Here is a 110,523-nt window from a genome sequence, read left to right on the forward strand (position 1 = left end):
CATCGGCAACATCGGGAGCACCGGATCGCATCGTCCGCAAGGCACCCTTGCGTCACAGCCGTAACACGGTAGTTTCGTGGCCATGGATCAGGTGGACCCGAACTCGACACGTCGCAAAGCACTGTGGGCGACGCTGGCGATCGCCACGGTGACCAGTGCCAGCGCCGTCACCATCGCGTTACCGGCGTCGTCACACGCCGATCCCGAGACCCCGACGCCGGTCCCGGCAACCACGACCGCCGCACCGCCGCCGGCGGGAGCTCCGGCTCCGAACGCGCAACCGGCGCCGAATGCCCAACCCGCGCCGGGCGATCCCAACGCCGTGCCGCCGCCGCCCGTCGATCCGAACGCCCCGCCACCCCCGGACCCGAACGCCGGGCGCCTCGGCAATGCCGTCGGCGGATTCAGCTTCGTGCTGCCCCCCGGCTGGGTGGAGTCGGACGCGTCGCACCTCGACTACGGCTCGGAGTTGCTGAGCAAGACGATCGGCAACCCGCCGGCGCCGAACCAGGCGCCACCGGTCGCCAACGACACCCGCATCGTCATGGGCCGGCTGGACCAAAAGCTTTACGCCAGCGCCGAACCCAACAATGCCAAGGCCGCCGTCCGGCTGGGCTCCGACATGGGTGAGTTCTTCATGCCGTATCCGGGCACGCGGATCAACCAGGCGACGGCGCCGCTGACCGGCGCCAACGGGCTCACCGGAAGCGCGTCGTACTACGAAGTGAAGTTCAGCGATCCGAGCAAGCCGAACGGCCAGATCTGGACCGGGGTCATGGGGTCAGCTACCGCGAGCCCGCCGCAACGCTGGTTCGTGGTGTGGCTCGGCACCTCGAATGACCCGGTGGACACGAACGCGGCGACGGCGCTCGCGCAGTCGATACAGCCCTGGACGCCACCGCCGGCCGCGCCCGCGCCGGGAGCGCCCGCGCCCGCACCCGGAGCACCGGCCCCCGCGCCGGCTCCAGGCGCACCCGCGCCGGCTCCAGGCGCACCCGCGCCGGCCGCGCCGCCGGCCCAGGCGCCCGCGGGAGAGGCCACTCCCACGCCGGCGCCGCAGCAGACCGAATCCGCCTGACCCGGTTAACGTCGCGCTGCGCATTGGTCGTAGCCGGTAGTCGTGGGGCCGTGGCATCTCTCGTTTTTCGCCTGGAGGATTACCCAAGTCAACTCGGCAATCGCTACAGCCCTGGGGTTGGCTGGAGCCGCACCGGGGTACCCGTCGAGCGTCCCCGCTAATCAATACCTGAAGGAGCCGGCGTGATCCTGCACATCATTTGGATGATCGTCATTGGTCTCGTTGTCGGCGCAATTGCGCGACTAATCGTGCCTGGCAGGCAGCCGTTGGGCATAATAGCGACTGCGCTTCTCGGCATCGTTGGATCGTATGTCGGCGGGACGCTGGGAAGCGTGGTTTTCCCACCGCACAAGTTTACGATTACCCCCCCGATCCACCACTCGTTTTTGGGCGCGATAGTCGGCGCGGTGATCTTGTTGTTGATCTACAAATTCGCGACGTCACGCACGAAAACTTTGTAGGCGCGCCAAACCTGTCATTTTTAGCGTTTCCTAATCGGCGGCACGAGGCAGCAAGATGAACTGATGGCCGCGGCGGCAACCACGACGATGCGCGCGTGGCGAGTGCGTCGGCCCGGACCGATGGAAACCGGTCCGCTCGAGCAGGTCACCGCCGACGTGCCACGCCCCGAGCCCTCCGAGTTGCTGGTGGCCGTGCGCGCATGCGGGGTGTGTCGCACCGATCTACACGTCGCCGAGGGTGATCTTCCGGTTCACCGCGAGCACGTGACACCTGGCCACGAGGTGGTGGGGGAGGTGATGGAAGTCGGCTCAGAGGCGGTCGGTGACGGCTTCGAGGTGGGCGACCGGGTAGGGATTGCCTGGCTGCGCCACACCTGCGGCGTCTGCAAGTACTGCCGTCGGGGCGCCGAGAACCTGTGTCCGGAGTCGCGCTATACCGGCTGGGATGCCGACGGGGGCTACGCCGAATTCGCCACGGTCCCTGCGGCTTTCGCACACCACCTGCCGAGCGGCTACAGCGACAGCGAGCTCGCCCCGTTGCTGTGCGCCGGCATCATCGGATATCGCTCCCTGCTGCGCGCCGAGCTACCGCCCGGCGGCCGGCTGGGCATCTATGGCTTCGGCGGCAGCGCCCACATCACCGCGCAGGTCGCGTTGGCCCAAGGCGCCGAGGTGCACGTGATGACGCGCGGAGCCGAGGCGCAGCAGCTGGCGCGCAAGCTCGGGGCGGCGTCGGCCCAAGGCGCGGCCGATCCGCCGCCGGTGCCGCTGGACGCTGCGATCCTGTTCGCCCCGGTCGGCGATCTGGTACCGCCCGCGATGGAGGCGCTCGACCGGGGCGGGACGTTGTCGATCGCCGGGATCCACCTGTCCGACGTTCCGAGCCTGAACTATCAACGACACTTGTTTCAGGAGCGCGAAATCCGGTCGGTCACGTCGAATACCCGGGCCGACGCGCGGGCGTTCCTCGACTTCGCCGCCGGGCATCACATCGAGGTGACCACGCCGGAATACCCGCTGGCACAAGCGGATCGGGCGCTGGCCGATTTGGCCGGCGGACACATCGCCGGCGCCGCCGTGCTGCTGGTATGACGCGGCCTCAGGTCGACAGATGCCAGACGAGCGCGGCGGCCAGGGCCCCCAGCCCGTTCAGCGACCAATGCAACGCGATCGGCGCGATCAGGCTGCCGCTGCGCCGGCGTAACCAGCTGAAGACGAATCCGGCTGTCGCGGTGGCCAATACGGCCAACGTCACGCCGGCCAGCATCCCGACGAAACCCCCGCCGAACACGCGGGTGAAACCGACGTTGCTGCTCGTCAGCCCCAGCGACGTGGCGACGTGCCACAGGCCGAACAGCAGGGAACCCGCCAGCGCGACCCCGCGAAATCCCCAGGCCCGGCTCAACGCGCCGTGCAGCACACCCCGAAACGCCAACTCCTCGGGGATCACGGTTTGCAGCGGAATGATGACCATCGAGGCGATCAGCGCGCCCGAGATCGTCGCGTAGTGATTATTCATGAACATCGGCCGGGTCATCGGCAGCAGCACACCCACTGCGATCACCGACGCGACCACCCCCACCGCGGCCAGCGCATAGCCGAACCCAGACTTCCAATGCTCACGGCCCAGGCCGAGGTCGGCCCAGTCCAGACCGTTGGCGCGCATCAACAACGCCAGCCCGACCGCGGCGGCGGGGACGGTCGCGACGCTCGCCCAGGGAGTGGTGAAGTGCGCGATCAGGTTGGTGAGCACCAGCACCACGACCACCACGGCGATGTCGAGGTGAACCCGGAAGCGGTGCAGCGCCGAAAGCTGCGACACCACCGGATGGGTGTGGGCGGCCGTCGTCGCGTCGGGCATCGGGCAAGTTTACCCGCGGCCCGCGTCGGCCCAGCTCACTTCGACTGCGGCGACTCCCAGCTCCAGTCGGCGATCGCCGGATCGTCCTCGCCGTGCTCGCGGGTGTAGCGGCGGGCGGCGATGCGCGCGTCCACCATGCGCTGACGAAGGACCGCGGAGCGGTTGGCCAGCCCGTCCACGCGGTCGATGACATCCATGACCAGGTGGAAGCGGTCGAGGTCGTTGAGCATCACCATGTCGAACGGTGTCGTGGTGGTGCCCCGCTCCTTGAACCCGCGCACGTGGATGTGGTGGTGGTTGATGCGGCGGTAACTGAGCCGGTGGATCAGCCACGGGTAACCGTGGTAGGCGAAGATCACCGGCTTGTCGCGGGTGAACAGCGCGTCGAATTCGTTGTCGGGCAAGCCATGTGGGTGCTCGGAGTCGGGCAGCAGGCGCATCAGGTCGACGACGTTGACCACCCGCACGGCCAGGTCGGGCAGTTCGCGGCGCAGGATGTCGGCGGCGGCCAGCGTCTCCTGCGTCGGGATGTCGCCGGCGCAGGCGAGCACCACGTCGGGCTCGGCGGTGGCCGTGCTCGCCCAACGCCAGATCCCCAGCCCGCGGGTGCAGTGCGCGATCGCATCGTCCATCGAAAGGTAGCTCAGCGCCGGCTGCTTGCCGGCGACGATGACGTTGATGTAGTCGCGGCTGCGCAGGCAGTGGTCGGCCACCGAGAGGAGCGTGTTGGCGTCCGGCGGCAGGTAGACCCGGACGATCTCGGCGCGCTTGTTGGCGACCAGGTCGATGAACCCGGGGTCCTGATGGGACGCGCCGTTGTGGTCCTGGCGCCACACGTGCGAGCTCAGCAGGTAATTCAACGACGCGATCGGCTGGCGCCAGGGCAAGTCGCGACTGGTGGACAGCCATTTGGCGTGCTGGTTCAGCATCGAGTCGACGATGTGCACGAACGCCTCGTAGCAGTTGAACAGCCCGTGCCGGCCGGTCAGCAGATAGCCTTCCAGCCAGCCCTGGCACAGGTGCTCGGACAGCACCTCCATCACGCGGCCGTCCGGTGCGAGGTTTTCGTCATCGGGCCCGGTCTCCGAAAGCCACACCTTGTCGGTGGATTCGTACACGGCGTCCAGCCGATTCGATGCCGTCTCGTCGGGCCCCATGAGCCGGAAGCGGTCCGGGTTGCGGGCGATGACGTCGCGCAGGAACGTGCCCAGCACCCGGGTGGCCTCGTGCATCGTCGCGGCGGGTTGTTCGACCTCCACCGCGTAGTCGCGAAAGTCCGGGAGGTCCAACTCGCGCAGCAACAGCCCGCCGTTGGCGTGCGGGTTGGCGCTCATCCGACGGTCACCGCGCGGTGCGATCGCCCGCAGCTCGGCGCGCAGCGCGCCGCTCTCGCCGAACAACTCCTCAGGCCGGTAGCTGCGCAGCCACTCCTCGAGCTGCGCGCGGTGCTCGGGGTTTTCGCGCGTCGCGGCCAGCGGCACCTGGTGCGCCCGCCAGGTGCCCTCGACCCGCTTTCCGTCCACCTCCTTGGGTCCGGTCCAGCCTTTGGGCGTGCGCAGCACGATCATCGGCCACACCGGCCGGTCGGTCGCTCCACCGGAACGCGCCGCGCGCTGAATGGCCGCGATGTCGTCGAACGCGTCGTCGAGGGCGGCGGCCAGCTGCTGGTGCACCGACGCCGGTTGGTCGCCGGAAACCGTGATCGGCCGGTATCCGTAACCGCGCAACAGGGATTCGAGCTCGGTCTGCGGGATTCGCGCCAGCACCGTCGGGTTGGCGATCTTGTACCCGTTGAGGTGCAGGATCGGCAACACCGCGCCGTCGACGGCCGGGTTGAGGAATTTGTTCGAGTGCCAACTGGTTGCCAGCGGCCCGGTCTCGGCCTCGCCGTCGCCGATCACGCACGCGACCACCAGGTCCGGGTTGTCGAACGCCGCGCCATAGGCGTGCACCAGCGCGTAGCCGAGTTCACCGCCCTCGTGGATGGACCCGGGGGTCTGGGCGGCGACATGGCTGGGGATGCCGCCGGGGAAGGAGAACTGGCGGAACAGCCGGCGCAGCCCTTCGGTGTCCTCGCCGACGCCGCTGTACACCTCGCTGTAAGTGCCCTCGAGGTAGGCGTTCGCCACCAGCCCGGGCCCGCCGTGACCGGGCCCGGTGACGTAGATGACGTTGGCGTCGCGGTTGCGGATGATCCGGTTCAGGTGCGCGTAGATGAGGTTGAGTCCCGGCGTGGTGCCCCAGTGGCCCAACAGTCGCGGTTTCACGTGCTCGGCCGACAGCGGCGCGGTCAGCAGCGGGTTGTCCAGCAGATAGATCTGCCCGACCGACAGGTAGTTGGCGGCGCGCCAGTACTTGTCGATGAGGCCCAGTTCGTTGTCGGAGAGTTTCGTGGTCGCGGTCGTTTCGGTTTCTAGGCTCACCCGCCCGATTGTCCGCGCTTCCGATGAACCGGCGCTAGGCGGCGCTCATTCTTCGCCGCGGGCGCGGGCCTCATAGGCGCGGCGCTGTTCGACGTCGACCTCGTCGGTGAAGACGTGCTCGCCGCCCAGCAGGCGGTTGAGACCCTCGCCCAGCCTGCGCGGCATGAACTTCTGCGACGCGACCATCGCGCCCGCCGCCCTGGTGACGCGCACCCGCGGCCTCGGGCGGACGACCAACCCGACGATCGCGTCAGCGATTTCGGAGGGCTCGGCGTTACGGAGTCCCTTGGCGCCCTTGGTGCCCGCGGTCAGCTCGGTGTTGACGAACGACGGCAACACCATCGAGAAGTGCACGCCGGCCGAGCGGTATTCGAGCCTCGCGGAGTCGGTGAACGCGACCACCGCGTGCTTGCTCGCGCAGTAGGTGGCCAGCCCGACGGCGTAGATCTCGCCGGCGAGTGAGGCGACGTTGATGACGTGGCCGGATCCGCGTGGGACCATGCGCTGCACCGCCAGCTTGCTGCCCAGCATCACGCCGTACACGTTGATGTCCAGAATGCGCCGGGTGACCGCGTCGGGCTCGTCGATGATCCGGCCGACGGGCATGATGCCGGCGTTGTTGACCAGCACATCGATCGGTCCGAGCTGACGCTCGACGTCGTCGAGGAACTCCGAAAACGAGTGCGGGTCGGTGACATCGAGCTTGCCGTGGACATCGAGGCCGAGCGCGGCGCCCGACTCCTTCACGCACACCTCGTCGATGTCGCCGATCGCGACCTTGGCGCCCAGGTTGTGCAGCGCGGTCGCGGTGGCCAATCCGATGCCCCGCGCGCCGCCGGTGATCACGATGACCTTGTCGCGGACCTTCAGGCCTACTGCGGTGTCTGCCATGTTGATCCCTTCCGGTCTTAACAGGTGTCAACTATGCGATCCGGTAAGCACAGCACTCGACGTCGGGGTGCGCAATAAGTCCGCTCGCTCAGCGCAGGGTCAGCCACGCCAGGCTCGCGGCGCCGACCAGTGCGCAGTAGACGGCGAACGGTGTCAGCGTGCGCGTTTGGAAGTACCGGGTGAGATAGCGCACGGCGAGGTAGGCGCAGACGAATGACGCGATGCTGCCGGCCAGGACCTGCCCACCGATGCCGCTTCCCAGGGGCCCGAACAGTTCCGGGATTTTGTAGACCCCGGCCGCCAGGATGATGGGCGTTGCCAGCAGGAAGGAGAACCGGGCGGCGTCTTCGTGGGACAGCCCGCGCCAGAGGCCGGCCACGATCGCGATGCCGGAGCGGCTGATGCCCGGCAGCAGGGCCAGGATTTGGGCCGAGCCGATCAGCACACCGCGGCCCAGGGGCAGTTCGGCCAGCCGATTGTCGACGGCCTCGCCGCTGTGCGCGGCCTCTTCCGTGTGCGCGGCCTCATCGGCCGGCGGGTCCTCGTGAGCGGACGCCACGCGGCGGCGCAGGACCTCGCCCGCATACAGGGCGACGCCGTTGAGGAGCAGGAACGCCGCCGCCGGAATGGGTTTGCCCAGCGTCGTTCGGAACAACTGTTCCAGCGCCAGCCCGGCCAGGCCCACCGGGATGGTGGCCAGCACGATCAGCCAGGCCAACCGCTCATCGGGAGTGCGGATCCGGCGGTACCGCACCGAGGACAGGAATCCCGCCAGGATGCGCACCCAGTCGCGCCAGAAGAACACCAGCAGCGCCGCGGCCGTCGCGACATGGAGACCGACGATGAAGGCCAGGTAGGGCGATTGGGGCGCGGACACGTTGAGGTCTCGGGCCCATTGCCCGCCGACCAGTGCCGGCACCAACACCGAGTGCCCGAGGCTCGAGACCGGGAACAGTTCGGTGATGCCCTGGGCGGCGCCGACGATCACGGCTTCGACATAGCTCAAGTGCGCGCTCATTGGTCGGCGGTCTCCATCCGATCGTGGGTCGGCCTGTGACGATAGCCAAAGGCTCGTGGCTTCCCCATGGCCCATGCCCGCGGCCGGGCGGCGTCGACCCCGCGATAGGTTCGTCGGGTGACCGTCGACCCCCGCACACCGGTGCTGATCGGCTGGGGTCAGGTCAACCATCGCGACGACATCGACCCGGCAACGCGGTCCGTCGAACCGGTCGACCTGATGGCCGCCGCGGCCCGGCAGGCCGGGGATGCCCGGGTGATCGAGGCCCTCGATTCCATCCGGGTGGTCAACGTGCTGTCCGCGCACTACCGCGATCCCGCGCTGCTGCTCGGCGAGCGGATCGGCGCCTCCGGCTTCCGCACGCTGTACAGCCCGGTCGGCGGCAACGTGCCGCAGTCGCTGGTCAACCAGGCGTGCCTGGACATCCAGGCGGGCCGGGCCGGCGTCGTGCTGCTGGCCGGTGCCGAAACGTGGCGGACCCGGCGGGGGCTGAAGGCCAAGGGCGGCAAACTCGAGTGGACCGCTCAGGACGAATCCGTCCCGCTGGCGGAGGTCAGCGGCGACGACGTCCCGATGGCCGGCGACGCGGAGATCAGGATCGGCCTGGACCGCCCCGCCTACGTCTATCCGCTGTTCGAGCAGGCGCTTCGCATCGCCCGCGGCGAATCAGTCGAGGACCACCTCGACCGCGTCGCCGAATTGTGGGCGCGCTTCAACGCCGTCGCGGTCGGCAATCCCAACGCCTGGATCCGCAAGCCGGTGACCGCGGAGGAGATTCGGCGGCCCGGACCGCAGAACCGGATGATCAGCTGGCCGTACACCAAGTTGATGAACTCCAACAACATGGTGGACCAGGGCGCCGCGCTGATCCTGGCGTCGGCCGAGCAGGCGCAACGCCTGCGGATCCCGGCCGACCGTTGGGTCTACCCGCATGCGGGCACCGACGCGCACGACACCCCGGCCATCGCCGAACGTGACGAGCTGCACCGGTCCACCGCCATCCGGATCGCGGGCGCCCGGGCGCTGGAGCTCGCCGGCCTGGGCATCGACGGCGTCGACTACGTCGACGTGTACTCGTGCTTTCCGTCCGCCGTTCAGGTGGCCGCGGCCGAACTTGGGCTGGCCGTCGACGATCCGGCGCGTCCGCTGACCGTCACCGGTGGGCTGACGTTCGCGGGCGGCCCGTGGAGCAACTACGTTATGCACTCGATCGCCACCGTCGCCGACCTGTTGGTGGCCAATCCGGGGCGGCGCGCCCTGATCACCGCCAACGGCGGCTACCTGACCAAGCACAGCTTCGGGGTCTACGGCACCGAACCTCCTACCGAATTCCGTTGGGAGGACGTGCAATCCGCGGTGGATCGGGAACCCATCCGCGACGGATTGGTCGAGTGGGAGGGCGTCGGCACCGTCGAAGCCTGGACGACTCCGTTCGACCGGGATGGGCGGCCGGAAAAGGCATTCGTTGCAGTGCGCACGCCCGACGGGTCGCGAACGCTGGCGGTGATCACCGACGGCGCCGCGGCGCAGGAAACCGTGCATGACGACATCGGTGGCGCCAAAGTTGCCGTCGCCGCGGACGGCAGCGCCACGCTGCGGTAGCCCGTCGCGGGAATACCGCCAGGCCAGAGCCCCGTTTGGGGAGTAACAGTCGCGCAATTGACAGCGACTTGCCTATTGTCGAGGTGACGTTCGGGGAGGTGAGCCCAGGTGCAGATCCTGGTTACCGACGCCACCGGCACCGTCGGGCGGCTGGTCGCACGCCAGCTCATCGCCGCCGGCCACGCCGTCAGCGGCATTGCTGCGCGCCCCCACCCGTGCCTGGACCCAAACGTCGAGTTTGTTTGCGCGCCGTTGAGCCACCCCGTCTTGCAACAGCTGGCCAACGAGGCCGACGCTGTTATTCATCTGGCCCCGGTCGACACGACCGCCCCCGGCAGCGCGGACATCGACGGCGTCGCGCGGGTGACCCATGCGGCCGCCCGCGCCGGCGCGCGCTTGCTGTTCGTTTCCCAGGCCGCGGGCCGGCCCGACCTGTACCGACCCGCCGAGGAGCTGGTGTCCACCAGTTGGGCGCCGAGCGTGGTCGTCCGGATCGCGCCGCCGGTCGGCCGTCAGCTCGACTGGATGGTCTGCCGCACCGTGGCCACACTGTTGCGCAGCAAGGTTTCCGCACAGACCATGCGGGTGCTGCACCTCGACGATCTGGTGCGGTTCCTCGTTTTGGCGCTCGACACCGACCGCACCGGCGTCGTGGACCTCGCCACACCGGACGCCACCAACGTGATCACGGCATGGCGGGTGCTGCGATCCGCCGATCCGCGTTCCCGGCCGTATGGCGTTCGCAGCTGGCCACAGTTGATGCCGGAGATGGATATCACTGCAGCGCAAGAGGATTGGGGATTCGAGTTTGGCTGGCAGGCAATCGAGGCGGTCGCCGACACCGCGCGCGGACTCGTCGGCCGCAGACTCGGTCCCGCCGGCGCGGTCCGCCATGGGGGGCGACTGGCGCTGCCGGTGGAGGTCCTCCCGCGGCACGCGCCGCCCGGTTCGCTGCGCAACGCGGCACCGGAGGGCATGGAGGGCGAATTCGACGACCTGATCGATCCACGCTTCCCGGTTTTCAGTGCGACCGGCCTCGCCGAGGCGCTGCCCGGACCGCTGACCCCGATAACCCTGGACGTCCAGTTGAGCGGGCTGCGGACGGCCGGCCGGGTGCTGGGTCAGGTGCTCGCGCTCGGTGGCGTCGTAGGTGACGAATGGGGAAGCAGGGCCATCGCGGTGTTCGGTCACCGCCCGTACGTCGGAGTGTCGTCCAATGTCGTTGCCGCCGCCCAGCTCCCGGGCTGGGACGCCGACGCCGTCGTCCGGAACGCCCTGATCGACCAGCCACAGGTCGGTGACCTACTACCGTTCGGTCCACCACAGCTAGCCGGCGGGGCGGTGGGGTCGGTCGCCAAGGCGGTCGCCACGGCGAGATCGCTCGCCACATTGCGTCATCTGCGGACCGACACGCGCGCCTACGCCGCCGCCGCCACCACCGAACACCTCGATGACGCGCAGCTGGGTCTGCTGCCCGATGCCAGCCTCGGGGCACGGCTCCGGCTGTTGCGGGACCGGATTCACCAGGGCTGGATCCTGACGGCGTTGTCGTTGATCGACACCGGCGTCACCGCGGCCGCGCTGGAACGCACCGGCGCGGGAACCAGGGTGCCGGGACTGGGCATGATCTTGGAAGGTGGCCGCGTAACGGCCGAGATCGCCGAGCTGGCAACGATATTGCGCGCCGACCCGCCGCTGGCCGCCCTGGCCCGCGACGGCAATCTCGACAGCATCCGCGCGTTGTCTCCCGGTACCGCCGCCGCGCTCGACTCCGCGGTCGCCCGCATCGGACACCGCGGGCCAGCGGAAGCCGAGCTGGACAGCACGGTGTTCTTCGACGACCCGGCGATGCTGCTCGTGGCGGCCGCCGACGCCGCCGACGCCCCCGCCGAGCCGCCTCCGCCCGCGACCCTGGCCCGGCGCTTCGCCGACAATGCCCGCGTGTCGCGCGAGCTGGCCCACGACGCCACCATCCGATTCACCCATGAGCTTCGAACGACGTTGCGCGAGTTGGGTTCTCGACGGCTCGCGGCGGACCTGATCGACGTTGTGGCCGACGTGTACTACCTGACCTGCGACGAGCTGGTCACGATGCCGGCCGATGCCCGGTTGCGGATTAAGCGCCGGCGCGCCGAGCGGGAGCGCCTGCAGGCGCAACGCCCACCCGACGTCATCGACGGGACGTGGGTGCCCGCCGACGCGTCAGCCCACTAGGTCGGCAAGCGGGGACTGCGGATCGGCCAGCGCGCCGGGGTCGACGGAAGTCCCGGACCTGATCAGCGCTTTGACGTCATCGAGCACGTCCCAGATGTTGACGTTCATCCCGGCCAGCACCCGGTTGTCGCCGTCGAGCCAAAAAGCGACGAATTCGCGTCCGGCGACGTCGCCGCGGAACACCACCCGCTCGAAGCTGGGTGCGTGCCCGACGTACTCCATCCCGAGGTCGTACTGATCGGTGAAGAAGTAGGGCAGCTCCGCGTATTCGCCTGGCTCGCCGAGCATTCCGGCGGCCGCCACCGCGGGTTGCTTGAGCGCATTGGCCCAGTGTTCGGTGCGAATCCGGCAGCCGAACAACGGGTGCTCGGCCGCGGCGATGTCGCCGACCGCGTAGATGTCAGGATCGCTCGTGCGCAGCGACGCGTCGACCAGCACACCGCCGTCGCCCATCGCGAGCCCGGCCCGTTCGGCGAGTTCGACGTTCGGCTTGGCGCCCACGGCCACCAGCACCGCATCAGCGGCGACCGTCGACCCGTCGCGCATTTTCAGTCCGGTGGCCTTGCCGCCCGCCGTCGTGATCTCGTCGACCTGCGCCTCCAGCCGCAAGTCCACCCCGTGATCGCGATGGAGGTCGGCGAACACTTCGCCCACCGATTCGCCGAGCGCGGCCAGCAGCGGCTGTTTGGCCGTCTCGACGACGGTCACGGCGACGCCACGCTGTCGGGCGCCGGCGGCCACCTCCAGTCCGATCCATCCGGCTCCGAGAACGGCCAGCGAAGACCCCTCGGCGAGAACAGAATTCAGCGCCACGGCGTCGTCGTAGGTGCGCAGATAGTGGACCGCGCCGGCGTCGGATCCGGGTATCGGCGGACGTCGGGACGCCGATCCGGTCGCCAGCAACAGCTTGTCGTACCGCACCGCGGTGCCGTCGGGGAGTGTGACGGTGTGTTCGGCGGGGGTCAGGGCCGACACGCGCGAGCCGAGCCTCAAGTCGACGTGGTGGTCGCGGTACCACTCGGAATTCTGCACGGTGAAATCGGTCAGCGATTTCTTGCCGGCAAGATACTCCTTGGAGAGCGGTGGTCGCTCGTAAGGCAGGTGTTCCTCTTCGGCGAAGAGGATGACCTGTCCGTCAAAGCCGCTGTCGCGCACCGCTTCTGCCGCCTTGGCTCCAGCAAGTCCGCCGCCGATGATGACGAATGTGGTCGAGCTGGCCATGATTGCTGCTCCGTTCTTTCCTCGACATTCCCAGCCTACGCGGGCCGGCTCAGGCCAAGAGTTCTTGCAAGGTCAGGGCATTGCGGACGGCGTGGCCGCCGAGGTCGTTGTTGAAATACACCCACACGTCCCTGCCGTCGCGGTCCCATTGAGCGATCTGATCGGCCCAGCGCCGCAGGTCGTCGCCGGAATAGCAGCCGGCGTAGATCGAATCCTGATCCGGGCCGTGCAGCCGCACGTACACCAGATCGGTGGTGGCGCGGGGCACGCACGCCAATCCGGCGCCGCTCATCACCACATAGGCCGCGCGGCGGCGTTCCAGCACTTCGTAGACCGCGGGATCGTTCCAGGATGGATTCCGCAACTCCACGGCCACCCGGATCGACGCCGGGACCTGCCGCAGGAACGAGTCCAGCCGCGCGTCGTCGCGCTGCTGCTCGGGGTGCAACTGAACGAGCAGCACACCGCGTCGATCACCCAGCAGCTGCCAACAGCGCTCGAACCGTTCGATCCAGGGCTCCGGGGAGGCCAGTCGGCGGTAGTGGGTCAGTCCGCGATGGGCCTTGACCGACATGGTGAAGCCGGCCGGCAGTTGGTCGCGCCACCCCGCGAACGTCGAATCCTTGGGCCAGCGGTAGAAGCTCGCGTTCAGCTCGACGGTGTCGAACACCTCGACGTAGCGCGCCAACCGCTTGCCGGCCGGCAGGCCGGGCCGGTAGAGCACGTCGGTCCAGTGCTGATACGACCAGCCCGACGTGCCGACTCGCACCGTCACAGGGAGCTCAACCGGTCACCCGCCGGCGCAGATCGTCGTCGAGTGCGACCCGCACCAACGCGGCGGCCAGCCGGGCGTTGGCACGCGGAGCCAGCGAGGCCAGCTTCGCCGCATCGGCCGGCAGGCCCAACCGCTTAGCCGCGGTGGTGGCGCGGTCGTCGAAATACGGGCGAACCCAGGTCCATACGTCCTGCACCTCGCGTAGGTAGATGTCGGCGCCGGTTTCACCGATTCCCTTGAACGTCTTGAGCATTCGCTTGGCCTCGCCGATGTCTCGATGGCTGCGACCATCGAGTTCGCGAAGGTCGCCCGAATACTCGTCGCAAACCCGCCTGGCCATGTCGGTGAGGCGGGTGGCCGAGCTTTCGTCGTAGCGCACATAGTGAGCCCGGCCGAACGCGCTGATCATGGTCCGCCTGTCGGAGGCCAGGACTGCCTTCGGCGTCCGCAGGCCCGTCTTGAAGATCTCGCGGGCCGCGCGCGTGGCGGTGGTGGCATCGATCGGCTTGCTGGCCAGCATGCTCAGCACCAGCAGCTGAAACAGCGGCATCGGTTTGTCGTTGACCCGAATGCCCGCCTCGGCGGCGTACGTGGTGCCGGCGACCTTCAGCAGTCGCCCCACCAGTTGCTCGCGCCCGCTCATACCGCACCGCGTACCCGCGCCATTCCGCGGCAAACCGGACCGGGGGCCGGCTATTTGGCTGGCAGGCTGCGCGCGTAGCCGACGCCTCGCGTCACCCAACCCTGAAGCTGGCGCTTGGTTTTCACACCCTCGGCGTCAACGCGCAACCAGCCCCGGGCTTCCCGGCCCGCCATCACCATGGCGCTGACGTGGTCGCGTTCCAGCAGCTTGTCGGTGTCGTCCGGCGGTACCCGCACCAGCAATCCGCCCTGCCCGCTAGCGGCGACGGACATGTTGCCGTTCACCAGGAACGCGAGGCCACCGAACATGCGCTTTTCCTCGACGCCACGCTCGGATCCGAGCAGTTCCCGGATCCGGTTGGCCAGGTCTTCGTCGTAGGCCATGCGCCGACCTTAACGCCGGCGACCGACACGCGCCGAGCCTGTAATTTCGCAGGCCTCTACTCGTACTTCTGCTGCAGATTTACAGGCTCGGCGAATATGCCGAACGCGGTGTCAGTCCAAGTCCACCCGAATGGTGAGCAGGTCGCTGCCCATCAGGCGCACCACGGCGCTGTTGAGCCGGGGGAGGTTGCCCAGCCGCCGCAACGCGTCGTCGTCGGGCATGAGGTGAGCCGTTCCGTTTCGCCACCGACCGCCAACGCGCACCCGAACGGCCGAGTTGGCCTTGATGTTTCGGACGTAGTCGGAACGCTCACCGTGCTCGGAGACCATCCAGAACTGGTTGTCCACCACGCGACCGCCGACCGCGGTGCGCCGCGGCTGCCCCGATTTGCGGCCGACGGTCTCGAGCATGGTCACGGGCAGTTGCCGCCCCACCGGGTTCACCACCAGACGCTGGACGCGGTGGACGACTCGCCGCTTCAAATCCCTCAGGTCGGTCACGTCCCCGATTGTGGCAGCATCCGGCGGGGTCTACGCGGGCCGGCGAGCCGGGACGCCGACGGCGCGCAGGACCCACTCGCGGGGCACGTCGAATGCCAGCGACCGGCGCGGGATGGTGGTCAGCACCGCTTCGGGGATGGCCGTTTTGTATCGCAGCGACAGGTGACCGGAGAACGCCGGGTCGACCTGGCTGACGTCGACGTCGAGCGCGAGACCGCTCTCGGAGAATTCCGCCCTGACCGGTCCGCTCTGGGCCGCGTCCCAGCGCCGGTCGATGGCTCGACCCGCCAATTTCGGCACGGTCGACAATGTCCCGAGAACCCGCTGGGGGGTAAGGGCCAGGGAACCGGCATAGCTGCGGGTGTTGTTGCCCTTGACCACGAAACCCGGTACAGAGCCGTTGAATCGGAACGTGACCGGGACGAACTCGGCGAGATGGAGTATTCCCTCCGATTCGACTTCGGCCCGCATGTCGGCGGGCAGTTTGCCAATGCGGAGCATCCTGCGCAGGATCACGGCCATCCCCGCACAGTAACGGCCCCGGCTAGCGCCTGCGCCGTTTTGCCACAGACGAAAACAGCCGCCGCACGATGGCGGCGGCTGTCTCGTTCTGCCTGCTAGGTCGTCGCGTACGCAACGAACTGGCCGCCAGGCAGGAAGACGCCCCACTGGTTTACGGCCGGGTTAAACACGACGGGGTAGTCGACCGGTTGACCCGGCGGCATCCAGCGCGCCGGAAGCCCGTAGCCAATCGGGTCGTTGTAGTGCCCCGGTGGCGGGAATCCGCCCTGTCCCGGTGGGAGCGGCGTGCCCGGACCGTTGCAGTTGACGCCCGGGCCGCCGTTACAAATCGGCTGTCCCGGGATGATCGGTCCCTGACCCGGCACGTTCGGTCCCGGCACATTCGGCCCCGGCACGTTCGGTCCCGGAATGTTCGGGCCAGGCACATTCGGGCCGTTCGGATCGGCTTGCGCCAACCCGGCACCCAATCCGAGCGCGCCGGACGTCAAAGCACCTGCAATTGCGGCGCCAGCAGCGATTCTGTTCAACCTCATGGTGAACTCCTTATCCAGCCGATTGGCCGCATCCAGCAGCCTCACAGCAGCGATTTGTTGTTCGTCACCCGCGCAGTTGCTAAACGTCGGGATAGAGGTGAACCCCCCGGCCGGTCCTCCCTCTGCCCTGAGGCCTACCCAGGACCGGGGGAGGTCAAAACCTCAACAGCCGCATTAGGCCGCGGCGGTCGCCTTCTCGGTCACCGGCTCCAGGGCCCGTGCGACGATCTCGGCGACGTCGGTCATCGGCGTGACGGTCAGCGCCTCGAGTACCTCGGCGGGCACGTCGTCCAGATCCGGCTCGTTGCGCGACGGGATGAAAACCGTTGACAGCCCGGCACGTTGGGCGGCCAGCAGCTTCTGCTTCACCCCGCCGATCGGCAGCACCCGCCCGTTCAGCGTGACCTCGCCGGTCATGCCGACGTCGGAGCGGACCTGACGTCCGGTGGCCATCGAGACCAGCGCGGTCACCATCGTGACACCGGCCGACGGACCGTCCTTGGGCACCGCCCCGGCGGGCACGTGCACGTGGATGCGGCGGTCCAGCGCCTTGGGGTCAACCCCCAGCTCAGCGGCGTGGGAACGCACGTAGGACAGCGCGATCTGCGCCGATTCCTTCATCACGTCGCCCAGCTGACCGGTCAGCTGCAAACCGGGCTCGCCATCGGTCGCGCCCGCTTCGATGTAGAGCACATCGCCGCCCAGGCCGGTCACGGCCAGGCCGGTGGCGACGCCGGGCACCGCGGTGCGTTCGGCCGACTCCGGCGTAAACCGCGGCCGGCCAAGGTAATCCACCAGATCGGGCTCGTCGATGACTTTCGGCGTCACCGGTTCCTCGGCGATCTTCGTCGTGACCTTGCGCAGCGCCTTGGCCAGCAGGCGTTCGAACTGGCGCACCCCCGGTTCGCGGGTGTAGTCCGCGGCAATCTTCCGCAGCGCGGCATCGGTGACGGTGACCTCGTCGTCGTTCAGCGCCGCCCGCTCGCGCTGGCGGGGCAGCAGGTAGTCGCGGGCGATGGCGACCTTGTCGTCCTCGGTGTAGCCGTCGATAGCCACGAGCTCCATCCTGTCCAGCAGGGCCGACGGAATGGTCTCGATCACGTTGGCGGTAGCCAGGAACACCACATCGGACAGGTCCAGGTCCAGATCCAGGTAGTGGTCGCGGAACGTGTGGTTCTGCGCCGGGTCGAGCACCTCGAGCAGCGCCGCGCTCGGGTCGCCGCGGTAGTCGGATCCGACCTTGTCGATTTCGTCAAGCAGCACAACGGGATTCATCGATCCCGCCTCGCCGATCGCACGCACGATCCGGCCGGGCAGCGCGCCCACGTAGGTGCGCCGGTGCCCGCGGATCTCGGCCTCGTCGCGCACGCCGCCCAAAGCGACGCGCACGAACTTGCGGCCCAGCGCCCGCGCGACGCTCTCGCCCAGCGACGTCTTGCCGACGCCGGGCGGACCGGCCAGCACCATGACCGCACCCGAGCCGCGGCCGCCGACGACCTGCAGCCCACGCTGCGCGCGCCGGGTGCGCACGGCCAGGTATTCGACGATGCGGTCCTTCACGTCGTCCAGCCCGTGGTGGTCGGCGTCCAGGATCGCCCGCGCGGCCGCCAGGTCCGTCGAATCCTCGGTCTTGACGTTCCAGGGCAGGTCGAGCACGGTGTCCAGCCAGGTGCGAATCCAGCCGCTTTCCGGGCTTTGGTCGCTGGCGCGTTCCAGCTTGCCGACCTCGCGCAGCGCGGCCTCGCGCACCTTCTCGGGCAGGTCGGCGGCCTCGACGCGGGCCCGGTAGTCGTCGGATCCGTCGGGCTCGCCCTCGCCCAATTCCTTGCGGATGGCAGCCAGCTGTTGGCGCAGCAGGAACTCCTTCTGCGTCTTCTCCATGCCCTCGCGCACGTCCTCGGCGATCTTGTCGTTGACCTCGACCTCGGCCAGGTGCTCGCCGGTCCAGTCGATCAGCACGCGCAGCCGCTCGGCGACGTCGACCGTCTCCAGCAGCTGGCGCTTCTGCACATCGGTCAGGTAGGACGCGTAGCCGGACGTGTCCGCCAGCGCCGACGGATCGGTCAGGCTGTTGACGTAGTCGATGATCTGCCAGGCGTCGCGCCGCTGCAGCATGGCCAGCAGCAGCTTCCTGTACTCCGCGGCCAGCGCCTTGATGTCCTCGGTCGGCTCGGCCTCGGTGACCTCGGTCACCTCGACCCATAGCGCCGCGCCCGGCCCGCTCGCCCCGGCGCCGATCTGCGCCCTGCGCTCACCGCGCACGACGGCGGCGGTGCCGCCACCGGCGATGCGGCCGACTTGCAGGATCTTCGCGATCACGCCGTGCGACGGGTAGCGGTCCTCGAGCCGCGGAGCGATCAGCAGCTGCCCCGATTCGCTGGCCCGGGCCGCGTCGATGGCCGCCCGCGCGGCGTCGTCCAGTGCGATCGGCACGACCATTCCGGGCAACACGATGGTGTCGGTGACGAACAGCACCGGCACTGATGTGGCTTGAGACACTCGTCCTCCAAAGGTTTAGTCTGTTGCGCTCAACCCTGGTTGGACGTGGTTTGTTCCCGGGTAAATCGTCGCGTCAGTGGGCCGCCGCGCGCTGGCGCGCCCGAAAAGCCTGGACCTTCACCTTGTTTCCGCAGGTGCTCATCCCGCACCAGTGCCGGTTTTTCGCTCTGGACGAATCGACGTAGAGGCGCGTGCATCCGGGATGTGCGCAACGTTTGACGTTGTCGAGGTCGGGTCCGGCGATGAGGTCGAGTAGATCCGCGGCGAGGCTGGCGAGCAGTCGCGGCGCGGTGCCCTCGCGGCGGGTGGCGCCGGTGCGCAGCAATCGCGGCGCGAGCTGGGGTTGCGACGCCCACTCGTTGAGCAGGTCGACGTCGGCGACCTGGGGCCGGCGCCCCTCGAGTCGCGCGATGACGGTGCGGTAGCTGGCCTCGCGCAGCTCGATGGCCGCGACGAGCTCGTCGTCGGTGACGTCGATCGCGTCGTCCAGCAGTCCCGCCTGGACCGCCCAATCCGACAGCAGCCGAGGATCGGTCAGCAGTTCCTCGCGCTCCGACATGCGGCGTTTCAGCGTGCTCGCGAAGTCGAGGCATCGCCGACCGCTCACGTAGACGAATTTCATGTAACCACCTTGACAGGTTTCACGTCGCGGAGCAAGATGTAACTATCTAAGACGGTTACATGGCTAGTAAGCGAAACGGTTAGGAGCCTTCGACATGATCACGAAAATGCTTGTCAGCGCAGCGATCTTCGGCTCTGTTATTGCGGGAGCGGCGCCGGCCGGCGCCGACCCGGGCCAGTCGGACCAAAACATCTTCGGCGGCCTGACGTGCGACTGCCAGCAGACACCCCCAGCCGGCGGCGCGGTCCAGAACGACGAGATTGATCGCGGAATCTGGGCGGGTCTCGCTCCCGGCTAGCCAGCTAGGGCGCCCAACGTGCGGCTGGCTTCACGTTCGACATCGAACGTGCGGCTGGCCGCACGCTCGCGTCAGTCCGAGCGCGCAGGGGGATCGACGGGGCCCAGCCGCCGCAGCTGCGTCACGTGCTTGGGCGAAAGCTCCTCCAGACAGGTGACACCCAGCAGGCCCATCGTCCTGATCAGACCGGTCTGCAGGATCTCGATGGCGCGGTTGACGCCCGCCTCACCGCCGGCCATCAGCCCATAGAGATAAGCCCGCCCGACGAGCGCGCACCGCGCCCCCAACGCAATCGCCGCGACGATGTCCGCGCCGGACATGATTCCGGTGTCCACCAGGATCTCGGTGTCGTGGCCGAGCTCACGGGCGACTGTGGGCAATAGATGGAAGGGCACCGGGGCCCGATCCAGTTGGCGGCCACCGTGATTGGACAACACGATGCCGTCGACTCCGCGGTCGACGACGGCGCGGGCATCGTCGAGGGTCTGGATACCTTTCACGACGAGCTTTCCCGGCCATCGGGACTTGATCCACTCCAGATCCGCGAAGGTGAGGCTGGGATCGAACATCGTGCTCAGATACTCACCGACGGTCCCGGGCCAGCGGTCCAGCGACGCGAATGCCAGCGGCTCGGTAGTCAAGAGATCGAACCACCACTTCGGGTGCGGCACGGCGTCAAGGACGGTTCGCAGCGTCAGCGCCGGTGGGATCGTCATCCCGTTGCGGTTGTCGCGAAATCGCGCACCGGCGACCGGCACGTCGACGGTGACCAGCAGGGTGTCGAAGCCGGCGTCGGCCGCGCGTTGCACCAGCGCCATCGAGCGCTCGCGGTCGCGCCACATGTAGAGCTGAAACCACTTCCGCCCCTGGGGCACAGCGGTCACGAGGTCTTCGATCGCACAGGTACCGAGTGTGGACAGCGAGAACGGAATACCGGCGCTGGCCGCCGCCCGTGCGCCCGCGATCTCGCCCTCGGTGTGCATCAGGCGGGTGAACCCGGTCGGCGCGATCCCGAATGGCAGCACAACCGGTTGGCCGAGCACGTTCCAGCCGGCGGTCACGTTGCTGACGTCGCGCAGGATCGTCGGATGAAATTCGATGTCGCGGAACGCTTGTCGGGCTCGCTGCAGGGACAACTCGTCTTCGGCGGCGCCGTCGGCATAGTCGAACGCCGCCTTGGGGGTGCGCCGCTTGGCGATTCGCCGCAGATCGTCGATGGTGAAGGCGGCGTCGAGGCGCCGCGTCGTAGCGTTGAACCGGGGTCTTCTGAATTGGATCAGCGGTGCCAGATCGCGCACTTTGGGCACTCGCCGTTTGACCGCCATGTGTGCAACCGTAGTCGTATGGCGTCGGCAGCCGACCCCTTCGACCTGAAGCGTTTCGTTGACGCCCAGGCCCCCGTCTACCGCAGCGTCGTCGACGAGTTACGCGACGGGCGCAAGCGCGGTCACTGGATGTGGTTCGTGTTTCCGCAACTTCGTGGGCTGGGCAGCAGCCCGATGGCGGACCACTACGGCATCGCCTCCCTCGAGGAAGCCCGCGCCTATCTGCGGCACGACCCGCTCGGGCCGCGATTGCATGAATGCGCCCAGCTGGTGAACGAGGTGCAGGGGCGTTCGATCGCGCAGATATTCGGTTCTCCCGACGACCTCAAGCTGCGTTCGTCGATGACGCTGTTCGCCCGCGCAGCCGAGGACAACGCGGACTTCGTGGCGCTGCTCGACCGGTACTACGACGGCGAGGAAGACCAGCTGACAGTGGCGCGGCTGCGGCGTTCCTAAACGGGGCTCAGGATGCGCCAGCCATGGGGCTCGACGGCCAGCGTCTGCACGACGTCCTGGGGCGGGGCCGCCGATCCGGCGACAATCTGAGCTCGTGCCGCGCCGAGTTCGGAGAGGACCAGCTGGAGGGGCTCGTCGTCGATGTTGAGCGCCACCAGCAGTGCGTTCTCGCCGCTGCGCGTCTCGTAGACGTAGTGCCGGTTGGTCAGCCGAAGCGCGGTGGTGGACGCCGAATGCAGCCAGGCGTGGCGGCGCCGCAGCCCGACGAGGTATTGGTGCAGCGCCCACACCTCGGTGCCGAACGCATCCAATTGCACTGGGGGAGAGGCGAACTCCGGGCGGACCGCGTCGTCTCCGCCGTAGCGCTCTTCCTTCACCCCGCGAAGGGCGAACTCGTCGCCGGCGTACACGCTGGGCACGCCGCCCACCGTCAGCAGAATCACCAGCGCATGAGCCAGATGTGCGGAGTTTTCCAGCCGGCTGGCGATGCGGGTGACGTCGTGGTTGCCGACGAATGTCAGCGGGGCGAAGCTGGCGAGGAAAGTGTTGTGTCGCTGCAGCGCCCAGTCCAGCTCGAAAAAGTTGGCGTCGTTGAGCGCGCTCCAGATCGCCTTCCACAGCTCGTATTGGGTGGCGGAGTCGAACTTGGCCGCATCCACGACCGCGGCATAGTCGCCGTGGATGAGCTCGCCGACGAACCAGGCGTCCGGATGTAGTTCGCGGACCTTAGGCAGGGTAGAGGCCCAGAAGTGTTGTGGCACAATGTAAGCGGCATCCAGGCGCCAGCCGTCCGCGCCGCGGCGCAGCCAGTGCGCCATCACGTCAGCCGTGTACGCGACGACCTCGGGATTGTCGTGGTTGAGGGTGATGAGTTCGGAATGGCCCTCGAAGGTGTGGAATCGGCCCGGGCGCCCGCGAAACCAGCTTGCCGCCGCGTCGTTGTGCGGCGCCTCGCGATACCGCGGGAAGTCGACGCCGACGTGGTTGAACACGCCGTCGAGCAGGATGCGCAGCCCGCGGCGGTGCGCCTCGGCGACGAGGTAGTCGAAGTCGGTGTCGTCACCGAGGCGCGGGTCGATGCGGTAGTGATCGGTGGTGTCGTAACCGTGTGTGCGCGAGGCAAAGATCGGCCCCAGCGCGATCCCCGACGCTCCCAACGCGATGGCGTGGTCGAACCAATTCACCAGCCGCCGCAGCCGGTGTTCCTCGGGATCCGGCGGCTCGGTCGCCGGAAACGCGCCGACGAACCCCAGCGGATAGACCTGCCACCAGATCGCGTGGGGAACCCAGGACGGGGTCACGTCGCGGCGATCAGCCGACAGCCGCCAGTGTCTGCGAGGCGGTAATCGCCTGTGCCACACCGGCAATGATGGCGGCGGCCTTCAACGCCTCCAGGATGGCCTCGCGGCTGATCCCCGCCTCGCGCAGCGCGTGCTCGTGGGCGACCATACAGTGTGAGCAACCGTTGATCGACGACACCGCGAAACACCAGAGTTCGAAGTTCGCCTTGTCCACACCCGGATTGCCGATCACATTCATTCGCAGTCCCGGCCGCAGGTCGTCGTAGGCGCCTTCGAGGAAGCCGCGGCCGCGGTAGAAGACGTTGTTCATGCCCATGATGGACGCGGCGGCCAATGCGGCCTGGTATGCCTCGGCGGACAGGTTGTCGGCGGCATCCGTGCCAATCTCGTTCAGCACCTGGGTGTTTCGGGTGGCCACGGCACTGGCCAACAAGGTGCCCCACAGCTGCTCGGAGTCCAGGACGGTGCTGCGGGTGATCGAGCCCAGGTTGAGCTTGAGATCCTTGGCGTACTCGGGCAGGGCGGCCTTGAGCGTCTCTACGGTCATGTCGCGTCTTCCAATCGTGATCAGGCCTGGGATCAGGCGGAGGCCTTGAGCAACTCGCCGGCGTCCAGCGTCGGGTCGCCCTTGCGCCAGTTGCACGCACACAGCTCGTCGGACTGCAGGGCGTCCAGCACGCGCAGCACCTCGTCCACGTTACGCCCCACGGATCCCGCGGTCGCCGACACGAATTGGATCTCGTTGTTGGGGTCGACGAGGAAGGTCACCCGGTCCGCGACGCCGTCGGCGTTGAGCACCCCGGTGGCTTCGACGAGTTCCCGCTTGATGTCGGACAGCATCGGGAACGGCAGCCGCTTGAGGTCTTCGTGCTGCGCGCGCCACTGGAAGTGCACGAATTCGCTGTCGATCGAGACGCCCAGGATTTGCGCGTCGCGGTCGGAGAACTCGTCGTTCAGCTTGCCGAACGCCGCGATCTCGGTCGGGCACACGAAGGTGAAGTCCTTCGGCCAGAAGAACACCACACGCCACTTGCCGGGGTGGTCCTCATTGGTGATCGTGGTGAAGTAGTCGCCTGGTTGCTGGGCGTCGACCTTCGACAGGTCGCCACCGATCAGCGCGGTGAGCTGGTAGGCGGGGAATTGGTCGCCGATCGTCAGCAATGCCATGTCCGCTCCTTATCTGGACTTAATCAAGATTAGCTGTCTTCCCCAATGTTGCCGTGAGCTCGGTCTAAAGTAAAGGTGATATATCCCACTACACTAATAGGTATGACCGATAAGAGTTTTCAGCCCACCGTCGCCGGGCTGCGCGCCTTCGTCGCGGTGGCCGAAAAGCAGCATTTCGGCAGTGCGGCAACCACTCTCGGCGTCAGTCAGTCGACCCTCTCACAGGCCTTAGCGGCGTTGGAAGGCGGCGTCGGCACCCGTCTCGTGGAGCGATCGACGCGGCGGGTGCGCGTGACGACCGAGGGGATGCGGCTGTTGCCGTTCGCGCAGGCCGTCGTCGAGGCGATGGGGGCGTTCAGCGCGGCGGCCGCGGGGGCATCCGACCCGCTGCAGGGCACCATGCGGTTGGGATTGATCCCGACGGTGGCGCCCTACGTGTTGCCGTCGGTGTTGGCGGGGCTGGCGAGCCGCCTGCCCGCGCTCACGCTGCGGGTGATCGAAGACCAGACCGAGCGGCTCCTGGCGGCGCTGCGCGACGGCGCGTTGGACGCGGCCCTGATCGCGTTGCCCTCCGATGCGGCCGGCGTCACCGAGATCGCCATCTACGACGAGGATTTCCTGCTTGCGGTGCCGCCCGGGCATCCGCTTTCGGGCAAGCAGCGCGTGCCCACCGGCGCGCTGGCGGAGCTGCCGCTGCTCTTGCTGGACGAGGGTCACTGCCTGCGCGATCAGGCCCTGGACGTCTGCCAGAAGGCGGGCGTGCGGGCCGACCTCGCCGATACGCGGGCCGCGTCGCTGGCCACCGCCGTGCAATGCGTGACGGGCGGGCTGGGCGTCACGCTGATCCCGCAAAGCGCGGCGCCGGTCGAGGCCGCGCGCAGCCAACTCGGACTCGCGCAGTTTGCGACTCCCCGCCCCGGTCGACGAATCGGCCTGGTGTTCCGCTCCTCGAGCGGCCGCGACGAATCCTATCGGCGGCTTGCCGGGATCATCGGCGCGTCGATCAAGGCCGAGCACAAGGTCCGGCTGATCAAATAGCGGCCCTGTGGACCCGGGGCCTCCGACGGTAGGTTCAGCCCATGGAGAAGGTAATCGCCGTACTGATGCGCACCGAAGCCGACGACGATTGGTGCGCCCGCCAACGGGGCCCCGTCGCCGACGCGCTGTTGGGGCTGGGCCTGCCCGGGTTGTCGGTCAATGTCCGGGACGCCGCGGTGCGCCACTCGCTGATGACGTTGACGACCCTGGACCCGCCGGTCGCCGCGGTGGTCAGCCTGTGGACCCAGCAGTGCTACGGCGACCAGACGGCGGCGGCGCTGGACCTGCTCGCCAAGGAATGCGAACTACTGGGCGCGTACCTGGTGACGGAGTCGGTCCCGCTGGCCGCGCCGGCCGTCGAATCCGGCACTCGCACACCGGGTTTGGCCAACATCGCCCTGCTGCGCCGGCCCGCGGCCCTCGATCAGGAGTCCTGGCTCACGCGCTGGCAGCGCGAGCACACCTCGGTCGCCATCGAAACCCAGTCGACATTCGGTTACACCCAGAACTGGGTGGTCCGGACGCTCACCGAAGGCGCGCCGGGAATCTCGGGCATCGTCGAAGAGTTGTTCCCCGCGGAGGCAATCACCGACTTGAAGGCATTCTTCGGTGCCGCAGACGACGCGGACCTGCAGCACCGGGTGGGCCGGATGGTCGCCAGCACAACTGCATTTGGCGCCAACGAGAACATCGACACCGTGCCGACCAGCCGGTACGTGTTCAAGGCGCCCTTTGGAAGTGAGGACACCGGATGACGACACTCGACGACGCGGTAGCGCTGGCGGCAGGGGAAAGCGGTCTGGCGGTGATATCCACCGTTCGTGCCGATGGCAGCGTGCAGGCATCGCTGGTCAACGTCGGCCTGTTGCCGCATCCGGCCGCGGGCCAACCGTCCCTTGCGTTTACCACGTACGGCAAAGTCAAGCTCGCCAACCTGCGGGCGCGGCCACAGTTGGCCGTCACGTTCAAGAACGGTTGGCAGTGGGCCACTGTCGAGGGCCGCGCCGAGCTGGCCGGCCCGGACGACGCGCAGCCCTGGCTGACGGGCGGCGATCAGTTGCGGCTCCTGCTCCGTGACGTCTTCACGGCGGCGGGCGGCACGCACGACGACTGGGACGAGTACGACCGGGTGATGGCCGCCGAGCGGCGTGCCGTGGTGTTGATCGCGCCGACCCGCGTCTACAGCAACGGCTGAATTCACCAACCGTTAGGCTGCAGCCGTGACGCTGCAGATCGACGACGAAAAGCGGGTACGCACGCTTACGCTCAACCGGCCCGACGCGCTGAATGCCTTCAACGAAGCCCTCTATGACGCGACGGCCGAGGCGCTGTGGGCCGCGGCCGAGGACCCCGAGGTCGCCGTCGTGCTACTGACCGGCGCCGGGCGCGGCTTTAGCGCCGGTACCGACCTCGCCGAGATGCAGGCGCGGATCACCGACCCCGATTCCACGCCGGGAAAGCACGGCTTCGTCGGCTTGATCGACGCGCTCAGCGCGTTTCCGAAGCCACTGATCTGCGCGGTGAACGGCGTCGGGGTGGGCATCGGCGCCACGATTCTCGGCTACGCCGACCTGGCGTTCATGTCCGCGACGGCGCGCCTGAAGTGCCCCTTCACCAGCCTGGGTGTCGCGCCCGAGGCCGCCTCCTCGTATCTGCTGCCGCAGCTGGTAGGCCGGCAGAACGCCGCCTGGTTGCTCATGTCCTCGGAATGGATCGATGCCGAAGAGGCGCTGCGGATGGGCCTGGTGTGGCGGGTCTGCAATCCGGACGAGTTGTTGCCCGAGGCCCGTCGGCACGCCGAAATCCTTGCGGCGCAGCCGATTTCGAGCCTGATGGCCGTCAAGCACACGATGGTCGAACCGATCCGTCCGGAGATCGCGGCGGCCAGCGCGCGGGAAAACGCTCATTTCGCCGAGTTGATGGGCGCTCAGGCCAACGCCGCCGCGCTGGCGGACTTCAACAAACGCTGACCGGAGTTATCGCGAGCGAGCGGGCTCGAGTTGGCGCGCGGATTCGATGATCGCGCGCAGCGTGCGCCGGCAGCGCCCGCAGTCGGCGCCGGCCCCGCACGCGGCGGCAATCTCCTTCGACGTGCAGGCACCCCGCGCTACCGCGTCGCACACCGTTTGATTGGTGGCCCCCACGCACAGGCATACGTACATCAGCGGGTCCCCCGCGTGCGCGCGTAAGCCGTGCGAACCAGCCTCATATTAGTGGAGTCTAACCTAACTAGATTAGCGGAGTCTAACCTAACGATGGGTGACCTAAGTCATGCCGATGAGCCCAGCCATACCTTGCTGAGCGCAGCCATACCTTGCTGGAAGATTCGAAATCGGCGTGGCAAAGTGCTGCTACAAGCCCGAAACGGTGTGCTTCAGCCCAGCCCGCCGTCCGCGCTCAGACATGACGGCCTTCATACCCCTAAGGAGCGATCGTGCAAGGTGATCCGGACGTTTTGCGCCTGCTCAACGAGCAATTGACAAGCGAGCTCACCGCAATCAACCAATACTTCCTGCATTCCAAGATGCAGGACAACTGGGGCTTCACGGAGCTCGCCGAGCACACCCGCGCCGAGTCCTTCGACGAAATGCGCCACGCCGAGGCGATCACCGACCGCATTTTGCTGCTCGACGGGTTGCCGAACTATCAACGCCTGTTCTCGCTACGCATCGGCCAAACGCTGCGCGAGCAGTTCGAGGCCGACTTGGCCATCGAATACGAGGTGATGGACCGGCTCAAGCCCGGCATCATCATGTGCCGCGAAAAACAGGACAGCACCAGCGCCAACCTCCTCGAGGAGATCGTGGCGGACGAGGAAAAACACATCGACTACCTGGAGACGCAGCTGGAGTTGATGGAGAAGCTGGGCGAGGAGCTGTACTCGGCGCAATGCGTCTCGCGGCCCCCGAGCTGACGCTCTGATTGCCGCTAACTGACCCTGGGCATCCGGTAAGCATCGGACGCCGACGGGAAGGCAGGCATGACGAGGACGACACCATCAGCGATCCCGGCCAGCCCGGCTGCCGAGCACGCGCCCGGCGACGTTGCGGTCGATCCGCAGCGACGGAATTTCATCTTCGTGGCGGTCTTGCTCGGCATGTTGATGGCCGCGCTGGATCAGACGATCGTGGCGACCGCGCTGCCGACCATCGTCGCCAATCTCGGTGGGGCGGGCCATCAGTCGTGGGTTGTCACCAGCTACCTGCTCGCGTCGACCATCATGACCGCCCTGGTCGGCAAGTTCGGTGACCTGTTCGGCCGAAAGCGGGTGTTCCAGGCGGCCGTCGTGTTCTTCGTCGCCGGGTCGGTGCTCTGTGGGCTTTCGAGTTCGATGGGCATGCTGGTCGCGTCGCGCGCGCTGCAGGGCATCGGCGGTGGCGGGCTCATGGTGACCGCCATGGCGTTGATCGGCGAGGTCATTCCGCTGCGGGATCGCGGCCGCTACCAGGGAGCGATGGGCGCGGTGTTCGGCGTCACCACGGTGATCGGGCCGTTGCTCGGCGGGTACTTCACCGATCACTTGACGTGGCGCTGGGCGTTCTGGATCAACGTCCCGATTTCGGTCGTGGTTTTCTTCGTGGCCGCGGCGGCCATCCCGGCGCTGTCCGAGCGCACCAAACCGGTAATCGACTACACCGGGATCCTGTTGGTCGGCCTGGGCGCCTCGGGGCTGACGTTGGCCACCAGCTGGGGCGGCACCACCTATCCGTGGGGCTCGGCGACGATCGTCGGGTTGTTCGCGGGTTCGGCTGTGACCCTGGGAATCTTCGTCTGGGTGGAAAGCCGTGTCGCCGCGCCGATTCTGCCGACCCGGCTGTTCGGCAGCCCGGTATTCACGGTGTGCTGCGTGCTGTCCTTCGTGGTCGGGTTCGCGATGTTGGGCGCGCTGACGTTCCTGCCGACCTACATGCAGTTCGTCGACGGCGTCTCGGCGACCACGTCGGGCCTGCGCACGCTGCCGATGGTGGTGGGCATGCTGACCACCTCGATGGGCAGCGGCGCCCTGGTCGGCCGCACGGGCAGATACAAGGTCTTCCCGGTCGCGGGCACCGCCGTGATGGCCGTGGCGTTTTTCCTGATGTCGCGGATGGACCCGTCGACATCGACCCTGCTGCAATCGGTGTTCCTGGTCATCCTGGGCGCGGGGATCGGGATGTGCATGCAGACGCTGGTCCTCATCGTCCAGAACACCTCGAGCTTCGACGACCTCGGCGTCGCCACCTCCGGGGTGACCTTCTTCCGCACGATCGGCAGTTCGTTCGGCACGGCCATCTTCGGCTCGCTGTTCAACAACTTCCTGCACAGCCGGATCGGGCCGGCGCTGGCCGCCAGCCACGCGCCCGCCGCCGCCGCCGCTTCGCCGGCGGCCCTGCACCGCCTGCCGCATACCGTGGCTGCCCCGATCGTGGCCGCCTATGCCGACTCGCTCACCCTGGTGTTCCTCTGGGCGGTGCCGGTCGCGCTGGTCGGGTTTGTGCTGGCGCTGTTTTTGCGCGAAGTGCCGTTGCGGGGGATCGGCAATAACCGCGGCGACATCGGCGAGGCGTTCGCCATGCCCACGAGCCAATCACCCGACGAGATGCTGGAGACCGCGATCGGCCGGCTGCTGCGGGGCGCTCCCGGCATGCGGCTGCGCAGCATCGCCATGCGGCCCGACTGCCAGCTCGACGTCGCCGGGCTGTGGGGCGTCCTGCGGATCTACCGCTATCAGCAGATGTATGGGGCGGCCCGGCTCACCGATATCGGCGACACGCTGCGGATACCTTTCGAGGTACTAGAGCCCACCTTCCGCCGCCTGGTCGGCGCCGGTTTCGTGCAGGGCGACGGCGACCAAATGTGGTTGACGCAATCCGGCGTCCAGCAGGTCGATTACGTGTACTCGCTGCTGGTGGCCTGGATCCTCGACAAGCTGGCCCGTTCACCGAGTTTCGAGGGCCGGCCGGACCGCCGCCAGGTGGAGGCCGCCCTGCAACGCATCGCGCATCGGGTTCTGGCACAACGCGAGTGGCACGACGAACAGCCGACGATCGCCCTACCGCAAACGGGCTAGGGCGTACCATCACGCCATGAGCCGAATCGGAACCTTCGCGGACGACGACGTCTACAGCTGGGCCACGAAATCGCCTGACCTTGGCGGCGCGATCGCCAACTTCAGCCAGGCGGTCTACACGAAGAACCGGTTGCCGATGCGCACCCGCGAGCTGGCCCGGACGGTGATCGCACATGACAACGAGTGCACCGTGTGCATGAATACCCGCGATGCCGACGGGCCCGCGGCAGGCGTCGACGAAGAGCTCTACGAGCACGCGCTGGAATGGCGCACCTGGCCCGGCTACAGCGAACAGGAGCGCCTGGCCGCCGAGTTCGCCCACCGCTTTGGCACCGAGCACACCAAGCTGCGTGACGACGAAGACTTCTGGAGCCGCTGCAACGAGCACTTCTCCGAGGAGCTACTCGCCGACCTCGCGATGTCCTGCGCCCTGTGGGTCGGCATGGGCCGGATGCTGCGCACCCTGGATATCGGCCAGGCCTGCAAGCTGACCTTGCCCAGCCGCGCCTGACCAGCACGCGACGTTTCGGGCTGCCATGACAGCCACACCGCTCGCCGCCGCGGCGATCGCCCAGCTCGAGGGCGAAGGCGTCGACACCGTCATCGGCACCGTGGTGAACCCGGCCGGGCTCACCCAGGCCAAAACGGTGCCGATCCGGCGGACCAACACGTTCGCCGACCCCGGCCTGGGTGCCAGTCCCACGTGGCACGCGTTCGCCATCGACCAGACCGGCATCGCCTTCACCGACGACGTCGGCGTGGTGGGCGATCAGCGTCTGCGCATCGACCTGTCGGCGCTGCGCATCATCGGCGACGGGTTGGCGTGGGCGCCGGCCGCGTTCTTCGAACAGGACGGCACACCGGTCCCCGGATGCAGCCGCGGAACGCTGACGCGAATCGAGGCCGCACTTGCCGACGCGGGCATCGAGGCGGCCATCGGTCACGAAATCGAATTCCTCCTAGTGGAGCCCGACGGTGCGCGGCTCCCGTCGGTGTTGTGGGCGCAGTACGGCCTCGCCGGCGTGCTCGAACACGAGGCCTTCGTCCGTGATGTCATCGCGACCGCCAGCACCGCCGGCGTCGGGATCGAGCAGTTCCACCCCGAATCGGGGGCCAACCAATTCGAGATTTCGTTGTCCCCGCTACCGCCGGTGGCCGCGGCCGATCAGCTGGTGGTGGCCCGGATCATCATCGGCCGGGCCGCCCGGCGCCATGGGCTGCGCATCAGCCTGTCGCCGGCCCCGTTTGCCGGCAGCGTCGGATCCGGTGCACACCAGCACTTCTCGCTGAGCACTCCCGACGGACCGCTGTTCTCCGACGGAACCGGCGCCGCCGGCATGACAGCGGCCGGGGAGAGCGCGGTGGCCGGGGTGATTCGCGGGCTGCCGGAGGCGCAGGGGGTGCTATGCGGTTCGATCGTGTCCGGCCTTCGGATGAGGCCCGGTAACTGGGCCGGCGCCCATGTGTGCTGGGGCACCGAGAACCGCGAGGCCGCAGTGCGATTCATCAAGGGCGGCCCGGGCAGCGCGCACGGCGGCAATGTCGAGGTGAAAATCGTCGACCCCTCGGCGAATCCGTACCTGGCGTCGGCGGCGATTCTCGGGCTGGCCCTCGATGGGATTCGGCGCGACGCGCCACTACCACCGGAAGCGACGATAGATCCGGCAAAACTGTCCGCCTCGGAGCGAAAGCGCATCGGCGTGCTGCGACTTGCGGAGAATCAGGTGGAAGCGATTGCCGCACTGGATAATTCGGAGCTGATGCGCGGCATCCTGGGCGATGCCGCCGTCGACATGGTCATCGCGGTCCGCCGCCTGGAGCATGAGCAGTACGGCACCCTGGACGACGAGCGGCTGGCGGACAAGTTTCGGATGGCCTGGAGCCTGTGAGCATGCCGGACCCTTCGGACCTGGCGCAGCGCATCGGCCAAGTGCCGTTGATCGATCAGCACGTCCACGGGTGTTGGTTGGCGCCGGGGGACCGGGCACGCTTCGAGAATGCGCTCAACGAGGCCAACACCGACGCGCTGACGTACCCGGGCTTCGACTCGCAACTCGGCTTCGCCGTCCGTGCCCACTGCGCCCCGATCCTGGAGTTGCCCAAACACGCCGAACCCCAGGCCTATTGGGAGCGGCGCGGCCAGTTCACCGAGGACGAGCTGGCCCGGCTGTTCCTGCCCGCCGCCGGGGTGAGCGACTGGCTGGTGGACACCGGGATCGGCGCCGACGTCGCGGATGTCGAGAAGCTGAGCGCGCTGTCCGGCGACCGCGCTCACGATATCGTTCGGCTCGAGCAAGTGGCCGAGCAGGCCGCGCAAGCACCCGGCGACTACGCCTCGGCGTTCGAGGAGATCCTGCAGCGGCGAATGACCACGGCCGTCGGCACCAAGTCCATCCTGGCCTACCGGGGCGGGTTCGACGGCGACCTGAGCGAGCCTTCGCAGGCGGAGGTGGCCGAGGCCGCCGGGCGGTGGCGAGATGGCGGCGGCGTCCGGCTGCGAGACCGCGTCCTGCTGCGCTTCGGGTTACATCAGGCGCTGCGGGTCGGCAAGCCGCTGCAATTCCATGTCGGTTTCGGCGACCGGGACTGCGACCTGCATAAGGCCAATCCGCTGTATCTGCTCGACTTCCTCCGGCAGGCCGGCGACACCCCGATCGTGTTGCTGCACTGCTACCCGTACGAGCGCGAGGCCGGCTACCTCGCCCAGGCGTTCAACAACGTCTACCTGGACGGCGGGCTGAGCGTGAACCACCTGGGCGCACGGTCGCCGGCGTTCATCGGGCGAACGCTGGAGATGGCGCCATTCCGCAGAATTCTGTATTCCTCGGACGGGTTTGGCCCCGCGGAATTGCACTTTCTCGGTGCAGCCTTGTGGCGCAAGGGCATTCATCGCGTGCTGAGCGAATTCGTCGCAGACGGGGACTGGAGCGAGGGCGACGCGATCCGGGTGGTCGACTTGATCGCCCGCGAGAACGCCGCCCGCATCTACCGCGTTTGACCCCCGGTGACACGGGGGTACCCCTGCGGATATGCCGTCCGTGGGGGATGTCTTGCAGTGGGCCCGCGATCAAGTGGTATCGCGGGTGCCCAAAGCCGACCTCGACCAGCGCGATCCCGACTACATCCGGGACCAGCTTCCCGGCACCTGGCTGCTGGCGTCGCTGTACTTCAGGGCCGACGTGCGGGGCCTGGACCGCATTCCGCCGGAGGGCCCGGTGCTGCTGGTCGGCAACCACAGTGGCGGCAACGTGCCCCCTGACACGTTCGTCTTCACGCTCGCGTTCTGCTCGTACTTCGGGGTCGAACGACCCTTCTACCAGCTGGCCCACAACCTCGTCGTCTCCGCACCGCCACTGGGCTGGTTGCGCAAGTTCGGCACCGTCGCCGCAAACCACGAGAACGCCCGGTTGGCGCTGGAGTCCGGGGCGGCGCTGCTGGTCTATCCCGGCGGCGACTACGAGGTGTTCCGGCCGTCGTGGGAGCGCCACACGGTCGACTTCGGCGGGCGCATGGGTTACGTGCGGCTGGCCCGCGAGGCGGGCGTGCCGATCGTTCCCGTCGCCAGCGTCGGCGGCCAGGAGAGCGCGCTGTTCCTCGATAGGGGACAGTGGCTTGCCAAGCTCTTGATGACGGATAAGTTGTTGCGGCTCAAGAGCATTCCGATATCGCTAGCGCTGCCGTGGGGTCTGAACATCAGCGACCTGGCCGGCCACATCCCGCTGCCCACCAAGATCGCGATCGAGGTGCAGGAACCGATCGAGGTCGACGGCGACGACCAGGCGGTGCACGACAAGGTGATGGCTAGCCTGCAGGGCGGCGTCGATCGGCTGGCCGCCAAACGCCGATTTCCGGTGATCGGCTGATGCGCGTCGAACGCCGATGCGTGATCAACGCGGACCGCGACGCGGTCTGGAAGATCGTCAGCGACCCGGACTGCTACCCGTCGTTCATGACGAGCCTCGAACGCTGGGAGACGGCCGGTGAGCAGCGCAGCGGCGTCGGCGCGCGCTACACCGTGCACTGGAAGATCGGCTCGGTTCCCGTCGGCGGCCTGATCGAGGTTGTCGAATTCGACGACCGTCGAGACTTGGCCTGGGTCGGGATCACCGGGGTGAACCTGCGTGGCCGCATCCGGTTGCGTGACTGCGGGGACGGCAAAACCAGGGTGACGTTCCGGCTTTCGTATCAGGCGCCCGGCGGCATCTTGGGCTACATCGCCGACCGGATCGCGGTACGCCAGGTCGGTCGCAACCTGTCCGCCACGCTGAAATGCCTCAAGGGCCTCGTCGAGGGTTAGCTGCCTTCTTAGCTGCCTTTGGGGGCGTACTGCGGGCAATACTCCTTGATGCTCACGCCCACGAAGTAGCCGGAATGGTAGGCGGGCATGCTGCTGCTGTTCAGCACGTCGGCCGCCACCTGGTTGGGTGTCATGCCCTGGTCGAGTTTCTGGCAGACCATGTGACCGGCCTCGATCGCGTGGCTGGCCGATACGTGGTCGGTGATGCCCTCGGACTTGAGCGCTTTGAGGAATTTGTCGTCGTTGGTGTCGGCATGAGCGGTCGACACCGCCGCGAACGGGCCCAGCAGCGCGACCATCGCAGCCACGAACAAGCGGATAGCCATGGATTCACCCCCATTGTCGCCGCAGGCATTGCTGGCAGCATTCGCTGGCAGTGGCTGCGGCCGAACCTCTTTCGAAAGCCGCTATCCCCTTAACGACTCCCGACGACTGATAACCCCTATCGCCGCCGGCCACACCCGCGATCGACAGAGTTCACGCGGTATGCACTAACCGGTAACCGCTCAGACGAGGCCGGTCGCGTCGAACACCCAGCTGGTGTCTCCGGCAAGGCCCTCGAAGTGGTTGGGCGGCGCGAAGCTGACCAGGCTGTTCATGTCCCAATAGTCTTTCCAGACAGTGATTTTCCCGTCGATGACTTTGTGCACCGTGACGAACCTCAACACGCCCTGCTCGCCGGTCGCGAAAGTCCAAGTCTCCGAATGCTCGTACATGACATCGGGACCGTTGGAGACCAGCAGACCGTCGTGGTTCTCGTAGCCCGCGAGCGGCTCCAGCCCCATTTTCAGCCGTTTCACGATGTTGTCGGGACCCCGTGCCGCCAGCGCGGGGACCGGCATGTCCGCGTAGAGGCAGTCGTCTGCCAGGAACGTCTTCACCGCGTCCCAATCGCGCCGCGAAAGTGCCTGCCAAAGCCCGCTTACGACGTCCTCGACCGCGATCATAGAAGCCTCTGTCATAGCGGCAAATAAACTCGGTCGCCGGGCGGATGTCAACCCAATGACGTCGTTGCCCACCCGGCGCACCGGACGCGCTTACGTGTCGACCCGCGCCATCGACCGCGCTGGGCCCAGGATCACCGGCAGCGTCGACCATCCCCGCAGCACGCGCGTGTCACGCCTGCTGCCGGCGCCCGCCGCGCGCACGCCGGGAAAGCGGTCGAAAAACGTTCGCAGGCCCACTTCGCCCTCGGCGCGGGCAAGGGCGGCGCCCAGGCAGAAGTGCCGGCCCCCGGAGAACGCGAGATGTTTGCCGGCATTGGGCCGTTCGATGTCGAAGCGGTGTGGATCGGGGAATACCGACGGGTCCCGGTTGGCCGCGGCGAGGTAGACCACCGTCAATTCCCCACGCTCGACCCGCTGGCCCGCCACCTCGACATCGTTGCGGGCCACTCGCGCGGTGAGCTGCACCGGCGATTCCAGCCGCAGGATCTCTTCAACGGCGTTGGGCCACAACTCCGGACGCTGCCGCAGCGTCTCGAGGTGCTGGGGTGTGTCCAGCAACATGCGAATCCCGTTGCCCAACAGGTTCACCGTGGTTTCGAACCCGGCGGCCAGCACCAGCCCGGCGATCGCCTGAAGCTCAGTCTCATCCAGATATGTTTCGGCAGAGCCGCTTTCGGCAGTTTGGATCAACTGGCTCATCAAATTGTCGCCCGGGGATCGCCGCAATTGCCGCAGATGCTCCGCGAGCCAGGCGTTGAATCCGGCGATTCCCTGCTGCACGGTCCGGTACTGCCGCCACGGCAATGCGATGTCCAGGCTAGGCGCGGCCAACTCACCGAATTCCAGGATGCGCCCCCGGTCCCGCTCGGGTACGCCCAGGATGTCGCTGATGATCGCGACCGGGAGCCGCGAGCAATACCGTCCAACAATGTCCACGACACCGGGCTCTTCGGCCAACTCGTCCAGGAGATCGGCCGCGGTCTGCTCGACGCGATCCCGCAATGCGCTGACGGCCCGCGGGGTGAACACGGCCGACACCGTCTTGCGATAGCGCGTGTGGTCCGGCGGCTCGACGGCGAGCAACGACGGCGCACGCAACGGATGCAGAAGGTCGTCGCGGGCGTGCCGCTCCAGCCATCGCATCGGCGCCGGCAGATTCGACCCGAATATCAGCACGCGGAAGTCGTCGGATCGCAGCAATTCATGGGCGACCGCGTGGTCGGCAGTGATGAGGCTCGCCCGGCACCTCACCAGCGGGCCGTGCGCGCGTACTTCGTCGTAGAACGACACCGGGTCGGCGGCCACCTTCGGATCGATGATCAGCCTGCCCTGCAAATCTCCTCGCCGGGCCCCGATCGTCGCGAGAGTCCTGATCAACCCGTGCATCGCAAGCCAGTGCAATCTCTGCTTCATGGCTTCAGCACTCGGCGCTGATCTTGAAGTCCGTCGTGACGACCTTGTTGGGATTGCGGCTGTTGATCCCGTAGGCGCTGCCGGAGATGGTGTACGCCCTGCCCGCGAGTTCGACGTGCGCGCTTCCGACGCCGCCCTGCCAGAAGCTGCCGGTGAACCCGTCGATATTGCGGATCTTCACCCACTGGGGGACCACGCGGTAGCCGCTGAGCAGCACCACCGCTTCCACCTGGCCGTCGCGGTCGGGGATCTCGATGGTCCGGTACGACTGCAGTTGGCTGCACGCGGGAGGTCGGGCGCTGTGCGTGGTCCCGTCGATGGTCAGGCGGGCGGACCGCAGTGGCGTCGTCTGCGACTGCGCGCACCCGGCGACGCTGGCGACAACGGCCAGACCGATCGCGATCACCCGTTTCTGCACGGATTCACTCCTTCACTGGGGTCTTTTCCCCTGGGGTTTTCGGCATCAGCGCGGGTAGAGATTTGACGATGCGGCCTCGCACGAGCTCCGGGCTGAGGCCCTTGAACAGGTCGATCAAGCGAATGCCCTTGGGCACATACCAATGCAGCCGCCTCGGGTGGTGGTAAGCCTGCCACGCGGCCTCCGCGACACTGGTCGCCGGCATCAGCCGGAACAAGCCCTTTTTTGGCGAGGTGGCGCGCAGTTCCTCGCCGGACATCGTCGACCCGCCGTCGTCGGAGTGGTTGGTCGTCGTGGTCAGGATCGCGGTGTCGATCAGACCGGGAAGGACGTCGGCGACGCGCACCCCGTGTCGCTGCCACTCGACGCTGAGCGCCTCGGTCAGGCCCTTGACCGCATGCTTGGTCGACGAGTACACGGCGATGCGCGGCATCCCGTAGGTGCCCGCCGACGACGACGTCGAGAACATCAGGCTGCCCGGAGCCCGCTTGAGGTAGGGCAGCGCGCCGTAGGCCCCGGTCAGCACCGCTTTGTAGTTGACCTCCACCACGCGCATGGCGGCGTCGTACGGTACGTCCTCGAACCAGCCCGATTCACCGATGCCGGCGTTGTTCCACATCATGTCGAGTCCGCCGCCGGTATTCCCCGCGCAGAAGTCGGCCAGTGCGCCGTCGAGTGCGTCCTTGTCCGTCACGTCGACGACCCGGGTCCACAGCCGCTCGGCGCCCAGCTCCCGGCTCAAGCCCGCCAGACCGTCGCCGTTGCGGTCCACCGCGGCCACTCGCCATCCATTGGCGTGGAAGAGCTTTGCGCCCTCGCGGCCCATGCCGCTGCCCGCGCCGGTGATGAAGATGGATTTCACCCAGGCCGCCTCTAGCCCGCCTCGACCACATCTTTGATGCGGTTCAGCGTTTTGGTCATGTCGCGGATGTTGCGGCGCTTACGCAGAAAGCCGCCCAGCAACCAATACACACCGAGCCATGGCGCCGGGTTGAGGCGAAACGATTCGGTGACGTCCGTGCCACCGCCGGAAGGCGCCAATCGGTAGTGCCAATTGTTCACTGGGCGGTCGCCGAGCATGACCGCGAAGCCGAACTCACGGCCGGGTTCGCACGCGGTCACCTTGCAGGTCGTCCAGTACACCGGGCCTATCTCGTTGCGCCGGACGTGGCCGCGGAATTTGGCGCCCAGCGTCGGGCCGGCGGCATCGCCGAGCCACTCTGCCTCAATGACTTCCGGGGAGAACCGCCCGGTGTTGCGGACGTCCGCGATCAGCTCCCAGATCTTGTCCGCGGGCGCCGCCATATGTACTGTCGCCGAACCTTCCATGGCCTGATCCAAACACAGCTTTGTGCGCGGTCATAGACCATGGGCGGTCATCGACCATCAGTGCGGGATGCTCGCCTGAATGATCCCGTTGATGATTTGTTTGATGCCCTGTGCGGGGTGCGAATACAGCCCGATCGGAAGGCCCGAAGCGGCGCCGCACTTCGGCCATGCCTCGACCCCCTGGTCGGCAAAGACCCGGTTTGCCACCGCGATCTGTTCCTCCCTGGATGCGGCCGCGGGGTTACCGACGCCGCCGTATCTGGTCCAGGTGGCTGGTTTGAACTGCAGCCCGCCGTATTCGCCGTTGCCGGTGTTGGCCTGCCAGTTCCCGCCGGATTCGCACTGCGCCACCGCATCCCAGTTGGGGGTGACGGGGGTGGCGTTGGCTTCGACGGTTGAAGTAGTCAGCGACGCTGCAACGAACCCGCCGGCCATCAGGGACTTGACGAGAGGCTTGCAGAGTTTACTCATGTCAAACAATTCGGCAGCTGTGTCCGAAGCGTTACCAATTCGAAAATTGGCCGAGATAGGCCGTCTATCAGCCGAAATTGGTTCTCACCAGCGGAAAGACAGCTTTAGAGATTCGTAAGAAATGACTAAATCAGCCCTGGCAATACGAGCTCGTTGCCAACGAGAGCGCCTGCCGGTCGACGCCGTCGAGCTGGCGTGCCCAGATGACGCCGCCGCTGGCAGCGTCGAGCTGCGGGGCGCATGCCGGCGAATGCAGCAGGCCCCAGTTGGCCGCGATCTGGGTCAGCATCGTCTGGTTGAGGGCGTCGATCGCGCTCCGCAACGTGGGCAGGTCGGGCGGATCGGCCGGCACGCTGGCCGGGTCGAGCTTCCACGCCGCGAACCGGCTGTATTCGATCGCCTCGGTCGCGTGGATCTGGTCGCGGAAGACCTGGGTGACGTAGGCCGGGTCGACGTGCCGGGCGGTGGCCTCGGCGCCCACCTTGGCGAGTTCTCGTTCCACGCGGTCTGGGTCCTCGATGGCGCCGTGCGTGCGCCACTTGACGGCGGCCACCGGCTCGGCGAGCTGCAACCGCTGCGCGGCCGCGTCGACCAACTCGGTCAGTCCGCTGTCGGCGCGCGCCTGCGGCGCCAGGGCGGCGACCAGAACCGCCGGCGCCGCGATCACGACCCTTAACGCGCTACTGCGCCTGACGATGGCGTCAAGCGCAGTAGCGATGGTCGGACTACGACGGGTTATCCGCCGCCTCCGGGGGTGGCACCCAAGCTGCTCTGCAGGTCACCCTTCATGGCGTTGAGCTGCGCTCCCCAGTACTCCCAGCTGTGGGTTCCGTACGCGGGGAAGTTGAACACGGCGTTGTGGCCACCCGCGGCGTTGTAGGCGTCCTGGAACTTCTTGTTGACGCCGATCATGAAGTTGCTCTCCAGGAACGTCGCCGGCAGGTTGGCACCGCCCAGCTCGTTCGGAGTCCCGTTGCCGCAGTACACCCAGAGCCGGGTGTTGTGCTCGACGAGCAGGTTGACGTTGACCAACGGGTCGTTGCGTTGCCACGCCGGGTCGTTGTCCGGCCCCCACATGTCTTCCTTCTTGTAGCCGCCGGCGTCGCCCATTGCCAAACCGATCCAGCCCTGCCCGGTGGACGGGCTGAGGTAGCCGGACAGCGAGCCGGCGTAGACGAACTGGCCCGGGTGGTAATTGGCCAGGTTCATCGCCGACGCACCGGCCATCGAGATGCCCACCGCGGCACTGCCGTTCGGCTTGACGCCCTTCTGCGAAGACAGATACCCCGGCAGCTCGCTGGTCAGGAACGTCTCCCACTTATAGGTCGAGCAGCCGGCCTTTCCGCACGCCGGGCGATACCAGTCGGTGTAGAAGCTGGACTGCCCACCGACCGGCATGACGATGGATAGGCCCGACTTGTAGTACCACTCGAACGCGGGCGTGTTGATGTCCCAGCCGTTGTAGTCGTCCTGAGCGCGCAGGCCGTCGAGCAGGTACACCGCCGGCGAGCCGCTTCCGCCGCTCTGGAATTGGACCTTGATGTCGCGGCCCATCGCCCCGGACGGAACTTGCAGGTACTCGACCGGCAGGCCCGGGCGCGAAAACGCGCCAGCGGTCGCCGTCCCCCCCGCAAGACTGATCAGGCCCGGCAGTGTGACGGCCGCTGCTGCACCGACCAATAGCCGCCGTCTCCAGGCCCGAATCTTTTCGCTCACGTCTGTCATACCTGCCCCTTAGTAGTGTGTTCGTCGGGTGCCCTCGGCAGAATTTACCGTGTGAATAGGTCAAATGTCGATTAGGACGCGAAGCAATCTCGGTTTGATATCGGTTAGCGCCCGTCAATTAACCACCGCTGCTCCGTGGGCCTTCGACCTCGCTGACCGCCCGGAACGCCGGGCAACAAGGCCGGTATGGAGCTTCCGAGGCGGCATCGCGGTCAGCCCCGCGGGTAATACATAAAGGCTGTCTAATCAAAATGGCGAACCCGATTTCGCGGAGTTCGATCGGGCCAGGCAATCCTGCGGCGACGCCGCTGCGTCGGCGCGATTTCGGTCGCCCGGGTCGACACGCTGGCTCAATCTGCGAGTTTGGCCGGGATCCCACACTGGCGCGGCCGAACTTGAATCGACCGCGTAGGCTCTGTCGGAGCAAGCCGATGGAGACCAACCCCTCCTGGTCCGTTCCGGCTCTCACGAATCACCGCACCAGCGGACTTCCTGGTGCGCGCGGTGGTTTGGTCGAGGGCGTTGGAGGCCCGGGAACGATCGAGGTGCAAATTTGGACGCGGTACTAGGGCTATCACTGACGCCAACCACCGTCGGGTGGGTCCTCGCGGAGGGGCACGGCGCAGACGGCACCATCGCGGACCATCGGGAATTGGCACTGCAAGCGGGGCGTGGTGTGCGCGCGGTGAGCACCGCGGAGCAGGTGGCAGAAGAGGTATTGCGGGTGAACGCGCTGGCGGCCGCGGCCGAGCGTCACCTGCGCGTCATCGGAGTCACCTGGAACGACCAAGCATCCGCGCAGGCCGCCCTGCTCGTGGAAGCGCTGACCGACGCGGGTTTCCACAACGTCGTGCCGGTTCGATTGCTCGATGCGGTCGAGACCCTGGCGCGCGCCATCGCACCCGTGATCGGTTACGACCAGACCGCGGTCTGCATCCTCGAGCATGAGTGGGCGACGGTCGTCATGGTCGACACCCATGACGACGAGACGCAAACAGTCGTCAAGCATGTGCGCGGCGGCTTCGACGGGCTGACCCAGTGGCTGACCGGAATGTTCGAACGCAACGGGTGGCGTCCGGGCGGAGTCGTCGTCGTCGGGGCGGACGCCGATACCGGCGGACTATCCTGGCAACTCGAAAAGGCTTTACCAGTACCGGTTTTCGCGCAAACTATGGCGCAAGTGACGGTGGCGCGGGGCGCGGCTCTGGCCGCCGCATCCAGCACCGACTTCACCGACGAGCAACTGGTAGCGCACATCAGCGAACCCGCCGCCGCGCCCGAGCGGAGTCGGCGGTTGTCCTACGCGGGGGCCATGACCGCGTTGGCCGCCGGCACGGTTACCTTCGTCGCGTCGGTCTCCCTCGCTCTGGGCATTCAGCTGGCGCCGGGCGCCCAGCCCGCGGGACCTAAGCACTCGGTGCACCCACCCACGCCGCAAGTCGCCGAGGCCGTCGCTCCCGCGGTCGCACCGCCCCGCGAAACCGAGCAGGCTGCCCCGCATTCCAAGGCGCCGGCCGGTGAGCCGGTTGCGGAGCCGGGAGCGCCGGACGAACAGCAAGGCGTACCGGCGGAGCCGCAGCCCGAGCCGAATGGGCAGCCGTATCTGACCAGGATGCTCGAGCACATCCCCGGCGGTACCGGCGATTCCGGGCCGCACACGCCGACCCAGCCTTAATCCCCGCGGCGCTTGCCTTTCGGGTGCACCGCCGTGAAGGACACCGTCACCTCGTCGGCAACCTGCACCGAGCCCATCAACAACGAATAGGGCTTGACGCCGTAATCGCTTTGGCGAACCAGGGATTCGGCAGACATTCGCCACGAATCACCGAGGTCCTCTGTGCGCAAGTCGATTACGTGTTCTCGCGACTTTCCTTTGATGTGCAGCTTGCCGGCGAGGCGGTACCCGTCGCCGGTCTTGTCGATGGCATCAGCATCAGCATCGGCGGCGAACCGGATCTCCGGAAATCGCCCGGCGTCCAACGACTTCAACGCGTTGGACCGGATCAAGGCCTTCTCGGGACCGGACAGGCCTTTGACGCCGCCGTCGCCGCGTAGCACCTCGAACGAGTCAGTCTCGACCGCGAGCTCGACGGCGACGGGTTCGGCGCCGGCCCAACTCACCGTGGCCCGCCACCGCGTCATCGCGATGGTGAGCCGATGACCCATCCGCGCGGCCCTGCCCTTGACGCCGGTCCGAAGTAACAGCTCACCGTCGGATGCGTCCAGGTCCCACCGGTCGGTCACACACCGACCCTATTCGGGGCCTTGTTCACATGGTCAAAACGGTGCGGTAGTGCGCCCGGCCGCCTTCCAGCGCCGCATAGCCCTCCGCGGCTTGCGACAGCGGTAATTCCTCGATCCACGCCCGCACGCCGGACAAGACCGCGAAATGCATCGTGTCCTCGACGTCCTTGGCGGTCCCGGAGGGATGGCCGACAATGCTGACGCCCGGCGTTATCAGCTGCACCGGACTGATGGGCAGCGGTTCGGGCGTGACGCCGATCGTGACCAGTTCACCTTGGGGGAGTATGCCGCCAACCGTGGCGGCCATGGCCTTCGAATTGCCCGCCGTGGCCAGCACCACCGTCGCCCCGCCCAAGGCCTTCAGCGCCTCGGCGGGGTCGCTGGCCGTGGAGTCGATGTAGTGATGGGCGCCAAGTTCCCGGGCATCATCGGCTTTGCCGGTACCGCGGTTGATCGCGATGGTCTCGAATCCCATTGCCCGGGCGAACTGGACCCCTAGGTGGCCCAGGCCGCCGACACCGAGTATTGCCACCCGATCGCCCGGCAGCGCCTTGGTGTGGCGTAAGGCGTTGTAGGTGGTCACGCCGGCACAACCCAATGGGGCGGCTTCGGCGTCGGAGAGCTCTGCCGGTATTCGGGCCAGAGCGCTGACCGGCACGGTCACCGACTCGGCGTAGCCGCCGGGATACTGCCAACTCGGCACCTTGCCGTTCTCGCAGTGAATGAACTGGCCCTTTCGGCATTGATCGCAGTGGTAGCAGCATCCACCGAACCATCCCACCGCGACGCGATCGCCGATCGCGAAATCCTGGACGCCGTCGCCGATTTCAGCGATTTTGCCGGCGATTTCATGCCCGGGCGTCAGCGGCCACGACATGCCCGGAAAGCCACCCGCGACAAAATGTGCGTCGGTGCCGCAAATGCCACACGCGGTAACCGTCAGACGAACCTCGTCGGGGCCCGGCGGCTTGGTTTCGACATCGACCAGTTCTAACGCTGCTCCAGCGGACTTTACGTGAACGGCTCGATGCGTGGGCATGCGATTGATGCTAGTGCGCGACAGGGGATTTCGCCGCCCCGTTGGTGTGGTAGTCCACCTGCCAATGCTTGATGCCGTTGAGCCACCCCGAGCGAAGCCGCTCGGGTTTGCCGATCGATTCCAGGTTGGGTATGCCGTCGGCGATCGCGTTGAAAATCAGGTCGATCGTCATTCGCGCCAGGTTGGCGCCGATGCAGTAGTGCGCGCCGGTGCCGCCGAAACCCACGTGGGGGTTGGGATCGCGCAAGATGTTGAAGGTGAACGGGTCATCGAACACCTCCTCGTCGAAATTGGCGGAGCGGTACACCATCACGACCCGCTGGCCCTTCTTGATCTGCACGCCGGACAGTTCGTAGTCCTCCAGCGCAGTGCGCTGGAACGACGTGACCGGGGTGGCCCACCGGACGATCTCGTCGGCCGCGGTGGCGGGACGCTCCCTCTTGAACAGTTCCCACTGATCGGGGAAGTCGGTGAAGGCCATCATGCCCTGGGTGATGGAGTTGCGGGTCGTCTCGTTTCCGGCGACCGCCAGCAGAATGACGAAGAAGCCGAACTCGTCGTCGGACAACTTGTGACCGTCGATGTCGGCCTCGATCAGCTTGGTGACGAGGTCATCGCCCGGGTTCTTCGCCCTGTCGGCGGCCATCTGCATGCCGTACATGATGAGTTCGACGGAGGCGGTGATGGCGTCGTTGTTGGCGAACTCGGGGTCTTGGTCGCCGACCATCTCGTTGGACCAGTGGAAGAGTTTCTTGCGGTCTTCCTGCGGCACACCCATCAGGCCGGCGATGGCCTGCAACGGCAGCTCGCACGACACCTGTTCGACGAAGTCACCGGAGCCTTCGGCCGCCGCGGTCTCGACGATGCGCCGGGCGCGCTCGGCGAGGTCTTCGCGCAGCCGTTCGATTGCTCGGGGAGTGAAGGCACGCGAAATGATCTTGCGTAAGCGCGTGTGCTGCGGCGCATCCATATTGAGTAGGACGAACTTGCCACGCTCGACCTGCTCACCGACGGTGCCGTCCCGATAGCGCGGTATCGCGGTCTTTTGCAGGCTGGAGAAGATGTCGCTGCGCAGCGAGATCTCCTTGACGTCCTTGTGCTTGGACACCACCCAGAAACCGCCGTCGTCGAAACCGCCGGCCCCGAGGGGTTGCTCGTTCCACCAGATCGGCGCAGTCCTGCGGAGCTCGGCCAGCTCTTCCACCGGCAGCCGCTCGGCGTGAACGTCCGGGTCGGTGAAATCGAACCCTGGAGGCAGATTGGGGGTTGGCATGAACCACTCCTCGATACGACGTGTTCTAGTGCCAATAAACCATTGCAACACCCCGGTTGGGAAGCACCGAAGCAAGATCGACACCACGAACTGCAACATGTTCAGCGGCGATGAATTTTCGTGACGCCGGCGGTCTGCACCAGTGAGCACCGACCAACAGGACCGAGCAAACGAAAGGGCGTGACCGATGCGCATCGTGCTGAGCGACTTCATGAGCCTCGACGGCGTCGTCCAAGCACCGGGCGGACAGGGCGAAGACACCGACGGCGGATTCGCGCACGGCGGCTGGTCGATGCCCTACTTCGACCCCGAAACGATGGGCGCGGCCGTCACCGAGACCATGGCCATCACGGATGCGCTGCTGTTCGGCCGGCGCACCTGGCAGACCATGGCCGCGGCCTGGCCGGACCGCGCCGGTGATCCGTTCGCCGACCGAATGAACGAGATTCCCAAATACGTTGCGTCCCGCACGCTCACACCGGACGACCTCACCTGGCCTGCCTCGCATCTGTTACCCGCCGGCGACGCGATCGGCGCCATCCGCCGGCTGCGAGCGCAGAGCGGCGGCGCGATTCAGGTCATGGGCAGCGCGTCGTTGGCCGCGCAGCTGATCGACCACGACCTGGTCGACGAGTACCGGCTGATGATCGAGCCGATCCTGCTCGGTGGGGGCAAGCGGGTGTTTCCCAGCGACGGCCGGGCCCGCGCACTCGAGCTGGTTTCCGTCACCACGACCGGCACCGGCGTTCTAATCTGCACCTACCGTCCGGCCAACCATTCGGAGTAGGGCCCCCGGAAGCAATACGACCTTGTGGCCCGCGGCTCAATGGATATGCTTTGGTGCAGGTCACCGGCGACAAGTGGGGTGGAACATGATTCGGGCACTGCTCAGCGCCGCTTCGATAGCGGGCATCACGATCGGCATGGCACCGTGCGCGGCCGCCGGTTACGACGGCGACGTGCCTGGGATGAACTATCAGGCTTCGCTGGGGGCGCCCTGCGATAACTACGAGCGCTTCATCTTCGGGCGAGGACCAAGCGGCCAGGCCGAGGCCTGTCATTTCCCGCCCCCGAACCAGTTCCCCGCGGCCACCACCGGCTACTGGGTCATCTCCTACCCCCTGTATGGGGTGCAGCAAGCCGGCGCGAAGTGCCCGGGCCCGCAAGCGGCGGCACAGTCGGACCGCGGGCTTCCGATGCTGTGCCTGGGAGATCAGGGCTGGCAAGAGGGATGGTTCACCGGGGCAGGGTTCTTCCCGCCCTCTTCGTAGCGGGTCGGCCGATGAATGACGTCCGCCCCGTCCAAGCATCGATCCCGCGGTGGCTGCGCTTTGTTCTCGCGTCCGATCGCACGGGCTCGGCGTGGTACATCGGGGCCGGCTTCTTCTTCGCCCCATTGCTCGCGGTGCTGTCGCCGTGGCCCGCAGTCACCGCCGTACTGTGGGGGATCATCGGCGTCGCAGGGTTATGGCTGGGCCTGCTCGGCGTGGCGATGGCCATCGGCCTGGCGCGAATATTGCGGTCCGGCGCCGAGATTCCGGAAGACTACTGGCGGAGCCTGGTCAACTACTGAGCGAGCGGGTCGCCAGGCGCCCCGTCTAGAGTCGTACCCAACGTCCTGCAACGCATCCTGCAACACGTCCTGCAACCAAGGGAGACTCCGATGGCCATCACCGCCAAAGATGTGGTCGACGCCGCCAGGGACATCGCGACCAATGCCGTCGAAAAGACTTCGGACATCGTCGAACACGCCAGCGACATCCTCCGCGGCGACATCGCCGGGGGTGCCAGCGGCATCGTTCACAATTCGATCGACATCGCGACACACGCGGTCGACCGGGCGAAAGAGGTGTTCACCGGCAAGGGCGCGGTCGACGTCGACGACGACGAGTAGCCGCCGCTAGACGGTGGCGGCCTCGTTGAGCTCGTCGAGCCTGTTCGTCGCCTCCAGGTACTCCTGCACCCAGCGTTCGATGACCGTCGAGGTCTTTTCCACCTTGCTGAACTGGCCGACCACCTGGCCAACGGGATTGAACGCGACGTCGACGGTCTCGTTCGGGTACTTGTTCGTGGCCCGCACCGCCATGCCGGAAACCATGTACTGCAACGGCATTCCCAGTGGCTTCGGGTTGTCGGCCTGCTCCCACGCCTCGGTCCAGTCGTTGCGTAGCATCCGGGCGGGCTTACCGGTGAACGAACGGCTGCGGACGGTGTCCCGGCTGCTGGCCTTGGCGTACGCCGCCTGCTGAACCGGCGTGTTCGAGGCTTCCTCGACCATCAGCCACTGCGATCCGGTCCACGCACCCTGGGCGCCCAGCGCCAGTGCCGCCGCGATCTGCTGGCCACTGCCGATGCCGCCCGCCGCCAGCACCGGCACCGGGGCGACCTCCTTGATGACCTGCGGCCACAACACAATTGAGCCCACCTCGCCGCAGTGACCGCCGGCCTCGCCGCCCTGCGCGATGATGATGTCGACGCCCGCATCGGCGTGCTTGCGGGCCTGCGACGGCGAGCCGCACAGCGCGGCGACCTTGAGCCCGGCGTCGTGGATGTGCTTGATCATGTCGGCCGGCGGGGTGCCGAGCGCGTTGGCGATCATCTTGACTTTCGGGTGCTTCAGCGCCAATTCGACCTGCGGGGTGGCCGTCGCCTCGGTCCAGCCCAGCAACTGCAGGGTGTCCTCGTCGGCGTTCTCCACTGGCACGCCGTGATCGGCGAGGATCTTCTTCGCGAAGTCGAGGTGCTCCTGTGGCACCATCTTGCGCAGCGTGTCGGCCAGCTCCTCGGCGGACAGGTGCGAGTCCATGCCCTCGTACTTATTCGGGATCACGATGTCGACGCCGTAGGGGTGGTCGCCGATGTTCTCGTCGATCCAGTTGAGCTCGATCTCGAGCTGCTCGGGTGTGAAGCCCACGGCGCCGAGCACGCCGAACCCCCCGGCCTTGCTGACAGCCACCACGACGTCGCGGCAGTGGGTGAAGGCGAAGATCGGGAACTCGATGCCGAGTTCATCGCAGATAGGGGTGTGCATACCAACTCCTGGAAAGCTTGATCGACGCTATGGAACTGAAACGTGTTCTAGTTTAGTACGCACCCCCTTGACGAGGCCAGCCGCCCCTCGCCAGCGTCCCGGAACTACGACGCGTCGCCGATGTCAGAACACCACGGTGTGGGCCACCCACAAGATCAGGAACGCGAGGATGCAACCGACGCAGACCAGATGATCGCGGCAGATGGAGCGCGCCAGGCGGGTCTGCCCGGGCGGGCTGTCGGTGCGGCGCCCGAGCCGAACGGCATCGGGAACGGTCTGGGTCAGTGCCAGCATGATCGGGATGCCCGCGAGCAACGCCGACGTCACCAGCAGCCAGGCGGGGTCGTGCCCGCGCGTGGCCTGAAACCCCAACGCGCCCAACAGGATAAGCATCACCAGGGCGATCAGCCGGTTCATCGGTCGCGACGTGGTCGTCGCCCGGTGGTAATACGCGGCGATGGACGCGAGCACCGCCTCGGGCAGTTCGCCACCGCCGCGGTGCCGGAGAACCTGGGCATCGAAAATCAGATCCATCCATAAGACGGCGAAAAGGAACCCGCCGCACGCCGCAAGTAAGGGGGCCACCGGTCATCCACCTCCGCTTCGCCCAGGCGCTCCGCCTCAATTGTTAGCCTGACCCGTCATGGGACGAGTGGATGACAAGGTTGCACTGATCAGCGGCGCGGCGAGGGGGATGGGCGCCTCGCACGCCCGGCTGCTCGTGGCCGAGGGCGCCAAGGTGGTGATCGGCGACATCCTCGACGACGAGGGCAAGGCGCTGGCCGACGAGCTCGGCGCCGCGGCGCGCTACGTCCATCTCGATGTGACGAATCCCGAGCAATGGGCGGCGGCTGCTGCCACGGCTGAGGAAGAGTTCGGCAAGCTCAATGTCTTGGTCAACAACGCCGGAATCATGAACTACGGCCCGCTCAAGACCTTCGACCTGACCAAGTGGCGGCAGATCCTCGACGTCAACGTCACCGGAACGCTGTTGGGCATCCAAGCGGTGATCGATCCGATGACCGCCGCCGGCGGGGGCTCGATCGTCAACGTGTCGTCCATCGAGGGCCTGCGCGGTGCGGCGTGGGTGCACGGGTACGTGACCTCCAAGTGGGCGGTCCGCGGCCTAACCAAGTCCGCCGCACTGGAATTGGCGCCGCAGCACATCCGCGTCAACTCCATTCACCCCGGTTTCATCCGCACCCCGATGACCGCCAAACTTCCGCAGGATCTGCTCAACATCCCGCTCGGACGGCCGGGGGAGGCGCAGGAGGTGTCGATGTTCGTGCTCTTCCTCGCCAGCGACGAATCCTCGTACGCGACCGCGGCCGAGTTCGTCATGGACGGCGGCTTGATCGCCGACGTTTCACACAAGGCCGAGTAACGGTCGCTGGTGGAACACCCGCGAACCATCTCGCCTTTCGTGCGCACCTGGTGCCACCAGATGGCCGAACCAACGTGAGGGCGAATGCTCAGTCGTCATGGTCTCAAACTAGGTTGGGCCGCTTTGCCTTTAGTTGTACCGATCGGTCGTCTTCGGCCGGTCTGATGTTCCATGACCTCACTGGCCTGGCGAAGGTGCGATTGCAGGCAGCAGGTCCCTTGGAGCCGCTCCGACCATCTCCCAGCACACCCGGTTGGCGTGCGAACCGTCGGCAAATCCAGCGAGGTGGGCGGCGTCGGTGAGTGGCATACCGTCGATGAGATAACGCATAGCGGTCAACAGCCGCGCCCACCGCGTCGTGGCTGAGAAGGACGCCCCGGTATGCCGTTTGAAGAGTCGGCCCAGGTAATCGGGCGAGATCGCCACCGCATCGGCGATTGATGCGAGATCGATGGCGGCCGGTACCCTGCTGGCAATCAGGCCGATTGCTTCATGCACCTGCGGGTGAAGGGGCGGTCCGCACCCGTGGTGGGCGTCCGACAACTTGCATAGTTCATTGACGAGGAGATCGGCCGCAACGCGCGGACCACCGGTCGTCACCGCTTCCGCTATCGCGTCGGCCAGGCGTTCACCGGCTGCAACAGTCCAAGTACCGCCGTCTTGGGTGACATTGCGGGTCAACGCATTCAGGGCGATACCCTCGCGCGTTGTCGGCCCAAGGTAGATCGATAACGCCGCCGTCTCTGGTTCCGACCGCACCGAGTGTCGTGCGCCACTGGCCACCACGACGAGTCGGCACTCGGTGCGCTTACCGTGGGCGTCGATCAGGGTTAACGGACCCTTGGTGCCAACCGCAACCTGAACCGCTGGATGGTGGTGAATTGCGAGGTCGCTGAACGTGCCGGATACCATCAGTCGATCCAGACCCAGGTTCCACACGTGCATACCGGAGGGTACCTCCGGCAGGCGAAGCGTCGCACTAGCTAATACGACGGATCTGTCCAAGCGACGGCGACTTGATCACTTCATACTCGACGTCGTGGATCCGTCTTTTCTGACCCCGCCAATCGACATTTTCTCCAGCTGGCTCGAGCTCCGTGAGGGCGGCGCCGTCAAAGTGCGGTCGCGGGATGCGCCCGGTGAGTGGGGCCTATGGACCCTGGCCGCGTTCCACGTGACGGACAACGGCTCTATACATTCCGACGTCTGGGAGCGGCACCCGGGTGGCGACGAGATGCTGTTTCCGCTTTCCGGCGCGATCACCGTCCACCTACGAGATCAGGCCGGCAAAGAGGTTGCGACACGGGCACTACGTGCCGGAATGTGCTGGGTTGTGCCGGCCGGCCAATGGCACCGACTTACCATCGAAGATCCGGGCGACCTTGTGGTGATCACCCCGCGCGCGAACACCACACACCAGACAGTGTGCAAATGATTCTGCGCCGCTGGGTATTTCGCATCGGTGACCAACGACTCGCGGCAGCGGGCGGCGCTTTTGTCGGTTACACGGCACTAATGCTGTTGTTGGAGCGACGTATGCGCGCAACCGGGGGACCGGGGATCATTCCATTTGAGCTGGCCGGCAGCGGCGCGCAAGCCGAGCGCATCATGACGCGCTGGGGCACGGACGGTCAGCTAGCCGCGCGAGTATCCCTGTGGTTCGACTTCGGATACATGGCGACCTACGGCACGTTCACCGCGCTGCTCGTCGACCGCGCACGTCGGCGTCGTGGCCATCCGCCTGTCCTGCCCGCCGCAGTGATCGTGGCCATTGCAGCCGATGCGGTCGAGGGAGTTTCGTTGCTTAAGGTCCTCAAGCGCGCAGACATCGCAGTCCACGCGCGGCGCGCGCAGGTTGCGGCACTGGTCAAATTTGCGGTTCTCGGACTCGCCCTCACATACGTCGCAGCCGACCGTGCGATGAAACCCTCACAACGTCGTCGTCGTTAGCGCAGAACGTGTCGACAAGCGCACGCTGCATCCTGTGCGATGCCCGCGACGGTGCCGTACCCGCCGCGCTAATCTACAAGCACGACTTGGTGTTTGCGATTGACGTCCCGCCGGACTCGCAGTCATACATCGGGCCTGTGCACTTCTTGGTCATACCGACCGATCACTTTCCAAGCGTGGTGCACGTCACGGACGACGATGGCGCCCTTTGCAGCCGCTTACTCACCGTTGCAGCCAACCTCTCGCGCGATAAGAACATCGCCGACAGCGGATTTCGCCTAGTCGCCAACACGGGACCGGATGCGAACCAGACTGTGTCCCACTTTCACGTGCACTGCATCGGAGGACGACGACTTCGGGATGATTGTTAAGCCCCGAGGAGTTGCTAGTGCACTAGGTGCGGCGCGAGCAGATCGACCATCCATGCGACGAGACGCGCGAGCGGGCGACCGGCCGATACGATCGCCGGGAAAACGCCGCCGCGCCGCCGCGCAAGTCCGTGACCGAAGGCCTCCGACAATCTGACCGCCACCGCAAATGGTCGCGCCTGCCACGCCAATGTCCGGACCTTTCCTGTGTTGTCAAGCCGCAGCACCCAGGTCGCTTCGCCACTTACACCTTGCACCGTGAATCCGCCGATCAGCACCGTGGTGCTGGAGTCGCCGAATTCCTCGTGAATCGTGAGATCGTCGACCGCATATAGCAAAATCGCCAGGATGTCCGCCACCACTGGTCCGCCTACCGGGTTACGCATCACCGGCGAGTGGTACGTGACCTCCGACGACAGACAGGCAAGTAAGTTGTGGAGGTTCTTGTTCGCAAGTGCTTCAGCGAATGGATGCATGGTTTGTGGATCGGTCGTCGATCGCGCTACGCGTGCGGTCCTGTGCGACGGCTTGGGCGAGCGCAGCGTGCACTTGAGCGGCCGCGATCAGATTGCGCTGCGCCGTGTTCGATGCGGACGGGTCCAGTTCGAGTGCGGTGGCCAGTAATCGCAACGCCTCATCGCGATGCTCCTCGACACGGCTATCAGTCGCGGACACCGTGCGCTCCAGTGCAATGTTTCGCGATAAAGCCTGCCAACAAATCAGCGGTGAGGTCGGGTTCTTCCAGCATCGGGGTGTGTCCGACACCGGGCAGCAACTCGACGGCCACATTCGGCACCGTGGCGTATCCAGCGGTTGACGACGATCGCCAGCGTCGGTCCTCGACCCCGAAAATCACCAACACTGGCAGCGTCAACTCACCTAGACGGTCCGGCAGACTGCGTCGGGCGAGGTATTTCATGGTCTCCTTAGGTGTCGAGGTGAAAGCCGGATGATTCATGCCTCGGACATCGGCGACGATCTGTGGGACGATATCGACCTCTCGGGTGAACGCCGAACTCAATCCCTTGCGGATCGTGGACTCGCTTCGCAAGTTCCATAGAATGCGCCCGATCACCGGTATCGATATCAACTGGCCAAGGCCGCGTGGCCGAAGATAAGCATCGACGCTCGGCCCACTGTCGATGAGCGCAAGCGCAACGACTGCGCCGCAGGGATGCTCTGCGAGGGCGGTCGCGATCACACCGCCGGTGGAGTGACCGACGACGATCACCGTGCGTACACCCAGCTCCGATAGAACGGAGGCGATCATGTTCGCTTGCGCCGCAACGGTATAGCCGTCGGCCGGCTTCGCCGATCGTCCGTGCCCAAGCAGGTCCACGCGGATGACGCGATGATTCTCCGCCAGTCGCGGGACCAGACGATCCCACCAGGTCGTCGATCCTGCATAGCCGTGGATCAGCAGCAGTGCCGGCTCGCTATGCGGTCCGTTCTCGACGACATGGAGATCGCGGCCGTCGACACTGACCACATGATCAAGCACGCTGCCGGCCGGTAGTTCGTGCGGTGCGTCGTCTGCCATTCGGCCTCCTCGGTCACGACGCGCTCTGCGTTGGAACCGTCGCCAACCACCAGCTTCCACCGACCGGATCGTTTCTGCTTGTACAGATCCGTCGTGTACGAGCTAACCGATGCCCTTCCCGTGTCAGCACGCCACATTGATTCCGCCGTGAGAACCGCCGCCTCGACAGTCAGTGTCGAGCGCTTCATAGTCGGTTGCTTCGCTACTTCACTTGCGCCACTTGGGTTTCAATGGTTTCGGCGGAGGATTTTCTGTCAGTGGCCGGTCGTACTATTCGAACATGCTTTCGAGTAGCCGTGAGGAGATCAGGGAGGACTTCCAGGAGCTGCGTGAGGCGGTATCCCGGGTGGTGGGCCACTCGTTCGACGCGCTGACCACCTCGGAACGGCTGGCATTGCTTGAGCAACTCGAGCGTGAAACGCGGCGGCTGCGAACGCCGGGCCATGAACTGATCAACCAGCTTGCCGAGCAGGCGACGCCTGAAGAGCTGGGCGGCAAATTGGTCCATGCACTTGCCGACCGGCTGCACATCACGCGCAGCGACGCGAACCGGCGGATAGCCGACGCCGCCGACTTGGGGCCGCGCCGCGCGTTGACCGGTGAATCGCTAGAGCCGCGGCTCACCGCGACGGCCGCGGCCCAGCGCGACGGCGCGATTGGGACTGCGCACGTTGCCTTGATTCGCGACTTCTTCAATCAATTGCCGCATTGGGTGGATGTCGAGACCCAAGAACGCGCCGAGCAACAGCTCGCGCAGCATGCCATCCGGTTTCGCCCCGAGCAACTGCGCAAGCTGGCGGATCGGCTCGCCTACTGCCTCAACCCGGACGGGAATTTCACCGATATTGACCGCGCCCGCCGCCGTGGGCTGATCCTGGGCAAGCAGGACATCGACGGGATGTCGCGGCTCAGCGGCTGGCTCACGCCGGAACTGCGTGCCACCGTCGAGGCAGTGCTGGCAAAACTGGCGGCACCGGGAATGTGCAATCCCGCGGACGCCATCCCGGTAGTCGACGGCGTGCCGGACGAAGCGGCAGTCCAGCGCGACACCCGTTCGGCGGGCCAACGCAACCATGACGGATTGCAGGCCGCATTACGCGCTGTGCTCGCAAGCGGGAAACTGGGGCAGCACAATGGATTACCGGCGACCATCATCGTGACCACGACGCTCAAGGAACTCGAAGCGGGTACTGGCAGGGCGGTCACCGGGGGAGGCGCCCTGCTACCGATGAACGACGTGATCCGCCTGGCCCGCCACGCGCACCACTACCTGGCCATCTTCGACAAGGGTCAAGCCCTGGCGTTATTTCACACGAAGCGGCTGGCTTCGCCGGGACAGCGAATAGTGCTCTACGCCAAGGACCGTGGGTGTACGGCACCCGGCTGCGATGTACCCGGCTATCTCTGCGAAGTCCACCACGTCGACGAGTATGCCGCGCGCCAGGCGACGGACATGGACAACCTCACGTTTGTCTGCGGCCCCCACCATCGACTGTTGCGCCCCGGCGGGTGGACCACCCGAAAACGCGCCAACGGCGACACCGACTGGATTCCGCCGCCACATCTCGACCGCGGCCAACCGCGCACCAACACTTTCCATCACCCCGAGGAGGCACTCTGCGATGACGAAGACGCCGACGAAGCTTAGCCGCGGCGCGCTTGCGCGACCCACCCCTTGCTGCTGGCCGAGGTGCGCCGGGCGACCGGCCAGCGTGAATGCGGTGACGTCGTGACGCCGCAAAGTCGGAGTTACTGCGGACGATAGGTGGCTGCGAGATCAAGTAGAACCGGCGCGCCGCTGCCCTCCTTGTACAGCGTAAAGGGGTGCATGAATTTCGGATCCGTCGGCAGGCTGGCGACATGCTGCTGGATCGCCTGAGCAACCGAATCGGCCATCGGCGTCGATTGAGCGACTATCCATAGGCGTCGCCCGCTGCTGAGCTGCATCTGGCACACGTCACCGATGTGGTTGCCCACCGTGGGAATGAGGGAATTGGCGTCGCCTACGTAGAGGTGGAAAGACAGCTGCTCGGGGTATGGCGGCGGCGTCCACCATTGGATGACTTCGCCCGGCCCTAGCGGCGGCGTCTCAGAAAAACTGCCGAAAGTAGTGGTAGGTGTCAGGATTTCGAGTTCGTGACGCCATCCAGGAATTACCGGGACCGTCCGACCCAGACACAGACTCATTTTGCGTGTCAACTGATCGCCGTCGGGGCCTCGCTCGTCCCACGCAAAGACGGTCGCGGGCTCGGGATATTTCGGTGGTTTGGCGTCATGCAGGCTGATCTTGACGGCATGCATACCTCGACGCGTGCCCACATAGATGTCATCGTGTCCGGAGGCATTGGTGACACCCGCGACTCGCCACGTGTGCGACCGCGGCCCGTTTTGACGGCCCGCCGCAAACCGAACCACACCAGGGTGATCGAGCACGACGCGCTCCGGCGGCTGGATGACGGTCGCACTGTCCTCTACGTCGTTGTTTGTCATGGACCGCCTTCGCGTTACCAGAGTCTGATCAGTCGGATGGTAAACGCCATATCCTGCGTCCGGCATCAGTGAGCGTGGTGTGCTCATTCACCCGGATCAGCAGATCGCCGTCTTCCTTGATTCGCGGCCGGTATGCCCATCCGCCTCGACTACTCACACCCGGGATGGGCGGAATACAGGGATCGAACTCGAGCACCAGGTGCTCGTCTCGCAGCTTCCGGTAGAAGGACCGCAGCCGTTGTACCTTGTCTGCCGACATCCCGACTCCATTGGTGGCGATATATTCCCCGTGGTCGCGCAGCCGCTTGAACGGTGACGTATTGCCCATTGCCACAGGTACCTTGAACGGCCACTCTCGCATAATCTGCTCGCGCGGGGTCAGCTGACCACCGTAGGTGCGCTTGACCCATGAAACATGCTGGCGCGTAACGCCGTACATTTGTCCGATCTGCGATTGATTAAAGCCCTTACGCTTCAGATCGTCGATGATGGCTGGCGTTAGCTTGCCGTCGTTCTCGATGCTGACTGTCACGTTTACGCTCCAGGACAGATTTAGTGGTTTGCCGCGTGGTAGACAGCGGCGCGGACTGCGACTCCATATTCGTATAGCTGGTAGCTGACACTTGCCGCAGCGGTTTCGGTGACTTCATCGCATCTCCATAGCAACAGTTCGAGGCGTCCAACCGCGCACCAACACTTTCCATCACCCCGAGGAGGCGCTGCGCGCGGAAGACGCCGACGACGACCCTTGATCCGCTCCGTCGGCAACGGGTAGCGTAGTGCTGCCAATTACGAAACTCCTCGTAGCGTAATTCCACGCTGCCGAAAGGATCGGCTTGATGCGCAGCCGTTATGCCGGCCATCCCTTCACGACGTCGACGCCGGAAATCGCGGCCGCGCTGGAGGATGTCAGCATTCCGACGCTGCTGCTTTCGCTCGTGCATATCACCGGCGACCCGCGATTCATCCGCGAGTTCAAACAGATGGGCATCTTCCTCAACGAAGTCCAGGGATTCATGTCGGAGGAGGACAAGGCACGAGCACGCGCGGCGGCACTGCCGGTGATCACCGAGTATCGAGACCGCGGCTGCCCCGAACCGGAGCCGCTGAGCCCCGAGCTCATCCGGGAAATGATGGACTGGGCGGCCTGCGAGCACGTTCCCGACGACTACCTTGCCCTCGTCTCCGAGGAGCTCGACCTCGACGGGGCCGACCCCCGCCGCCCGGCGCCCCTGCCGCCCGAGCGCGCGGCCGCGCTTCCGGTGCTCGTCGTCGGCTGCGGCGAGTCCGGCATCCTGGCCGGGGTGCGCCTGCGACAGGCCGGCATCCCCTTCACCATCGTGGAGAAGAACGCCGGTCCCGGCGGAACATGGTGGGAGAACAGCTATCCCGGTGCTCGCGTCGACGTGGCGAATCATTTCTATTGCTACAGCTTCGAACCCAACAACGACTGGACACACTTCTTCGCCGAGCAGTACGAGCTGCAGGACTATTTCACCCGGGTGATGAACAAGCACGAGCTGACCGAGCACGTGCGGTGGAACACCGAGGTTCTCGCGGCCGAATGGCAGGACGACGCCGGCATGTGGGCCGTCACGCTGCGCTCGGCCGACGGGCAGACGAGCACAGTGCACGCGCGGGCGCTCATCACCGCGGTCGGTCAGCTGAATCGCCCCCACATCCCCGAATTCGACGGTGCCGACACCTTCGAGGGGCCGTCGTTTCACTCCGCGGCCTGGGATCACTCGGTCGACCTGACCGGCAAGCGCGTCGCGCTCGTCGGCGCCGGCGCCAGCGGCTTCCAGATCGCACCGGCGATCGCCGGAGAAGTCGAGCGGCTCACCGTCTTTCAGCGCACCGCGCAGTGGATGTTCCCGAATGCGATGTACCACGACGAAGTCGGTGACGGCGTGCGCTGGGCGATGCGTCACCTGCCGTTCTACGGCAGGTGGTACCGGTTCCTGGTGCTGTGGCCCGGCTCCGACAAGGGTCTCGACGCCGCACAGGGCGACCCGAACTATGCCGATCAGGACTATGCCGTCAGCGACATCAACGCCGCCGCGCGGATGATGTTCACCCAATGGATCACCAGCCAAGTCGGCGACGGCCCAGACTCCCAAGAACTGCTGACGAAGGTCATGCCCGACTATCCCGCCACCGGCAAGCGCACGTTGCAGGACAACGGCAGCTGGCTGCAGACACTGCAACGGGACAACGTCGAGCTGGTGCGGACGCCGATCCGCAAGATCGTGCCACGCGGTGTCATCACCGACGACGGCGAGACCCACGAGGCCGACGTCATCGTGTACGCCACCGGATTCCGGCACACCGATGTGCTGTGGCCGCTGGAAATCACCGGCGGTGACGGGATCGACCTGCACGACATGTGGGGGAGCCGGCCCTACGCCTACCTGGGCGTCACAGTTCCGCAATTTCCCAACTTCTTCATCATCTACGGACCCGGCACGCACCTCGCGCATGGTGGCAGCCTGATCTTCCAGTCCGAACTGCAGATGCGCTACATCGATCAGTGCCTGAAGCGGCTGGCGGAGCCGAACGTGCATTCCGTGGAACCGCGTCCGGAGGCGGCCACCGATTGGCACCGGCGCACTCAGACCCAGATCAAGAAGATGGTGTGGTCACATCCCGCCGTCAAGCACTCGTACTTCAAGAACGCCGACGGGGAGATCCACACCGTCAGCCCGTGGCGCCTCAACGAGTACTGGGCTGCCGTCCGCGAACCGGACTGGTCACAATTCGTCGTACGAGAGCGAAAGTGAAGCGTCAACCATGCGCACAGTAGTCGTCGACGGGCCCCGGAGCATCAGGGTCGATACGCGTCCCGATCCGGCGCTTTCCGGACTCGACGGGGCGATCGTCGAGGTCACCGCCGCGGGCATCTGCGGATCGGACCTGCACTTCTACGAGGCCGATTTCCCCCTCACCGAGCCGATGACGCTGGGCCACGAGGCAGTGGGCACCGTCGTCGAAATCGGACCCGAGGTGCGCACCGTCAAGGTTGGCGATCAGGTCATGGTGTCGTCGGTCACGGGCTGCGGTGCGTGCCCCGGCTGCGCCACCCGCGATCCGGTCATGTGCTACTCCGGATTTCAGATCTTCGGCGGCGGCGTGCTCGCCGGCGCGCAGGCGGATCTTCTCGCCGTGCCCGCCGCCGACTTCCAGCTGCTCAAGATTCCGGAGGCGATCAGCACCGAACAGGCGCTGCTGCTCACCGACAACCTCGCCACCGGCTGGGCGGCGGCGCAGCGCGCCGACATTCCCTACGGCGGCACCGTTGCGGTCATCGGTCTGGGCGCGGTCGGCCTGTGCTCGCTGCGCAGCGCGCTTTTCCAGGGCGCGGCAACGGTTTTCGCCGTCGATCGGATCGATGGCCGCCTCGACCGGGCGGCCCGGTGGGGGGCGACGCCGATCAAGGCTCCGGCGGTCGAGGCCATCCTGACCGCCACCGGAGGTCGCGGCGCCGACGCAGTGATCGATGCCGTCGCCACGGACGCATCCCTGACCGACGCGCTCAACGCGGTGCGGACGGGCGGCACGGTCTCCGTTGTCGGTGTGCACGACATGAATCCGTTTCCGCTCAACGCCCTGGGCTGCCTGATCCGCAGCATCACGCTGCGGATGACCACGGCGCCGGTGCAGCGAACCTGGCCAGAATTGATCCCGCTGCTTCAGTCGGGCCGGCTCGACGTCGACGGCATCTTCACCACGAGGCTGCCTTTGGAGGAAGCGGCCAAGGGCTACGCGACCGCGGAGTCGCGATCCGGCGAGGACGTGAAAATTCTGCTCACGCCGTAGCTCGTGTCGCGGTGACGTACTGCGAGCGCATGAAGCTGTCGATCTTGACGTCCACGTCCGGTGGCGTCATGCCGTAACCGGCCTGCAACTCAGGGTTGTTGCGGACGGGCTCGACCGCCCAGCCATGGCTGGCCAGCCATTCGGCGGGCTCCGCCCTCGTCTCGTAGGTGAGCGCGGAGAAGTCCACGTCACCCGACATGTTCACGCCCGGATGCGTCGACTCCAGGGCCTCGAGCTGTTCGCGGTCCAGCCGCGAGCCCAACGCGCCCAACGCAACTCGGCTACCCGGCGCACACAGCTCGGTGATTCGAGTGAACAAAGCGGTTTGCGCGTCGTCGGTCAAGTAGGGCAACACCCCCTCGACCGACCAGGCGCTCGGGCTTTGCGGGTCGAAACCCGCCGCCCTCAATGGGGTCGGCCAATCCGTGCGTAGATCGGCCGCGACCTCGATCCTGTGGGCCTTCGACTTCGCGCCGTGCTCACCCAACACGCGCGCCTTGAATTCCAGGACTTTCGGTAGATCAACCTCGAAAACCGTTGCGCCTTCCGGCCATTCGAGGCGATACGCCCGGGAATCCAATCCGGCGGCGACGATCACCGCCTGCCGGATGCCGATTTCGCCGGCCGAGGTGAAGAAGTCGTCGAAGAAGCGCGTCTGCACGCCGTAAAGGCGGGGAAATGCGGTCTCGTCCTCGGTGGTGCCCGGGTTGGCCAGTACACCCGTGAGATATGGGTCCTGTGCGGCGGCGATGAAGAGCTTCGCGTAGTCGTCGCGGACCAGCGGTTGCGCGCTCGCGGCGTGCACGGCGCGCCACCCCGCCACCAGCAGCGCGGTATAACCCACGCCGCTGACGATGTCCCAGTCGTCGTCCTCGGAACGAAGTGACCCGAATTCGGGTGTCCTGCTCACGGTAACCAAACTACCGGCGGCCTCAGAGCTCGAGAAGGACCGTCACGGGGCCGTCGTTCGTCAATTCGACCTGCATCATCGCACCGAACACGCCCGTTTCCACGTGCGCTCCGAGTTCACGCAGCGCCTCGGCGAACTCCGTCACGAGCGGTTCCGCGACCGGCCCCGGGGCGGCCGCGTTCCACGACGGTCGGCGTCCCTTCGCCGTGTCGGCGTAGAGGGTGAACTGGCTGACCACCAAGATGGGCGCGTTCACGTCGGCGGCCGAGCGTTCGTCGGTGAGAATGCGCAGATTCCATAGCTTTTCGGCGAGCCGCCGCGCCTTGTCCGCGTCATCGCTGTGGGTGACGCCGACGAACGCGAGCAGTCCCTGGTTATCCGGCCGAATGGCGCCCACCACACGGCCATCCACCGACACCGCTGCCCTCGAGACCCTTTGCACAAGAACCCGCATGGGCCTCGATGCTGCCAGGTACGCTCGTCGGGTGTCCGTGCTCGTCGCATTTTCGGTCACCCCGCTCGGGGTCGGCGAGGGCGTCGGCGAGATGGTTGCCGAAGCCGTTCGGGTGGTTCGCGATTCCGGCCTGCCCAACAAGACGGACTCGATGTTCACCGTCGTCGAAGGCGAGACCTGGGAAGAAGTGATGCTGGTGGTGCAGCGCGCGGTGGAGGCCGTCGCCGCCCGCGCCCCGCGGGTCAGCACCGTGATCAAGGTGGACTGGCGCAAGGGCGCCACCGACGCGATGACGGAGAAGGTCGCGTCAGTCGAGCGCCATCTGTCCCACGGCTAGCGCTCGACGGCGTCCCGGAACGCTCGCTCGGCCGGGTCACCGTGGACCGCGAACACCACCCGCTCGAGCGAACTCGGCTGGTGCTGCCGCACGGCGTCGACCATCAGGCGCGCGGCGTCTTCGAGCGGGAAGCCACCCACCCCCGTGCCGAACGCGACCAGTGCCAGCGAGCGGCAACCCAGCTCGTCGGCCTTGCGCAGCGTCGAACTCGTGGCCCGCGCGATGATCTCGGCCGAGGTGGGGCCGCCCAGCTCCATCGTCGCCGCGTGGATCACGTAGCGAGCCGGCATGTCGCCGGCGGTGGTCTCGACGGCATCCCCGAGGCCGATCGGCGCCTTCTCGGTCGATTCGCGTTGCACGTCGGGTCCACCGGCGCGGGCGATCGCCGCGGCGACGCCGCCTCCGTGCCGCAGCTCGGTGTTGGCGGCGTTGGTGATCGCGTCGAGTTCGAGCTTGGTGACGTCGGCCTGCAATACCTCTAACTCGATCATCGGTTCATCCTCTCGCAGCCGTCCCGCGGGCGCGCCAGTAGGCTCATGCCGGTGAGCGCACGCGCAGGCATCGTGGTCACCGGGACCGAGGTCCTCACCGGCCGGATCCAGGACCGAAACGGGCCGTGGATCGCCGACCGCCTCCTGGAACTGGGCGTGGAGCTGGCACACATCACGATCTGCGGTGACCGCCCCGCCGACATCGAGGCGCAGCTGCGCTTCATGGCGGGCCAGGGCGTGGATCTGATCATCACCAGCGGCGGCCTTGGACCGACCGCCGACGATATGACGGTCGAGGTGGTGGCGCGGTTCTGCGAACGGGAGTTGGTGCTCGACGAAGTTGTCGAGGGCAAGATCGCCGATATCCTCAAGCGGCTGATGGCGCACTTCGATACGGAAAGCTTCGATGCGGTGCGCGCCGCGAACCGCAAGCAGGCCATGGTTCCCGCGGGTTCGCAGGTGCTCGATCCGGTGGGCACCGCGCCGGGTGTCGTGGTCCCCGGAAAGCCGGCCGTGATCGTGCTGCCCGGACCGCCGCGGGAGCTTCAGCCGATGTGGCGCAGGGCCATCGAGACCCCCGCGGCGCAGCAGGCGATCGCGGGCCGAACGATATACCGGCAGGAGACGATTCGGATGTTCGGTCTGCCCGAGTCGGGGCTGGCCGAAACCCTGCGCAGCGCCGAGGCGTCCATTTCCGGTTTTGACGCGCTGGAAATCACCACGTGCTTGCGCCGGGGCGAGATCGAAATGGTCACCCGCTACGAACCCGACGCCGCGGACGCCTATGCGCAGCTGACAAAGCTGCTGCGGGACCGGCACGGACAGCAGCTCTTTTCCGAGGACGGCTCCCAGGTCGACGATCTGGTCGCCCGGTTGCTGGCCGGCCGCCGGATCGCGACGGCGGAATCCTGCACCGCGGGGATGGTGGCGGCGCGGCTGACCGACCGGGCGGGGTCGTCGGACTACGTGGCCGGCGGCGTGGTGGCCTACTCGAACGAGGCCAAGGCGGAGCTACTCGGCGTCGACCCGGCGCTGATCCAGGAGCACGGTGCGGTGTCCGAGCCGGTGGCCGAGGCGATGGCGGCGGGCGCGTTGCGGCGCTTCGGCGCCGACACCGCCGTCGCGACGACGGGCATCGCCGGGCCGGGCGGGGGAACGCCGGAAAAGCCCGTCGGCACAGTATGTTTCACGGTGATGCTGGGGGACGGCCGCACCGATACCCGGACGCTGCGCTTGCCCGGGAACCGCTCCGACATCCGGGAGCGATCGACGACGGTGGCGATGCACCTGTTGCGGCGCCTGCTCAGCGGCTAGCTCACGTCACTTCACTCGGCAGGAAAGCGCTTTCGGCGGTGCCGAAGCGAATCCCGGTGGCGTCCTTGCCGATCAGCGTGAGGAAAGCCACCGCGATCAGCACCGGCACGATCGTCGCCGCCAGCGCGAACGGATAGCCGTGCGACTCGGCAAGGCGTTCCTGGATGGGTAAGTTGAACGCCGCCAACAGGTTTCCGAGCTGGTAGGTGACCCCGGGGTAGAGGCCACGGATGGCGTCCGGCGACAGCTCGGTCAGGTGCGCCGGGATCACACCCCACGCGCCCTGCACGCAGAGCTGCATCAGGAACGAGCCGAGACACAGCATCGCCGCGGTGCGCGAATAGGCGAACAACGGCACGATCGGCAGGCCGAGCACCGCACAGAAGACGACGGTATAGCGGCGGCTGAACCGTTGCGACAGCGTGCCGAAGAATAGCCCGCCGATGATCGCGCCGATGTTGTACACCACGGCGATCCATTTGACGGTCACGCTGGACAGACCCGCGCCCTGGTTCGCCGTCGCGCCCAGGAAGGTCGGGTAGACGTCCTGCGTTCCGTGGCTCATCCAGTTGAACGCGGTCATCAGCAGCACCAGGTAGACGAACCGGCGGATGATCGCGCCCTCGCGCAGCACGTCGCGAATCCTGGTGCTGGTGAGCCGCATTCGATCCTGCGCCGCCTCCCAAACCTCGGACTCCTCGACGCGATAGCGGATGATCAGGCTGATCAGGGCCGGGACGATGCTCAAGGCGAACAACCAGCGCCACGACAGGCCAAGCCAATTCATCACCACCAGCGAGGCCACGCTGGCCAGCAGGTAGCCGAAGGCGTAGCCCTCCTGCAACAGCCCGGAGAAAAATCCGCGCCGCTCGACGGGCACCTTTTCCATGGCCAGCGCGGCGCCCAGCCCCCATTCGCCGCCCATGCCGATGCCGTAGAGCACGCGCAGGATCACCAGCACGGTGAAGTTGGGCGCGAACGCGCACAGGAATCCCACCACGGAGTAGAACATCACGTCGACCATCAGCGGGAGCCGCCGGCCGACGCGGTCGGCCCACAGCCCGAACAACAGCGCGCCGACCGGGCGCATCACCAGTGTCGCCGTGGTGATGAACGCGACCTCGGTCTTGCTCTGGTGGAAAGTCTTTGCGATGTCGGCATAGACGAACACCACGATGAAGTAGTCGAAGGCATCCATCGTCCAGCCCAACAACGCGGCGACGAATGAATTTCGCTGGTCGGCGGTCATCTTCTGCCGGGGATTATTTTGACGACTGCGTGTGGTCACTTGAGCATCGTGCAGTACCAGGCGGCGCCGCGCGAGAGTAAGTTGACCGAACATGCGAATCATCGACGCCGATGGACACGTTGCCGAGAACCCCTCGCTGGCGATCGAGGCGATCAAACGCTGGCCGGAATACATCAAACCCAGCACCGACGGGCGGCCGAGCCTGACATTCGAGGGCCGCAACTATCCGGAGGACCGGGGCCCCGGCGCGGGGTGCCCGCCCGAGCACGGAATCAGCAAGGCGGCCGACCTCAATTGCCGCTCGCCCGAGGGCGTGCTGGGCGACGCCGACCGCGATCACATCGACACGATGGTGCTCTATCCCAGCCTTGGGCTGTGCGCGCCGAGCCTCGAGGATCCGGAGTTCGCCGCGGGATTCTCGCGGCTCTACAACCAGTGGATCGCCGATTTTTGCGCCTCGTCGGGCGGCCGGTTGCGCGGCGTCGCCGTCACCCCGATCGAGCACGGCCAGGCCGCCATCGACGTCATGACCGAGGCCAAGGAGCTCGGGCTGGTGGCGACCCTGGTCCCGCCCGCGCTGAAGACCCGCAACCTAGACCACCCTGACCTCGACCCGTTCTACGCCGCCGCCGTGGAGCTCGGGATGCCGCTGGGCATTCACGGCGCCCCCGGCATTCACCTGCCGAAGATCGGCGTGGACCGCTTCACCAATTACATTCAGGTGCACTGCATCAGCTTTCCGTTCGACCAGATGACCGCGATGACGGCGATGGTGTCCGGCGGCGTCTTCGAGCGGCATCCGCAGTTGCGGGTCGCCTTTCTCGAAGCGGGGGCGGGCTGGGTGCCGTTCTTCATGGACCGGCTGCACGAGCATTACGAGAAGCGGGGCGATTGGGTGGAACGCGGTTGGCGCCGCGACCCGCACGAGTATCTGGCCGCGGGCAACATCTTCGTGACCTGTGAGCCGGAGGAGCCGATCCTGCCCGGCGTGATCGACGTGCTCGGCTCCGACTTCATCATGTTCGCCAGCGATTACCCGCATTGGGACGGCGAATGGCCGGAGAGCACCAAGCATTTGCGGACCCGCGCCGACATCAGCGAGGAGGCCCGCGAAAAGATCGGCGGGCTTAACGCGCAGCGCTTCTACGGGCTGAACTGACGTCCATGGGCCCCTTCCTCATTCGCGCCGCGCTGACAGGGTTTGCGTTGTGGGTAGTCACCCAGCTGGTCCATGGGCTGACGTTCGTGGGCGGCAATACGACGCTGCAGAAGATCGGCATCATCTTCGTCGTCGCCGTCATCTTCGGTCTGGTCAACGCGATCATCAAGCCGATCGTGCAGATCCTCTCGATCCCGCTGTACATCCTGACGCTTGGCCTTTTCCACATCGTCGTCAATGCGTTGATGCTGTGGATCACCGCGCGGATCACCGAACACACCACCCACTGGGGACTGCAGATCGATCACTTCTGGTGGACCGCGATCTGGGCGGCGATCGCGCTGTCGATCGTGAGCTGGCTGCTATCGCTGCTGAGCCGCGACGTCCGACGGGTCACGAACCGGTAGTCGTCAGCGGGCCCGCCAGCTCGGCGGCCGCTTCTCGGCGAAGGCACGCGGCCCTTCCTTCGCGTCTTCCGTCGCGAAAACGCGGTCGCTGTGCCGGGTCTCGTTCTCGTATGCCGATTCGAGGTCGAGCGCCAGGCCCTCGAGCGCCGACTGCTTCGTCGCAAACACCGCCAGCGGCGCGTTGGCCGCGATGCGCTCGGCGTAGTCATACGCCGTCTCCATCAGCTGATCCGCCGGCACCACGCGATTGAGCAGTCCCATGGCCAGGGCTCGCTCCGCGTCGACCATGTCGGCGGTCAGCAGCAGTTCCATCGCCAGCGCGTACGGCAGCTGGCGCGGCAGGCGGACCGTGCTTCCACCGCCGGCGAACAGGCCGCGCTTGGGCTCCATCACCGCGAATCGCGCGTCGGGCACGGCCACTCGAATGTCGGTGCAGCCCAACATCTCGAAGCCGCCCGCCACGCAGGTACCGTTCACCGCGGCGATGATCGGCTTGTACACCGGGAAGCGATGCAAGACGGCGTGGATGGCGTCGTCCTTGTTCCAGCCTTCGGGCTGGGGCAGGTCGCCGGTGAGTTCCGGGATGAATTTCTTCAAGTCGGCACCGGTGCAGAAATCCCGCCCGACGCCCGTGACCACGGCAACCCAGGCGCTGGCGTCATCGCGAAAGGCGGCCCAGGCGTGGGCCAAATCGCGGAAATGTTCCATGTCCAGCGAGTTGCGGGTCTCGGGACGGTTGATCGTGATGGTGGCGATGTGCGCGCGCAGGGCGTAATCGATGCTCACAACGTCTCCCGCTCGATGACCAGACGCACGACGTCGCGCGCGCATCCCCATGACAAGGTCACGCCATTGCCGCCGTGCCCGTAATTGTGGACGCATCGCGATGTGCCAAGTGGCTCGGCCTCGACTCGCACCGATGGACGGTCGGGACGCAGGCCGGTGATGGTCTCGATCACTTCGGCCTCGCCAAGCCGCGGCTCGATCTTGCGGCAGCGCCGCAGGATTCGTTCGCTCACCTCTGGGTCGGGGGTGAGGTCCCACCGCCCGGGAACGCTGATTCCGCCGCACACCACACGCTGGGGGTGGGGGAAATAGCAGGTCCATTCCGGGCCGGCGTTGATTTCCAGAAACAGTTGCCGCAAACCGGGATTGGTGAGCACGACGTGCTGGCCGAACAGCGGGCGCATCGTGTCGTCGCCCGCCAGCGCTGCGGCCCCGAGGCCCGCACAGTTGACCACTATCGGCGCGGCGTCGGCGCCCTCGGCCAGCGATCGCACCGTGCGGGTTTCGATTTCGCCGCCGGCCGCGGTGAGTCGATCGGTCAGGTAGTCGAGGTATTGCGGCATGTCGATCATCGGCAAGGTGGCACGAAACCCGGTGCCGAAGCCCTGGGGGAGATCGGCCGCATCGGCCGGGCGCAGGTCGGGGATCAGCGCGGCCGCCGACGACATCGCCTCGGCCCCGGTCAATTCGCCGACGGCGATCGCCGGCGCCATGCGCACGCCGGTGCCGGGGGTGTCGGCCAATTTCCGGAAGACGCCGAGGGAATGCTCGGTCCAGGCCAGGGTTTCGCTGGCCCGCTCGGCCGGCCGCGGCGGCGCCCATACCGCGCCCGCGACGATCGAGGTTGTCTGGTGAGGCATTGCCGCCGCCCACACCCGCACCGGCCACCCGGCTTCGGCGAGACAGATCGCCGACGTCAATCCGCTGACGCCGGCACCAATGACGACGATCCGCTGGGCGCTGGCCACGGCGTCACGGATCAGGAATGAGGCGCTTGCTGGCCGTTAGGGAGCATCCCGTTGAGGATGCCGAGAATACCTTGAAGTTGGGCCCCCGCGGCCGGCCCGGAAGCATCGGGGGGCGGCGCACCATCCGTCTGCTGCCAGGGCTGGCAGCCGTCCGTCTTGAACGCCTTGTCGGTCGGCTCGATGCGAACCACCTGCGGCTTCTTGCTCATCGAATTGTCGATGAGGTTGCCGTCGGGGTTGCCCATCCGCTTCCAGTAGCACACGCCGTTGGCGACGGGTCCCGCCGAGCTGTAGGTGCCCGGCGCGATGTCGGTCCCCACCGCGAACGTGCCGTCGTGATCGATGCTCGTCTTCGGCCCGGCCGCGGGTGCTGCCGCCGGCGGCTCCGCCGGTGACGGCTCGGGTGACGGCTCGGGATCGCCGTAGGCAACACCGGCGGACACCGCCCAGCCCGCGATGACCAGCGCCGCGGCGCCGAACCGTGCCGCAACGGATGCTGGCGCGTTAAACCACATAGAACAGCAGCGTACCGGGGCCGGCAGCCTATTTCATGTGGCTGCGCCGGTAGCGCCCTGTTCCGCGACACATAAACCTTTGCGACGACACGCCGACGAAGTTCGCTCCGCCTTATGTCTCGGCGAACCCGTTGGGTTGATGTGGGCGCTCGGCGGATGTAGCTAGGTCAGCCTGCGGACCTTGCCGGCGTAGCCGAGCGCGTGCTCGTAGGTGTCGAGGTTGTCTCGGGAAATCTTCGCGTGCACGGGACGTTCGAGGAAGAAACGCAGCACCGGGTTGTAGGCGTGGTAGGTCTCGTGGAAGGTCAGCACCGTGGTGCCGTCGGGCTGTTCCTCGAGTTGGTGATAACCCTCCGCGCGCGACCACAGCGGCGCGCCGACCGCCACGTAGCGCGACAGCTTGTAGATCTCCGCCTCGGTGACGCTCTCCCACGACCGCCCTTTGCCGCCCGACAACAGGTACTTGGGCACCGGGAAGATGCAGGTGCGGACCAGACCCTCGCCGGCCTCGTTGCCTTCGTTCAGAATTTCCATGCTGCCGGTGGGCCATTTGAGGACCCGCGGGCGCGGCGCGTCCGGCGGTGCGGGCGGGTGCAACACCCGCCAGACCTTCCTCGGCGGCGCGTCGACATGGAATCGCACGGTGTAGGACTGCATCAGCTTTCTCCCCAGGTGTCCCAATAGGTGACCGTCTCCGGGGGCGGCCGCGAGGCGGGACGGAAGTCAGTGCCGATCGTGTAGGCGACCGGGAACAGCGCGGCCTGCGTCGCCGTTGGCGGAATTCCGAGCACCTCGGCCACCTCTTGCTCCTTGGCCAGATGCATCGTCGTCCACACCGAGCCCAACCCGCGGGACCGCAATGCGAGCAGGAAGCTCCAGCCCGCCGGGATGATCGATGCCCACGCCGACGCGGCGGTCAGCAGGGTGGAGTTGTCGATGCGGTTGTTCAGGCAGGGGATGACGTGCACGGGCACCCTGGCCAGCGTCTCGGTCAGGGCCAGCGCGCCGGCGTACACGCGCTGGGTCTGCGGATCGGAGGCCTCCTTGGCCGCGTACGCAAGATAGTCGGCGCCAACGCTGCGATAGATCTCGCCGATGGCGGCGCGCTTAGCGGGATCGGTGATCACCAGCCATCGCCAGTCCTGCGCGTTGCTCGCGGTGGGGGCCTGCATCGCCAGCCGTATGCACTCGAGGATCACATCGCGGCCGACCGGCCGGTTCAGGTCGAGCCGCCTGCGCACCGCACGCGTGGTGCTCAGCAATTCGTCGACCGTCGCGATCTCCATTGGTTCCTTCCCGATGCTGGTCCGATGCTGGTTCAGTGCTGGTTCAGTGCTGGTTCAAAGATCGATTGCGCAGGACTGGTCGACACCGAGCACGGTCAAGGAACGTCCCAGTCCGAGGAATACGGCGACGCACAGCGTGAGATCGAGGATCTCTTCGTCGGAGAACAACTCCCGCAGGCGCTCGAAAAAGGCATCGTCTATCGACGTGTGCGCGGTGGCGAAACGCTCGGCGAATTCGATGGCAAGACGCTGGCGCGGCGTATAGCCCGGATAGCTGGCGTACGCGGCGACATGGTCGTAGAGCTCCGGCGCGACACCAGCGTCCGGGCCGGCGTCCAATATGGATTGCGCGCGAAAATCCGAGCACGCCACACAATCGTTGATCTGCGCGATCCGCATCCTGGCGAGCTCGCGCTCGTCGGCCGGCAGGATGCTCTGCTGGTATGCCCCGCGGATCATCCGCTCGACCATGCCGCCGAGTTGCGGTCGTAGCGTCCAGATCATCGCGGCCTCGCCGCCGGGGCCATCCGGCACATTGACTCGGGCCATCCGCGAACTCCTGCCCGGTAAGGACGGTACCGAGTTGAGCAAACCAGATTCTCAACTGAACTGTCTAGGCCACTCGCGTCGTGTAATTGGGCATATGCCAAACCAACCCTGGACGTGGAAAACGGCCGGGGGCTAACGTCCGTTGAGCGGCGTTGAGCCCACAGCGCCGCGAATGGGAGGTCTCCGCGTGCTTTTCATGCACGAATTACACAAGGTGCGCGGCCGCGCCGAAGACGACTTCGAGGGGGCGTTCCGCGACGGCTGGATGCGGATACTCGCCGCGGGTGACGATGCCCGGTTGCTGTGGTACGCCAACCAGGCACACGGCAGTGGACCCGCCTACACCGTCGTCACGGTGACCGCGGTTCGCGACGGAGCGGCGTGGGAGCGACTGACGCTGCGGGTCCAGAAAGGCGACCTGCAGGAGTGGATGCGCAACCTCGACGAGCTGCGCCACGAGGTCGACGCGAAGCTGCTGATGCCGCTGCCATGGTCGCCGCTTCGGGAGGTCGACTTCGACGCGGTCCCCGCGGACGGCCGGGAGCACGAGATGACCCTCTACATGGAAGACACCATGTGGCCCTACGAGGACAAGTTCGAGGAATACATTGTCCGCTGCGGCGAGGTCTACGCCAGGAGTCTTGAGCAGCCGTCGTCAATGCTGAAGATGCATGCGGCATTTCAGCCCGCGCTCGGCAGCCACCTGCGCCGCGAGGTGATCCTGATGCAGCGAATCAGCCGACCCGAGGCGCTGCTTGACCTGCTGCGCAGCCATATCCCCGCCGAGTACCGCGCCCCGGGCACATGGATGCATGACGCCTTGGACCTGCGCGACCAGTGGACCAGCCGGCTGCTGCGCACGTCCGAGTGGTCGCCCCTTTATTGATTACCGAGCCGCACATGAACATCGGGACGATCCTCGACGCGACGGCGAGCGGCGATCCCCACCGCACCGCGCTCATCGTCGACGGGCGCGCGATCAGCTACCGCGCGCTGGCGGCGGCGGTGCGGCAATGCGCCGCCGGGCTGGCCGCCCACGGCGTGGTGGCCGGGCAGCGCGTCGCGGTGGTCGACGGCGGAAGCCTGCTGTCCATCGCGACGTTGCTCGCGGCGGCGCGCCTCGGCGCGGCGGCCGCGCTGATGAACCCGGCGCTGACTCCGCCCGAGCTGCAGGGCCTGCTGAAGAACGCCGGCTGCGCCGACGTGGCGGTCGCGGGGGAGCAGTACGCCGACCGGCTGCGCGAAGCCGGCGCACCCACGGTGTTGACGGGCACCGACCTGCTGGACGGCAACGCGGTCGAGCCGGCCGCCGAGGCCGACACCGTCGCCGACACCGACGCCCCCGCCGACCGCGACGCGTTGATCCTATTCACCAGCGGGACAACCGGACTCCCGAAGGCCGTCGCCATCAGCGCCCGCCGGCTCGCCATGCGAATCAGGGGGATGGCGGCACCATTCCATGCGGACGCCCCGCCCTCGGTGGGGATGATGTGCGTCCCCTTCTTTCATGTCGGCGGCGCGCTGGGCACGCTCGGGAGTTTGTATTCGGGCAACACCTCGGTGGTGCAAACGCGGTTCGATGCCGGCGAGTGGCTTCGTCTGGTCTCGCGGCATCGCGTCACCACCACATTCCTGGTGCCGACCATGCTGCAGCGGATCCTCGACCATCCCGACTTCGCGAACGCCGATCTGACGTCCCTGGTCGCCATCGCCTATGGGGCCGCGGCGGCGCCGATCAATTTGGTGCGCAGGGCAATGGCGGCGCTGCCGCATGTGGCTTTCGCCAACGTATTCGGCCAGACCGAGACCCTCGGGGCTTACACGACCCTGATGCCCGACGATCACCGCGACCCGGCCCGTGCCGGATCCGTCGGCCGACCGCTGCCGGGAGTCGAGGTGCGCGTGGTGGACCCCGACACGGGCCGCGATGTCGAAGCGGGAGCCATCGGCGAGCTGTGGGTCAACACCACGCAGAACGTCACCGAGGGCTGGTTACACACTGGTGACCTGGCACGCCAGGATGCCGACGGTTACATCTTCCCGAGCGGCCGGCTCAGTGACACCATCAACCGCGGGGGTGAGAAATTTGGGCCGATCGAAGTCGAAGAGGCGCTGCGTTCTCATCCGGCGGTCAGTGACGCCGCCGTCGCCGGGATCGCCGACGACGAGCTCGGCCAGCGGGTGGGGGCCGCGGTAGTGGCTTGCGCCCCAGTCACACTCGAGGAACTTCGATCGCATTGCCGACAGGTGATCGCCTACTTCAAGCTGCCCGAGCGACTCGCGATCGTCGACCACATTCCCTACAACTCGACCGGCAAAGTCAACCGCCGCCAGCTCGCCGCGCTCATCGCGGACGATGGTTGAACCCAGGGAGTCCACATGTTGTTTCTGCATGAGACCCACAAAGTGGTCGGTGCCCGGGAGGAAGAATTCGAGGCCGCCTACCGCGAGGGCTGGATGCCCACGCTGGCCAAAGAAGACGACGCCCGGCTGCTCTGGTACACCAACCACGCTCATGGCAGTGGCGTCTCCTACAACGTGGTCACCATCACGGGCATCACCGATGGCACCGCGTGGGAGCGACTGGCGCACCGCGCCCAGACCGGGGACCTTCGGCCGTGGATGCGCGAACTGGACAACCTGCGCCACGAGGTGACGGGCAAGCTCATGTTGCCCGTCGCGTGGTCACCGCTTCAGTCGGTGGACCTGACGACCGTGCCCACCGACGGCGCGACCCATCAGCTGAGCCTGTTCATGGAGGACACCGGCTGGCCCGACGCGCCGCTGGACGACTACATCCGCTCGTGGGACGAAATCTATTACCGGCTGCTCTCCAAGGCGCCGCCGGGGATGCGGATCCTGGATATCCAGGCGTGCTTCCAGATCGCGCACGGCAGTCATCGACGACGAGAAGCGATGCTGTGGCAGAAGATTGAGGACGCCAACAACTATGCGGCGCTCGTGCACCTGCTGACCACCGAGACGCCGCCCGAGCACCGGGCACCCGGCAGCTACATGTATGAGGCCTTGAAGTATCGGGATCAGTGGGAGAGCCGGTTGCTGCGGACGTCGGCCTGGTCACCCCTGTATTGAACGCCTCGCTCCCGGATCGCTTGTTGGGGTGACGGACTCCAAGAACGATTCGGCCACGGCGAGAAAACCGTCCGGATCCGACGAGAAGACCACGTGCCCCGTGTCGAGGATCTCGAGCCGGGAACCTCCAATGGCGTCATGAGTCGTGTGTGCGGCGCGCAGCGGTATCGCGATGTCTCTCTTGCCCCACACGATGAGCGTGGGCGCGGTCAAATCAGCGGCACGACTTCGCAAATCGTGTGCCGGAGCCGGGAAGCTGCGCCAGAGCCCTGTGGCGAGGCGAACGCCCTCGGCCGTTTTCGCCGCGGCGATCGCGCGCTCGACGATCTGGCGGTCGTTGTCGGTCCTGGACTTCATGTAGCCGCGGACAAACGGGGGAGCGGCCCGGCGAAACACGGCAGGCGTGCCGAGCGCCCGGCAAAAGGCGCGGGCGAGTGCGTTCATCGGCACGAAGCCGCCGGTGTTGACCAGAACCAGGCCGGCGACGAACTCGGGACGGGTAATTGCCAGCCGCGCGGCCGCGAACCCGCCGACCGAATTTCCGATCAACGTCACCTTCGTCAGGCCGAGACCGTCGACGAGATCTTCGAGCGCGTCGGCGAAGAGCGACGCGCTGGGCTCGAGGGCGGAGTCGACGGGATCCGAGTCGCCGTGGCCGGGCCAGTCCACCGCGACGGTGCGGAAGCGGCGGGCAAGCGTGTCGATGATCGGGTCGAAGTCATGCCTGTCGTGCAGTATCGCATGCAGGAGCAAAACCGTTGGCCCACTGCCTAATTCGCTGTAGGCTACCCGGCCCGCCCGGGTTTGGATCGTCGGCATGGGAGTTCCTCTCGACGGAATTGACCGACTGGTCGGTCATTGCTACAGTACAACCCCAGGCACACCCTGACAAGGAGGAAGTCGAGATGCGGCAAGCCCCACCTCCCGAAGCACCGTTCGCGGACAAGATGGCCTACTACCGCACCCAACACACATCGAAGGGGGTTCGGGCCACCCACCTGGTCGGGACGCCGATCATCGCGGCGGGCCTGCCGCTGATGTTCGTCAAGCCGAAGGTCGGTGGCCCGATGTTCGTCGGGGGATGGGCCATGCAGATAGTCGGCCATCGGCTGTTCGAGAAGAACCTCCCGTCCACGCACAAGGGGTGGATCACGTATCAACTGACCGGCGTCATTCACGTGTGCGAGCAGTACGGCGAAATGCTGGCTCACCGCAGCCAGCGCAAGGCGGGATTGCGGTGAGATCGCCTGAGCCGGGCCGTAATGCGCTGCTGGATGCGGGACGGCGGCTATTGGGAACCGCCGACCTGGCCCGGATCTCAGTCAACTCGATCGTCGCCGAGGCCGGGATGGCGAAGGGTAGCTTCTATCAGCACTGGCCCAGCCGCGCCGAATACGTGCGGGCGCTGCACGCTCGGTTCCACGACCAGTTGGAAGAATCGATCGCCGCTGCCATGGCCGACCGACCGCCCGGACGCGACCGGCTCGAGGCGGGGATGAACACCTATCTTGACGGATGTTTGGCCGACCCGGCCACGAAAGCGTTGCTCGTGCAGTCGCGAACTGAGGCCGGACTGAGCGATTTGGTCGCGGCCCGGAATGAGAGCGCGGCCAGGCTGATAGCGCCCGACTTGGCAGCGCTTGGCTGGACGCCACCCGAACCGATCGCCGTGCTCCTCGTGGCGGCGGTCGCGGAGATCGCCCTTATCGAGCTCGCCAACGGCAAGCCCGACAAGCAGTTACGCCGCGCGTTGCTTCGGCTGGCAGCCCGAACGGGTTAGGCGCGTCGTTCAGGGTTTGCAGGCGGGCTCGAGGGAAAGTACAGGACCACCTGACTGCAGGGAGAGCAGATACAGGTAGGTTGGGAGCGAATGTTCGCACGCCACAGTGGATTTGACCAGGGGCTTCGGCGGAAGAGGTGTCAATCGGATCGGGTTCAGCTCATACGGGTTGAGCACGTGCTCGTAGTTGATCGGCGGGGGCAAGGCCGGGACGATGTCGAGGCGATTGGCGATCCGATACGAGTTGAGCACCACCTGGTCGTAGGTGCTGGCGAACAGCGAATCCCCGGTGCGCGGGCTGCCATACGTGTAGACGGCCGGCGCCTTGAAAACCGTGTTCGCCGCGACGTCGAGGGCAAGCAAGGTGGCCAGCGCTCCGCCCAGGCTGTGCCCGCAGATCGTCACGGAGGTGACGGGTCGCGGGAACGCAAGCGTCGCAAGAGCATTGACCACCGCCGGCGAATCCGACGCGGTCCCCGTCGTCAGCGACTCGTACATGTCGGTGAAGCCGTCTTCCGTGTGGCCGGCGCCGGCCAGGAATGGGCACGGCACCAGATCGAACTCGGCGTCGTGAATCCACTCCAGGATTCCCTCGGTGCCCCGAATCGCGATCACCGCATCACCGGCTTGATTGACCTGACAGATCAGGCCGATGGAAACCTCGTCGGCGGCCCGGATCGGGTTAATGTCGGTCGACAGATCGTTGGCGTAGATCGTCGTGACGATGGTGTAGTCGACGCCGCCGGCGCTCAACGCCCGGCCGGCCGCGTTCGCCAAATCGCCGGGCGGTGACGCGTAGGTTGCGTTCACCAGTTGGCCGAATTGTATTGCCTTCATTACGTCTAACGTCGGCGGCATCGGCATGGCGCACCCCGTCAGGCTCCGAATGTCCCGGTGAGGACGGCGTGTGCCGTCGCGGCTTGCGCTATCGCTTGCGCCGCATGCGGTCCGGTCGCTCCCGCCGGCAGTTGGAAGGTGGGCGGCAGCTGGTAGAGAGTGAACCGGTAATGATGTGTCCCGGTGCCCGACGGCGGGCACGGCGCCGCGTAGCCGGATTCACCGCTCGAATTCGCCAGAGTGGTTGCGCCGGCAGGTGTCTGACCGTCGGCTGTGCTGCCGGACCCGGAGGGGATTCCGGCCACGATCCAGTGCACGTAGGGTCCGCTAGGGGCGTCGGGATCGTCGACGACGAGCGTGGCTCCCGACGGGGCCGACCAGGCCAACGGTGGCGCCGTGCTGGCGCCCTTGCAGGTGTACTGCACCGGGATCGGCGCGCCGTCGGCGAACGCGGGGCTCGTAATGGTCAGGGGCCCGGTCGGCGGCGCCTGGGGCGTGGACTGACCGGCCGTCGTCGCTTGCGGCGCCGGTGGCGACGTCGTTCGGGCATTCGTTCGAGCATTATCGCTGCCACCGCAGGCGGCCAGCACCACCAGCACTGCCAGGCCCAGGCAGGCCGATGCGATTGGGTGACGTGTGCGACCCGAGGTTTCCATATAACCCAGTGTCGTCAACCGTCATCCCAGAAAACAGGGGTCGCAGAAAACAGGGGCCGCGGCTACTTACCGTCCCCCTTGACCTTGAGCACTCGCTTCCGCAGGCCCTCGGTCGCGGTTTCCATCAATCCCTTCGCCCCCTTCTTGACCAGAAACCCGGGGATCGGCACGGTGGGGTCGACCGTGAGCTCGAAGCGGAGCCGGGTCGAATCGCCTTCGGGCGTCAACGTGTAGCGGCCGTCCTGCGCGCGTTGTTGTTTGGCGCTGACCAATGACCAGCTCACCCCGTCGTCGTGCACGGAGTAGGCCAGTACCTGTTCGTCGCTGACGCCCACGATCTTGACGACCTGCCGCGATTTGCTTGGTCGGCCTTGGTCGTCGCGCTCCAGGACTTCGACCTTTTGATGGGTCGACGACCACTCGGGCAGCGATTCGATATCGAACAGGACGTCCAGGATCTCGTCGGGCGTCGCCTCGATGACAACTTCGCGTGAATCGGAGACAGCCATGCTAGGACGCATAGCCACTGTCGCGACGTTGAAACCCGGCCTCCGCAAAACTCCAGCGAACCCTAGGGCACCAACACGACCTTGCCGACGTTCTCCCGCGCGGCCAGGATGCGATGCGCCTCGGGCGCTTCGGCGAACGGAACGGCCGCATGCACGATCGGCGAGATCGTCCCGTCCTGCAGCCCCCGGGTCAGCGGCGTGATCCAGGGCTCCAGCGTGCCGCGGTCGTCCCACAACCGCAGCATGTTCAGGCCGATCACGGCTTTCGAGTCCTCCAGCTGGCGGAGCAGGTTGAAGCCGCGCAACATCGACAGCGCCTGTGGAGCCGCCCGGCGCAGCGAGCGTTTCTCACCCTGCTGCAGCGCCGAAACGCCGTATCCGACAAGCCTTCCGCCGGGGCGCAGCAGGTCGTACGACCGCCGCAGCGACGTTCCGCCGAGGGCGTCGAGGACCAGATCGTAAGGGCCAAGCCCCTGCCACCAGCCGTCGCGACGGTAGTCGATCGCGTGGTCGATGCCCAGCTCGGCGAGCTTCTGGTGTTTGCCGGGTGACGCCGTGCCGTGCACTTCGGCCCCGGCGGCCTTCGCGAATTGGATGGCCGCGATGCCGACCCCGCCCGCGGCGGCGTGGACCAGGACCCGCTCCCCGGCGCGCAGGGACCCGTAGCCATGCAGGGCCGCCCACGCCGTCGCGTAGTTGACGGGCACCCCGGCGCCCTGCTCGAAGCTCAGTGCGTCGGGGATCGCGACGGAGTCGGTGGCCGCGACGTTGACGATCTCGGCGTAGCCCCCAAATCGCGTTCCGGCGAGCACCCGTTCACCGACGCGTCCCGGGTCGACGCCGTCGCCGCCGGCGTCGACGATCCCGGCAACCTCGTAGCCGACGACCGCCGGAAGTTTGGGCGCGTCCGGATAGAGCCCGACGCGGGCCATGTGGTCGGCGAAGTTCACCCCCGCCGCGCGCACGGCGACCCGGAGTTGACCCGGGCCGGGCGGAGCGGGGTCCGGCCGCTGCTCGACCCGCAGCACCGAAGGGTCGCCGTGTTTGGTAATGACGACGGCGCGCATCGCGTCAGGCCTCCGCGGCGGTGGCCGCAAGGCGGGGGAGAACGACGTCACGCCACCCGGATCCCATGCGATGGAAGGCATCGGCCATCCGCTTGTCGTCCAGATCAAAGCCGCTGTGCTCCAAGAACACTCGGGTACCGGAGCCTTCCTCCTCGAGACGCCAGGTCAGCGTCCAGGCCGGCGTGAACGTGTACACGAAGCGGTGCGGTGGATCGACCTCGAGCACCTTGCAGGGTTGCTTCCCATAGCCCGGCATGTCGAGAGTGAATTGGTGGCCGACCACCGCGGCGACCTGGCCCTCCGCCCACCAGAGCCGCATCAGCTCGGGTTCGGTCAGCAACCGCCACACCCTGTCCGGCGGAGCGGCCACGAATTGGTCGACACGGATGGTCGCGGGCGTTGAAATCTCCGTCATTCCAGCTCCTCTGCTGCCTCGGCGAGCGCGGCCAGCCGTCCGCGCCAGAACTTCTCGAATGGATGCAGCCACTCACCGAGTTCCGCTAATGGCTCCGCGGTCAGGCGGTAGATGCGATGCCGGCCCCGCGGTTCGTCCGCGACTAGCCCAGCTTCGCGCAACACCCTGAGGTGCTCGGCGACGGCGGGGCGGCTCAGCTCGAACCGGTCGCTGAGTTCCCCCGCGGATAATTGCTGCCGGGTAAGGATTTCCAGCAGTTCGCGCCGCACCGGGTTGGCGAGAGCGAGAAAGATGCGGTCGGGAGCGGCCATGGTCGACACCATATGTCGGAAATTCCCGACATGTCAATTGGGTGAACAATCGAGTACCGAACAACTGGAGCGGCCGCGTTGCTTCGGATCGGACTGCTGGAGATCTACCGTTAGTGGAACTAATCAGACAGCGACGACGAGGTTGATGTGGACAGCGACATCGCGGCAATCGCCACTCGGCTCAGCGAGAGGATCACCGAGATCGGCGCCGCGATATCCACCACGGTCGAAGACAACATCGCCGAACTTCCCCGCGACGAGCGAATGATCGAGTTGATGCACCGGGGGATACGGGATCACCTCCAGACCATCCTGCATGCGCTGCTGCACAGCGTCGGCGTGGACAAGGTCAAAGCGCCGCCGGCGGCGATCGAGTACGCGAGGCGCCTTGCGCAGCACGATGTTTCGCCCCATGCGATGATGCGTGCGCACCGGCTGGGGCAACGCCGGATGACCGAGCTGGTGTTCACCGAGTTGCAAGCGTTGGGCCTCGAGCCGGCGGCGAGGGTTGCGGTGATCCAGGTGATCACCAAGGCGCTGTTGAAGTACGTCGACTCGGTGGAGCTGCAGGCCCTCGCGGCGTATCAGGGCGAGCGCCAGTTGCTGCTGGAGAGTCGGAGTACCGCCCGCGAGACGCAGGTCCGAGACGTCCTCCTGGACGACACACCGGTCGACGTCGATGCCGCGTCCATGGCGATCGGCTATCCGCTTGGCTGGCAGCACCTGGCGCTCATCGTGTGGCATCCCAACGGCGATGGGACGGGCGACGGGTTCACGCGGCTGCAACGGTTCATACGCGACCTGGCGAATATCGTCGACAGCTCGGCGAGCCCACTGCTAGCCGCTGCCGAACCGGCAAGCGCGTGGGTCTGGTTGCCGTACAGGTCGCCGCCGGGTGACGTGGTCGCGAAAATCCGCCAGTTCGTAAGCTCGCGACCCGATGCACCCAGCGTCGCGATCGGAGCTATGGGTTCCGGCGTCAAAGGATTTCGGCGCTCCCACCGCCAGGCGCAACGCGCGCGGGCGGCCGGCCGCGCCCGCAGCCGCCTCGAAAGGCTCGAACGGGTGGTGGTCGCCGCGACCGACCCCGGCATCATCACGCCCGCGCTGCTCGGCGCGGGCATCGACGAGATCCGCGAATGGGTGGCCGACATCCTCGGTCCGTTGGCGTCCGACACCGATGACGACGCCGGCCTGCGGAACACCCTGCGGGAATTCCTGCGCTCCGGCTCCGGCTACAACGCCCAGACAGAAGAACTCAGCGCGGATCCCAGCATCGTGAAGTCCGGCGTCGAGAGGGCGGTGGCCAGGCGCGGACGGCCGATCGACGACCGGGTCGATGTCGAACTCGCGCTGCTTGCGTGCGAGTGGTACGGCGCGGCCGTGCTGCTGCGCGGCTGAGCCACTTTTCGGCCCCGTCTCGGGGCGTTACCGTCCTGTCTGTGCATTTCGCGTGGGAACCGCTGACCGACAATGCGTATCGCTGCCGGCTGCCGTTCTGCGACGTCACGGTCGGGCTGGTGTGTGGCCGTTCGGGAGCGCTGCTTGTCGACACCGGCACTTCGCTCACCGAAGCCGCCGCGATCGACGCCGACGTTCGGCAGCTTGCCCGGTGTCCCGTCACGCATATCGTGTTGACGCACAAGCACTTCGACCATGTCTTGGGTTCCGCGATGTTTGCCGGAGCCGAGATCTACTGCGCACCAGAGGTTGTCGAGTATCTGTCGTCGTCCACCGACCTGATTCGCGCCGATGCTCTGGACCATGGCGCGGATGCCGCGGAAATCGACCGCGCCATCGCGGCATTGCGGACGCCAGACCATGCGGTCTACGACACCGTCATCGGCTTAGGCGATCGCACCGTCACGATCGCCTACCTGGGCCGCGGCCATACCGCTTCGGACTTGGTCGTGATGGCGCCCGGGAACGACAACGACCGGGCCGTGGTGTTCACGGGTGACCTCGTGGAGGAGTCCGCTGACCCGGCGATCGACGCCGATTCCGATGTGACGGCCTGGCCGGCAACCCTTGATCGGCTGCTCGCGCTCGGTGGACCCGACGCGATCTACGTCCCCGGCCACGGAAAAATCGTCGACCCGGAGTTCATTCGTCGCCAGCGGAATTGGTTGAGAGAACGCGCGAACCTGCAGAGCGGCTAGGCGCGGGCCGCGGAGCACGCGGCTATGAGGGCATCCGGGTCGGTGGCGCTCACCCACAGCGAGCGCAGCCGCACCGACCTGAAGACGACCCTCGCATCCACCGGTGGCTCAATCGTCAACGCCACGAGGCCCCGCCCAGACCCATTGACCAGCCAGCGCCCGCGCGAGTAGTGCACGCCCCAGGCGAACACCCGCTCGTCCTTAGCCTCGGCAGTGACGATGGACGCCAACGGGATATGGGCGTCGAACGCCCAGCCCATCTTCACGTGCAAGGTATCGCCGGCCACCCGCAGCTCGCTGCGCTCAGGTCCCATCCCGACGGCAACCGCCAGGGGCAAATACCAACGCTCAAAGCGCAATTTCGCCTCCATGGAGGTGACCATACTCATCGCCGACACTGTTTGCTGGCGATTGCGCGACAGGGCGGTCCGGGTGCCGGCCCTCTCAGACGACGCAAGCCAGGCCGTAGTGTGCACGGGTGACCTTGAGGACGAGTCCGCTCAACCCGCGGTCGGCGCGGAGTCCATTCCCCGGCAGCGGAATTGGCTGAAAGAACTAGCTGGCGTCGCTTCGCATGATCGATGACATAGTGCTCCGTTGGGTCGTCACCGGCCTGTCCGCGCTCAGCGCCGTGGCATGGGGTTTCGTACTCCTGCACCGTCATCGCTCGTGGGTGGAGGTTGTGCGGTGTGTGTTGCACCTCGTGATGGCGATCGCGATGGCGGTAATGGTCTGGCCCTGGGGCGCGCAGCTACCGGCGGCGGGGCCCGCGGTGTTCTTCCTGTTCGCCGCCCTCTGGTTCGTCATTTCGGCCGTTGCTTCAGCCGAAACCCTCCCGCTGCGGACGGTGTACGGGTATCACGCCCTGATGATGTTGGCGATGGCGTGGATGTATGCGTTCATTCACGGGCTCCTGCTGCCGGGCCACTCTTTGAAGCACCACCACCACATGGACATGGATATGGCCGGCACGGTGGTGGTGCCGACCACGGTCGGGTCGCCGGGGTGGATCGCGGCGACCAACTGGTTCTGGTTCGTCGGTTTCGGGCTCGCCGCGGCCATCTGGGCGTCCGGTTTCGGGCTGAAGCGGGCGGATGAATCGGATCCCGGTTCGTGGCGTTCGCTCACCGCGCCGGCTCAGGCAACGATGGCCGCCACGATGTCCATCATGTTCGGCGCCACCCTGTTTCAGGGCTGAGCCGATTCTCACCGCGGGCGGCAAACCCCGCTCGCGAAAGCGCGCCGTCCGCCGGTGATTGAACCGTGTTGCCCGGGGATAGACTCACATTCAGCGGAATCGTGCTGAAGAGGAGCGTAATTTCATGGCCATCATCGACGCGGACACCGAAGTTCCCGCACCGTTCGACCAAGAGGTCGCCGCCACGCAGCGATACTTCGACGACCCGCGGTTCGCCGGAATTATCCGCCTCTACACGGCCCGGCAAGTAGTGGAGCAGCGCGGCACGATCCCCACCGACTACACCGTGGCGCGGGACGCGGCCGGGGCGTTCTACAAGCGCCTGCGCGAGCTCTTCGCCGCCAAGAAGAGCATCACGACGTTCGGGCCCTACTCGCCGGGGCAGGCGGTGAGCATGAAGCGGATGGGCATCGAGGGGATCTACCTCGGCGGCTGGGCCACCTCCGCCAAGGGTTCGACTACCGAAGACCCGGGGCCCGACCTGGCCAGCTACCCGCTGAGCCAGGTTCCCGACGACGCCGCGGTCCTCGTGCGCGCGCTTCTCACCGCCGACCGCAACCAGCAGTACCAACGGCTGCACATGACCGAGCAGCAGCGCGAGGCGGCCAAGGAATACGACTTCCGGCCGTTCATCATCGCCGACGCGGACACCGGACACGGCGGCGATCCGCACGTGCGCAACTTGATCCGCCGGTTCGTCGAGGTCGGTGTCCCGGGCTATCACATCGAAGACCAGCGTCCGGGCACCAAAAAGTGCGGCCACCAGGGCGGCAAGGTTCTGGTCCCGTCAGACGAACAGATCAAGCGTCTCAACGCGGCCCGGTTCCAGCTCGACGTCATGCGGGTGCCCGGCATCATCGTGGCGCGCACCGACGCGGAAGCGGCCAACCTGCTCGACAGCCGCGCCGACGAGCGCGACCAGCCGTTCCTGCTCGGTGCCACCAACCTCAATATCCCGTCCTACAAGGCCTGCTTCCTGGCACTCGTTCGGCGCTTCTACGAGCTGGGAGTCAAGGAACTCAACGGCCACCTGCTCTATGCGATGTCCGACGCCGAGTACGCCAACGCCACGGCGTGGCTTGAGCGCCAAGGCATCCAGGGGCTCGTCTCCGACGCCGTCAACGCGTGGCGGGAGAACGGGCAACACTCGATCGACGATCTCTTCGATCAGGTCGAGTCGCGGTTCGTGGCCGCCTGGGAGGACGACGCCGGGCTGATGACCTACGGCGAGGCCGTGGCCGAGGTGCTCGAATTCGGCGAGAGCGAGGACGAACCCGCCGACATGAGCCCCGAGGACTGGCGCCGGTTCGCCGAGCGTGCATCGCTGTTCGCCGCCCGGGAAAAGGCCAAGGAGCTGCGCCTGGACCCGCCGTGGGACTGCGAATTGGCCAAGACACCCGAGGGCTACTACCAGATCCGCGGTGGTATTCCCTACGCGATCGCCAAGTCGCTGGCAGCGGCGCCGTTCGCCGACATCCTTTGGATGGAAACAAAGACCGCCGATCTGGCCGATGCCCGGCAGTTCGCCGAGGCGATCCATGCCGAATTCCCCGACCAGATGCTGGCCTACAACCTCTCGCCTTCGTTCAACTGGGACACCACCGGCATGACCGATGACGAGATGAAGCGCTTCCCCGAAGAGCTGGGCAAGATGGGCTTCGTCTTCAACTTCATCACCTATGGCGGACACCAGATCGACGGCGTTGCGGCAGAGGAATTCGCCGGCGCGCTGCGGCAGGACGGCATGCTGGCGCTGGCTCGCTTGCAGCGCAAGATGCGCCTCGTCGAATCTCCCTACCGCACGCCGCAAACCCTGGTCGGCGGCCCGCGCAGCGACGCGGCTCTGGCCGCATCCTCGGGCCGCACGGCGACCACCAAGGCCATGGGTAAGGGCTCGACCCAGCACCAGCATCTCGTACAGACCGAGGTGCCGAAGAAGCTGCTGGAGGAGTGGCTGGCGCTGTGGAGCGAGCACTACCAGCTGGGCGAGAAGCTCCGCGTCCAGCTGCGGCCCCGCCGCCCCGGGTCGGACGTGCTCGAACTCGGGATCTATGGCGACGGGGACGAGCAGCTGGCCAATGTCGTCGTCGATCCCATCAAGGATCGCCACGGCCGCAGCATCCTCACGGTGCGCGACCAGAACACCTTCGCCGAAAAGCTGCGCAAGAAGCGGCTGATGACCTTGATCCACCTCTGGCTCGTGCACCGCTTCAAGGCCGATGCGGTCTACTACGTCACGCCGACCGAGGACAACCAGTATCAGACCTCGAAGATGAAGTCGCACGGCATCTTCAGCGAGGTCTACCAAGAGGTCGGCGAGATCATCGTCGCCGAGGTGAACAAGCCGCGCATCGCCGAGCTGCTCACGCCCGACCGCGTCGCACTGCGGAAGCTGATCACCAAGGAGGGGTAGCGGCCAAGCTCCCGTCCTACCTGCGAGGGCCCGGATTTGCCCGCGGATTCACTCCGCGTGCCCAATTCACCTTCATTCCTGTTTGCACCCCGCGACGGCGGGGTACGACAGGTTGACTGGGTAAATGTGGCGCGAGTGGAGAGTGGGGAATCTGATGAGATCCGAAGCCAGAACTGCTGTCGCGCTTTTCGGCGGCGCGGCCATGCTCGTCGCAGCGGTCGGATGTGGGGGCGGTGGCAATAAAGGACCCAGCAGTACCACGACGACGACACCAACCACCACTTCCTCGACCAGCGTGGCGCCAACCACGGCGCCGGGCACCGGCGGTGGCGCTCCGACGGGCGGCGGCACCGTCCCCGGTGGCCCCACTGGCGGTGGCGGACCCGGCGGCGGCGGTGGCAGCGTCCCGGGTGGCCCCACGGGTGGCGGCGGTCCCGGTGGCGGCGGCGGCAGCGTTCCCGGCGTCGGCGGAGGCGGCGGTGGACCGGGCGGTGGCGGCGGTTGCGTCGGCAACGTCTGCGGCGGATATCCGTGATCGCATCCCGCCGTTGAGCATGCCGGTATCGAGCGTGCGCTAAAGCACTTCAGAAACGAAGACTTGCTCCCAAGCCGGTGGGGCCATGCAAAGCTGGCCCCACCGGCTGAGCTATCTCCGGAGGTCTAGGGCGGACCGCGCATTCGGGTTATGGTTTCGGACAACTCGATTGCAAAGGGACCTCAATGGCAAAGCTCAGGTTCGGTTATTTCATCGCCCCATTCCATCGCGCGGGCACCAACCCGACGCTTGCGCTACAACGCGACCTGGAATTCATCGAGCACCTCGACGCCCTCGGCTTCGACGAGGTGTGGTTGGGCGAGCACCATTCGGCCGGCAGCGAGATCATCAGCTCACCGGAGATCTTCATCGCCGCGGCCGCCGAGCGCGCCAAGCGGATTCGGTTCGGGACCGGGGTCATCTCCCTCGCGTACCACAACCCCCTTTGGGTCGCCGACCGCCTGATGCTGCTCGATCACCTCACCCATGGTCGCGTGATCGGCGGGATGGGACCGGGCTCGTTGCCCACCGACTCGGCGATGATCGGACTCAACCCCACCGACACTCGCGAGCTTCTCGAAACCAACCTCGACATTGTCGTCCGGTTGCTGGCGGGCGAAACGGTGAGCGCCAAAACCGCCACGCACCAGCTGTTCGACGCCAAGTTGCAGCTCGCCCCGTATTCGGACGGCGGGATCCCGCTGGCGGTGGCCGCGGTTGCCTCGCCCACCGGCGCGAGGCTGGCCGGCAAGCACGGCATCGGCCTGCTCTCCATCGGTGCGACGCTGACCGTCGAGGGCTTCAACGCGCTGTCGTATCACTGGGGCATCGTCGAGGAACGCGCGGAAGCCTTCGGCACCCAAGTCGACCGCAAGGACTGGAGCCTGGTCGGGCCGATGCACATCGCCGAGACCGACGAACGGGCCCGCGCCGACGTGAAATTCGGCATCGAGTCGTGGTTCAACTACTTCCAGAAGGTGGCCGCCTTCCCGCAGATGACGATGCCGGGGGAGCAGCTGGACGAGATGATCGACGTCATCAACGACAACGGGGCCGGTGTCATCGGAACGCCCGAGCGGGCGCGCGAACAGGTGCAGCGGGTGTGGGATCAGTCCGGCGGCTTCGGCTGCTTTCTGCAGATGGGCCACGAATGGGCCAACCCGGCGGCCACCAAACGCTCGGCCGAATTGTTCGCCGCCGAAGTCATACCGCACTTTCAGGGTCAGGCGCAGCCGACGCTCGATGCCGCGGCGCGCGCCGGCCAGGTGCGCGACGGGCTCGCGCAATCACAGCTGCAGGCCGTCGAGCACATGGCCAAGAAGTACCAGGACGAAGTCAGTTCGAAATAGCTGCTCGAAAACCCTTGAGCCGCAGGAATAATCGCTACCGTCCGCCGGCCGACTCGCGCTCGGCCGCCTTCACCAGGCGGCCCGCGAAAAACCGCACGGCACCGCCCATCGCGGCCCGCATCAGCGGACCGGTCCCGCGAACTCCCTCGGTAAACGAGCCCGTCCAGTGAATGTCGGTGCCGCCGGCCGCATTCGGCGTGAACACGACTTCGCCGAAGTAGTCCTTGGCCGGAGAGGCGGGTCCGACCAGTTTGTAGGCGTGCCGGCGGTCCTGCTCGTACTCGACCGTCTCCTCCTGCACCAGCACGGGCCACATCCCGACCTTGCGGATAGCCCCGACACCGCCGGGCGCAGGAGTACCTTGCCGCGCCCAGCTCGAGTGCAACACGATCGGCTTGGCCCATTTCGACCAGTTCGCCCCATCCGCCACGAGCCGGAACAACGTTGCGGCGGGCGCGCTACTGGTCTTGTCGATCTCGAACGAAAACTTCCGACCCACCATGCCCGACTCCCTGACAACCAAACGACCCCGAGTGGGATTGCCGGGTACCTTACCGTCCACGCCAGGCCAGGCGCATACTCACCCAGTGAGTCAAGCCGATCGCGTTTCAGCCTGCCCGCACCAACGGGGACCGGTCGGCCCGCTTCGCAACGGCCGCGGGCACGAAAGACGTTGTGAATAAACATGGTAACGCGACTGTCGGTACTAGCCCTCGCAGCGATGTTGTCGCTCGGCGGGTGCTCCGAGGGTCGAAACGCCACACCCGCCAGCACTACAACAAATCACGACGCCTCAACAACCCGCAGCCAGAACATACTCGACGCCGCTATCGAGGCCGACGGACCCGGATGCTCGGCGGCGGTAGGCATCAAGGGCAAAGTCGTCTGGACAGGAGTCCGCGGCGTCGCCGACGTGTCAAACGGCACCGCGATCACCGCGCAAACCGTGTTCGACATCGCCTCGGTATCCAAGCAATTCACTGCCACCGCGCTGCTGCTGTTGGTTGACGCGGGGCAGGCGACGCTCGACGACCCGTTGTCCCGATACATGCCCGAACTTCCAACATGGTCCGGCTCCATCAGCGTCGGACAGCTGATGCACCAGACGAGCGGCGTCCCCGAGTACGTCGGGCTGCTCGAGGCGCAGGGGTTCCAGTTGAGCGACCGCACGACAGAGGACCAAGCCTTGCAGACGCTGGTCAGCGTGCCGAACCTGGAGTTTCCACCCGGGTCGCGGTTCGAATATTCGAATTCCAACTACCTACTGTTGGGCGAGATTGTCCGCCGGATCACGCGGAAACCGCTGGCGCAGTTGCTAGCCGAGGAAATCTTCCGTCCGTTGAGTCTGGCAATGGTCTTGGATCCGACCGGAGAGGTTCCCGGCAAAGCCATCGCGTATGAAAAGGGCAGCGAGGGGTACCGGGCCACCCGATCAGGCTGGGAGCAGGTCGGTGACGGCGGCATCCAGACCACGCCAAGCCAACTGGTCTACTGGGCGGACAACTACCGAACCGGGCGCCTGGGCGGACCCAAGCTGAGGGAGGCGCAACTGGCCGGCGCGGTGCCAACCGAGCCGACGGGCGGTGACAAGTATGGCGCCGGGATTTACGCGCTGGCCAACGGCATGCTCGATCACGACGGCGCCTGGGGCGGATTCGTCACGGCATTCCGCATCAGCAAGGACCGAGCAACGTCGGTGGCCATCAGTTGCAACACCGATAAGCAAGACCCGGAAGCCCTCGCCGACTCGCTGGCGAAAGTCTGGATGTAGCCCGCGTCAAAGCACATGGGGCGCAACGAGAACCGCGGCGCTCGCCACGGCGAACCCGATCAGGAACGCGATCACCGTAAAGCCCATTACCTGGCGCACATTGAGCTTCGCGATCGCGATTACCGGCAGCAGCCAGAACGGCTGAATCATGTTCGCGACGCCCTCGCCGACCGCGACCGACATCGACATCAACCCGAGGTAAGCCGGCGAGTGCTGGCCAACGGCCACGGCCGAACCAACCGCTATTGGCCCCTGCACCGCCCAGTGCCCGCCGCCCGACGGCACGAATAGCGAGATGAGGACGGAACCGACGAACGTCAGAAACGGAAGCGAGTACTGATCCGCGCCGCGCACCAGCGCTTCGGCGAGCACCGTCTGCAGCGCCTTGCTCGACCCCGTTGGCAAATAACCCAGCAGCCCCACGATCCCGCCGTATAACGGATACTGCAGCAGCAGCGGGCCGGATACCTTTGCCGCGGCGGAAAATGCGCGGATGAAGCGAATCGGCGTGCGGTGCAGCAAAGCGCTCGTCACGGTGAACAGCATGATTATTGACGAAATGTTCAGCGCAAAGCCGCTCAGCACGAAGTACGTTACGCCCGCCGCGAAGACAATGACGTTGAGGATCCACAGGTTTTCCAGCCACTCAGCAAAGGTCCGCTTGCCCTCGGGCGGGTCCTGCTCGGGTTCCTCCTCGAACACCGCGGGGTCGGGCTCGAGGCTCTGCGCCGGTGCCATGCGCCAGATCGCGGTGCCGAGTAGGGCGAACACGACGAGCACCGCGACCACGTTGTACGGCTGGAAAATCGTCAGCCTTAGCGGCACGACCGTGCCGGTCATCTTGTGAATCACGTTGATTGGGCTGGAAGTGTCGGTGTTGGCGAGCGCGATCGACGACGACAGACCCTGCGTCCAAACGATGAAGCCCATGAACCCAGCGGCGATCAGATAGCCGAAATGCGCACCGGTGAGTCGCTTTGCGACCTGGCGCGCGACCAACGCCCCCGCCACCAGGCCGAGCCCCCAGTTCAGCAGCGAGAAGACGGTACTGACGCAGAAGCACAGCAGGGCTCCCTGAACCTGGTTGGTCGGCTTGCTCGCGAGACGGACGATGGCCCGCTTCAGGACCGGCGCCTCGGCCAGTGTGTAACCCGTCACCAGGACGAGCACCATCTGGAATGCGAAGGTGAAGATGTTCTGCGGCCCCCACACGCCGCCGTACCATGCCTTCAGAATGCCGGAGGCGGTGGCGCCCCGGACCAGTAGCGCAACCAACCCGACGACGATCAGGGTCAGGATGACCGCGAACAAATACGGGTCGGGCATCAGCCGTTCGACGTACCGGACGCAAAGCCCGGTGAGGCGCTGAACAAATCCGCCTCGTTCGACGTGTCGGTCCTCTTCCGTCGTCATCGGCTTCCCTTACCGTGATGGTTCGCTCGCGGGTCGTTTCGTTCGGTGGTCTAAACCTTGCCTTACGCAACCGCTGGCCGCTCGGTGGCATCCTGGCGATGTGGGATTGGTAATCCGGTTGGCGGAGTTCCTGATTCTGCTGCTGCCGCTGGTAGGCCTGGTCATCGGCGCGCTGCGGGCCTTTCGCGGCAACCGGCCGCGCACCGCGGAATCGCCCGAGCCCGCGGCCGAGCCGCCCGAACGCACCGCCAACAATCAGGTGGCCCAATGGCAGTCGCTGAAACGGGTCCTGGAGGAGCACAGCCGCACCGACAAACGCTGGCTCGACTACGAGCTCGACTTCGCCAAGCTGCTCGACTTCCCGCTCATGACCGACATGCGTAATCCGCTGACGGTCGGGTTCCACAAAGCCAAGCTCCGGGCGGATTTCCTCCGCCCCGTCAAAGCCGAAGATCTGCTCGACGACCGGGAGACCGCCGCGCTGTATCTGTCCGCGGTCGAGGAGTACGTGAGCGCCTTCAACGTCGCGGAGGCAGAGGCGATGCGCAGGCGCCGCAGCGACTTCTCCCGAGAAGACCAGCAGCGCATCGCGCGCGCCCAGAACCTGTTGCGGGTGGCCTCGGACCCCGCCGCGGCCCCGCAGGAACGCCAGAACGCCTACGACCGAGCCCGTAAGGAACTCGAGGGACTCGTCGTCGTGCCATCCACGACGCAGGCCAGCATTGAGCGCGGAATCTCCGGTCAGATAGAGCCCTAGATCGCGCCGGCGACGGCAGTCGCCGTGCCACGATGATCGAATGACCGCCACGCCCGGCCCGCCCGCCGCAGAGTCGGATGAGAGCCCGAATCTCGCCGGATTCCCGATCGTCGCGCCACCGCTTCCCGGCCGAGTCACCTTCGAGCAGCGCTGGGACGATCTGACCTTCATCCATTGGCCGGTGCGCCCCGAGAGCGTCGAAGGGCTGTGCCCGCCCGCAACCCGCCCCGACGTCTTTGCCGATGGGTTGACGTACGTGGCGCTGGTCCCGTTCATGTTGAGCGGCACCAGGGTCGGCACCGCGCTGCCACTGCCGTATTTCGGCAGCTTCGCCGAGACCAACGTCCGGCTCTACACGGTCGACGACGCCGGGCGACACGGCATCGTGTTCCGGTCGGCGGAAACGGCTCGCCTGGCGGCCGTGCCCGCGATCCGGATCGGCCTCGGCGTCCCCTACACCTGGTCGCGGATGCGGGTGACGCGATACGGCGACCAGGTGACGTATGACAGCGTGCGCCGCTGGCCCCGGCGCGGCCTGCGCAGCCGGGTCACGGTTAGCGTTGGCGACCCGATCCAGCCGACACCGCTCGAGGTGTGGCTTACCGCCCGGTGGGGCGCGCACACCCGCAGGAGCGGCCGTACGTGGTGGGTGCCGATCGAGCACGAGCCGTGGCCGTTGCGCGCGGCCGAGATCGTCGAACTGAGCGACGAATTGGTGGGCGCAGGCGCCGTGCGACCAGCCGGAGATCCGTTGCGTGCGCTGTTTTCGCCCGGCTTGCGAACCCGGTTCGGCCGCGCCCGCGTCGTCGAATAACCCGCGCGGTCAGGGGCAGCAGTAGCCGCCGTCGATCACGACGTCGGAACCGGTCATGTAGCTCGATGCCTCGCTGGCCAGGTACAGGTAGAGGCCGCTGAGCTCGTCCGGCCGGCCCAGGCGGCCCAGCGGTATCTTGGGCTCCCACAGCGCGTGTAGCTCGGCCATGGGCATGACGAGCTCTGTGAGGATATAGCCCGGACTGACGCTGTTGACCCGGATCTTGTGCGGCGCGAATTCGACGGCCATGGCCTTGGTCAGGTGGATGACCGCCGCCTTCGAAGCGCAGTAGTGGCCGACCTGCTGCGGGATGTTGATGATGTGTCCGGACATCGAGGCGGTGTTGATGATGACTCCGCCTTGTCCCTGCCGGACCATTGCCCGGGCCGCCGCCTGGGCGGTGAGAAACACACCCGTCACGTTGGTGTCCTGAATGCGCTGGAATTCCTCCGGGGACATCTGCAGCATCGGAGTGACGGCGACGATCCCGGCGTTGCAGACCGCGATGTCGATGCCGCCCAGCTCGGCGGTCACCCGGTCCAACATCGCGTTTACCTGGTCCGGCCGGGTCACGTCGCAACACACTGGCACGACCTTGCCGGTGCTCGCGAGCTCTGCGGCGACCTGCTCCAGGGTGTCCGGGTGCCGTGCCGCGATGGCCACTTCCGCGCCCGCTTGCAGGTACGCCCGCGCGACTTCCTTGCCGATGCCGCTGGACGCCCCGGTTACCAGGGCCCGCTTGCCGTCCAAGTTGAAGAAGTCCAACACGTTCATCCGAGATCCCCATCCATCCGAGCCACCCAAAACCGGAACACGTTCTAGTGTGTCCGTCATGGGCAAGTTCACCAGGGCCGAAATCGAGCAAGCTTTCGCGAACTACACCACCGTCGTCGAGGGGTGCAGCGCTTCGGGTGACTGGCGACCGTTCGCGGATTTGTTCACCGAGGACGTCGTCTACACCGAGCACCACTATGGCGTCTTTCACGGCCGGGAGGCGGTCCGGGACTGGATCGTCGCGGTGATGGCCCCATTCCCACACATGCGTTTTCCCAACGACTGGATTGCCTACGACGACGACAATGACGCGATCGTCATGATGATCAAGAACCTGCTCGACCACCCCACGGACCCCGACGGCGAGCCGTTCTGGTTCCCGAACTGGACGCGGCTGGTCTATGGCGGCGACGGCCTGTTTTCCAGCGAGGAAGACATCTACAACCCCAACCGTGATGCGCCGGGGGTCGTCGCGGCGTGGATGCAGGCCGGCGGCCAGCTCGCCTCCGACGAAATCCTGCAGCCCAACGCCTAGCTAGGCCGGCGAGCGATCCGGCTGGCGACTGCGCCGGCGTGAACGGACTGCCGTCAGCGCCTGCTCCCAGGCCAGCAGCGTGGCGGCCTTGAGGTTGGCCGGTTTGACGCTGTCGCGGGAAAGCAGCGCCGTCGCAGCGGCTTTCGTGGTCGCCGAGGCCTTGGACATATGGCCGCTGTCGAACGGTGGCTGCGGGTCGTATTCGATAGCGAGCTGGATGGCCTTCGCGCGGCCTTCGCCGCCGATCTCGCCGGCCAGCCACAGCGCAAGGTCGAGTCCGGCGGAGACGCCCGCGCTCGTGACAACGTCGCCCTGGTGCACGATCCGCTCATCGGCGACGGGGGTCGCGCCGAAACCCTTCAGCAGCGGAAGCGCAATCCAGTGCGAGGTCGCGCGCCGGTCCTTGAGCAGGCCGGCCGCCGCCAGGATCACAGAGCCCGAACACACCGACGTCGTCCAGCTGGCGGTCCGGTGGGCCTGACGCAGCCAGTCCAGCAGCCGCGCGTCGCGCGCGTGCACAGGCGTCGACGGACCGCCGGGCACCAGAATCACGTCGGGCGAAGGTGTTTCGGCCAGCGAATGCGTCGCGCCGATGACCAGGACGCCCGAATCGGCGGTGATCGGCCCGGAATCGTGCCAGACGAATCGCACCTCGGCGCCCGGGAGGTTTCGCAGCACCTCGTAGGGTCCAATCATGTCCAGGGCGGTGAATCCGGGGTAGGCCACGAAGGCAATCTGGGTCATGCTGTCGTCCTCTCAGGCGAAGGCCTTGCGGTACTGATCCGGCGAGACACCGACGCGGCGAATGAAGTTGCGCCGCATGGTTTCTGCGGTTCCGAAGCCGCATCGCGAAGCGATCGCCACCACGGTGTCGTCGGTCTCCTCCAACTGCCGGCGAGCGGCTTCGGTGCGGATGCGTTCGACGTAGTGACCGGGCGCCTCGCCGACCTCGTCGGTGAAAACGCGAGTGAAGTGGCGGGGGCTCATGGTCGCCCGGCGGGCGAGTTCGCCGATGCTGTGCGAGCCGCCCGGTTCGGACTCGATGGCCTCCTGCACCTCCCGGATCGAAGGCCGTTTCGCCCGCGGCATCCATACCGGCGCCGCGAATTGCGTCTGACCGCCCGGGCGCCGCAAATAAAGCACCAAATAGCGGGCCACTGTCTGCGCCAGCTCGGTACCGTGGTCGTCCTCGACCAGCGAGAGCGCGAGGTCGATGCCCGCTGTGACGCCCGCGGCGGTCCATACGGTGTCGGAGCTACGGACGAAGATCGGGTCGGGGTCGACGTCGACGGCCGGGAATTCGCGTGCCAGCCGCCCGGCGAACGCCCAGTGCGTGGTCACGCGGCAGCCGTCCAGCAGCCCCGCCTCGGCCGCAAGGAACGCGCCGGTGCAGACCGTGACGATGCGGCGAGCGGTGCCGGCGACGGCTTTGATCCACGTCACGAGCTCACTGTCGGTTCGCGCGTCGTCGATGCCACCCCCGCCGGGCAACACCACGGTGTCCAGCGGGTCGTCCGGATCCGGCAGCGGCGCCGCCTGGAAGGACAGGCCGGTGGGGGTGCCGACGGGTTGACCACCGGCGGAGGCGACGACGACGTCGTATCCGCCGTCGGTCAGTAGTGACGCGGTGCTGAAGACGTCATGCGGCCCCACCACATCGAGTGCCTGCACGCCGGGAAAGCCGACGATCACCACTTTGCGAGCCATGGACCCAGTGTTGGCCACGTAGGGGCATGGCGTCTACGCCGCGTAGCCCACGAATTAGGACATGCGGACCTGGCCCCGGGCGGCCGTCCCGGGCTTGGCAGACTGTGGCCATGGCACAGATAACCTTGCGTGGAAACCCGATCAACACTGTCGGCGAGCTGCCCGCCGTCGGATCTCAAGCCCCGGCCTTCACCCTGACCGGTACGGATTTGAGCGCGGTCAGCAACGACCAGTTCAGTGGTAAGCCCGTGGTGCTGAACATCTTTCCCTCGATCGACACACCGGTGTGCGCCACGAGCGTGCGGACTTTCAACGAACGTGCGGCCGCCACCGGGGCGTCGGTGTTGTGCGTGTCGAAAGATCTGCCGTTTGCGCAGGCGCGGTTCTGCGGGGCGGAGGGCATCGAGAATGTCAAGACGGGGTCGGCGTTCCGCGGCGGCTTCGCCGACGACTACGGCGTCGGCATCATCGACGGACCCATGGCCGGGCTGCTCGCGCGCGCGGTGGTCGTGATCGGCGCCGACGGCAACGTCGCGTACACGGAGTTGGTGCCAGAGATCGCCCAGGAGCCGGACTACGACGCGGCGCTGGCGGCGGTCGGCTAGAACCTACGGCCAGTCGGGCGGTGGCGGCGCTCAGGTAGGCGTCAGGGTAAACGGCAGCCAGTACATCCCCGGACCATCGCCGGGACATCCGGGTGCGCCGACCGCGAAAGTCCGCTCGCCGCGGAAGCTTCCGTCACCGTTGGGCACCAGGAAGTCGGATCTGGTCGTCGCGACCGTGCCGCCGTCGTCGCAGTGGAACGGGTAATCCGAGCTTGACACCCACCGGTCGCCCGCCCACCGGTAGTCGAACAACGCTGGGGCATTGGGGTTGTCCCGCAACTGATCCACCAATAGCCAGTGCGCGACGCAGCCGGAGGCGTCGCAGTTGGTGGTGAAGCTGGCGGCTTGCGTCGACGGTTCCGATGCCCGTGGTTGGCCGTTGAAGGTCTGCTTTGAATGGTCGAGGAACGTGTTGTACGAGCCGTAGAGCGGGACGGGTTCGGGCCGGTCGGCGCCCGCTAGCGGTGCCCCCACACCGAGGGTGACTGCTGCGAAGGTTGCAGCTATCACGACGTGTCGAAGTGCCATTACCGCTCACCTTTGCAGCCGATGATCATTTGTCTTCGTAACCTGTTGTATCGCAACGAAAGCGTGTTAGCCTGCGGTTCCGCGCAGATTTCTCCGAGCGCGGGTGCGGCAAAGGAGCCCAGCGATGCGACCCCTCATCCGAAGTGCCGGCGTCCGCGTCCTCACGGGGATGCTCGTCGGCCTTGTGGCTGTGCAGCTGGCCGGCTGCAGTTCGAAGTCGACCATCAAACCCGACGGCGCCGCGCAATCCGTCGTCGATGTCGTGTCCAAGCAGACCGGCTTCCATCCAACCGACGTGCATTGCCCATCCGGGGTGGAGGCGAAGGTGGGTGGACAGTTCGACTGTCACTTCACCGGGCCCGAGGGCACGCCGTACGTCGCGAACATGCGCATCACCAAGGTTGAGGGCGAGCGGGTCGAGTTCGACGTCAAGACCCACCCGAGTTAGCCGTCATCGGCCGCGCGGATCGATGAGTTCACGGAATCGCTCCGCCGGGTAGACGGATGCACCCAACGTGCGTACCCGGTCCTGCAGCGCCCTATCCGACGTCACCACGCGAATGTCGTGTGGGCTGGAGTCGGCCCGAACCAGCCGGACTATTTCGTCGTCGGCGGAATTCGCGGCCGCTCTAGGTGCATGCGCTATTTCGACGACCGATGACGTAATGACGGTCGTCGGCGGCCGCTCGAACACCACCGTCACCGTCTCGCCTCCATCGCAGGCCCATCGGTCCAGCCTCTCCACCAGCGTGGCCATCGCGCGGCCGCGGTCCTTCCACCAGCCGTCGTGGCGACTCCCGATCACGTTCATGCCGTCCACGATCCATCGCACAAAGACACGGTAGGGCCGCTTTGCCGGTGCGGCCGGACGGGCCGGTACGGTCACCCCTATGACGTCGATAGCCGACACCGGTGACCGGGTCGTTTCGCTGGCTCGCGGTATGCGGGATCTCGTGCGGGCGCAAGCCGCCGAATCCGAGCGGATGCGCACGCTGACCCCGGCCATCGTCGACGAAATGTGGGGCAGCGGACTGATGTCCGCGTTCAATCCCGTTGTGGCCGGCGGTGTTGAGCCGTCTTTCACCGAGATGATCGAGACGTGGATCGAAATGGCTTGGCAGGACGGTTCATTCGGCTGGATCGGCATCGCCAATCTGCCGTCCTCGTTCGCCGCCGCCGCGTACCTGCCCGACGAGGGCTTCGCCGAGGTTTTTACCGTGCACGACAACCGCGTCACCCTGGGCGGCCAGTTCTTTCCCAACGGCCAGGGGACCGTCGCCGACGGCGGTTATCTGTTGAACGGGTCGTGGAACTTCGGCTCGGGCATCGGTCATTCGCAATACATCGCGGCGGGATTTTTGCCGATGGAAAACGGCGAAATGCGCTGGATCAGTGAAGGTTTCCCCGAGATGCGGGTCGCGGTTATTCCGCGCGACGAGATCAGCTTCGACGACGGCTGGTTCGTGCAGGGGCTCAAGGGGACGGGATCCTATGACTACAGCGCCGAGGGCGTGTTCGTGCCAGCGAGCCGCACCTTCGAACTGTTTGTCAGGCAGCCATATCGCGGCGAGTCACCGGCCACCCGCATGGGGCTGATGCCCGTCACCGCCGCCGGCCACGCATCGTGGGCGCTTGGTGTGGCCAAGAGCATGCTCGACGATGTCCAGGAACTGGCCGCAACGAAGTTCCGGATGAGCGACATGGCGTCCCTGGCCAGCCGGCCTACGTTCCAGAAGGGACTGGCGCACCACCGGGCGGCCTGGCGGGCAGCCCGCCTACTGGTGCTCGACTCGTTCACCACTGCCGAGGCGGCGGTTGCCGCCGGAGAAGATCTGACCCCGGCCCTGCGCGCGGACATGCGAGTGGCCGCGGTCTATGCCACCGACACGGCCCGAGCCTGCGCCGAATGGGCCCATCTGGTCGCCGGCACCAGCTCGATCCGCGAGGGCAGTCGCCTCGAGCGGGCTTTCCGCGACATGTACACCGGGACGCAACACGCCTTCATCAGTGAAAAGGTGGCCATCGACGTGGCACAGATATGGCTGGGCATCATCGACGACCAGCCGGGGCTATAGCAGGCGCTCGCCTCGTCGCGGCTCACCGGAATTATCGCTGTCGCTGTTGTCCTGAGCCTGATCAACGGACGCCAGGCCCGGCCCGGCACCGCCGCCGGCCGCCGCTCCCTGGGCGAGTGAGCCGATCGAACTCAGCGGAGCGGCCGCGGCGCCCAGCGCGGACGATGCGGCACCGACGAGGCCGGGTGCCGCCCCGGCGCCGGCACCGACGCCGCTGACCGGGCTCGCTGGGGCAGCGACGCCACCCAGCGATGTGGCCGCGGCGTAACCGGCGGCCGGCACCGAAGCAGCGGGGCTCGCGGCCGGCGCTGAAACGACGGGGCTGGCGGCCGGCGGTGCTGCGGCAGGCGGTGCTGCGGCCGGCGGTGCTGCGGCCGGCGGTGCTGCGGCCGGCGGTGCTGCGGCCGGCGGTGCTGGGGCCGCCAGTGTTTCGGCGCCAAGCAGCGCGGCGTCTCGCCCAGGGCCGCGGGACACCGCAGCGGTACCGATAGCCCCGAGCTGCATCGCGTTGGCGTGCAGGGTGCCGGCAGCGGTGGCATCGGTTTGCGTATACATGCGGACGATGTCGATCAGCGCCGCGCCCGTGCGCAGAAGTTCTTGTTGAGCCGCTGTCTGTGCAGCCAGGAACGCCGCGGCGTCCACCCCGAACGCCGCGGCCGCCAGCATGGACACCTCTTCGGCGCCCGCGGGCGCGAGCGCGGTCACCGTGGGCGCCGCCGCGGCGCCCGCGGCCAGGCCTCGGGTCCCCATCTCGATGACCTGCCCACCGATGGCAGCAGTGGCCGGGTCTTGCGACATGGATGTCATATACGTCCTGTTCCTGCGAATTGATGCGCCGACGCCAGCTAGGCGCACTAGGCAATTCTACCGAGGTAGCGGACTGCGTCGTTCACTAATTTGGGCCGCGCAACTCGAATGGCGCATCGACCGTTGGCTCGCCCGGCCGCGGCGCTTAATGCGAGCACAATGCGCAAAACCGGGTAATCGTCGCTTATTTCGACTATCGCCCACAAGAGAGACATCCCGGCCGTCGCGCCGTAATTTCGGTTTCAGCAGATAACCGAACGCGCCGCACGATCAGTACGGCGAGCCGAAACACCCTCCGCACGAATGACTTTCGCGATGCGCTTCCGCATCGTGGCACGGCGTTGCGGCATTACACAGAAAAGGGGTCGGGAGAATGGTCGCACTGGGAAGCATCAACGCGTGGCAGCCGGGCGAGGGGCCGGTCGTCACGTGGCGGGCCTCAGCTGCCGCGCGCGCGGCGGCTCTCACCGCGCCGCGCAGCGACTTGGCGCCCAGCTACCAAAGGGCTCGGCACCTGCGGTCCGCCTACGACGCCGCGGGGCGGGCCGCGCAGCTGCCCAGGCTGATGGTCGTGGCGTGGGACGTTCCGGGCGTTTGTGACATCCCGGTGATGACGGCGACGCTCAACGCGCATGTCCGCCGCCACGACGCCTACCACGACTGGTTCGAGCTCGAGGACGGCGTCATCGTCCGTCGCAGGATCGAGGACCCCATGGACATCGACCTGGCGCCGATCGAGTTCGGCTACATGGATGCCGATCAGGTCCGCACGCACGCCCTGACGACAACCCCGGGGACGCTCGAGTGGGACTGCTTCACGTTCGGCATCGTTCAGCACGCCGACTACTTCACCTTCTACGCCAGCGTCGACCACCTGCACATCGACGGGATGTCGGCGGGCCTGATCTTCTTCGACGTCCACACGACGTACCAGCACCTGTCGCAGACCGGGGCCGCGGCCGTCGCCCTCCCGCAGGTGGCGAGTTACCGCAGCTATGCCGCGCGCCAGCGTGACGGACTCGCGGAGCTGACCCTGTCCTCGCCGGAGATCATGGCGTGGATCGACTTCGCGCGCGACACCGGCGGCCAGTGGCCAACCTTCCCGCTGCCGGTCGGTGACGGTGGGACCGGCACCGAGGGCACCTTCGTGACGGTCGACCTGCTCGACGCCGCCGACACGGAGTCCTTCGAGATCGCCTGCCACGCCGCCGGCGCCCGGTTCAGCGGGGGAGTGCTGGCCTGCGCGGCGTTTGCCGACCACGAGTTCACCGGCGCCGCAACGTATCACGGCTTCACGCCGTACGACACCCGGACTCCTGGCCTCGACTCGATGACCGTGGGCTGGTTCGCCAACCTGGTCCCGGTCAGCGTGCCGATCTGCACCGCCACCTTCGCCGAGGCGGCACGGGCGGCTCAGGAGTCGTTCAACGCCGCCAAGGCCCTGGCCGACGTGCCCGTCGAGCGTGCGCTCGAGCTGGCGGCGCCACTTGAGCTGGGCGTCGAGCCGCCCGATTCCCGGGCGATGATGGTGTCGTTCATCGACTTTCGCAAGATCCCTGCCGCCGGCCTCTTCGAGGAGGCCAACTGGGGCACCTACGCCGACAACCTGTCACACGGCGGGATCAACTTGTGGATCAATCGCCAGGCGCACAAGACCACCGCGACGATCTCCTTCCCGGACAACGCGGAGGCCCGCAAGTCGGTGCACCGCTACCTGGCGGCGCTGACCCAGGCGTTCTCCTACGCCGTCAAGACGACCCCCGATTGGGTGGATGCCGTTGCGCATCACGCCAACTCGAACCACGGTGTGCCGGTCATCAGCGTGTGACAGCGACGTGTGACAGCGAAAGGACGACGAAAATGAGCAACGCACTCGATCTGGTCGACCAGACCTTTTTCCGCGTCGAGCGGGCGGCCGGAGTCACCAATCTCATCCAGTGTTCGTGGGTGTACGACCGCGGCGCCGACGTCGAGGGGCTGCGCCGGTTCCATCGGCACCTTCGGTCGGGACGGCTATCCCGCCGCATCGAGCGCTCGCCGCTGCCGTTCGGCCGCCATCGGTGGGTGGCGCCCACCGACAATCCCGACCTCGAGATCGTCGAATCGCCCCGGCCCCGTGAGGAATTCGATGCCTGGCTGGCTGAGCAGGCCGAGACCCGCCTCGACGCCGAGCACGGGCCCGGATGGCACCTGGCGGTGCTGCCGTTCACCGACGGCGGCACCGGGGTCAGCCTGGTGGCATCTCATTGCCTGACCGATGCCGTGGGGTTGTGCGAGGCGCTGGCGGACGCGGCTCGCGGCGACGACGGCGCGATCAACTGGCCGGCGGCCGGCTCGCGCCCCTGGTGGCGGGCCCTGCATGAGGACGCGCGCCAGGCCGCACGTGACATTCCCGGCATCGCCCGCGCCGCGGTCGCCGCCTCACGATTTGTCCGGCGTCATCGCGGCGACGCCGCCGTGGCCGCCGCATCCGGGTCGGAGCCCACCGCGGGCACCGACGAAAAAGCCACGCCGCCCACGGCGACCGTCTTCGTCGACGCCGACGACTGGGACGCCCGCGCGCGAGCGCTCGGCGGGACCAGCAACACGCTGTTCCTGGCGTTGGCGGCCCGCCTCGGCCAGCGCATGGGGCGCATCGGCGCCGACGGCTCGGTTGCCTTGACGATGGCCGTCAACGAGCGCACCGCCGGCGACACCCGCGCCAACGCGATCACCAACGTCGACTTCACCGTGGACCCCGCGCCGGCCACCAGCGACCTGCGGCCTATCCGGGCCATTACCAAGCAGACGCTGATCCGTTCGCAGACCGAGCCGGACGAGCGCTGGACGCTGCTTCCCCTGGTTCTGCTGGTGCCCGAGCGGCTCGGCAAGCGATGGGTCGGCGCCGTCACCAACAGCGCGGCCAGCGTGGGCTCGTCCAACGTCGGTGTGGTACAGCCGGTCGTCAATCGACCCGACGGCACCGACGCCGACCACTTCGCCATCAGGTCGCTCAGCGTAGGCATTACCGCGGGCATGCTGCACCAGCTCGGGGGGCTGCTGTCCCTGCTCTCCGGAAGGGCCAACGGCCGGGTCTTCGCGTCCGTCGTGGCGTACCAGCCGGACGGCGTGAATTCGGAAGCCGAACTGCAAAGGCACATCTCGGAAATCCTGGGTGAGTTCTCGCTGAGCTCGACCGCAGGCTGGCGCTGCGACGAGCCGGTGCCCGCCCGATGAGCACAATGCGCACAATCGCGGAATCGCCGCTATCGGCGACTATCGCTCACAAGCGCGACACGCAAGGACCCGCGGCCGTACGTTCGATCTGAAGCAAGTAACACCGCGATTCTCTCGATCGAAATCTTGTCCACCGCAACGATATTCGGTGGATGCCGAAAAGGACATGCCAAATGGACAACGTAATCGACCTGGTCGACCAGACTTTCTTTCGTCTCGATGGGGCCGCCGGCGTGGGGCAGGCCGTCTGGGTGTACGACAGGCCGGTCGACATCGACGGTCTGCGCCAGTTTCATCGGCATCTTGAGCAGGGACGGCTATCGCGTCGCATCGAGCGCTCACCATTGCCGTTCGGTCGCGACCGGTGGGTCTCGGCCAACGACCGACACGAGCTCGAGATCGCCGCACCGCGCCGGCGTGCGGAGTTCGACGCCTGGCTGGGCGAGCAGGTCAACACCCCGTTGGACGCCGAGCGCGGGCCCGGCTGGCACCTGGCGGTGCTCCCGTTCACCGACGGCGGCGCGGGCGTGAGCCTGGTCCTGTCACATTGTGTGACCGACGGCATCGGGGGGTGCCTGGCGATCGTGGAGGCGGCTTGCGGCTACGACGGCGGGGTCGACTGGCCCGCCGCTGGGTCGCGCAAGCGGTGTCGGGCCCTGCGCGAGGACGCCCGCCAAACGATGCGTGACCTGCCCGCGATCGGCCGCGCCGTCGCCGCGGCGGCACGGCTGGCCCGGCGCGACCGCAGAGGCGCGGAATCCGCGGCCCCGGTACCCCCGCGGGCCGCCGGGTCCGACGAACGCATCGCGGTGCCGACCGCGACAATCTTCCTCGACGCCGACGAGTGGGACGCCCGCGCGTGGGCGCTCGGCGGGACCAGCAACACCCTGTTCGCCGCGCTGGCGGCCCGCCTCGCGCAGCGGATCGGGCGAGTCGCCGAGGACGGCTCGGTCACCCTGGCGATACCGGTCAACAAGCGCACCGCCGACGACACCCGCGCCAACGCCGTCGCGATGGTCAACATCACGGTGGACCCGGCACTGGTGACAACCGATCAGCGCGAGATCCGGACCGCGATCAGGCACGCGCTGATCCGATCGGATCAGGAGGACGACGAGCGCCAGACGCTGCTGCCCCTGGTTCCCCTGCTGCCCAAGCGGCTCATCAAGCGGATGGTCGGCGTGGCCACCGGCGGCGTGAGCAACGTCGTCGTCACCTCGAACCTTGGCGCGGCGCCCCCGGAAGTCAACCGGCCCGACGGCACCGACGCCGACTACGTCGCCGTCCGGTCTCTGTACCCGGGCGTGACCAAGTCGCTGATGCACCAGCTCGGTGGGATGCTGTCGTTGCACTCCGGCCGACTCCACCAACAGCTCGTCGTCTCTGTCGCCGCATATCAGCCGGGCGTCGTGGACTCCAATGACGTTTTGAAACAACACGTTACGAGCGTTGTGGATGAATTCGCGCTCAGCGCGACGATCGGCTGGCCACGCAAATACTCCCGCCGCCCAAGCCTTTTCGGCGAAATCGCCTGACCGGACTCCGGATGAAACGACGGAAGGACCCTATCGAAATGAACAACGTACTCGACCTCTACGACCAGACCGTATTTCTCGGCGAGCGAGCGACCGCGACCACCAACCTGCTGCAGTGCATCTGGGTGTACAACCGCGGGATCGACATCGAAGGCCTGCGCCGCTTCCATCGCAACCTGCTGCGCGGGCGGTTGTCCCGCCGCATCGAAACCTCACCCCTTCCGTTCGGTCGGCACCGCTGGGTGTCGTCGAGCCGGCAGTCCGACCTCGAGATCGTCGAAATGCCGTGGCCGCGCGAGGAATTCGACGCCTGGCTGGCAGAGCAGGCCAACACCCCACTGGACGCCGAGCACGGGCCCGGCTGGCACCTCGCGGTGCTTCCGTTCACCGATGGCGGCGCCGGGGTGAGCTTCGTGGTCACCCACTGCCTCACTGACGGTGTCGGACTGTGCGAGGCGTTGGCGGACGCGGCCACCGGCCGGCGCGACCCGGTCAGCTGGCCGGCCGCGGGGTCGCGCCGACGCTGGCAGGCGTTGTGGCAGGACGCCCGCCAGACCGCGAGCGACATCCCCGCGATGGGCCGGGCCGCCGTCGCCGCGGCCCGCTTTGCGCGACGTGACCGCGGTGGCAGCGCCGCGTCGCCGGCGACGCCGGCACTGCCCGAGGGGGTGGACGAACCGGCGACGCTATGGTCGCACACCGTCTTCGTCGATGCCGACGAATGGGACGCCCACGCACATGCCCTCGGTGGTACCAGCAACACCCTGCTCGCCGGATTGGCGACCCGGCTTGCCCAGCGGGTGGGACGGCTGGCCGCGGACGGCTCCGTCGCCCTGACGCTGCCGGTCAATGAGCGCACGGCGGGCGACACCCGCGCCAACGCCATCACGAACGTCGACTTCACCGTCGATCCTGCGCCCCCGTCGACGGACCTGCGCGGGATCCGCGCCGCGGTCAAGCGCGCGCTGGTCCGCTCTAACTCCGAGCCCAACGAGCGGTTCACCCTGCTGCCCCTGGCGCCGCTGCTGCCGCACTGGCTGGTCCGGCGATTGGTCAGCGTCTCCGCGGGCAGCGCCACCAGCGTCGTTTCGTCCAACCTCGGTGTCGTCAACCCGGACGCCAACCGGCCGGACGGCAGGCAGGCCGACCAATTCGCCGTGAGGTCCCTCGGCCCGGGCGTGACCAAGGCGGTCATGCACCGGCTGGGCGGACTGCTGGTGTTGCTGTCGGGGCGGGCGCAGGGCCGGGTGTTCGTCTCCGTCCTCGCCTATGAGCCCGGCCAGCCGAACTCCGACGACGAGCTGCGGCGCAACCTGTCGGGCGCGCTCGGTGACTTTTCGCTCACCGCCACCACCGGCTGGTCGACTTCCCGACTTCACAAGCTGACAGTCTGAGCGAAAGGTTCTGCAGGACAATGAGTAACGTATTAGATTTCGTCGACCAGACATTCTTCCTCGGCGAGCGGGCGACCGGCGTCACGTCGGTCCTGCAGTGCGTCTGGGTGTACGACCGCGGGGTCGACTTCGACGGCCTGCGCAAGTTCAACCAGTGCCTGCAACGGGGCCGGTTGTCGCGGCGCATCGAACGTTCACCCCTGCCGTTCGGCCGCCATCGCTGGGTTTCGCCTCCGAGTCAGTCCGACGTCGAGGTCGCCGGAACACCGCGGCCGCGTGAGCAATTCGATGCCTGGCTCGTCGAACAAGCCAACGCGCCCATCGACGCCGAGCACGGACCCGGATGGCGCCTAGCGGCCCTGCCGTTCACCGACGGCGGCGCCGGGATCAGCCTGGTCATCACCCACTGCCTGACCGACGGCGTCGGGCTCTGCGAGGCGCTGGCGGACGCGGCGGCCGACCGCGAGAACCCGGTCAGGTGGTCGTCCGCCGGGTCACGCCGGCGGTGGCGGGCCTGGTGGCAAGACGCCCGGCAAACGGCGCGCGACCTGCCCGCGGTCGGCCGCGCCGGCGTCGCCACCGTCCGATTCGCTCGGCGCAACCGCGGCGGTGCCGCGGCTCGCCATGCCGGACAACGCGCTTCGAAGGCTAGAGCCGACGAGCGCATCGCGCTGCCGATGGCGACCATCTTCGTCGACGCCTGCGAGTGGGACGCGCGTGCGGCCGCCCTCGGCGGAACCAGCAACACGCTGCTCGCCGCGTTCGCGGCGCGGCTTGCCCAGCGGATGGGCCGCGTCGCGAGCGACGGCTCGGTCACGGTGGGCATGCCGGTCAACGAGCGCACCGCCGGCGACACCCGCGCCAACGCCGTCACGAGCGCTGACTTCGCGGTCGATCCCACATCCGCGGCGACCGATCTGCGTGAGATCCGAGCCGTGACAAAGCAAGCGCTGATCCGCCATCGGGAGGTGCCCGACGAGAGGACGGCGCTGCTGCCGCTGACCCCCTTCGTGCCCCGGTGGCTGGTCCGGCAGATGATCGGGATGGCCGCCGCCAGCGGCGCCGGGGTCGTTTCCTCCAACCTCGGCGGGATCGACCCCGCCGCCAACCGGCCGGACGGCACCGACGCGAACCATTTCGCCATCAAGGGCTACAACGTGGGGACGACCACGTCGATCATGGACCGCACCGGGGGCATCCTGGCGTTGCTGTCGGGAACAGCGCGGGGACGGGTCTTCGTCTCGGTCCTGGCATATCAGCCGAATCGCATGAACTCGAACGAGATTCTGCGGCAGGACATTTCGAGCGTTCTGGCCGACTTCTCGCTCTCTGCGACGTCCGATTGGACAGCCACGCCGCCCGACATGTACGGCCTGCCCGCGTAGCGACTACACCCGGAGAGGACCCAGGAAGATGAGCAACGTACTGGATTTGATGGACCAGACCGCGTTCGCCGGCGAGCGAGCGACCGGGACCACCAACCTGCTGCAGTGCATCTGGGTGTACAACCGCGCGCCCGACATCGACGGCTTGCGCAGGTTTCACCGCAATCTGCAGCGGGGACGGTTGTCGCGCCGCATCGAACGCTCCACCCTGCCGTTCGGCCGGCACCGCTGGGTCTCACCGCGCGGCCAGTCCGAGCTGGAGATCGTGCCGGCGCCGCGCCCACGGGACGAATTCGACGCCTGGCTGGAGGAGCAGGCCGACACGCGTCTCGATGCCGAGCGCGGGCCCGGCTGGCACCTTGCGGTGCTCCCGTTCACCGACGGCGGAGCGGGCGTGAGTTTCGTTATCTCACATACCCTTATCGACGGCGTCGGGCTGTGCGAGGCGTTGGCGGACGCGGCCGCCGGTTACCGCGACCCGATCAACTGGCCCGCCGCCGGGTCGCGGCAGCGCTGGCGGGCGCTGCGGGAAGATGCCCGCCAGACCGCGCGGGACGTCCCGGCGATGGCGCGCGCCGTCGTTGCCGCGACCCGGCGGCGGGCCAGTTGATCGGGTCGCGGTAACCGGCGGCCGCGTCCGCCAACGCCTCGCACAGCCCGACGCCGTCGATAAGGGTATGTGAGATAACGAAACTCACGCCCGCTCCGCCGTCGGTGAACGGGAGCACCGCAAGGTGCCAGCCGGGCCCGCGCTCTCGGCGGAACCAGCAACGCCTTGCTAGGGGGACTAGCGGCGCGCCTCGCCCAGCGAGCGGGGCGAGTCGCCCGAAACGGCATGGTCACGTTGGCGATACCCGTCAACGAGCGCGTCGACGGCGACACTCGCGCCAACGCCATCACAAGCACCGACATCACGGTCGACCCTGCGGCGGCCGCGACGGACCTCACCGAGATCCGTTCCTCGATCAGGCGAGCGCTGATCCGCCACCGGGAGGCGCCCGACGAGCGGCTGGCACTGCTGCCCCTGGCTCCGCTGTTGCCGCGGTGGCTGATCAGGCGGATGGTCATCGTTGCTCTCGGCGGCGCGACGACCAGCGGATCGTCCAACCTGGGTGTGGTGAACGCCGCCGCCAACCGGCCCGACGGGTCGGCCGCGGACCACTTCGCCATGAAGTCGCTGTGCCCGGGTGCCACCACGGCGACGGTACAGCCAACCGGGGGCCTGCTCGGGTTGCTCTCGGGACGGGTGCACGGACAGGTCTTCGTCTCGATCTGCGCGTATCAGCCCGGGCGGCCGAACTCGAATGACCAGTTGCGCGAGCAACTTTCGAGCGTCCTGAACGAACTGTCCCTGTCGGCCACCATCGGCTGGCCGTGCCCCGAGCCGGTTGCCGACACACCCTGAGCACAACGCGCAAAACCGGGGAATCGCGGCTAATGGCGACTATCGCCGACAAGCGAGACCCCGCGCTGACGCCGCCATAAGTTCGATCTATCGAAGACGGTTCGACACACCATAGAGGGGTTTCAGAATGTTCAAGCCTGCCGCCGTACCCAGCGCCGCCGGCGCTTCGGCCCCCGCGACGGGCGTGTTCGGGGGACTAGGGGGCCTCGTCGTGCGCGTGCCCTGGCTCATCATCGCCGCCTGGGCCGCGGTGGTTGCCGTGTTGGCGGTGGCGTTCCCTCCCCTGACCAAGGTCGTGGAAAGCAAGCCCCTACAGCCGTTTCCGCCCCAGGCGATGGCGGCCGCCGACCAGATGGCCAAGGATTTCGGTGAGTCCGCACAGAACATCCTGGTCGTGGTGCTGACCGACAACCGGGGTCTGCAGCCCGCCGACGAGCAGACCTACGCCAAGCTGGCGGCCACATTGCGCGGCGACGCCCGCGACGTGAGCGGCGTACACGACGTCGTGACCACCCCCGCGCTGCGTCCATTGATGGTCAGCGCGGACAACCAGGCGTTCTACATGGCGGTGAGCCTGCGGGCGCCGGCCGGGACTCCGGAGTCCACGCGGGCATACCAGCGGATCATGGAGATCGCCAAGCGTTCTACCGCGGGGTCGACGCTGACCGCGGAGCTGACCGGCCAGGGCGCCATGGCCGGCGACCTGACCATCGTCAGCACCCGGGACATGCACATGATCGAAATGGTCACCGCGTTGCTGGTGCTGGCCATCCTGCTGGTGATCTACCGGCGGCCGGTCATGGTGGCGGTGGTGCTGATAGTCCTCGGTATTTCGGTCACGTCGGCGCAGGGAGCGGTGTCGGCGCTAGTGCAGGCCGGGCTCGGGGTGTCCTCGCTGACGATCGCGTTGATGACGGCCATGATCTTCGGCGCTGGCACCGACTATGCCGTGTTCCTGATCAGCCGTTACCACGAGTACATCCGGTCGGGGATGAACTCCGATGTGGCCGTTCAGAAGGCGCTGAGTTCGATCGGTGAGGTCATCGCGGCGTCAGCGGCCACCGTCGCCGTCACGTTCCTGGGCATGGTGTTCACCCGACTGCCCGCGTTCACGAGTATTGGTCCGGCGCTTGCCGTTTCGGTCGGGATGGCGTTTGTCGCCGCCGTCACGCTGTTGCCCGCCATGCTCGTGCTCGCCGGCCGGCGCGGTTGGGTGAAGCCACGACCGCCGCTCACTGGCCGCATGTGGCAGCGCTCAGCCGTTCAGCTGGTGCGCCGGCCGAAGGCGCACCTGCTGGTCAGCGTGTCGGTACTCATCGTGCTGGCAAGCTGCGCGGCGTTCCTGCGGCCGAGCTTCAACGACCGCCTGCAGTTGCCGCAGTCGGCGCCCAGCAACGTGGGCTACTCGACGATGGCAGCTCACTTTTCGACGAGCACCCTGCTGCCGGAGTACATCTACGTCCGGTCGCCGCACGACCTGCGGACGTCGCGGGCCCTGGCCGATCTGGACCAGATGGCGCAACGCGTTTCGCAGCTGCCCGACATCGCGGCGGTGCGCGGCATCACGCGGCCTACCGGGCAGCCGCTGGATCAGGCGAAGCTCAGCAACGAGGCCGGCACGGTCGGCTCCAAGCTCCAGGACGCGTCGACCCAGATCAGCGACCGGACCAGCGACCTCGACGCGCTCACCAACGGCGCCGACCAACTAGCGGCCAGCCTTGCCCAAGTCCGCGACCAGGTCCGCGCCGCCAGCGGGCCGATGACCCAGCTCGCCGCGACGGTGGGCCAGGCGCAGCAGCAGCTCGGCGCGGCGGCCACCGTGCTCGACACCGTACGTCAGCTGGCTAGCGGGTCCGTTGCGACGCTCGCAAACAGCGTTGCCGCGGCCGCGGCCCCGATGCTCGGTGGTTCGATCCCGCGCCCCTCGGTTGACGCCGTCCAGGCGGCGGTGCAGAACCTGACCGGACTCTTGGCCACGACATCGAACAGCCTGCGGGCGGCGGGCGGCAGCACCGCCGGCATGTCGCAGAAGATCGGGGCCATGCAGGCGGCCGCCGACCAACTAGCCGACGGGAGCCGGCGGCTGGCCGTTGGCGTGCGTACCCTCGTCGAGCAGACCAAGAAGATGGGCTTGGGCATGAGCCAGGCGGCCGACTTCCTGCTGTCGATGAAGCGCGACGCCACGACGCCTTCCATGGCCGGCCTGTACATCCCGCCGCAGGTGATCACCTCGGACGACTTCAAAAACGCGGCCAAGATGTTCATCTCACCCGACGGCCACGCGGTGCGCTACATGGTCGAAACGAAGTTTGACCCCTTCAGCACCGCCGCGATGAACCAGGTCGAGTCGATCCTGGACACCGCGCGCGGTGCGCAACCGAACACCACGCTGTCGGACGCGACAATCTCGATGGTCGGCATGACGCCGATGTACACCACGCTGCGCAGCTACTACAACAACGACTTCCGGTTGATCGTCATGATGACGCTGCTCGTCGTGTTCGTCATCCTGGTGATCTTGCTGCGGGCGCTCGTGGCTCCGCTGTATCTGATTGCCTCCGTAGTGATCTCGTACCTGTCGGCGGTGGGGCTGGGTGTCGTCTTCTTCCAGTTCGTGCTCCACCAGGCGATCAGCTGGAACGTGCAGGCGACCGCGTTCATCGTGCTGGTGGCCGTCGGCGCCGACTACAACCTGTTGTTGATCACACGCATTCGCGAAGAGTCACGCTTCGGCATCCGATCCGGCATCATCCGCGCCGTCCGTTCGACGGGTGGTGTCATCACGTCTGCCGGCATCATCTTCGCCGCCTCGATGTTCGGCATGCTGACCGGCAGCCTGTCGACCATGGTGCAAACGGGGTTCATCATCGGCATGGGCTTGTTGATCGACACCTTCGTGGTCCGCACGGTCACGGTGCCGGCCCTGGCCGCTCTGGTAGGGAACGCCAACTGGTGGCCCGGCAGGCCGGCCAAGGTCGCCAAGCCGGCGAAGGCCGTCCCCGCTGCTACCGGGCGGGCCCCCGCGACGCTCACCTGCATCCACGGCGACGTGTCGCATGCCTTGGTGGCCACCAATATTCGCCGCTCGGCGGCCCGGCGCCGGCGGGCGCTGGCCCGGCAGGACGCACGGGCTCGTCGCGCGTCGATAGCGGGCACCGGGCCACTCGCCCGGCGAGCCTGCGCCGGGGGCATCGAGCCTGCGCGCGAATCGCCGCTCAGCGCAGGGGACGCGCCGACTTGGCGTTGGCCGCGAATTCCTGCTCCGGGCGGCCCGTCGTGCCGTAGCGCAACCCGACGGTGACGTCACCGTCACCGGCCAGCGCCGCCAGATACCGCTGGGCGGTCGCCCGCGAAATCCCGATGGCCGCGGAAACCTCCGCCGCCGACTTGGGCCTTTCTGATGCGCGCAACGCTTGCAGCACAAGCTGTTTGGTGGAT

Annotated in this window: 123 protein-coding genes and 1 pseudogene (1 of these 124 cut by a window edge); 59 read left to right on the top strand and 65 right to left on the bottom strand. The window is 66.9% G+C overall.

The window, feature by feature from the left end:
• Positions 1-82 precede the first annotated feature (82 nt).
• The 3 genes from A5747_RS08285 (at position 83) to A5747_RS08295 (ending at position 2,631) form a co-directional block, all read left to right on the top strand.
• On the top strand, positions 83-1,078 hold the full coding sequence (locus A5747_RS08285) for an alanine and proline-rich secreted protein Apa (protein ID WP_076123204.1): 996 nt from the start codon (positions 83-85) through the stop codon (positions 1,076-1,078).
• A gap of 182 nt (positions 1,079-1,260) precedes the next feature.
• Positions 1,261-1,539, top strand: coding sequence for a GlsB/YeaQ/YmgE family stress response membrane protein (locus tag A5747_RS08290; protein ID WP_076123207.1), 279 nt, complete (start codon positions 1,261-1,263; stop codon positions 1,537-1,539).
• Positions 1,540-1,602: 63 nt separating this feature from the next.
• Complete coding sequence (locus A5747_RS08295) at positions 1,603-2,631, top strand: zinc-binding alcohol dehydrogenase family protein (protein ID WP_076123209.1); 1,029 nt, start codon at positions 1,603-1,605, stop codon at positions 2,629-2,631.
• Between the two features lie 7 nt (positions 2,632-2,638).
• On the opposite strand, the gene A5747_RS08300 is transcribed toward A5747_RS08295, so the two are convergent.
• The 4 genes from A5747_RS08300 to A5747_RS08315 all read right to left on the bottom strand — a co-directional run bounded on the left by A5747_RS08300 (position 2,639) and on the right by A5747_RS08315 (position 7,732).
• Positions 2,639-3,400, bottom strand: coding sequence for a CPBP family intramembrane glutamic endopeptidase (locus tag A5747_RS08300; RefSeq protein WP_076115497.1), 762 nt, complete (start codon positions 3,398-3,400; stop codon positions 2,639-2,641).
• A gap of 35 nt (positions 3,401-3,435) precedes the next feature.
• Positions 3,436-5,823 (bottom strand): phosphoketolase, encoded by a 2,388-nt coding sequence (locus A5747_RS08305; RefSeq protein WP_076123212.1) that lies wholly within the window; start codon positions 5,821-5,823, stop codon positions 3,436-3,438.
• A 45-nt stretch (positions 5,824-5,868) separates the two neighbouring features.
• Complete coding sequence (locus A5747_RS08310; protein WP_076123214.1) at positions 5,869-6,714, bottom strand: SDR family oxidoreductase; 846 nt, start codon at positions 6,712-6,714, stop codon at positions 5,869-5,871.
• 88 nt (positions 6,715-6,802) lie between these two features.
• Positions 6,803-7,732, bottom strand: coding sequence for an undecaprenyl-diphosphate phosphatase (locus A5747_RS08315; protein WP_076123216.1), 930 nt, complete (start codon positions 7,730-7,732; stop codon positions 6,803-6,805).
• 117 nt (positions 7,733-7,849) lie between these two features.
• Between A5747_RS08315 and A5747_RS08320 the strand changes: the two genes are divergently transcribed.
• Positions 7,850-9,334 (top strand): acetyl-CoA acetyltransferase, encoded by a 1,485-nt coding sequence (locus A5747_RS08320; RefSeq protein ID WP_076123218.1) that lies wholly within the window; start codon positions 7,850-7,852, stop codon positions 9,332-9,334.
• A 108-nt stretch (positions 9,335-9,442) separates the two neighbouring features.
• Entirely contained in the window at positions 9,443-11,548 is a 2,106-nt protein-coding gene (locus A5747_RS08325) for an NAD-dependent epimerase/dehydratase family protein (protein ID WP_076123221.1), read from the top strand.
• Here the strand turns inward: A5747_RS08325 and A5747_RS08330 are convergent.
• The 9 genes from A5747_RS08330 to A5747_RS08375 form a co-directional block, all read right to left on the bottom strand.
• A complete protein-coding gene (locus A5747_RS08330; RefSeq protein WP_076123223.1) occupies positions 11,537-12,769 on the bottom strand; it encodes an NAD(P)/FAD-dependent oxidoreductase in 1,233 nt (410 codons plus the stop codon). The genes A5747_RS08325 and A5747_RS08330 overlap by 12 nt on opposite strands.
• 49 nt (positions 12,770-12,818) lie before the next feature.
• On the bottom strand, positions 12,819-13,544 hold the full coding sequence (locus tag A5747_RS08335) for a DUF72 domain-containing protein (RefSeq protein ID WP_076123225.1): 726 nt from the start codon (positions 13,542-13,544) through the stop codon (positions 12,819-12,821).
• A gap of 7 nt (positions 13,545-13,551) precedes the next feature.
• Positions 13,552-14,187, bottom strand: a complete 636-nt coding sequence (locus A5747_RS08340; protein WP_076123227.1) for an endonuclease — start codon at positions 14,185-14,187, stop codon at positions 13,552-13,554.
• 50 nt (positions 14,188-14,237) lie between these two features.
• Entirely contained in the window at positions 14,238-14,570 is a 333-nt protein-coding gene (locus A5747_RS08345; RefSeq protein WP_076123229.1) for a TfoX/Sxy family protein, read from the bottom strand.
• 111 nt (positions 14,571-14,681) lie between these two features.
• Entirely contained in the window at positions 14,682-15,071 is a 390-nt protein-coding gene (locus A5747_RS08350) for a nitroreductase/quinone reductase family protein (protein WP_076123231.1), read from the bottom strand.
• A 30-nt stretch (positions 15,072-15,101) separates the two neighbouring features.
• Entirely contained in the window at positions 15,102-15,593 is a 492-nt protein-coding gene (locus A5747_RS08355; RefSeq protein WP_076123234.1) for a hypothetical protein, read from the bottom strand.
• Between the two features lie 95 nt (positions 15,594-15,688).
• Positions 15,689-16,126, bottom strand: a complete 438-nt coding sequence (locus tag A5747_RS08360; protein ID WP_233147987.1) for a hypothetical protein — start codon at positions 16,124-16,126, stop codon at positions 15,689-15,691.
• Positions 16,127-16,300: 174 nt separating this feature from the next.
• Entirely contained in the window at positions 16,301-18,625 is a 2,325-nt protein-coding gene (gene lon / locus A5747_RS08370) for an endopeptidase La (protein WP_076123238.1), read from the bottom strand.
• Positions 18,626-18,698: 73 nt separating this feature from the next.
• On the bottom strand, positions 18,699-19,247 hold the full coding sequence (locus tag A5747_RS08375; protein WP_076123240.1) for an ABATE domain-containing protein: 549 nt from the start codon (positions 19,245-19,247) through the stop codon (positions 18,699-18,701).
• A 94-nt stretch (positions 19,248-19,341) separates the two neighbouring features.
• Here A5747_RS08375 and A5747_RS08380 point away from each other — a divergent pair, with 94 nt between their 5' ends.
• Entirely contained in the window at positions 19,342-19,545 is a 204-nt protein-coding gene (locus tag A5747_RS08380) for a hypothetical protein (RefSeq protein WP_076123242.1), read from the top strand.
• A gap of 71 nt (positions 19,546-19,616) precedes the next feature.
• Here A5747_RS08380 and A5747_RS08385 read toward each other — a convergent pair whose 3' ends face one another.
• On the bottom strand, positions 19,617-20,870 hold the full coding sequence (locus tag A5747_RS08385; protein ID WP_076123244.1) for an alpha-hydroxy acid oxidase: 1,254 nt from the start codon (positions 20,868-20,870) through the stop codon (positions 19,617-19,619).
• 18 nt (positions 20,871-20,888) lie between these two features.
• Between A5747_RS08385 and A5747_RS08390 the strand changes: the two genes are divergently transcribed.
• Complete coding sequence (locus A5747_RS08390; protein WP_076123246.1) at positions 20,889-21,326, top strand: DUF1810 domain-containing protein; 438 nt, start codon at positions 20,889-20,891, stop codon at positions 21,324-21,326.
• Here A5747_RS08390 and A5747_RS08395 read toward each other — a convergent pair.
• From A5747_RS08395 to A5747_RS08405, 3 genes are read right to left on the bottom strand one after another with little or no spacing between them, the layout of a single operon-like run.
• The gene (locus A5747_RS08395) at positions 21,323-22,627 is read right to left on the bottom strand and encodes an alpha-amylase family glycosyl hydrolase (RefSeq protein WP_076123249.1); all 1,305 of its coding nucleotides are present in this window, start codon (positions 22,625-22,627) and stop codon (positions 21,323-21,325) included. The genes A5747_RS08390 and A5747_RS08395 overlap by 4 nt on opposite strands.
• 10 nt (positions 22,628-22,637) lie before the next feature.
• Positions 22,638-23,174 (bottom strand): alkyl hydroperoxide reductase, encoded by a 537-nt coding sequence (locus A5747_RS08400; RefSeq protein WP_076123251.1) that lies wholly within the window; start codon positions 23,172-23,174, stop codon positions 22,638-22,640.
• 32 nt (positions 23,175-23,206) lie between these two features.
• The gene (locus tag A5747_RS08405) at positions 23,207-23,794 is read right to left on the bottom strand and encodes a peroxiredoxin (RefSeq protein ID WP_076123253.1); all 588 of its coding nucleotides are present in this window, start codon (positions 23,792-23,794) and stop codon (positions 23,207-23,209) included.
• A gap of 102 nt (positions 23,795-23,896) precedes the next feature.
• On the opposite strand from A5747_RS08405, the gene A5747_RS08410 reads away from it, so the two are divergent.
• The 4 genes from A5747_RS08410 to A5747_RS08425 are packed head-to-tail and all read left to right on the top strand — an operon-like array spanning position 23,897 to position 26,802.
• Positions 23,897-24,832, top strand: a complete 936-nt coding sequence (locus tag A5747_RS08410) for a hydrogen peroxide-inducible genes activator (protein ID WP_076123255.1) — start codon at positions 23,897-23,899, stop codon at positions 24,830-24,832.
• Positions 24,833-24,873: 41 nt separating this feature from the next.
• Complete coding sequence (locus A5747_RS08415; RefSeq protein WP_076123257.1) at positions 24,874-25,587, top strand: EthD domain-containing protein; 714 nt, start codon at positions 24,874-24,876, stop codon at positions 25,585-25,587.
• On the top strand, positions 25,584-26,027 hold the full coding sequence (locus tag A5747_RS08420; protein WP_076123259.1) for a TIGR03618 family F420-dependent PPOX class oxidoreductase: 444 nt from the start codon (positions 25,584-25,586) through the stop codon (positions 26,025-26,027). The genes A5747_RS08415 and A5747_RS08420 overlap by 4 nt, the downstream gene beginning before the upstream one ends.
• Before the next feature lie 25 nt (positions 26,028-26,052).
• On the top strand, positions 26,053-26,802 hold the full coding sequence (locus A5747_RS08425) for an enoyl-CoA hydratase/isomerase family protein (RefSeq protein WP_076123261.1): 750 nt from the start codon (positions 26,053-26,055) through the stop codon (positions 26,800-26,802).
• Positions 26,803-26,808: 6 nt separating this feature from the next.
• On the opposite strand, the gene A5747_RS08430 is transcribed toward A5747_RS08425, so the two are convergent.
• Positions 26,809-26,994, bottom strand: a complete 186-nt coding sequence (locus A5747_RS08430; protein ID WP_076058009.1) for a bacterioferritin-associated ferredoxin — start codon at positions 26,992-26,994, stop codon at positions 26,809-26,811.
• Positions 26,995-27,266: 272 nt separating this feature from the next.
• On the opposite strand from A5747_RS08430, the gene bfr reads away from it, so the two are divergent.
• The 7 genes from bfr (at position 27,267) to A5747_RS08465 (ending at position 34,179) form a co-directional block, all read left to right on the top strand.
• On the top strand, positions 27,267-27,746 hold the full coding sequence (bfr, locus tag A5747_RS08435) for a bacterioferritin (protein WP_076058007.1): 480 nt from the start codon (positions 27,267-27,269) through the stop codon (positions 27,744-27,746).
• 66 nt (positions 27,747-27,812) lie between these two features.
• Positions 27,813-29,882: an MDR family MFS transporter gene (locus A5747_RS08440; RefSeq protein WP_076123263.1), complete on the top strand. Its 2,070-nt coding sequence runs from the start codon at positions 27,813-27,815 to the stop codon at positions 29,880-29,882.
• Positions 29,883-29,898: 16 nt separating this feature from the next.
• Positions 29,899-30,393 (top strand): carboxymuconolactone decarboxylase family protein, encoded by a 495-nt coding sequence (locus A5747_RS08445; RefSeq protein WP_076123265.1) that lies wholly within the window; start codon positions 29,899-29,901, stop codon positions 30,391-30,393.
• A gap of 25 nt (positions 30,394-30,418) precedes the next feature.
• Positions 30,419-31,771 carry a glutamine synthetase family protein gene (locus tag A5747_RS08450; protein WP_076123267.1) on the top strand — a complete coding sequence of 451 codons (1,353 nt, stop codon included), beginning with the start codon at positions 30,419-30,421 and terminating at the stop codon, positions 31,769-31,771.
• Between the two features lie 2 nt (positions 31,772-31,773).
• Positions 31,774-32,880 (top strand): amidohydrolase family protein, encoded by a 1,107-nt coding sequence (locus A5747_RS08455; protein WP_076123270.1) that lies wholly within the window; start codon positions 31,774-31,776, stop codon positions 32,878-32,880.
• Positions 32,881-32,911: 31 nt separating this feature from the next.
• Positions 32,912-33,745, top strand: coding sequence for a lysophospholipid acyltransferase family protein (locus A5747_RS08460; RefSeq protein WP_076123272.1), 834 nt, complete (start codon positions 32,912-32,914; stop codon positions 33,743-33,745).
• Positions 33,745-34,179, top strand: a complete 435-nt coding sequence (locus A5747_RS08465) for an SRPBCC family protein (RefSeq protein ID WP_076123274.1) — start codon at positions 33,745-33,747, stop codon at positions 34,177-34,179. Before A5747_RS08460 ends, A5747_RS08465 begins: the two co-directional genes overlap by 1 nt.
• An 8-nt stretch (positions 34,180-34,187) precedes the next feature.
• Here the strand turns inward: A5747_RS08465 and A5747_RS08470 are convergent, their stop codons facing one another.
• The 9 genes from A5747_RS08470 to A5747_RS08510 form a co-directional block, all read right to left on the bottom strand.
• Positions 34,188-34,505: a DUF732 domain-containing protein gene (locus A5747_RS08470; protein ID WP_076123277.1), complete on the bottom strand. Its 318-nt coding sequence runs from the start codon at positions 34,503-34,505 to the stop codon at positions 34,188-34,190.
• Between the two features lie 180 nt (positions 34,506-34,685).
• Positions 34,686-35,126: a limonene-1,2-epoxide hydrolase family protein gene (locus A5747_RS08475; RefSeq protein ID WP_076123279.1), complete on the bottom strand. Its 441-nt coding sequence runs from the start codon at positions 35,124-35,126 to the stop codon at positions 34,686-34,688.
• Positions 35,127-35,216: 90 nt separating this feature from the next.
• A complete protein-coding gene (locus A5747_RS08480; RefSeq protein ID WP_076123281.1) occupies positions 35,217-36,539 on the bottom strand; it encodes a cytochrome P450 in 1,323 nt (440 codons plus the stop codon).
• 4 nt (positions 36,540-36,543) lie between these two features.
• On the bottom strand, positions 36,544-36,957 hold the full coding sequence (locus A5747_RS08485) for a lipoprotein LpqH (protein ID WP_076123283.1): 414 nt from the start codon (positions 36,955-36,957) through the stop codon (positions 36,544-36,546).
• 4 nt (positions 36,958-36,961) lie between these two features.
• Entirely contained in the window at positions 36,962-37,819 is an 858-nt protein-coding gene (locus A5747_RS08490; protein ID WP_076123285.1) for an SDR family oxidoreductase, read from the bottom strand.
• A gap of 11 nt (positions 37,820-37,830) precedes the next feature.
• The gene (locus tag A5747_RS08495; protein WP_175611372.1) at positions 37,831-38,304 is read right to left on the bottom strand and encodes an SRPBCC family protein; all 474 of its coding nucleotides are present in this window, start codon (positions 38,302-38,304) and stop codon (positions 37,831-37,833) included.
• 39 nt (positions 38,305-38,343) lie between these two features.
• Positions 38,344-38,757 (bottom strand): resuscitation-promoting factor RpfC, encoded by a 414-nt coding sequence (gene rpfC / locus A5747_RS08500; RefSeq protein ID WP_076057987.1) that lies wholly within the window; start codon positions 38,755-38,757, stop codon positions 38,344-38,346.
• 130 nt (positions 38,758-38,887) lie between these two features.
• Entirely contained in the window at positions 38,888-39,424 is a 537-nt protein-coding gene (locus tag A5747_RS08505) for a chorismate mutase (RefSeq protein WP_076123287.1), read from the bottom strand.
• Positions 39,425-39,492: 68 nt separating this feature from the next.
• Positions 39,493-40,482 (bottom strand): esterase family protein, encoded by a 990-nt coding sequence (locus tag A5747_RS08510; protein ID WP_076123289.1) that lies wholly within the window; start codon positions 40,480-40,482, stop codon positions 39,493-39,495.
• Positions 40,483-41,035: 553 nt separating this feature from the next.
• Between A5747_RS08510 and A5747_RS08515 the strand changes: the two genes are divergently transcribed.
• Positions 41,036-42,157: a hypothetical protein gene (locus A5747_RS08515; RefSeq protein ID WP_076123291.1), complete on the top strand. Its 1,122-nt coding sequence runs from the start codon at positions 41,036-41,038 to the stop codon at positions 42,155-42,157.
• Here A5747_RS08515 and A5747_RS08520 read toward each other — a convergent pair.
• Genes A5747_RS08520 through A5747_RS08530 form a run of 3 tightly spaced genes read right to left on the bottom strand, consistent with a single transcriptional unit; the run spans position 42,154 to position 45,038 of the window.
• On the bottom strand, positions 42,154-42,726 hold the full coding sequence (locus A5747_RS08520) for a YceI family protein (RefSeq protein ID WP_076123294.1): 573 nt from the start codon (positions 42,724-42,726) through the stop codon (positions 42,154-42,156). The genes A5747_RS08515 and A5747_RS08520 overlap by 4 nt on opposite strands.
• Before the next feature lie 25 nt (positions 42,727-42,751).
• Positions 42,752-43,765 carry an alcohol dehydrogenase gene (locus A5747_RS08525; protein ID WP_076123296.1) on the bottom strand — a complete coding sequence of 338 codons (1,014 nt, stop codon included), beginning with the start codon at positions 43,763-43,765 and terminating at the stop codon, positions 42,752-42,754.
• A gap of 10 nt (positions 43,766-43,775) precedes the next feature.
• Positions 43,776-45,038: a cytochrome P450 gene (locus tag A5747_RS08530; RefSeq protein WP_076123298.1), complete on the bottom strand. Its 1,263-nt coding sequence runs from the start codon at positions 45,036-45,038 to the stop codon at positions 43,776-43,778.
• A 187-nt stretch (positions 45,039-45,225) separates the two neighbouring features.
• Here A5747_RS08530 and A5747_RS08535 point away from each other — a divergent pair, with 187 nt between their 5' ends.
• The 4 genes from A5747_RS08535 (at position 45,226) to A5747_RS08550 (ending at position 46,932) form a co-directional block, all read left to right on the top strand.
• Positions 45,226-45,825 carry a dihydrofolate reductase family protein gene (locus A5747_RS08535; RefSeq protein WP_076123299.1) on the top strand — a complete coding sequence of 200 codons (600 nt, stop codon included), beginning with the start codon at positions 45,226-45,228 and terminating at the stop codon, positions 45,823-45,825.
• 85 nt (positions 45,826-45,910) lie between these two features.
• Positions 45,911-46,309, top strand: a complete 399-nt coding sequence (locus A5747_RS08540; protein ID WP_076123445.1) for a hypothetical protein — start codon at positions 45,911-45,913, stop codon at positions 46,307-46,309.
• An 11-nt stretch (positions 46,310-46,320) separates the two neighbouring features.
• The gene (locus tag A5747_RS08545; RefSeq protein WP_076123300.1) at positions 46,321-46,611 is read left to right on the top strand and encodes a hypothetical protein; all 291 of its coding nucleotides are present in this window, start codon (positions 46,321-46,323) and stop codon (positions 46,609-46,611) included.
• Positions 46,612-46,701: 90 nt separating this feature from the next.
• Positions 46,702-46,932 (top strand): hypothetical protein, encoded by a 231-nt coding sequence (locus tag A5747_RS08550; protein WP_076123301.1) that lies wholly within the window; start codon positions 46,702-46,704, stop codon positions 46,930-46,932.
• Positions 46,933-46,938: 6 nt separating this feature from the next.
• Here A5747_RS08550 and A5747_RS08555 read toward each other — a convergent pair whose 3' ends face one another.
• A complete protein-coding gene (locus tag A5747_RS08555; RefSeq protein ID WP_076057976.1) occupies positions 46,939-48,069 on the bottom strand; it encodes a nitronate monooxygenase in 1,131 nt (376 codons plus the stop codon).
• A 123-nt stretch (positions 48,070-48,192) separates the two neighbouring features.
• Positions 48,193-48,654 carry a hypothetical protein gene (locus tag A5747_RS08560; protein ID WP_076123302.1) on the bottom strand — a complete coding sequence of 154 codons (462 nt, stop codon included), beginning with the start codon at positions 48,652-48,654 and terminating at the stop codon, positions 48,193-48,195.
• Positions 48,655-48,712: 58 nt separating this feature from the next.
• Between A5747_RS08560 and A5747_RS08565 the strand changes: the two genes are divergently transcribed.
• Positions 48,713-49,453 (top strand): glucose 1-dehydrogenase, encoded by a 741-nt coding sequence (locus A5747_RS08565; protein WP_076123303.1) that lies wholly within the window; start codon positions 48,713-48,715, stop codon positions 49,451-49,453.
• A 177-nt stretch (positions 49,454-49,630) separates the two neighbouring features.
• Here A5747_RS08565 and A5747_RS08570 read toward each other — a convergent pair whose 3' ends face one another.
• Positions 49,631-50,398: a helix-turn-helix transcriptional regulator gene (locus A5747_RS08570; RefSeq protein ID WP_076123304.1), complete on the bottom strand. Its 768-nt coding sequence runs from the start codon at positions 50,396-50,398 to the stop codon at positions 49,631-49,633.
• A gap of 94 nt (positions 50,399-50,492) precedes the next feature.
• Here A5747_RS08570 and A5747_RS08575 point away from each other — a divergent pair, with 94 nt between their 5' ends.
• From A5747_RS08575 to A5747_RS25745, 3 genes are read left to right on the top strand one after another with little or no spacing between them, the layout of a single operon-like run.
• The gene (locus A5747_RS08575; protein WP_083700243.1) at positions 50,493-50,888 is read left to right on the top strand and encodes a cupin domain-containing protein; all 396 of its coding nucleotides are present in this window, start codon (positions 50,493-50,495) and stop codon (positions 50,886-50,888) included.
• Positions 50,885-51,403 (top strand): hypothetical protein, encoded by a 519-nt coding sequence (locus tag A5747_RS08580; protein WP_142245490.1) that lies wholly within the window; start codon positions 50,885-50,887, stop codon positions 51,401-51,403. Before A5747_RS08575 ends, A5747_RS08580 begins: the two co-directional genes overlap by 4 nt.
• A gap of 8 nt (positions 51,404-51,411) precedes the next feature.
• Positions 51,412-51,774 carry an HIT domain-containing protein gene (locus A5747_RS25745; protein ID WP_076123307.1) on the top strand — a complete coding sequence of 121 codons (363 nt, stop codon included), beginning with the start codon at positions 51,412-51,414 and terminating at the stop codon, positions 51,772-51,774.
• A gap of 14 nt (positions 51,775-51,788) precedes the next feature.
• Here the strand turns inward: A5747_RS25745 and A5747_RS08590 are convergent, their stop codons facing one another.
• The 3 genes from A5747_RS08590 to A5747_RS08600 are packed head-to-tail and all read right to left on the bottom strand — an operon-like array spanning position 51,789 to position 53,311.
• On the bottom strand, positions 51,789-52,247 hold the full coding sequence (locus tag A5747_RS08590) for a hypothetical protein (RefSeq protein ID WP_142245491.1): 459 nt from the start codon (positions 52,245-52,247) through the stop codon (positions 51,789-51,791).
• Positions 52,231-52,446 carry a hypothetical protein gene (locus tag A5747_RS25040; RefSeq protein ID WP_076123311.1) on the bottom strand — a complete coding sequence of 72 codons (216 nt, stop codon included), beginning with the start codon at positions 52,444-52,446 and terminating at the stop codon, positions 52,231-52,233. Before A5747_RS25040 ends, A5747_RS08590 begins: the two co-directional genes overlap by 17 nt.
• Positions 52,433-53,311: an alpha/beta fold hydrolase gene (locus tag A5747_RS08600; RefSeq protein WP_083700249.1), complete on the bottom strand. Its 879-nt coding sequence runs from the start codon at positions 53,309-53,311 to the stop codon at positions 52,433-52,435. The genes A5747_RS25040 and A5747_RS08600 overlap by 14 nt, the downstream gene beginning before the upstream one ends.
• A 280-nt stretch (positions 53,312-53,591) precedes the next feature.
• On the opposite strand from A5747_RS08600, the gene A5747_RS08605 reads away from it, so the two are divergent.
• The gene (locus A5747_RS08605; RefSeq protein ID WP_076123313.1) at positions 53,592-54,959 is read left to right on the top strand and encodes an HNH endonuclease signature motif containing protein; all 1,368 of its coding nucleotides are present in this window, start codon (positions 53,592-53,594) and stop codon (positions 54,957-54,959) included.
• Positions 54,960-55,060: 101 nt separating this feature from the next.
• Here the strand turns inward: A5747_RS08605 and A5747_RS08610 are convergent, their stop codons facing one another.
• Together A5747_RS08610 and A5747_RS08615 are read right to left on the bottom strand one after the other, a co-directional pair.
• Positions 55,061-55,801, bottom strand: a complete 741-nt coding sequence (locus tag A5747_RS08610; RefSeq protein WP_076123316.1) for a hypothetical protein — start codon at positions 55,799-55,801, stop codon at positions 55,061-55,063.
• Between the two features lie 28 nt (positions 55,802-55,829).
• Positions 55,830-56,333, bottom strand: a complete 504-nt coding sequence (locus A5747_RS08615) for an XRE family transcriptional regulator (protein ID WP_233147988.1) — start codon at positions 56,331-56,333, stop codon at positions 55,830-55,832.
• A gap of 307 nt (positions 56,334-56,640) precedes the next feature.
• Between A5747_RS08615 and A5747_RS08620 the strand changes: the two genes are divergently transcribed.
• Positions 56,641-58,581 carry an NAD(P)/FAD-dependent oxidoreductase gene (locus tag A5747_RS08620; protein WP_076123318.1) on the top strand — a complete coding sequence of 647 codons (1,941 nt, stop codon included), beginning with the start codon at positions 56,641-56,643 and terminating at the stop codon, positions 58,579-58,581.
• A gap of 10 nt (positions 58,582-58,591) precedes the next feature.
• Complete coding sequence (locus A5747_RS08625) at positions 58,592-59,617, top strand: alcohol dehydrogenase catalytic domain-containing protein (RefSeq protein ID WP_076123321.1); 1,026 nt, start codon at positions 58,592-58,594, stop codon at positions 59,615-59,617.
• On the opposite strand, the gene A5747_RS08630 is transcribed toward A5747_RS08625, so the two are convergent.
• Positions 59,607-60,527, bottom strand: a complete 921-nt coding sequence (locus tag A5747_RS08630) for a class I SAM-dependent methyltransferase (protein ID WP_076123323.1) — start codon at positions 60,525-60,527, stop codon at positions 59,607-59,609. The genes A5747_RS08625 and A5747_RS08630 overlap by 11 nt on opposite strands.
• Positions 60,528-60,549: 22 nt before the next feature.
• On the bottom strand, positions 60,550-60,981 hold the full coding sequence (gene dtd, locus A5747_RS08635) for a D-aminoacyl-tRNA deacylase (RefSeq protein ID WP_076123326.1): 432 nt from the start codon (positions 60,979-60,981) through the stop codon (positions 60,550-60,552).
• Positions 60,982-61,012: 31 nt separating this feature from the next.
• Between dtd and A5747_RS08640 the strand changes: the two genes are divergently transcribed.
• Entirely contained in the window at positions 61,013-61,318 is a 306-nt protein-coding gene (locus A5747_RS08640; protein WP_076123328.1) for an MTH1187 family thiamine-binding protein, read from the top strand.
• Here A5747_RS08640 and A5747_RS08645 read toward each other — a convergent pair.
• The gene (locus tag A5747_RS08645; protein ID WP_076123330.1) at positions 61,315-61,809 is read right to left on the bottom strand and encodes a macro domain-containing protein; all 495 of its coding nucleotides are present in this window, start codon (positions 61,807-61,809) and stop codon (positions 61,315-61,317) included. The genes A5747_RS08640 and A5747_RS08645 overlap by 4 nt on opposite strands.
• Positions 61,810-61,854: 45 nt before the next feature.
• Here A5747_RS08645 and A5747_RS08650 point away from each other — a divergent pair, with 45 nt between their 5' ends.
• Positions 61,855-63,123, top strand: a complete 1,269-nt coding sequence (locus tag A5747_RS08650) for a competence/damage-inducible protein A (RefSeq protein WP_076123333.1) — start codon at positions 61,855-61,857, stop codon at positions 63,121-63,123.
• Between the two features lies 1 nt (position 63,124).
• On the opposite strand, the gene A5747_RS08655 is transcribed toward A5747_RS08650, so the two are convergent.
• Complete coding sequence (locus A5747_RS08655; protein WP_076123336.1) at positions 63,125-64,372, bottom strand: MFS transporter; 1,248 nt, start codon at positions 64,370-64,372, stop codon at positions 63,125-63,127.
• Positions 64,373-64,463: 91 nt separating this feature from the next.
• Here A5747_RS08655 and A5747_RS08660 point away from each other — a divergent pair, with 91 nt between their 5' ends.
• Together A5747_RS08660 and A5747_RS08665 are read left to right on the top strand one after the other, a co-directional pair.
• Positions 64,464-65,531 (top strand): amidohydrolase family protein, encoded by a 1,068-nt coding sequence (locus A5747_RS08660; protein WP_076123338.1) that lies wholly within the window; start codon positions 64,464-64,466, stop codon positions 65,529-65,531.
• 5 nt (positions 65,532-65,536) lie between these two features.
• Positions 65,537-65,938, top strand: coding sequence for a phage holin family protein (locus A5747_RS08665; RefSeq protein ID WP_076123341.1), 402 nt, complete (start codon positions 65,537-65,539; stop codon positions 65,936-65,938).
• Between the two features lie 3 nt (positions 65,939-65,941).
• Here A5747_RS08665 and A5747_RS08670 read toward each other — a convergent pair whose 3' ends face one another.
• The 6 genes from A5747_RS08670 to A5747_RS08695 form a co-directional block, all read right to left on the bottom strand.
• Complete coding sequence (locus A5747_RS08670; protein ID WP_076123344.1) at positions 65,942-66,724, bottom strand: enoyl-CoA hydratase/isomerase family protein; 783 nt, start codon at positions 66,722-66,724, stop codon at positions 65,942-65,944.
• Positions 66,721-67,692, bottom strand: a complete 972-nt coding sequence (locus A5747_RS08675) for an FAD-dependent oxidoreductase (RefSeq protein ID WP_076123346.1) — start codon at positions 67,690-67,692, stop codon at positions 66,721-66,723. Before A5747_RS08675 ends, A5747_RS08670 begins: the two co-directional genes overlap by 4 nt.
• An 11-nt stretch (positions 67,693-67,703) precedes the next feature.
• The gene (locus tag A5747_RS08680; protein ID WP_076123348.1) at positions 67,704-68,207 is read right to left on the bottom strand and encodes a hypothetical protein; all 504 of its coding nucleotides are present in this window, start codon (positions 68,205-68,207) and stop codon (positions 67,704-67,706) included.
• 162 nt (positions 68,208-68,369) lie between these two features.
• On the bottom strand, positions 68,370-68,864 hold the full coding sequence (locus A5747_RS08685) for an SRPBCC family protein (RefSeq protein ID WP_076123351.1): 495 nt from the start codon (positions 68,862-68,864) through the stop codon (positions 68,370-68,372).
• A complete protein-coding gene (locus A5747_RS08690; RefSeq protein ID WP_076123353.1) occupies positions 68,864-69,493 on the bottom strand; it encodes a nitroreductase family protein in 630 nt (209 codons plus the stop codon). Before A5747_RS08690 ends, A5747_RS08685 begins: the two co-directional genes overlap by 1 nt.
• Positions 69,494-69,547: 54 nt before the next feature.
• A complete protein-coding gene (locus A5747_RS08695; RefSeq protein WP_076123355.1) occupies positions 69,548-70,042 on the bottom strand; it encodes a carboxymuconolactone decarboxylase family protein in 495 nt (164 codons plus the stop codon).
• 172 nt (positions 70,043-70,214) lie between these two features.
• Between A5747_RS08695 and A5747_RS08700 the strand changes: the two genes are divergently transcribed.
• The 3 genes from A5747_RS08700 to A5747_RS08710 are packed head-to-tail and all read left to right on the top strand — an operon-like array spanning position 70,215 to position 73,135.
• Positions 70,215-70,928 carry a hypothetical protein gene (locus tag A5747_RS08700; protein WP_233147989.1) on the top strand — a complete coding sequence of 238 codons (714 nt, stop codon included), beginning with the start codon at positions 70,215-70,217 and terminating at the stop codon, positions 70,926-70,928.
• A gap of 14 nt (positions 70,929-70,942) precedes the next feature.
• Positions 70,943-72,406: a class I adenylate-forming enzyme family protein gene (locus tag A5747_RS08705; protein ID WP_076123359.1), complete on the top strand. Its 1,464-nt coding sequence runs from the start codon at positions 70,943-70,945 to the stop codon at positions 72,404-72,406.
• A 15-nt stretch (positions 72,407-72,421) separates the two neighbouring features.
• The gene (locus tag A5747_RS08710) at positions 72,422-73,135 is read left to right on the top strand and encodes a hypothetical protein (protein WP_076123361.1); all 714 of its coding nucleotides are present in this window, start codon (positions 72,422-72,424) and stop codon (positions 73,133-73,135) included.
• Here the strand turns inward: A5747_RS08710 and A5747_RS08715 are convergent.
• Positions 73,121-73,954, bottom strand: a complete 834-nt coding sequence (locus A5747_RS08715; RefSeq protein WP_076123363.1) for an alpha/beta fold hydrolase — start codon at positions 73,952-73,954, stop codon at positions 73,121-73,123. The genes A5747_RS08710 and A5747_RS08715 overlap by 15 nt on opposite strands.
• Positions 73,955-74,040: 86 nt before the next feature.
• Here A5747_RS08715 and A5747_RS08720 point away from each other — a divergent pair, with 86 nt between their 5' ends.
• Positions 74,041-74,376 carry a DUF962 domain-containing protein gene (locus A5747_RS08720; protein ID WP_076123364.1) on the top strand — a complete coding sequence of 112 codons (336 nt, stop codon included), beginning with the start codon at positions 74,041-74,043 and terminating at the stop codon, positions 74,374-74,376.
• Positions 74,373-74,915, top strand: a complete 543-nt coding sequence (locus A5747_RS08725) for a TetR/AcrR family transcriptional regulator (protein WP_076123365.1) — start codon at positions 74,373-74,375, stop codon at positions 74,913-74,915. Before A5747_RS08720 ends, A5747_RS08725 begins: the two co-directional genes overlap by 4 nt.
• A 9-nt stretch (positions 74,916-74,924) precedes the next feature.
• On the opposite strand, the gene A5747_RS08730 is transcribed toward A5747_RS08725, so the two are convergent.
• The 6 genes from A5747_RS08730 to A5747_RS08755 form a co-directional block, all read right to left on the bottom strand.
• Complete coding sequence (locus A5747_RS08730; RefSeq protein WP_076123366.1) at positions 74,925-75,752, bottom strand: lipase family protein; 828 nt, start codon at positions 75,750-75,752, stop codon at positions 74,925-74,927.
• Positions 75,753-75,790: 38 nt separating this feature from the next.
• Complete coding sequence (locus A5747_RS08735; protein ID WP_076123367.1) at positions 75,791-76,408, bottom strand: YbhB/YbcL family Raf kinase inhibitor-like protein; 618 nt, start codon at positions 76,406-76,408, stop codon at positions 75,791-75,793.
• 62 nt (positions 76,409-76,470) lie between these two features.
• A complete protein-coding gene (locus A5747_RS08740; protein ID WP_076123368.1) occupies positions 76,471-76,917 on the bottom strand; it encodes an SRPBCC family protein in 447 nt (148 codons plus the stop codon).
• Positions 76,918-76,979: 62 nt separating this feature from the next.
• On the bottom strand, positions 76,980-77,984 hold the full coding sequence (locus A5747_RS08745; RefSeq protein ID WP_076123369.1) for a medium chain dehydrogenase/reductase family protein: 1,005 nt from the start codon (positions 77,982-77,984) through the stop codon (positions 76,980-76,982).
• Positions 77,985-77,988: 4 nt separating this feature from the next.
• On the bottom strand, positions 77,989-78,399 hold the full coding sequence (locus A5747_RS08750) for an SRPBCC domain-containing protein (protein WP_076123370.1): 411 nt from the start codon (positions 78,397-78,399) through the stop codon (positions 77,989-77,991).
• Positions 78,396-78,710, bottom strand: a complete 315-nt coding sequence (locus tag A5747_RS08755) for an ArsR/SmtB family transcription factor (protein ID WP_369805033.1) — start codon at positions 78,708-78,710, stop codon at positions 78,396-78,398. Before A5747_RS08755 ends, A5747_RS08750 begins: the two co-directional genes overlap by 4 nt.
• Before the next feature lie 147 nt (positions 78,711-78,857).
• Between A5747_RS08755 and A5747_RS08760 the strand changes: the two genes are divergently transcribed.
• A complete protein-coding gene (locus tag A5747_RS08760) occupies positions 78,858-80,111 on the top strand; it encodes a hypothetical protein (protein WP_076123373.1) in 1,254 nt (417 codons plus the stop codon).
• A gap of 41 nt (positions 80,112-80,152) precedes the next feature.
• Positions 80,153-80,869: an MBL fold metallo-hydrolase gene (locus A5747_RS08765; protein WP_076123375.1), complete on the top strand. Its 717-nt coding sequence runs from the start codon at positions 80,153-80,155 to the stop codon at positions 80,867-80,869.
• On the opposite strand, the gene A5747_RS08770 is transcribed toward A5747_RS08765, so the two are convergent.
• Positions 80,866-81,240: a hypothetical protein gene (locus tag A5747_RS08770; RefSeq protein WP_076123452.1), complete on the bottom strand. Its 375-nt coding sequence runs from the start codon at positions 81,238-81,240 to the stop codon at positions 80,866-80,868. The two genes, A5747_RS08765 and A5747_RS08770, sit on opposite strands and share 4 nt — an antisense overlap.
• Before the next feature lie 203 nt (positions 81,241-81,443).
• Here A5747_RS08770 and A5747_RS08775 point away from each other — a divergent pair, with 203 nt between their 5' ends.
• From A5747_RS08775 to A5747_RS08790, 4 genes are all read left to right on the top strand, one after another.
• The gene (locus tag A5747_RS08775) at positions 81,444-82,067 is read left to right on the top strand and encodes a DUF5134 domain-containing protein (protein ID WP_076123376.1); all 624 of its coding nucleotides are present in this window, start codon (positions 81,444-81,446) and stop codon (positions 82,065-82,067) included.
• A gap of 124 nt (positions 82,068-82,191) precedes the next feature.
• A complete protein-coding gene (gene aceA / locus A5747_RS08780; RefSeq protein WP_076123377.1) occupies positions 82,192-84,480 on the top strand; it encodes an isocitrate lyase ICL2 in 2,289 nt (762 codons plus the stop codon).
• A 154-nt stretch (positions 84,481-84,634) separates the two neighbouring features.
• Complete coding sequence (locus A5747_RS25420; RefSeq protein ID WP_233147990.1) at positions 84,635-85,015, top strand: hypothetical protein; 381 nt, start codon at positions 84,635-84,637, stop codon at positions 85,013-85,015.
• 185 nt (positions 85,016-85,200) lie between these two features.
• Complete coding sequence (locus A5747_RS08790; RefSeq protein WP_076123378.1) at positions 85,201-86,364, top strand: LLM class flavin-dependent oxidoreductase; 1,164 nt, start codon at positions 85,201-85,203, stop codon at positions 86,362-86,364.
• A gap of 34 nt (positions 86,365-86,398) precedes the next feature.
• Here the strand turns inward: A5747_RS08790 and A5747_RS08795 are convergent, their stop codons facing one another.
• Entirely contained in the window at positions 86,399-86,866 is a 468-nt protein-coding gene (locus tag A5747_RS08795) for an SRPBCC family protein (protein WP_076123379.1), read from the bottom strand.
• A 183-nt stretch (positions 86,867-87,049) separates the two neighbouring features.
• Here A5747_RS08795 and A5747_RS08800 point away from each other — a divergent pair, with 183 nt between their 5' ends.
• On the top strand, positions 87,050-88,135 hold the full coding sequence (locus A5747_RS08800; RefSeq protein ID WP_076123380.1) for a serine hydrolase: 1,086 nt from the start codon (positions 87,050-87,052) through the stop codon (positions 88,133-88,135).
• 6 nt (positions 88,136-88,141) lie between these two features.
• On the opposite strand, the gene A5747_RS08805 is transcribed toward A5747_RS08800, so the two are convergent.
• Positions 88,142-89,548: a TIGR00366 family protein gene (locus A5747_RS08805; protein WP_076123382.1), complete on the bottom strand. Its 1,407-nt coding sequence runs from the start codon at positions 89,546-89,548 to the stop codon at positions 88,142-88,144.
• 100 nt (positions 89,549-89,648) lie between these two features.
• Here A5747_RS08805 and A5747_RS08810 point away from each other — a divergent pair, with 100 nt between their 5' ends.
• Both A5747_RS08810 and A5747_RS08815 read left to right on the top strand, forming a co-directional pair.
• Positions 89,649-90,305 (top strand): hypothetical protein, encoded by a 657-nt coding sequence (locus A5747_RS08810; RefSeq protein ID WP_076123384.1) that lies wholly within the window; start codon positions 89,649-89,651, stop codon positions 90,303-90,305.
• Positions 90,306-90,345: 40 nt separating this feature from the next.
• Complete coding sequence (locus A5747_RS08815) at positions 90,346-91,119, top strand: YqjF family protein (protein ID WP_076123386.1); 774 nt, start codon at positions 90,346-90,348, stop codon at positions 91,117-91,119.
• Between the two features lie 9 nt (positions 91,120-91,128).
• On the opposite strand, the gene A5747_RS08820 is transcribed toward A5747_RS08815, so the two are convergent.
• A complete protein-coding gene (locus tag A5747_RS08820) occupies positions 91,129-91,893 on the bottom strand; it encodes an SDR family oxidoreductase (RefSeq protein WP_076123388.1) in 765 nt (254 codons plus the stop codon).
• 58 nt (positions 91,894-91,951) lie between these two features.
• Here A5747_RS08820 and A5747_RS08825 point away from each other — a divergent pair, with 58 nt between their 5' ends.
• Positions 91,952-92,428: a nuclear transport factor 2 family protein gene (locus A5747_RS08825; RefSeq protein ID WP_076123390.1), complete on the top strand. Its 477-nt coding sequence runs from the start codon at positions 91,952-91,954 to the stop codon at positions 92,426-92,428.
• Here the strand turns inward: A5747_RS08825 and A5747_RS08830 are convergent, their stop codons facing one another.
• A complete protein-coding gene (locus A5747_RS08830; protein WP_076123392.1) occupies positions 92,429-93,172 on the bottom strand; it encodes a DJ-1/PfpI family protein in 744 nt (247 codons plus the stop codon).
• Between the two features lie 12 nt (positions 93,173-93,184).
• Positions 93,185-94,135 carry a GlxA family transcriptional regulator gene (locus A5747_RS08835; RefSeq protein WP_076123394.1) on the bottom strand — a complete coding sequence of 317 codons (951 nt, stop codon included), beginning with the start codon at positions 94,133-94,135 and terminating at the stop codon, positions 93,185-93,187.
• A gap of 110 nt (positions 94,136-94,245) precedes the next feature.
• On the opposite strand from A5747_RS08835, the gene tpx reads away from it, so the two are divergent.
• The gene (gene tpx, locus A5747_RS08840) at positions 94,246-94,740 is read left to right on the top strand and encodes a thiol peroxidase (RefSeq protein WP_076123396.1); all 495 of its coding nucleotides are present in this window, start codon (positions 94,246-94,248) and stop codon (positions 94,738-94,740) included.
• Positions 94,741-94,770: 30 nt separating this feature from the next.
• Here tpx and A5747_RS08845 read toward each other — a convergent pair whose 3' ends face one another.
• Positions 94,771-95,268 (bottom strand): hypothetical protein, encoded by a 498-nt coding sequence (locus A5747_RS08845; RefSeq protein WP_076123399.1) that lies wholly within the window; start codon positions 95,266-95,268, stop codon positions 94,771-94,773.
• 124 nt (positions 95,269-95,392) lie between these two features.
• Here A5747_RS08845 and A5747_RS08850 point away from each other — a divergent pair, with 124 nt between their 5' ends.
• The gene (locus tag A5747_RS08850; protein ID WP_233147991.1) at positions 95,393-95,716 is read left to right on the top strand and encodes a DUF4333 domain-containing protein; all 324 of its coding nucleotides are present in this window, start codon (positions 95,393-95,395) and stop codon (positions 95,714-95,716) included.
• A gap of 3 nt (positions 95,717-95,719) precedes the next feature.
• Here the strand turns inward: A5747_RS08850 and A5747_RS08855 are convergent, their stop codons facing one another.
• Positions 95,720-96,100, bottom strand: coding sequence for an NYN domain-containing protein (locus A5747_RS08855; protein ID WP_076123453.1), 381 nt, complete (start codon positions 96,098-96,100; stop codon positions 95,720-95,722).
• A gap of 58 nt (positions 96,101-96,158) precedes the next feature.
• Between A5747_RS08855 and A5747_RS08860 the strand changes: the two genes are divergently transcribed.
• Positions 96,159-97,343, top strand: coding sequence for an acyl-CoA dehydrogenase family protein (locus tag A5747_RS08860; protein WP_076123403.1), 1,185 nt, complete (start codon positions 96,159-96,161; stop codon positions 97,341-97,343).
• On the opposite strand, the gene A5747_RS25425 is transcribed toward A5747_RS08860, so the two are convergent.
• Positions 97,338-98,141, bottom strand: coding sequence for a PE domain-containing protein (locus tag A5747_RS25425; RefSeq protein WP_076123406.1), 804 nt, complete (start codon positions 98,139-98,141; stop codon positions 97,338-97,340). The genes A5747_RS08860 and A5747_RS25425 overlap by 6 nt on opposite strands.
• A 382-nt stretch (positions 98,142-98,523) precedes the next feature.
• Between A5747_RS25425 and A5747_RS08870 the strand changes: the two genes are divergently transcribed.
• The 7 genes and pseudogenes from A5747_RS08870 to A5747_RS08900 all read left to right on the top strand — a co-directional run bounded on the left by A5747_RS08870 (position 98,524) and on the right by A5747_RS08900 (position 110,386).
• The gene (locus A5747_RS08870; protein ID WP_076123408.1) at positions 98,524-99,978 is read left to right on the top strand and encodes a condensation domain-containing protein; all 1,455 of its coding nucleotides are present in this window, start codon (positions 98,524-98,526) and stop codon (positions 99,976-99,978) included.
• A gap of 32 nt (positions 99,979-100,010) precedes the next feature.
• Positions 100,011-101,366, top strand: a complete 1,356-nt coding sequence (locus A5747_RS08875; protein ID WP_076123410.1) for a hypothetical protein — start codon at positions 100,011-100,013, stop codon at positions 101,364-101,366.
• 173 nt (positions 101,367-101,539) lie between these two features.
• Complete coding sequence (locus tag A5747_RS08880) at positions 101,540-102,901, top strand: hypothetical protein (RefSeq protein WP_076123413.1); 1,362 nt, start codon at positions 101,540-101,542, stop codon at positions 102,899-102,901.
• Between the two features lie 38 nt (positions 102,902-102,939).
• A complete protein-coding gene (locus A5747_RS08885) occupies positions 102,940-104,295 on the top strand; it encodes a hypothetical protein (RefSeq protein WP_076123415.1) in 1,356 nt (451 codons plus the stop codon).
• A 20-nt stretch (positions 104,296-104,315) separates the two neighbouring features.
• The gene (locus tag A5747_RS08890) at positions 104,316-105,680 is read left to right on the top strand and encodes a hypothetical protein (RefSeq protein ID WP_076123417.1); all 1,365 of its coding nucleotides are present in this window, start codon (positions 104,316-104,318) and stop codon (positions 105,678-105,680) included.
• 28 nt (positions 105,681-105,708) lie between these two features.
• Positions 105,709-107,085: pseudogene (locus A5747_RS25430) on the top strand (hypothetical protein).
• A gap of 127 nt (positions 107,086-107,212) precedes the next feature.
• Positions 107,213-110,386 carry an RND family transporter gene (locus tag A5747_RS08900; RefSeq protein WP_083700257.1) on the top strand — a complete coding sequence of 1,058 codons (3,174 nt, stop codon included), beginning with the start codon at positions 107,213-107,215 and terminating at the stop codon, positions 110,384-110,386.
• On the opposite strand, the gene A5747_RS08905 is transcribed toward A5747_RS08900, so the two are convergent.
• Positions 110,301-110,523 carry the 3' end of a response regulator gene (locus A5747_RS08905; RefSeq protein ID WP_076123419.1) on the bottom strand. 470 nt of this gene lie beyond the right edge of the window, so 223 of the gene's 693 nt are visible here — the last part of the coding sequence; its start codon lies off the right edge, out of view; the stop codon is at positions 110,301-110,303. The two genes, A5747_RS08900 and A5747_RS08905, sit on opposite strands and share 86 nt — an antisense overlap.

The organism is Mycobacterium sp. IS-836, from assembly GCF_001954275.1.
GTDB lineage: Bacteria > Actinomycetota > Actinomycetes > Mycobacteriales > Mycobacteriaceae > Mycobacterium.

Bases quoted from the DNA above. Each gene is read 5' to 3' on its own strand.
- A5747_RS08285 (WP_076123204.1), top strand. From the start codon at position 83: ATGGATCAGGTGGACCCGAACTCGACACGTCGCAAAGCACTGTGGGCG.
- A5747_RS08295 (WP_076123209.1), top strand. From the start codon at position 1,603: ATGGCCGCGGCGGCAACCACGACGATGCGCGCGTGGCGAGTGCGTCGG.
- A5747_RS08300 (WP_076115497.1), bottom strand. From the start codon at position 3,400: ATGCCCGACGCGACGACGGCCGCCCACACCCATCCGGTGGTGTCGCAG.
- A5747_RS08310 (WP_076123214.1), bottom strand. From the start codon at position 6,714: ATGGCAGACACCGCAGTAGGCCTGAAGGTCCGCGACAAGGTCATCGTG.
- A5747_RS08315 (WP_076123216.1), bottom strand. From the start codon at position 7,732: ATGAGCGCGCACTTGAGCTATGTCGAAGCCGTGATCGTCGGCGCCGCC.
- A5747_RS08330 (WP_076123223.1), bottom strand. From the start codon at position 12,769: ATGGCCAGCTCGACCACATTCGTCATCATCGGCGGCGGACTTGCTGGA.
- A5747_RS08340 (WP_076123227.1), bottom strand. From the start codon at position 14,187: ATGAGCGGGCGCGAGCAACTGGTGGGGCGACTGCTGAAGGTCGCCGGC.
- A5747_RS08345 (WP_076123229.1), bottom strand. From the start codon at position 14,570: ATGGCCTACGACGAAGACCTGGCCAACCGGATCCGGGAACTGCTCGGA.
- A5747_RS08355 (WP_076123234.1), bottom strand. From the start codon at position 15,593: ATGGCCGTGATCCTGCGCAGGATGCTCCGCATTGGCAAACTGCCCGCC.
- A5747_RS08360 (WP_233147987.1), bottom strand. From the start codon at position 16,126: ATGAGGTTGAACAGAATCGCTGCTGGCGCCGCAATTGCAGGTGCTTTG.
- A5747_RS08375 (WP_076123240.1), bottom strand. From the start codon at position 19,247: ATGAAATTCGTCTACGTGAGCGGTCGGCGATGCCTCGACTTCGCGAGC.
- A5747_RS08380 (WP_076123242.1), top strand. From the start codon at position 19,342: ATGATCACGAAAATGCTTGTCAGCGCAGCGATCTTCGGCTCTGTTATT.
- A5747_RS08385 (WP_076123244.1), bottom strand. From the start codon at position 20,870: ATGGCGGTCAAACGGCGAGTGCCCAAAGTGCGCGATCTGGCACCGCTG.
- A5747_RS08390 (WP_076123246.1), top strand. From the start codon at position 20,889: ATGGCGTCGGCAGCCGACCCCTTCGACCTGAAGCGTTTCGTTGACGCC.
- A5747_RS08400 (WP_076123251.1), bottom strand. From the start codon at position 23,174: ATGACCGTAGAGACGCTCAAGGCCGCCCTGCCCGAGTACGCCAAGGAT.
- A5747_RS08405 (WP_076123253.1), bottom strand. From the start codon at position 23,794: ATGGCATTGCTGACGATCGGCGACCAATTCCCCGCCTACCAGCTCACC.
- A5747_RS08410 (WP_076123255.1), top strand. From the start codon at position 23,897: ATGACCGATAAGAGTTTTCAGCCCACCGTCGCCGGGCTGCGCGCCTTC.
- A5747_RS08415 (WP_076123257.1), top strand. From the start codon at position 24,874: ATGGAGAAGGTAATCGCCGTACTGATGCGCACCGAAGCCGACGACGAT.
- A5747_RS08420 (WP_076123259.1), top strand. From the start codon at position 25,584: ATGACGACACTCGACGACGCGGTAGCGCTGGCGGCAGGGGAAAGCGGT.
- A5747_RS08430 (WP_076058009.1), bottom strand. From the start codon at position 26,994: ATGTACGTATGCCTGTGCGTGGGGGCCACCAATCAAACGGTGTGCGAC.
- A5747_RS08440 (WP_076123263.1), top strand. From the start codon at position 27,813: ATGACGAGGACGACACCATCAGCGATCCCGGCCAGCCCGGCTGCCGAG.
- A5747_RS08445 (WP_076123265.1), top strand. From the start codon at position 29,899: ATGAGCCGAATCGGAACCTTCGCGGACGACGACGTCTACAGCTGGGCC.
- A5747_RS08450 (WP_076123267.1), top strand. From the start codon at position 30,419: ATGACAGCCACACCGCTCGCCGCCGCGGCGATCGCCCAGCTCGAGGGC.
- A5747_RS08455 (WP_076123270.1), top strand. From the start codon at position 31,774: ATGCCGGACCCTTCGGACCTGGCGCAGCGCATCGGCCAAGTGCCGTTG.
- A5747_RS08460 (WP_076123272.1), top strand. From the start codon at position 32,912: ATGCCGTCCGTGGGGGATGTCTTGCAGTGGGCCCGCGATCAAGTGGTA.
- A5747_RS08465 (WP_076123274.1), top strand. From the start codon at position 33,745: ATGCGCGTCGAACGCCGATGCGTGATCAACGCGGACCGCGACGCGGTC.
- A5747_RS08470 (WP_076123277.1), bottom strand. From the start codon at position 34,505: ATGGCTATCCGCTTGTTCGTGGCTGCGATGGTCGCGCTGCTGGGCCCG.
- A5747_RS08475 (WP_076123279.1), bottom strand. From the start codon at position 35,126: ATGATCGCGGTCGAGGACGTCGTAAGCGGGCTTTGGCAGGCACTTTCG.
- A5747_RS08480 (WP_076123281.1), bottom strand. From the start codon at position 36,539: ATGAAGCAGAGATTGCACTGGCTTGCGATGCACGGGTTGATCAGGACT.
- rpfC (WP_076057987.1), bottom strand. From the start codon at position 38,757: ATGAGTAAACTCTGCAAGCCTCTCGTCAAGTCCCTGATGGCCGGCGGG.
- A5747_RS08510 (WP_076123289.1), bottom strand. From the start codon at position 40,482: ATGACAGACGTGAGCGAAAAGATTCGGGCCTGGAGACGGCGGCTATTG.
- A5747_RS08525 (WP_076123296.1), bottom strand. From the start codon at position 43,765: ATGCCCACGCATCGAGCCGTTCACGTAAAGTCCGCTGGAGCAGCGTTA.
- A5747_RS08530 (WP_076123298.1), bottom strand. From the start codon at position 45,038: ATGCCAACCCCCAATCTGCCTCCAGGGTTCGATTTCACCGACCCGGAC.
- A5747_RS08535 (WP_076123299.1), top strand. From the start codon at position 45,226: ATGCGCATCGTGCTGAGCGACTTCATGAGCCTCGACGGCGTCGTCCAA.
- A5747_RS08540 (WP_076123445.1), top strand. From the start codon at position 45,911: ATGATTCGGGCACTGCTCAGCGCCGCTTCGATAGCGGGCATCACGATC.
- A5747_RS08545 (WP_076123300.1), top strand. From the start codon at position 46,321: ATGAATGACGTCCGCCCCGTCCAAGCATCGATCCCGCGGTGGCTGCGC.
- A5747_RS08550 (WP_076123301.1), top strand. From the start codon at position 46,702: ATGGCCATCACCGCCAAAGATGTGGTCGACGCCGCCAGGGACATCGCG.
- A5747_RS08555 (WP_076057976.1), bottom strand. From the start codon at position 48,069: ATGCACACCCCTATCTGCGATGAACTCGGCATCGAGTTCCCGATCTTC.
- A5747_RS08565 (WP_076123303.1), top strand. From the start codon at position 48,713: ATGGGACGAGTGGATGACAAGGTTGCACTGATCAGCGGCGCGGCGAGG.
- A5747_RS08570 (WP_076123304.1), bottom strand. From the start codon at position 50,398: ATGCACGTGTGGAACCTGGGTCTGGATCGACTGATGGTATCCGGCACG.
- A5747_RS08580 (WP_142245490.1), top strand. From the start codon at position 50,885: ATGATTCTGCGCCGCTGGGTATTTCGCATCGGTGACCAACGACTCGCG.
- A5747_RS08590 (WP_142245491.1), bottom strand. From the start codon at position 52,247: ATGCATCCATTCGCTGAAGCACTTGCGAACAAGAACCTCCACAACTTA.
- A5747_RS08600 (WP_083700249.1), bottom strand. From the start codon at position 53,311: ATGGCAGACGACGCACCGCACGAACTACCGGCCGGCAGCGTGCTTGAT.
- A5747_RS08605 (WP_076123313.1), top strand. From the start codon at position 53,592: ATGCTTTCGAGTAGCCGTGAGGAGATCAGGGAGGACTTCCAGGAGCTG.
- A5747_RS08610 (WP_076123316.1), bottom strand. From the start codon at position 55,801: ATGACAAACAACGACGTAGAGGACAGTGCGACCGTCATCCAGCCGCCG.
- A5747_RS08620 (WP_076123318.1), top strand. From the start codon at position 56,641: ATGCGCAGCCGTTATGCCGGCCATCCCTTCACGACGTCGACGCCGGAA.
- A5747_RS08625 (WP_076123321.1), top strand. From the start codon at position 58,592: ATGCGCACAGTAGTCGTCGACGGGCCCCGGAGCATCAGGGTCGATACG.
- dtd (WP_076123326.1), bottom strand. From the start codon at position 60,981: ATGCGGGTTCTTGTGCAAAGGGTCTCGAGGGCAGCGGTGTCGGTGGAT.
- A5747_RS08645 (WP_076123330.1), bottom strand. From the start codon at position 61,809: ATGATCGAGTTAGAGGTATTGCAGGCCGACGTCACCAAGCTCGAACTC.
- A5747_RS08650 (WP_076123333.1), top strand. From the start codon at position 61,855: ATGCCGGTGAGCGCACGCGCAGGCATCGTGGTCACCGGGACCGAGGTC.
- A5747_RS08655 (WP_076123336.1), bottom strand. From the start codon at position 64,372: ATGACCGCCGACCAGCGAAATTCATTCGTCGCCGCGTTGTTGGGCTGG.
- A5747_RS08660 (WP_076123338.1), top strand. From the start codon at position 64,464: ATGCGAATCATCGACGCCGATGGACACGTTGCCGAGAACCCCTCGCTG.
- A5747_RS08665 (WP_076123341.1), top strand. From the start codon at position 65,537: ATGGGCCCCTTCCTCATTCGCGCCGCGCTGACAGGGTTTGCGTTGTGG.
- A5747_RS08680 (WP_076123348.1), bottom strand. From the start codon at position 68,207: ATGTGGTTTAACGCGCCAGCATCCGTTGCGGCACGGTTCGGCGCCGCG.
- A5747_RS08685 (WP_076123351.1), bottom strand. From the start codon at position 68,864: ATGCAGTCCTACACCGTGCGATTCCATGTCGACGCGCCGCCGAGGAAG.
- A5747_RS08690 (WP_076123353.1), bottom strand. From the start codon at position 69,493: ATGGAGATCGCGACGGTCGACGAATTGCTGAGCACCACGCGTGCGGTG.
- A5747_RS08695 (WP_076123355.1), bottom strand. From the start codon at position 70,042: ATGGCCCGAGTCAATGTGCCGGATGGCCCCGGCGGCGAGGCCGCGATG.
- A5747_RS08700 (WP_233147989.1), top strand. From the start codon at position 70,215: ATGGGAGGTCTCCGCGTGCTTTTCATGCACGAATTACACAAGGTGCGC.
- A5747_RS08705 (WP_076123359.1), top strand. From the start codon at position 70,943: ATGAACATCGGGACGATCCTCGACGCGACGGCGAGCGGCGATCCCCAC.
- A5747_RS08710 (WP_076123361.1), top strand. From the start codon at position 72,422: ATGTTGTTTCTGCATGAGACCCACAAAGTGGTCGGTGCCCGGGAGGAA.
- A5747_RS08715 (WP_076123363.1), bottom strand. From the start codon at position 73,954: ATGCCGACGATCCAAACCCGGGCGGGCCGGGTAGCCTACAGCGAATTA.
- A5747_RS08720 (WP_076123364.1), top strand. From the start codon at position 74,041: ATGCGGCAAGCCCCACCTCCCGAAGCACCGTTCGCGGACAAGATGGCC.
- A5747_RS08730 (WP_076123366.1), bottom strand. From the start codon at position 75,752: ATGAAGGCAATACAATTCGGCCAACTGGTGAACGCAACCTACGCGTCA.
- A5747_RS08735 (WP_076123367.1), bottom strand. From the start codon at position 76,408: ATGGAAACCTCGGGTCGCACACGTCACCCAATCGCATCGGCCTGCCTG.
- A5747_RS08740 (WP_076123368.1), bottom strand. From the start codon at position 76,917: ATGGCTGTCTCCGATTCACGCGAAGTTGTCATCGAGGCGACGCCCGAC.
- A5747_RS08745 (WP_076123369.1), bottom strand. From the start codon at position 77,984: ATGCGCGCCGTCGTCATTACCAAACACGGCGACCCTTCGGTGCTGCGG.
- A5747_RS08750 (WP_076123370.1), bottom strand. From the start codon at position 78,399: ATGACGGAGATTTCAACGCCCGCGACCATCCGTGTCGACCAATTCGTG.
- A5747_RS08755 (WP_369805033.1), bottom strand. From the start codon at position 78,710: ATGGCCGCTCCCGACCGCATCTTTCTCGCTCTCGCCAACCCGGTGCGG.
- A5747_RS08770 (WP_076123452.1), bottom strand. From the start codon at position 81,240: ATGGAGGCGAAATTGCGCTTTGAGCGTTGGTATTTGCCCCTGGCGGTT.
- A5747_RS08775 (WP_076123376.1), top strand. From the start codon at position 81,444: ATGATCGATGACATAGTGCTCCGTTGGGTCGTCACCGGCCTGTCCGCG.
- aceA (WP_076123377.1), top strand. From the start codon at position 82,192: ATGGCCATCATCGACGCGGACACCGAAGTTCCCGCACCGTTCGACCAA.
- A5747_RS25420 (WP_233147990.1), top strand. From the start codon at position 84,635: ATGAGATCCGAAGCCAGAACTGCTGTCGCGCTTTTCGGCGGCGCGGCC.
- A5747_RS08790 (WP_076123378.1), top strand. From the start codon at position 85,201: ATGGCAAAGCTCAGGTTCGGTTATTTCATCGCCCCATTCCATCGCGCG.
- A5747_RS08795 (WP_076123379.1), bottom strand. From the start codon at position 86,866: ATGGTGGGTCGGAAGTTTTCGTTCGAGATCGACAAGACCAGTAGCGCG.
- A5747_RS08800 (WP_076123380.1), top strand. From the start codon at position 87,050: ATGGTAACGCGACTGTCGGTACTAGCCCTCGCAGCGATGTTGTCGCTC.
- A5747_RS08805 (WP_076123382.1), bottom strand. From the start codon at position 89,548: ATGACGACGGAAGAGGACCGACACGTCGAACGAGGCGGATTTGTTCAG.
- A5747_RS08815 (WP_076123386.1), top strand. From the start codon at position 90,346: ATGACCGCCACGCCCGGCCCGCCCGCCGCAGAGTCGGATGAGAGCCCG.
- A5747_RS08820 (WP_076123388.1), bottom strand. From the start codon at position 91,893: ATGAACGTGTTGGACTTCTTCAACTTGGACGGCAAGCGGGCCCTGGTA.
- A5747_RS08825 (WP_076123390.1), top strand. From the start codon at position 91,952: ATGGGCAAGTTCACCAGGGCCGAAATCGAGCAAGCTTTCGCGAACTAC.
- A5747_RS08830 (WP_076123392.1), bottom strand. From the start codon at position 93,172: ATGACCCAGATTGCCTTCGTGGCCTACCCCGGATTCACCGCCCTGGAC.
- A5747_RS08835 (WP_076123394.1), bottom strand. From the start codon at position 94,135: ATGGCTCGCAAAGTGGTGATCGTCGGCTTTCCCGGCGTGCAGGCACTC.
- tpx (WP_076123396.1), top strand. From the start codon at position 94,246: ATGGCACAGATAACCTTGCGTGGAAACCCGATCAACACTGTCGGCGAG.
- A5747_RS08845 (WP_076123399.1), bottom strand. From the start codon at position 95,268: ATGGCACTTCGACACGTCGTGATAGCTGCAACCTTCGCAGCAGTCACC.
- A5747_RS08850 (WP_233147991.1), top strand. From the start codon at position 95,393: ATGCGACCCCTCATCCGAAGTGCCGGCGTCCGCGTCCTCACGGGGATG.
- A5747_RS08860 (WP_076123403.1), top strand. From the start codon at position 96,159: ATGACGTCGATAGCCGACACCGGTGACCGGGTCGTTTCGCTGGCTCGC.
- A5747_RS25425 (WP_076123406.1), bottom strand. From the start codon at position 98,141: ATGTCGCAAGACCCGGCCACTGCTGCCATCGGTGGGCAGGTCATCGAG.
- A5747_RS08870 (WP_076123408.1), top strand. From the start codon at position 98,524: ATGGTCGCACTGGGAAGCATCAACGCGTGGCAGCCGGGCGAGGGGCCG.
- A5747_RS08875 (WP_076123410.1), top strand. From the start codon at position 100,011: ATGAGCAACGCACTCGATCTGGTCGACCAGACCTTTTTCCGCGTCGAG.
- A5747_RS08880 (WP_076123413.1), top strand. From the start codon at position 101,540: ATGGACAACGTAATCGACCTGGTCGACCAGACTTTCTTTCGTCTCGAT.
- A5747_RS08885 (WP_076123415.1), top strand. From the start codon at position 102,940: ATGAACAACGTACTCGACCTCTACGACCAGACCGTATTTCTCGGCGAG.
- A5747_RS08890 (WP_076123417.1), top strand. From the start codon at position 104,316: ATGAGTAACGTATTAGATTTCGTCGACCAGACATTCTTCCTCGGCGAG.
- A5747_RS08900 (WP_083700257.1), top strand. From the start codon at position 107,213: ATGTTCAAGCCTGCCGCCGTACCCAGCGCCGCCGGCGCTTCGGCCCCC.